The 115343-nt window shown below is 47.4% G+C and carries 124 protein-coding genes, 1 pseudogene and 1 riboswitch (2 of these 126 cut by a window edge); of the genes and pseudogenes, 10 read left to right on the forward strand and 115 right to left on the reverse strand.

Going from position 1 to position 115343, the window contains the following annotated elements; all coding sequences use genetic code 11:
• From LPY66_RS13795 to LPY66_RS13905, 23 genes are all read right to left on the reverse strand, one after another.
• On the reverse strand, window positions 1-707 hold the 5' portion of the coding sequence (locus tag LPY66_RS13795; RefSeq protein ID WP_021315235.1) for a uroporphyrinogen decarboxylase family protein. It extends 160 nt beyond the left edge of the window; the window shows 707 of its 867 coding nt (coding positions 1-707); it begins with the start codon at window positions 705-707; its stop codon lies off the left edge, out of view.
• Between the two features lie 118 nt (window positions 708-825).
• Complete coding sequence (locus tag LPY66_RS13800) at window positions 826-2652, reverse strand: ASKHA domain-containing protein (protein WP_337984896.1); 1827 nt, start codon at window positions 2650-2652, stop codon at window positions 826-828.
• Window positions 2649-3269, reverse strand: coding sequence for a DUF1638 domain-containing protein (locus LPY66_RS13805; protein WP_337984897.1), 621 nt, complete (start codon window positions 3267-3269; stop codon window positions 2649-2651). The genes LPY66_RS13800 and LPY66_RS13805 overlap by 4 nt, the downstream gene beginning before the upstream one ends.
• 15 nt (window positions 3270-3284) lie before the next feature.
• Entirely contained in the window at window positions 3285-4184 is a 900-nt protein-coding gene (locus tag LPY66_RS13810) for a hypothetical protein (protein WP_337984898.1), read from the reverse strand.
• A 13-nt stretch (window positions 4185-4197) separates the two neighbouring features.
• Window positions 4198-5211: a uroporphyrinogen decarboxylase family protein gene (locus tag LPY66_RS13815; RefSeq protein WP_337984899.1), complete on the reverse strand. Its 1014-nt coding sequence runs from the start codon at window positions 5209-5211 to the stop codon at window positions 4198-4200.
• Between the two features lie 12 nt (window positions 5212-5223).
• Entirely contained in the window at window positions 5224-6039 is an 816-nt protein-coding gene (locus LPY66_RS13820) for a response regulator transcription factor (RefSeq protein WP_337984900.1), read from the reverse strand.
• 49 nt (window positions 6040-6088) lie between these two features.
• Window positions 6089-7249, reverse strand: a complete 1161-nt coding sequence (locus tag LPY66_RS13825; RefSeq protein ID WP_337984901.1) for a uroporphyrinogen decarboxylase family protein — start codon at window positions 7247-7249, stop codon at window positions 6089-6091.
• A 9-nt stretch (window positions 7250-7258) separates the two neighbouring features.
• Complete coding sequence (locus tag LPY66_RS13830; RefSeq protein ID WP_337984902.1) at window positions 7259-7900, reverse strand: cobalamin B12-binding domain-containing protein; 642 nt, start codon at window positions 7898-7900, stop codon at window positions 7259-7261.
• A 330-nt stretch (window positions 7901-8230) separates the two neighbouring features.
• Window positions 8231-9511: a sensor histidine kinase gene (locus LPY66_RS13835; RefSeq protein ID WP_021315236.1), complete on the reverse strand. Its 1281-nt coding sequence runs from the start codon at window positions 9509-9511 to the stop codon at window positions 8231-8233.
• A 449-nt stretch (window positions 9512-9960) separates the two neighbouring features.
• The gene (locus LPY66_RS13840) at window positions 9961-11463 is read right to left on the reverse strand and encodes an IS5 family transposase (RefSeq protein WP_015043754.1); all 1503 of its coding nucleotides are present in this window, start codon (window positions 11461-11463) and stop codon (window positions 9961-9963) included.
• Window positions 11464-11735: 272 nt separating this feature from the next.
• Window positions 11736-12116 (reverse strand): hypothetical protein, encoded by a 381-nt coding sequence (locus tag LPY66_RS13845; protein ID WP_158208408.1) that lies wholly within the window; start codon window positions 12114-12116, stop codon window positions 11736-11738.
• A gap of 101 nt (window positions 12117-12217) precedes the next feature.
• Window positions 12218-12676: a very short patch repair endonuclease gene (locus tag LPY66_RS13850; RefSeq protein ID WP_337984903.1), complete on the reverse strand. Its 459-nt coding sequence runs from the start codon at window positions 12674-12676 to the stop codon at window positions 12218-12220.
• 14 nt (window positions 12677-12690) lie between these two features.
• Window positions 12691-14571: a Z1 domain-containing protein gene (locus tag LPY66_RS13855; RefSeq protein ID WP_158208410.1), complete on the reverse strand. Its 1881-nt coding sequence runs from the start codon at window positions 14569-14571 to the stop codon at window positions 12691-12693.
• Window positions 14571-15638 carry a restriction endonuclease PLD domain-containing protein gene (locus tag LPY66_RS13860; protein ID WP_158208411.1) on the reverse strand — a complete coding sequence of 356 codons (1068 nt, stop codon included), beginning with the start codon at window positions 15636-15638 and terminating at the stop codon, window positions 14571-14573. Before LPY66_RS13860 ends, LPY66_RS13855 begins: the two co-directional genes overlap by 1 nt.
• A 15-nt stretch (window positions 15639-15653) precedes the next feature.
• A complete protein-coding gene (locus tag LPY66_RS13865; RefSeq protein WP_337984904.1) occupies window positions 15654-16763 on the reverse strand; it encodes a DNA cytosine methyltransferase in 1110 nt (369 codons plus the stop codon).
• A 27-nt stretch (window positions 16764-16790) separates the two neighbouring features.
• A complete protein-coding gene (locus LPY66_RS13870; RefSeq protein ID WP_158208413.1) occupies window positions 16791-17024 on the reverse strand; it encodes a helix-turn-helix domain-containing protein in 234 nt (77 codons plus the stop codon).
• A gap of 280 nt (window positions 17025-17304) precedes the next feature.
• A complete protein-coding gene (locus LPY66_RS13875; protein ID WP_337984905.1) occupies window positions 17305-18954 on the reverse strand; it encodes a recombinase family protein in 1650 nt (549 codons plus the stop codon).
• Between the two features lies 1 nt (window position 18955).
• A complete protein-coding gene (locus tag LPY66_RS13880) occupies window positions 18956-19120 on the reverse strand; it encodes a hypothetical protein (RefSeq protein WP_158208415.1) in 165 nt (54 codons plus the stop codon).
• A 36-nt stretch (window positions 19121-19156) separates the two neighbouring features.
• Window positions 19157-20056, reverse strand: coding sequence for a recombinase family protein (locus LPY66_RS13885; RefSeq protein WP_337984906.1), 900 nt, complete (start codon window positions 20054-20056; stop codon window positions 19157-19159).
• Window positions 20025-21650, reverse strand: coding sequence for a recombinase family protein (locus tag LPY66_RS13890; RefSeq protein ID WP_337984907.1), 1626 nt, complete (start codon window positions 21648-21650; stop codon window positions 20025-20027). Before LPY66_RS13890 ends, LPY66_RS13885 begins: the two co-directional genes overlap by 32 nt.
• Window positions 21651-21725: 75 nt before the next feature.
• Window positions 21726-21890 (reverse strand): SHOCT domain-containing protein, encoded by a 165-nt coding sequence (locus LPY66_RS13895; protein ID WP_199269238.1) that lies wholly within the window; start codon window positions 21888-21890, stop codon window positions 21726-21728.
• 15 nt (window positions 21891-21905) lie between these two features.
• Window positions 21906-22277, reverse strand: a complete 372-nt coding sequence (locus LPY66_RS13900; RefSeq protein ID WP_158208418.1) for a recombinase family protein — start codon at window positions 22275-22277, stop codon at window positions 21906-21908.
• A 36-nt stretch (window positions 22278-22313) separates the two neighbouring features.
• Window positions 22314-22694, reverse strand: a complete 381-nt coding sequence (locus LPY66_RS13905) for a resolvase (RefSeq protein WP_158208419.1) — start codon at window positions 22692-22694, stop codon at window positions 22314-22316.
• A gap of 278 nt (window positions 22695-22972) precedes the next feature.
• Here LPY66_RS13905 and LPY66_RS13910 point away from each other — a divergent pair, with 278 nt between their 5' ends.
• Window positions 22973-23149, forward strand: a complete 177-nt coding sequence (locus LPY66_RS13910; RefSeq protein ID WP_337984908.1) for a hypothetical protein — start codon at window positions 22973-22975, stop codon at window positions 23147-23149.
• A gap of 91 nt (window positions 23150-23240) precedes the next feature.
• Here the strand turns inward: LPY66_RS13910 and LPY66_RS13915 are convergent, their stop codons facing one another.
• Window positions 23241-23696, reverse strand: a complete 456-nt coding sequence (locus LPY66_RS13915; RefSeq protein WP_337984909.1) for a sigma-70 family RNA polymerase sigma factor — start codon at window positions 23694-23696, stop codon at window positions 23241-23243.
• Between the two features lie 421 nt (window positions 23697-24117).
• A riboswitch (cyclic di-GMP riboswitch) is annotated at window positions 24118-24208 on the reverse strand.
• 288 nt (window positions 24209-24496) lie between these two features.
• Window positions 24497-24820, reverse strand: a complete 324-nt coding sequence (locus LPY66_RS13920; RefSeq protein WP_243140714.1) for a helix-turn-helix domain-containing protein — start codon at window positions 24818-24820, stop codon at window positions 24497-24499.
• 283 nt (window positions 24821-25103) lie between these two features.
• Here LPY66_RS13920 and LPY66_RS13925 point away from each other — a divergent pair, with 283 nt between their 5' ends.
• On the forward strand, window positions 25104-25229 hold the full coding sequence (locus tag LPY66_RS13925) for an LPXTG cell wall anchor domain-containing protein (RefSeq protein ID WP_158208421.1): 126 nt from the start codon (window positions 25104-25106) through the stop codon (window positions 25227-25229).
• 15 nt (window positions 25230-25244) lie between these two features.
• On the opposite strand, the gene LPY66_RS13930 is transcribed toward LPY66_RS13925, so the two are convergent.
• Window positions 25245-25580 carry a helix-turn-helix domain-containing protein gene (locus tag LPY66_RS13930; protein WP_158208422.1) on the reverse strand — a complete coding sequence of 112 codons (336 nt, stop codon included), beginning with the start codon at window positions 25578-25580 and terminating at the stop codon, window positions 25245-25247.
• Between the two features lie 156 nt (window positions 25581-25736).
• On the opposite strand from LPY66_RS13930, the gene LPY66_RS13935 reads away from it, so the two are divergent.
• Window positions 25737-26243, forward strand: coding sequence for a hypothetical protein (locus LPY66_RS13935; RefSeq protein WP_337984910.1), 507 nt, complete (start codon window positions 25737-25739; stop codon window positions 26241-26243).
• 31 nt (window positions 26244-26274) lie between these two features.
• Complete coding sequence (locus tag LPY66_RS13940; RefSeq protein WP_337984911.1) at window positions 26275-27084, forward strand: GGDEF domain-containing protein; 810 nt, start codon at window positions 26275-26277, stop codon at window positions 27082-27084.
• A 93-nt stretch (window positions 27085-27177) separates the two neighbouring features.
• Here LPY66_RS13940 and LPY66_RS13945 read toward each other — a convergent pair whose 3' ends face one another.
• Window positions 27178-27519, reverse strand: a complete 342-nt coding sequence (locus LPY66_RS13945; RefSeq protein ID WP_158208425.1) for a helix-turn-helix domain-containing protein — start codon at window positions 27517-27519, stop codon at window positions 27178-27180.
• Between the two features lie 111 nt (window positions 27520-27630).
• Here LPY66_RS13945 and LPY66_RS13950 point away from each other — a divergent pair, with 111 nt between their 5' ends.
• Complete coding sequence (locus tag LPY66_RS13950; RefSeq protein WP_158208426.1) at window positions 27631-28185, forward strand: SLOG family protein; 555 nt, start codon at window positions 27631-27633, stop codon at window positions 28183-28185.
• A 137-nt stretch (window positions 28186-28322) separates the two neighbouring features.
• Here the strand turns inward: LPY66_RS13950 and LPY66_RS13955 are convergent, their stop codons facing one another.
• The 15 genes from LPY66_RS13955 to LPY66_RS14025 all read right to left on the reverse strand — a co-directional run bounded on the left by LPY66_RS13955 (window position 28323) and on the right by LPY66_RS14025 (window position 42771).
• The gene (locus LPY66_RS13955; RefSeq protein WP_158208427.1) at window positions 28323-28592 is read right to left on the reverse strand and encodes a helix-turn-helix domain-containing protein; all 270 of its coding nucleotides are present in this window, start codon (window positions 28590-28592) and stop codon (window positions 28323-28325) included.
• Between the two features lie 4 nt (window positions 28593-28596).
• Window positions 28597-30417, reverse strand: a complete 1821-nt coding sequence (locus LPY66_RS13960) for a VirD4-like conjugal transfer protein, CD1115 family (protein ID WP_158208428.1) — start codon at window positions 30415-30417, stop codon at window positions 28597-28599.
• 13 nt (window positions 30418-30430) lie between these two features.
• Window positions 30431-31864, reverse strand: a complete 1434-nt coding sequence (locus LPY66_RS13965; protein ID WP_337988093.1) for a DUF3991 domain-containing protein — start codon at window positions 31862-31864, stop codon at window positions 30431-30433.
• 17 nt (window positions 31865-31881) lie between these two features.
• Window positions 31882-32013, reverse strand: a complete 132-nt coding sequence (locus tag LPY66_RS13970; protein ID WP_264373337.1) for a hypothetical protein — start codon at window positions 32011-32013, stop codon at window positions 31882-31884.
• 17 nt (window positions 32014-32030) lie between these two features.
• Window positions 32031-35042: a MobP3 family relaxase gene (mobP3, locus tag LPY66_RS13975; protein WP_337984912.1), complete on the reverse strand. Its 3012-nt coding sequence runs from the start codon at window positions 35040-35042 to the stop codon at window positions 32031-32033.
• Window positions 35043-35044: 2 nt separating this feature from the next.
• Window positions 35045-35452, reverse strand: a complete 408-nt coding sequence (locus tag LPY66_RS13980; protein ID WP_337984913.1) for a hypothetical protein — start codon at window positions 35450-35452, stop codon at window positions 35045-35047.
• Window positions 35453-35972: 520 nt separating this feature from the next.
• Entirely contained in the window at window positions 35973-36251 is a 279-nt protein-coding gene (locus LPY66_RS13985; protein WP_337984914.1) for a hypothetical protein, read from the reverse strand.
• Window positions 36248-36430 carry a hypothetical protein gene (locus LPY66_RS13990; protein WP_337984915.1) on the reverse strand — a complete coding sequence of 61 codons (183 nt, stop codon included), beginning with the start codon at window positions 36428-36430 and terminating at the stop codon, window positions 36248-36250. The genes LPY66_RS13985 and LPY66_RS13990 overlap by 4 nt, the downstream gene beginning before the upstream one ends.
• Window positions 36431-36520: 90 nt before the next feature.
• A complete protein-coding gene (locus LPY66_RS13995) occupies window positions 36521-36811 on the reverse strand; it encodes a plasmid segregation centromere-binding protein ParR (RefSeq protein ID WP_337984916.1) in 291 nt (96 codons plus the stop codon).
• 4 nt (window positions 36812-36815) lie between these two features.
• Window positions 36816-37697 (reverse strand): ParM/StbA family protein, encoded by an 882-nt coding sequence (locus LPY66_RS14000; protein WP_337984917.1) that lies wholly within the window; start codon window positions 37695-37697, stop codon window positions 36816-36818.
• 31 nt (window positions 37698-37728) lie between these two features.
• Complete coding sequence (locus tag LPY66_RS14005; RefSeq protein ID WP_337984918.1) at window positions 37729-38088, reverse strand: DUF6103 family protein; 360 nt, start codon at window positions 38086-38088, stop codon at window positions 37729-37731.
• Between the two features lie 59 nt (window positions 38089-38147).
• The gene (locus LPY66_RS14010) at window positions 38148-38903 is read right to left on the reverse strand and encodes a DUF3849 domain-containing protein (protein ID WP_337984919.1); all 756 of its coding nucleotides are present in this window, start codon (window positions 38901-38903) and stop codon (window positions 38148-38150) included.
• 13 nt (window positions 38904-38916) lie between these two features.
• The gene (locus LPY66_RS14015) at window positions 38917-39513 is read right to left on the reverse strand and encodes a DUF6329 domain-containing protein (protein WP_337984920.1); all 597 of its coding nucleotides are present in this window, start codon (window positions 39511-39513) and stop codon (window positions 38917-38919) included.
• 45 nt (window positions 39514-39558) lie between these two features.
• A complete protein-coding gene (locus LPY66_RS14020) occupies window positions 39559-40716 on the reverse strand; it encodes a hypothetical protein (protein ID WP_337984921.1) in 1158 nt (385 codons plus the stop codon).
• Between the two features lie 225 nt (window positions 40717-40941).
• A complete protein-coding gene (locus LPY66_RS14025; protein ID WP_015261851.1) occupies window positions 40942-42771 on the reverse strand; it encodes a VirB4 family type IV secretion system protein in 1830 nt (609 codons plus the stop codon).
• A gap of 376 nt (window positions 42772-43147) precedes the next feature.
• Between LPY66_RS14025 and LPY66_RS14030 the strand changes: the two genes are divergently transcribed.
• Window positions 43148-43810, forward strand: a complete 663-nt coding sequence (locus tag LPY66_RS14030; protein ID WP_015261850.1) for a hypothetical protein — start codon at window positions 43148-43150, stop codon at window positions 43808-43810.
• Window positions 43811-43904: 94 nt separating this feature from the next.
• Here LPY66_RS14030 and LPY66_RS14035 read toward each other — a convergent pair whose 3' ends face one another.
• The 12 genes and pseudogenes from LPY66_RS14035 to LPY66_RS14090 form a co-directional block, all read right to left on the reverse strand.
• Complete coding sequence (locus LPY66_RS14035; RefSeq protein WP_015261849.1) at window positions 43905-44495, reverse strand: hypothetical protein; 591 nt, start codon at window positions 44493-44495, stop codon at window positions 43905-43907.
• The gene (locus LPY66_RS14040; RefSeq protein ID WP_015261848.1) at window positions 44488-44757 is read right to left on the reverse strand and encodes a hypothetical protein; all 270 of its coding nucleotides are present in this window, start codon (window positions 44755-44757) and stop codon (window positions 44488-44490) included. The genes LPY66_RS14035 and LPY66_RS14040 overlap by 8 nt, the downstream gene beginning before the upstream one ends.
• A 10-nt stretch (window positions 44758-44767) precedes the next feature.
• A pseudogene (locus tag LPY66_RS14045) lies at window positions 44768-44923 on the reverse strand (DNA cytosine methyltransferase); the annotation flags it as partial.
• A gap of 186 nt (window positions 44924-45109) precedes the next feature.
• On the reverse strand, window positions 45110-45319 hold the full coding sequence (locus tag LPY66_RS14050) for a hypothetical protein (protein WP_018213978.1): 210 nt from the start codon (window positions 45317-45319) through the stop codon (window positions 45110-45112).
• Window positions 45316-45744 (reverse strand): DUF6262 family protein, encoded by a 429-nt coding sequence (locus LPY66_RS14055; protein ID WP_018213979.1) that lies wholly within the window; start codon window positions 45742-45744, stop codon window positions 45316-45318. Before LPY66_RS14055 ends, LPY66_RS14050 begins: the two co-directional genes overlap by 4 nt.
• Complete coding sequence (locus LPY66_RS14060) at window positions 45728-47275, reverse strand: site-specific integrase (protein ID WP_117415749.1); 1548 nt, start codon at window positions 47273-47275, stop codon at window positions 45728-45730. Before LPY66_RS14060 ends, LPY66_RS14055 begins: the two co-directional genes overlap by 17 nt.
• Window positions 47265-49082, reverse strand: coding sequence for a site-specific integrase (locus LPY66_RS14065; protein WP_117415750.1), 1818 nt, complete (start codon window positions 49080-49082; stop codon window positions 47265-47267). The genes LPY66_RS14060 and LPY66_RS14065 overlap by 11 nt, the downstream gene beginning before the upstream one ends.
• On the reverse strand, window positions 49079-50239 hold the full coding sequence (locus LPY66_RS14070; RefSeq protein ID WP_117415751.1) for a tyrosine-type recombinase/integrase: 1161 nt from the start codon (window positions 50237-50239) through the stop codon (window positions 49079-49081). Before LPY66_RS14070 ends, LPY66_RS14065 begins: the two co-directional genes overlap by 4 nt.
• A gap of 140 nt (window positions 50240-50379) precedes the next feature.
• Entirely contained in the window at window positions 50380-52308 is a 1929-nt protein-coding gene (locus LPY66_RS14075) for a DNA cytosine methyltransferase (RefSeq protein ID WP_337984923.1), read from the reverse strand.
• On the reverse strand, window positions 52305-52865 hold the full coding sequence (locus LPY66_RS14080) for a DUF7768 domain-containing protein (protein WP_015261846.1): 561 nt from the start codon (window positions 52863-52865) through the stop codon (window positions 52305-52307). The genes LPY66_RS14075 and LPY66_RS14080 overlap by 4 nt, the downstream gene beginning before the upstream one ends.
• Window positions 52862-53767: a conjugal transfer protein TrbL family protein gene (locus LPY66_RS14085; protein WP_015261845.1), complete on the reverse strand. Its 906-nt coding sequence runs from the start codon at window positions 53765-53767 to the stop codon at window positions 52862-52864. Before LPY66_RS14085 ends, LPY66_RS14080 begins: the two co-directional genes overlap by 4 nt.
• 68 nt (window positions 53768-53835) lie before the next feature.
• The gene (locus tag LPY66_RS14090) at window positions 53836-54492 is read right to left on the reverse strand and encodes an HD-GYP domain-containing protein (protein WP_015261844.1); all 657 of its coding nucleotides are present in this window, start codon (window positions 54490-54492) and stop codon (window positions 53836-53838) included.
• 207 nt (window positions 54493-54699) lie between these two features.
• Here LPY66_RS14090 and LPY66_RS14095 point away from each other — a divergent pair, with 207 nt between their 5' ends.
• Entirely contained in the window at window positions 54700-55140 is a 441-nt protein-coding gene (locus LPY66_RS14095; RefSeq protein ID WP_015261843.1) for a hypothetical protein, read from the forward strand.
• A gap of 73 nt (window positions 55141-55213) precedes the next feature.
• On the opposite strand, the gene LPY66_RS14100 is transcribed toward LPY66_RS14095, so the two are convergent.
• The 38 genes from LPY66_RS14100 to gatC form a co-directional block, all read right to left on the reverse strand.
• A complete protein-coding gene (locus LPY66_RS14100; RefSeq protein ID WP_015261842.1) occupies window positions 55214-55552 on the reverse strand; it encodes a DUF3852 domain-containing protein in 339 nt (112 codons plus the stop codon).
• An 87-nt stretch (window positions 55553-55639) separates the two neighbouring features.
• Complete coding sequence (locus LPY66_RS14105) at window positions 55640-57334, reverse strand: hypothetical protein (RefSeq protein WP_015261841.1); 1695 nt, start codon at window positions 57332-57334, stop codon at window positions 55640-55642.
• Window positions 57335-57401: 67 nt separating this feature from the next.
• Window positions 57402-57947, reverse strand: a complete 546-nt coding sequence (locus LPY66_RS14110; RefSeq protein WP_015261840.1) for a DUF6550 family protein — start codon at window positions 57945-57947, stop codon at window positions 57402-57404.
• A 101-nt stretch (window positions 57948-58048) separates the two neighbouring features.
• The gene (locus LPY66_RS14115; protein WP_015261839.1) at window positions 58049-58600 is read right to left on the reverse strand and encodes a hypothetical protein; all 552 of its coding nucleotides are present in this window, start codon (window positions 58598-58600) and stop codon (window positions 58049-58051) included.
• Window positions 58597-58992, reverse strand: a complete 396-nt coding sequence (locus tag LPY66_RS14120; protein ID WP_015261838.1) for a DUF4320 family protein — start codon at window positions 58990-58992, stop codon at window positions 58597-58599. Before LPY66_RS14120 ends, LPY66_RS14115 begins: the two co-directional genes overlap by 4 nt.
• Complete coding sequence (locus tag LPY66_RS14125) at window positions 58986-59363, reverse strand: hypothetical protein (RefSeq protein ID WP_015261837.1); 378 nt, start codon at window positions 59361-59363, stop codon at window positions 58986-58988. Before LPY66_RS14125 ends, LPY66_RS14120 begins: the two co-directional genes overlap by 7 nt.
• 15 nt (window positions 59364-59378) lie before the next feature.
• Window positions 59379-60248 (reverse strand): secretion protein F, encoded by an 870-nt coding sequence (locus tag LPY66_RS14130; protein WP_337988094.1) that lies wholly within the window; start codon window positions 60246-60248, stop codon window positions 59379-59381.
• A gap of 8 nt (window positions 60249-60256) precedes the next feature.
• Entirely contained in the window at window positions 60257-61186 is a 930-nt protein-coding gene (locus LPY66_RS14135; RefSeq protein WP_015261835.1) for a type II secretion system F family protein, read from the reverse strand.
• Window positions 61183-62583, reverse strand: coding sequence for an ATPase, T2SS/T4P/T4SS family (locus LPY66_RS14140; protein ID WP_015261834.1), 1401 nt, complete (start codon window positions 62581-62583; stop codon window positions 61183-61185). The genes LPY66_RS14135 and LPY66_RS14140 overlap by 4 nt, the downstream gene beginning before the upstream one ends.
• Entirely contained in the window at window positions 62580-63392 is an 813-nt protein-coding gene (locus LPY66_RS14145) for an AAA family ATPase (RefSeq protein ID WP_337984924.1), read from the reverse strand. Before LPY66_RS14145 ends, LPY66_RS14140 begins: the two co-directional genes overlap by 4 nt.
• Window positions 63392-64288, reverse strand: coding sequence for a Flp pilus assembly protein CpaB (gene cpaB, locus LPY66_RS14150; RefSeq protein ID WP_337984925.1), 897 nt, complete (start codon window positions 64286-64288; stop codon window positions 63392-63394). The genes LPY66_RS14145 and cpaB overlap by 1 nt, the downstream gene beginning before the upstream one ends.
• Before the next feature lie 12 nt (window positions 64289-64300).
• Window positions 64301-64726 (reverse strand): prepilin peptidase, encoded by a 426-nt coding sequence (locus LPY66_RS14155; protein ID WP_015261831.1) that lies wholly within the window; start codon window positions 64724-64726, stop codon window positions 64301-64303.
• The gene (locus LPY66_RS14160; RefSeq protein WP_015261830.1) at window positions 64716-64979 is read right to left on the reverse strand and encodes a DUF6133 family protein; all 264 of its coding nucleotides are present in this window, start codon (window positions 64977-64979) and stop codon (window positions 64716-64718) included. Before LPY66_RS14160 ends, LPY66_RS14155 begins: the two co-directional genes overlap by 11 nt.
• A 57-nt stretch (window positions 64980-65036) precedes the next feature.
• A complete protein-coding gene (locus tag LPY66_RS14165) occupies window positions 65037-65453 on the reverse strand; it encodes a SpoVG family protein (RefSeq protein ID WP_015261829.1) in 417 nt (138 codons plus the stop codon).
• 64 nt (window positions 65454-65517) lie between these two features.
• Window positions 65518-66084 (reverse strand): YodL domain-containing protein, encoded by a 567-nt coding sequence (locus LPY66_RS14170; protein ID WP_337984926.1) that lies wholly within the window; start codon window positions 66082-66084, stop codon window positions 65518-65520.
• 16 nt (window positions 66085-66100) lie between these two features.
• Window positions 66101-66829, reverse strand: coding sequence for a hypothetical protein (locus LPY66_RS14175; protein WP_015261827.1), 729 nt, complete (start codon window positions 66827-66829; stop codon window positions 66101-66103).
• Between the two features lie 41 nt (window positions 66830-66870).
• Window positions 66871-71478 (reverse strand): S-layer homology domain-containing protein, encoded by a 4608-nt coding sequence (locus LPY66_RS14180; protein ID WP_337984927.1) that lies wholly within the window; start codon window positions 71476-71478, stop codon window positions 66871-66873.
• Window positions 71479-71566: 88 nt separating this feature from the next.
• A complete protein-coding gene (locus tag LPY66_RS14185) occupies window positions 71567-72151 on the reverse strand; it encodes a hypothetical protein (RefSeq protein WP_015261825.1) in 585 nt (194 codons plus the stop codon).
• Window positions 72144-72437, reverse strand: a complete 294-nt coding sequence (locus tag LPY66_RS14190) for a hypothetical protein (RefSeq protein ID WP_015261824.1) — start codon at window positions 72435-72437, stop codon at window positions 72144-72146. Before LPY66_RS14190 ends, LPY66_RS14185 begins: the two co-directional genes overlap by 8 nt.
• Entirely contained in the window at window positions 72434-72889 is a 456-nt protein-coding gene (locus LPY66_RS14195; RefSeq protein ID WP_337984928.1) for a hypothetical protein, read from the reverse strand. The genes LPY66_RS14190 and LPY66_RS14195 overlap by 4 nt, the downstream gene beginning before the upstream one ends.
• Window positions 72890-72923: 34 nt before the next feature.
• Window positions 72924-73856: a DNA adenine methylase gene (locus LPY66_RS14200; protein ID WP_015261822.1), complete on the reverse strand. Its 933-nt coding sequence runs from the start codon at window positions 73854-73856 to the stop codon at window positions 72924-72926.
• A gap of 4 nt (window positions 73857-73860) precedes the next feature.
• Window positions 73861-74061 (reverse strand): hypothetical protein, encoded by a 201-nt coding sequence (locus LPY66_RS14205; RefSeq protein ID WP_015261821.1) that lies wholly within the window; start codon window positions 74059-74061, stop codon window positions 73861-73863.
• An 87-nt stretch (window positions 74062-74148) separates the two neighbouring features.
• Complete coding sequence (locus LPY66_RS14210; RefSeq protein WP_337984929.1) at window positions 74149-75354, reverse strand: antirestriction protein ArdA; 1206 nt, start codon at window positions 75352-75354, stop codon at window positions 74149-74151.
• Window positions 75355-75415: 61 nt separating this feature from the next.
• The gene (locus LPY66_RS14215; protein WP_015261819.1) at window positions 75416-75742 is read right to left on the reverse strand and encodes a hypothetical protein; all 327 of its coding nucleotides are present in this window, start codon (window positions 75740-75742) and stop codon (window positions 75416-75418) included.
• Window positions 75742-76251 (reverse strand): hypothetical protein, encoded by a 510-nt coding sequence (locus LPY66_RS14220; protein WP_015261818.1) that lies wholly within the window; start codon window positions 76249-76251, stop codon window positions 75742-75744. Before LPY66_RS14220 ends, LPY66_RS14215 begins: the two co-directional genes overlap by 1 nt.
• Before the next feature lie 152 nt (window positions 76252-76403).
• Window positions 76404-77441, reverse strand: coding sequence for a hypothetical protein (locus tag LPY66_RS14225; RefSeq protein ID WP_015261817.1), 1038 nt, complete (start codon window positions 77439-77441; stop codon window positions 76404-76406).
• Between the two features lie 78 nt (window positions 77442-77519).
• Complete coding sequence (locus tag LPY66_RS14230) at window positions 77520-78794, reverse strand: McrC family protein (RefSeq protein ID WP_015261816.1); 1275 nt, start codon at window positions 78792-78794, stop codon at window positions 77520-77522.
• On the reverse strand, window positions 78791-81073 hold the full coding sequence (locus LPY66_RS14235) for an AAA family ATPase (protein ID WP_015261815.1): 2283 nt from the start codon (window positions 81071-81073) through the stop codon (window positions 78791-78793). Before LPY66_RS14235 ends, LPY66_RS14230 begins: the two co-directional genes overlap by 4 nt.
• 239 nt (window positions 81074-81312) lie before the next feature.
• A complete protein-coding gene (rlmD, locus tag LPY66_RS14240; RefSeq protein ID WP_337984930.1) occupies window positions 81313-82665 on the reverse strand; it encodes a 23S rRNA (uracil(1939)-C(5))-methyltransferase RlmD in 1353 nt (450 codons plus the stop codon).
• 373 nt (window positions 82666-83038) lie between these two features.
• Complete coding sequence (locus tag LPY66_RS14245; protein ID WP_337984931.1) at window positions 83039-83614, reverse strand: hypothetical protein; 576 nt, start codon at window positions 83612-83614, stop codon at window positions 83039-83041.
• 314 nt (window positions 83615-83928) lie between these two features.
• Window positions 83929-85494, reverse strand: coding sequence for a sodium/proline symporter (locus tag LPY66_RS14250; protein WP_337984932.1), 1566 nt, complete (start codon window positions 85492-85494; stop codon window positions 83929-83931).
• 126 nt (window positions 85495-85620) lie between these two features.
• A complete protein-coding gene (locus tag LPY66_RS14255; RefSeq protein ID WP_337984878.1) occupies window positions 85621-86310 on the reverse strand; it encodes an IS630 family transposase in 690 nt (229 codons plus the stop codon).
• The gene (locus tag LPY66_RS14260) at window positions 86291-86755 is read right to left on the reverse strand and encodes a helix-turn-helix domain-containing protein (RefSeq protein ID WP_337984879.1); all 465 of its coding nucleotides are present in this window, start codon (window positions 86753-86755) and stop codon (window positions 86291-86293) included. The genes LPY66_RS14255 and LPY66_RS14260 overlap by 20 nt, the downstream gene beginning before the upstream one ends.
• A 153-nt stretch (window positions 86756-86908) precedes the next feature.
• Complete coding sequence (locus LPY66_RS14265; protein ID WP_337984933.1) at window positions 86909-87595, reverse strand: CPBP family intramembrane glutamic endopeptidase; 687 nt, start codon at window positions 87593-87595, stop codon at window positions 86909-86911.
• Window positions 87582-87776, reverse strand: a complete 195-nt coding sequence (locus tag LPY66_RS14270) for a hypothetical protein (RefSeq protein WP_337984934.1) — start codon at window positions 87774-87776, stop codon at window positions 87582-87584. The genes LPY66_RS14265 and LPY66_RS14270 overlap by 14 nt, the downstream gene beginning before the upstream one ends.
• Before the next feature lie 399 nt (window positions 87777-88175).
• Window positions 88176-89627, reverse strand: a complete 1452-nt coding sequence (gene gatB, locus LPY66_RS14275) for an Asp-tRNA(Asn)/Glu-tRNA(Gln) amidotransferase subunit GatB (RefSeq protein ID WP_337984935.1) — start codon at window positions 89625-89627, stop codon at window positions 88176-88178.
• Window position 89628: 1 nt separating this feature from the next.
• Window positions 89629-91092 carry an Asp-tRNA(Asn)/Glu-tRNA(Gln) amidotransferase subunit GatA gene (gene gatA, locus LPY66_RS14280; RefSeq protein WP_337984936.1) on the reverse strand — a complete coding sequence of 488 codons (1464 nt, stop codon included), beginning with the start codon at window positions 91090-91092 and terminating at the stop codon, window positions 89629-89631.
• A gap of 25 nt (window positions 91093-91117) precedes the next feature.
• Entirely contained in the window at window positions 91118-91402 is a 285-nt protein-coding gene (gene gatC / locus LPY66_RS14285) for an Asp-tRNA(Asn)/Glu-tRNA(Gln) amidotransferase subunit GatC (protein ID WP_337984937.1), read from the reverse strand.
• Window positions 91403-91770: 368 nt separating this feature from the next.
• Here gatC and LPY66_RS14290 point away from each other — a divergent pair, with 368 nt between their 5' ends.
• The gene (locus tag LPY66_RS14290; RefSeq protein WP_337984938.1) at window positions 91771-92496 is read left to right on the forward strand and encodes a hypothetical protein; all 726 of its coding nucleotides are present in this window, start codon (window positions 91771-91773) and stop codon (window positions 92494-92496) included.
• Window positions 92497-92884: 388 nt separating this feature from the next.
• On the opposite strand, the gene LPY66_RS14295 is transcribed toward LPY66_RS14290, so the two are convergent.
• The 13 genes from LPY66_RS14295 to LPY66_RS14355 form a co-directional block, all read right to left on the reverse strand.
• Entirely contained in the window at window positions 92885-94000 is a 1116-nt protein-coding gene (locus tag LPY66_RS14295) for a GGDEF domain-containing protein (RefSeq protein WP_337984939.1), read from the reverse strand.
• A gap of 92 nt (window positions 94001-94092) precedes the next feature.
• Complete coding sequence (gene ligA, locus LPY66_RS14300; protein ID WP_337984940.1) at window positions 94093-96102, reverse strand: NAD-dependent DNA ligase LigA; 2010 nt, start codon at window positions 96100-96102, stop codon at window positions 94093-94095.
• A 35-nt stretch (window positions 96103-96137) separates the two neighbouring features.
• Window positions 96138-98438 (reverse strand): DNA helicase PcrA, encoded by a 2301-nt coding sequence (gene pcrA, locus LPY66_RS14305; RefSeq protein WP_337984941.1) that lies wholly within the window; start codon window positions 98436-98438, stop codon window positions 96138-96140.
• Window positions 98439-98530: 92 nt separating this feature from the next.
• The gene (locus LPY66_RS14310) at window positions 98531-98848 is read right to left on the reverse strand and encodes a MazG-like family protein (protein WP_337984942.1); all 318 of its coding nucleotides are present in this window, start codon (window positions 98846-98848) and stop codon (window positions 98531-98533) included.
• 118 nt (window positions 98849-98966) lie between these two features.
• Window positions 98967-99647 carry a bifunctional phosphoribosyl-AMP cyclohydrolase/phosphoribosyl-ATP diphosphatase HisIE gene (gene hisIE, locus LPY66_RS14315; protein WP_337984943.1) on the reverse strand — a complete coding sequence of 227 codons (681 nt, stop codon included), beginning with the start codon at window positions 99645-99647 and terminating at the stop codon, window positions 98967-98969.
• Window positions 99648-99705: 58 nt separating this feature from the next.
• Window positions 99706-100464 (reverse strand): imidazole glycerol phosphate synthase subunit HisF, encoded by a 759-nt coding sequence (gene hisF / locus LPY66_RS14320; RefSeq protein ID WP_337984944.1) that lies wholly within the window; start codon window positions 100462-100464, stop codon window positions 99706-99708.
• Window positions 100465-100495: 31 nt separating this feature from the next.
• Window positions 100496-101224 (reverse strand): 1-(5-phosphoribosyl)-5-[(5-phosphoribosylamino)methylideneamino]imidazole-4-carboxamide isomerase, encoded by a 729-nt coding sequence (gene hisA, locus LPY66_RS14325; protein ID WP_337988095.1) that lies wholly within the window; start codon window positions 101222-101224, stop codon window positions 100496-100498.
• Complete coding sequence (hisH, locus tag LPY66_RS14330; protein ID WP_337984945.1) at window positions 101221-101832, reverse strand: imidazole glycerol phosphate synthase subunit HisH; 612 nt, start codon at window positions 101830-101832, stop codon at window positions 101221-101223. The genes hisA and hisH overlap by 4 nt, the downstream gene beginning before the upstream one ends.
• 40 nt (window positions 101833-101872) lie before the next feature.
• Window positions 101873-102457, reverse strand: coding sequence for an imidazoleglycerol-phosphate dehydratase HisB (gene hisB, locus LPY66_RS14335; RefSeq protein ID WP_337984946.1), 585 nt, complete (start codon window positions 102455-102457; stop codon window positions 101873-101875).
• Window positions 102458-102536: 79 nt separating this feature from the next.
• A complete protein-coding gene (gene hisD, locus LPY66_RS14340; RefSeq protein ID WP_337984947.1) occupies window positions 102537-103820 on the reverse strand; it encodes a histidinol dehydrogenase in 1284 nt (427 codons plus the stop codon).
• Between the two features lie 54 nt (window positions 103821-103874).
• The gene (hisG, locus tag LPY66_RS14345) at window positions 103875-104540 is read right to left on the reverse strand and encodes an ATP phosphoribosyltransferase (protein WP_337984948.1); all 666 of its coding nucleotides are present in this window, start codon (window positions 104538-104540) and stop codon (window positions 103875-103877) included.
• A 101-nt stretch (window positions 104541-104641) separates the two neighbouring features.
• A complete protein-coding gene (gene hisZ, locus LPY66_RS14350) occupies window positions 104642-105796 on the reverse strand; it encodes an ATP phosphoribosyltransferase regulatory subunit (RefSeq protein WP_337984949.1) in 1155 nt (384 codons plus the stop codon).
• 58 nt (window positions 105797-105854) lie between these two features.
• The gene (locus LPY66_RS14355) at window positions 105855-106166 is read right to left on the reverse strand and encodes a YerC/YecD family TrpR-related protein (protein ID WP_337984950.1); all 312 of its coding nucleotides are present in this window, start codon (window positions 106164-106166) and stop codon (window positions 105855-105857) included.
• Window positions 106167-106607: 441 nt separating this feature from the next.
• Between LPY66_RS14355 and hisC the strand changes: the two genes are divergently transcribed.
• Window positions 106608-107675, forward strand: coding sequence for a histidinol-phosphate transaminase (hisC, locus tag LPY66_RS14360; RefSeq protein ID WP_337984951.1), 1068 nt, complete (start codon window positions 106608-106610; stop codon window positions 107673-107675).
• A 76-nt stretch (window positions 107676-107751) separates the two neighbouring features.
• On the opposite strand, the gene LPY66_RS14365 is transcribed toward hisC, so the two are convergent.
• The 7 genes from LPY66_RS14365 to LPY66_RS14395 all read right to left on the reverse strand — a co-directional run bounded on the left by LPY66_RS14365 (window position 107752) and on the right by LPY66_RS14395 (window position 112858).
• Window positions 107752-108090 carry an arsenate reductase family protein gene (locus LPY66_RS14365; protein ID WP_337984952.1) on the reverse strand — a complete coding sequence of 113 codons (339 nt, stop codon included), beginning with the start codon at window positions 108088-108090 and terminating at the stop codon, window positions 107752-107754.
• Between the two features lie 246 nt (window positions 108091-108336).
• Window positions 108337-109746, reverse strand: a complete 1410-nt coding sequence (locus LPY66_RS14370) for an alanine/glycine:cation symporter family protein (protein ID WP_337984953.1) — start codon at window positions 109744-109746, stop codon at window positions 108337-108339.
• A 322-nt stretch (window positions 109747-110068) separates the two neighbouring features.
• A complete protein-coding gene (locus LPY66_RS14375) occupies window positions 110069-110194 on the reverse strand; it encodes a hypothetical protein (RefSeq protein ID WP_337984954.1) in 126 nt (41 codons plus the stop codon).
• A gap of 122 nt (window positions 110195-110316) precedes the next feature.
• The gene (locus tag LPY66_RS14380; RefSeq protein WP_337984955.1) at window positions 110317-110445 is read right to left on the reverse strand and encodes a hypothetical protein; all 129 of its coding nucleotides are present in this window, start codon (window positions 110443-110445) and stop codon (window positions 110317-110319) included.
• A gap of 217 nt (window positions 110446-110662) precedes the next feature.
• Window positions 110663-111334 (reverse strand): hypothetical protein, encoded by a 672-nt coding sequence (locus LPY66_RS14385; RefSeq protein ID WP_337984956.1) that lies wholly within the window; start codon window positions 111332-111334, stop codon window positions 110663-110665.
• An 11-nt stretch (window positions 111335-111345) separates the two neighbouring features.
• On the reverse strand, window positions 111346-112347 hold the full coding sequence (gene floA / locus LPY66_RS14390; RefSeq protein WP_337984957.1) for a flotillin-like protein FloA: 1002 nt from the start codon (window positions 112345-112347) through the stop codon (window positions 111346-111348).
• A gap of 22 nt (window positions 112348-112369) precedes the next feature.
• Window positions 112370-112858, reverse strand: a complete 489-nt coding sequence (locus tag LPY66_RS14395; RefSeq protein ID WP_337984958.1) for an NfeD family protein — start codon at window positions 112856-112858, stop codon at window positions 112370-112372.
• 226 nt (window positions 112859-113084) lie between these two features.
• Here LPY66_RS14395 and LPY66_RS14400 point away from each other — a divergent pair, with 226 nt between their 5' ends.
• Window positions 113085-113375 carry a hypothetical protein gene (locus LPY66_RS14400; protein WP_337984959.1) on the forward strand — a complete coding sequence of 97 codons (291 nt, stop codon included), beginning with the start codon at window positions 113085-113087 and terminating at the stop codon, window positions 113373-113375.
• 3 nt (window positions 113376-113378) lie between these two features.
• On the opposite strand, the gene LPY66_RS14405 is transcribed toward LPY66_RS14400, so the two are convergent.
• From LPY66_RS14405 to LPY66_RS14415, 3 genes are all read right to left on the reverse strand, one after another.
• Complete coding sequence (locus LPY66_RS14405) at window positions 113379-113861, reverse strand: DsrE/DsrF/DrsH-like family protein (RefSeq protein ID WP_337984960.1); 483 nt, start codon at window positions 113859-113861, stop codon at window positions 113379-113381.
• A 99-nt stretch (window positions 113862-113960) separates the two neighbouring features.
• Entirely contained in the window at window positions 113961-115289 is a 1329-nt protein-coding gene (locus LPY66_RS14410; protein ID WP_337984961.1) for an aminotransferase class V-fold PLP-dependent enzyme, read from the reverse strand.
• Window positions 115290-115342: 53 nt separating this feature from the next.
• Window position 115343 carries a 1-nt sliver of a manganese catalase family protein gene (locus tag LPY66_RS14415; protein WP_337984962.1) on the reverse strand. 554 nt of this gene lie beyond the right edge of the window, so just 1 of its 555 coding nucleotides falls inside the window; its start codon lies beyond the right edge, outside the window; only part of the stop codon is in view: it crosses the right edge, with 1 base visible at window position 115343.

Raw genomic sequence — 115343 nt, forward strand, 5'->3', positions numbered from 1 at the left:
TGGACCATATCTGCGTTTTCAAGCGCTGCGGAGGTTCGGCCACAAAGATGGATCAGAAATCTCCCCCCAACTTCTTTTATTCCATTAATAATTCGTAGGTTTGATGAGCCGCTGAAATCCTGGTAAATAGTTGGTCCTATAACATCCGGTACACCTACCGCGTCCTCGTAGGAAATAATAGAGGCACCCCTTTTTACACCCTCAATACCATATTGAATAACACTCTTTTCAATAACAGCCATGATTTTCTTGATTTGCTCTGGATCCTTACGCAAGCCATGGTAAAAAATTGTATGATTTATCAAGGCATAAATAATCGTGAATGGACCGACAATGTTGAGTATTACTTTTTCACCCGACTCAGCCAGGATCCCCACAGCATCCAGTACTTCTCCAATTCGGCCTTTAGAAATATCTGGCGCTTGGATACCGGATAGTTCTTCAATAGACGAGAAGCGGTGGCCATTTGGTCTTGGTCGGTGCATAGCATCGCCCATTTTTATATATGCTCCGAAGGCTTCTGCTTCGACCGTGACACAAAAAGGTACCTTGGCAAACACATCGTCCTGGTATTTCTTTTGTACTCTGGCAAGAGCAACTATGTTATTTTTATCCGTGTAAGCCTTCGGAAAAGTTATCCCAGCTTCCCTTAGAACCTCTTCTGGAATATGATCTTGATTATGTCCAGGACATTTAAATTCCACCATTCTTCCCTCCAATAAAGTAAACTAGTAATATTTACTTAAAAGATTTTGAAGTACAATCTATTCCTATTCTTAACCTTCTCCAAACTAACCCGCGTTTTAGCCCGTCCATTGATCATGTTCACATAAAAGCACAGGCATCTCTAAAGGACCTATTGAAATCCGCTCTGAGCGAAAGTTCGACGTGAGTTGCCTTCCTAGCCAGATACTGTGCATGATTTCGCTCGTTTTCTGAAGAAAGCGCTAAAATTGCACCTTCTCCTGCTGCATTTCCTACAGAATAGACAACTCTCTCATCTACTCTTGGAAGCATTCCTATTGAGAGAATACTCTCTTTCCTGACAAAGCTACCAAATGCCCCAGCCAGCATCACCGCGTTTAAATCTCTTGCCTTAATGTCTGCTTCCTTCAAAAGAATTTCTGCTCCAGCCCTGACAGAAGCCTTTGCCATCTGTAATTCACGTACATCCCGCTGGGTTAAAACTATATCATCAGCATCTGTTGTGCCATAATAAAGGACAAAATCCTGTCCAGAGCTACTGTGACGTAACCGGTGCCACAATTCTTCTGGAATTTTCCCATCCAGGTCTTTTTGAGACATAATCCGGCCGTTGTTATTAATAATACCTGCTTTTACCAATTCCGAAACAGCGTCAATTAAACCGGAGCCACAAATCCCACATGGAGCAACATTTCCGATAACATCAACAGTCACCGTTTTATCAATACGTACTTTTTCTATAGCCCCTTTGACGGCTCTCATCCCCTGATAAATATGAGCACCTTCAAAAGCTGGCCCTGCAGCAGTAGAGCAGGTATACAGTTTTCCTTCACAGGCCAGTGCTATCTCTCCATTGGTGCCCAGATCAACCATCATCGCCGATCCGGTATCGTTATCTATCTTCACTGCTAACAAAGCCGCCACAGTATCAGAACCAACATATCCTGCAATGTTAGGCAACACGATAACCTGCGCATGATGATTGATTTCTAATCCCAAGGCATAGGCAGGGATTACTGTCATGGAAGAGAATGCAGGAATAAAAGGTGATTTTCCCAGTGCAGCGGGGGACAACCCTAAAAACAGATGGGACATGACGGTGTTTCCTACGACCAACACCTGATAGATGCTCCCAATATCAATTCCATTCTGCTGTGTCAATTCATTGATTATTTCATTTATGACACTTAATACATCTTCCTGCAAACATTTCAGACCGTTATCTTGTTCATTAGAAAACTGGATACGGGATATAACATCTGCCCCATAAGAATTCTGCTTATTAGTACGGGATGCGGCTCCTATTACAAGACCTTGACATAAATCCAGCAAAAAACCTGCAACAGTGGTTGTTCCAATATCCAATGCTACTCCATAGATTTTGTTACGTGTATCCCCTGCTTCTACTACCAATAATTCGTTTCCAGCCAGAACAGCAGTAACCTTAAAATCATTTTCCCGCAGGATAAATGGTATAGTAGATAATACATCGAGCCGCAAAGGATTAATTTGTTTCCCTTTCAACCCATCTATGAGGCGGTTTGCATCTGACCTGAAATCATGAACATGTGGTGTCTGTAATTCCAAGTATTCTTTTCTTAAATCTGTGTCCAGTAATACTTTTTTCGATTCCAGGCTCAATTTTCGAGATAATTCATTTCCTTTTTCCGGAACAAAAACCTCAAGATTACCATAGCCCCGGCACTGGCAAGCCAGGGCTATCCCCTTTTCTACATCTGATGAACTAAGAAATTTTTCCTCGACATTTGTTAATGGTTCTCTTGCCCCATGTTGAATGCGCACCCTGCATTTACCACAAGTTCCTTTGCCGCCGCATGTGGCTTCAATGGCTATACCAGCTTTTTGAGAGGCTTCTAAAATAGTTTTTTTTTCACCAGTCAAAATCATCTTCTCTTCAGGATAAAAAACTATTTTTCTGTCAGTCATAGCTTTCCTCCATTGCTCTTCGGAAACTGCTTAATTTCTTTTAAAGTTTGCCTAATGAGTGTTTCAAAATTTTTGCTGCCAATCCTTTGAATTTCCAGGGGTAGGTTAAGAAAGTCAGCTATTTCGCGAGCTTTCTTGTCAAGGGAGTTATCTTCCATGACATCCAAGTAGACAACTCGTTGATAATTCCGAAGCATCATTTCTTTAATCCTAGGCCGCTCTTTCCAATCCAAAGGCTCTACAACCAGCTTGTTAAAATTCCTGCATATGTCGTCTGTCAAAAAATAGGTTCCCGGCACTTTTTTAAGCATTTCCCGGTAGATGTCTTCACCGACATACATCGCATAACATAATTCGCCTGGAACCCTGATTGCCCCATGTTGATTAACTATTTCATCAATTCTGTAAGCACATTTGCCGTAAACAACAATTATTCCACTGTATATGCCTTTAAAGGAAGCGAGCAGTCCATTAATAGCAGCTGACAACTTGTCTGGATAAAGGTGCATAATCGCAGGCAGGTAAATAATGTCCGGCCGCTCATCTTCGTGCAATGCTTCGATAGCTTTTTCTAATGGAATTTTCAAAGTTCCGCAGGCGACAATTACGTTAGACATTTTTCACCCCAAAATTCACTTAAATACATGGTACAAAGGATGATCATGGCTGGCAGGCCTTACGCCATGCTGCATACAGCTATATGCAACCAAAGCATCAACTGCCGCCATGGACGGCACTATTTCCGTTTGTTTGATTCCATACATAATAAAGTCGGCACCCAAAAGCTGCAGGCTGGTCGCCATACTGGTTTTAGTGGAAGCTACTTCAATCTTGTTATACATAGAAGCTTTCTTCCACCCGGTAATCACCGTATGGGTTGGTGAACAGCCGGCAGGATATCCATATTTGTCTTTGAGCATATATATTGCTTTAGCTGCCGGTCCCGGCTCCACTATGTCCAGTACGGCCATGTCAAGCATCAGTTTTTCAAAACCATAGGACTTAGCCCGTTCAATCAGTGCTTCTGCAATATCTACTCTGCCCTGAGCTGTTGGCTTCTTTGAATTGTTCAACATAACTACGGTAGCCTTCAAACCATGCTTTTTTACTTCTTTCAGTTCCTCATCTTTACTCTCAACGTTTACGGAATCAAACACTGCCCTGTCCTGTAAACCAAGCTTGGCAGCCATTTCCACTCCGGCAATTCTCACTTTGGCAACCGTCCCATCAATGATGAACGGCAGATCTGTGTTGCGTCCGATGAATTCAACATAGGCACGCATAGCATTTTCGCTGGCTCCGACAATATCTATCATCAGAGGAAGTTTAACTTTTTTGCACATATCATCAATTTTGTTAATCCAGCCAAGGGCTCCTTCTTGATCAAAAGTTCCCTTTTCTTCATCTTTAACAAGCTTGTCACCCTGATAAAAGATGCTTGCCATTAATACTGTCGGATGCTGTCCAGGTTGGCCGCCGATTGTAACATTTCCAATTTGATAAATTTTCTGTTCAGCTTTGAATTTGAACAAATCGTCCCCCCCTTTACTCGTACCGCCCAAATTTTTCTGCAGCTCTAACCATGGCCTCTACATTTTCCGGCGGTACATCAGCGGTAATTTCACAACCCGGTGACAGCATGTACTGTCCGCCTTCCTTGGCGGCAGTGATGATCTCTCCGCATTTTTCCTCTACTTCCTCTGCGGAAGCCTGGGGCAAAAAGACAATATGGTCTAGGTTTCCGGCGAAACCAAGCTTTCCGGCATATTTCTTTTTAAACTTAAGCATGTCTGTGTGGTGCCCTAAACTGACCATCTGCAGTTTTTCCATGTCAGACAGAGCATCCCCATTTACATCAAGATGATTATTTACTTTCCCGCACATGTGCAAAATGTTATATTCGTAGGTGAGCGCCTGCTTTAGATATGGGATGAAAAACTCGGTCATCGTTGCGGGAGCGAACATCTGCAGATCGTGTTCACAGATCACCAAGAAAGATGCCCCGGCTTCTTTTAATGCTTGGGCATACGCGTTCACTACTTCTGTGCTTTTCTGAATCAGGGCATGCATAAATTCTTTTTTATTGATACTTCTGATGAAATTCTCATAGGGAAATAGCTGCATTGAGAAGGTAAACGGCCCGGTTACATACGCACCTACCGGAACGTCTGTACTTTCCGCCAGGATCCTCGTCCCCTCTACAGTCACTTTTGAACCAGGAGCTTTAGCAAAATCCGGCATCTTAAAATTTTTAATATCTTCTTCTGTTAAAATAGGATTCTTCGTGATCCACGGGTATTTGTCAGGGGGATAAAAAAGTGTTCCGCCGCACGCTTCAACTACCGGCCAACTTGGTTCCACCTGGATCGCCACCGAATCATACTTGTACCGATTTAATGCCTTTAGGTGCGCCTCAGCTGCTCTCCTCGCATCCTTGTACATTACATCAAAAGTTAAACCCTGACTAACTCCTGCATGATCTCCAACCTGGGCAAGTACAGGTACCCGATCAGGTATCTTTCCGTCTAAAGTAGCAAAAACTCTCTCTCTCGAATTCATGTCTTAGTCACCTCACAGTTTATTTAGTAGATCTTTCCAGTCGTCTTCTTTCCCTTCTTGGATGTGATAACTGGAAGGAGTGGTCCCAACCTTTTGACTGAACACCTTGCTGAAATAATCGGGATCCTGAAATCCGGTTTCACGCGCAATGGTCTTGATGGGAAGATTTGTATTCTCCAAAAGGACTTTAGCCCGTTCAATCCGAGATTGGATTACATATTCTTTAAATGTCATGCTCTCTTCTTTACTGAACAAAGTACTGAAATAGCTCATACTAAATCCCACATGGTCGGCTACTTCTTTCAATGTCAGCTGTTTTCTAAGGTTTTGCCGAACATATGACTTGGCTGAGTTAATGACGCGTTTAGTTGAGTCTAAAGGGTTCCATGAATTAATGTCTTCAGAAGTATTTTCTTCATCTTTCTCAGATATCAAATTTTGAGGATCTACCATTTTCCAAAAAGCATTGACAATTTCTCGCCGGTGTACCGGTTTCAGGAGATAATCTTTAGCTTGCAGATTTAAGGCCATGCGCAGCATAGGATAATCACCATAGGCTGATATGAATGTGAACTTTACCTCTGGATAATGCAACTTGATCTGTCCCGCTACATCCAATCCGTTTTTCCCTGGCATCCGTACATCTAAAAATGCTGCTGAAATATCCTGCTGGCTAAATATTCTCATTGCTTCATTACCGTCTTGTGCCTGAAAAACCTGGATATGGTAATTCTTGTCGCATCTTGCGTCACTGGTAATAGTTTCAATAATTACAGCCCGCTCCAATGATTCATCATCCGCAACCAATAATCGGATTGTCTCTGCCATAGTAGACCCTCCCTTACAGAAAACTAGACATTCCAGCATATAGGACTATTTAATCCAATTTATTCAGATTGATGGGGAAAGTCCCATATTTATTTAAAGCATCAATAAACGCACGGACATTTTCCACAGGTGACCCTTGGGGAATCGCACAAGGGTTAATCATACATCCACCATTACATGGATACAGCCCTTTGATATATTCCTTGACCTGATTTTCAATTATCTCTGGCGTACTTTCTCTGATCAACTCTGGCCCTACACCCACGACATAAGACTTATGAAAGGTATTAGCCAACTCCCGGAAAGTCTTCAGATCCCTGCTGGGTCCTTGCTGGGGATCAGGGTCAAGATTTGCCATAATAAAGGTACCCGTTGAAACCTGACGGGCCAAAAACCTAGTCCAGTCATCACCAAGAAGGTGCAAGCCCCAATAATAGTGTATAAATGGCAAAGGACTGGCACTTTGAATCATTCTGGCCAGATACGGTGTGTCGAATTCCCAAAGCTGCTCCGGCCTAAAGTTGGGCACGCTGTTCCAAGCTGCAATAGATGTAATCCCATGAATCCCGGTTTCTTTAAAAGCCTGAGCAAACTTTATGGCTGCCTGGGTACATGCCTCAACCACTCTGTGCATTAAAAGAGGCTTTGTTTTCATCCATTTAACGGCCAGAGGGTATCCCAAGATTTGTACGGCCACCGGGAGAGGCTGCATCGGCGTGGCAATTACTGCATACTCACCTTTTGTCTTTTTCACGAGCTGCTTAAACAGTTCCAGTCTGACCGGCATACGCCCTTCGGTACGTCCGTCCAAAGCTGCCACTTTTTCTTCCAGTTCTTCAACATCACGTTCACAGGTTATTGCTTCTTTAACAATTTGAGGGTTTGAATCTTTAGGTCTCTTTAAAGTACACCCTAGGATTTCTGCCTCGACAACGGTCGTTTCAATCCCTGGAAATACTACGTCATAGTCGAATTCTTCAAAAAACTTCACTATCGCATCCGAATGCTTTTCGGGATCTGCGGCCGCTTCACTGCAGGAGTAACCATACCGGTTGACAATCCATTCCGTGAACAAAAATCCTGTCGGTATCCTATCGGCATGCTCTTGGAACACCGTCAGAATGATCCTCTCAATGTGCTGCAGTTTCTGGCCCTTGTCCCTTTTATCAATGATGTTTTTTACCATTTCTATTTGCTCTTTACTGGCCATATTAATTATTCACCCCCCTATCAATCTTTTTGCTTCGCGTCTGGCTCCATCAGCGTCCTCAGCAAATCCGTCGCCACCGACCCGTTGAACATATTGTGGGAATACAGCTACTCCTCCCATAAGCACTTTCACTTTGTCCCGCAGAGATTCTTTGACCAGCAGGTCCATTGTGTCTTCAATCCCTTTTAGGGTGGTGGACATGTAAGAACCAAGGCCTAAAATCTCCGGTTGTTCCTTTTTTACCGCTTCAATAAACGTATCGGCTGAAACATCTACTCCCAAGTCTATTACTTCAAAACCATCTGCCCTTAATAGCGCAGCAACGATGTTCTTACCAATGTCATGGACATCTCCTTCAACGCTACCAATTACTACTTTTCCGATAGATTTAGGAGAAGCATCACCCGTCATATAAGGAATGAGTATCTGTACGCCGGCATTCATTGCCTCACCAGCCATCATTAGCTCAGGGAGAAAATATTCACCTGTCGCAAATTTCCGGCCTGCTTCTCTGGCTCCCGGTGACATTCCATTGATTATTTCTGTTGGAGTTAATCCTGCTTCAATCCCTTGACTCACCAATTCTTTGGTTAGATCATCATTACCGTTCGAAACTGCTTCAGTTAGCTGTTCTAAAATTTTTTTGCTCATTACATCTAATTCCTTTCTTTTTCTACTTTAATTGAGTCCTTTTGAAGTGGCCACCTTCAAAAAAATTTCACCCGTCCCAAGGAGTGTTTTGCTCTAGGAAAAGGTTATTGAGATAATAGATTCTATTTTATTTGATTAGTCCCTCTGGATTAATTTTTGTTGATCTGGAGAAAAATTTTGAATTTTCGTTTAATCGATATCCTTAAATACTTAATATAGATAAAATATAATCTTAAAGGAAAATGGAAAAAGATGATTTGCATCCCAAGAATACAAAGATATGGCTAAGAAAAGCTGGTGGAGTATGAGTGACAATAGTGAACTGTATCACTAATTACCTATAACTAGCGGCATAATTAATGTTACCTTAGTACCTTTGATATCCGGCGGCCCTGATAACTGCAATCCATATGCCTCGCCAAACGACCGTCTCAATCTTTGATGGATATTTTCCAGACTGGAACCAGGGCAATGGCACCAGTGATCACTTTCGGTAAAACGTCGAGTTTCAATACCTATTCCGTCATCAATGACATTGACTAACAAACGATTTCCCTGGATATCCTCATCAACCTTTATTAATAGGCGGTGTTTGCCGGGGACCGATTCGAACCCATGTTTGAATGCATTGTCTACCAGTGGTTGTAAAGTATAAGGAAGAATTTTCACGTTTAGATGTTCTTTTTTTACTATGATTCTTACGTTAATCCGGTTTCCAAACCTTAACTGTTGGATGCTCAAGTAAGAACTTATATGATCTAATTCCGTTTTCAAAAAGACCATTTCGATATTTCCCTCGATACCGTAACGGGCCACATCCGCTAAAGCAAAAACAGCTCTCTCAGTCTCAACTGCTCCTTCGGCAAACGCCAATCGGGCGATTACATTTAAGGCGTTAAAAAGGAAATGCGGGTTCATTTTGGCCTGCAGTTCCCTTAGTTCTGCATGTTTCAGCATCAACTGGTACTCAGTAATTTCTTTTTCCAGATTGCCTGTTTTTTGGATTTCTCGAAGCAGACGCTCTTGATAGGACATCAATTCTTGTTGATAACGGGAAAGACTTTCGGAAACTGTAAGATAATTAGCCAAGGTAGAAATTAATCTTGCAACGGCTGTAAACCGATCACCAGAAATCTTAGGGATAGTACTCAAATGTTTTAAATAATTCTCGTGTGGTCCATCTGTCCCTCCGGGCAAAGATTCCGCTTCCATGAGCTGAACTGGCCCGGTAATTAAACATCCTAAAAGAACATCATCTCGGGAATATAGAGGAGCAGAAATTAGAGTGAGACCGCAATGTCCTTTATAGACCTTGGAACTTTCATTGTTATAACTATTTTTCAAACCCGTTTCAAAACAGTATAAACATTGAAAGAAATGCTTTTTATTAGCAAAATAGGACTGGCACCAATTAGGGAAAGACCCTAATGGGGGAGATATGGGAACTGCTCTGTTATCAATGAAGACAATATTAATCGCTAAGACATTAAAAAACATATTATTAATTTCTTGCATTGTTTCTCGTGTAATAATCTCAGCTAAGTGGTATGTCCTGTCAATAATGGTACTTATTCTATTAATCGCCTTTGCTTTATCGTTGCTTTGCGCCACTACCATTCCCCCTTAGCAATTCTAGTTATATTATTAGTAGTAGTTATGCAGTTCTAGGATAATACTCCCAACTCCATAACCTTAGTTACAAAGATCGTGGCCAAAATTTATCAATAAGCCTTGAAAAATGCTCGGTTGCCGTGTCGAAATAGACTTGGATCAACTGCTCGCAACAGTGGATCAGAATCAAACATTTATTTCACCTTCTTTTCGTATCGTATACTTGCATTATTCTCTACAAAACCGAGGATCGATCCTCTACCTTTAGGATAAAGTTCCAAGATTTCAGTAGGAAACAAAAATAATTTTCAATCTAGAAGTCGGAAGAAACATTAAGCAGCATAGTAATTTCTTTAAAACCTCCTTTTTATTAGTGGACTGGTTTAAGTGTATATTTTAAAGAAATATATTTCTGTAAAGTAGGGGCTGCTGAACAGGATGTTATTTTCTCAATAAGCTAACCTGATCAGCCCGAAATTCTCTCTAATAAAATTGAGTATAAGAATCCGGAGCCTGCGCTCCAGGTTCATTACCAACAGCTGCATGGCGATAACAGTCTCACTGGTTTCTTTGAGACGTGCCATGATACGTCCGAGCCCATAAAACCGCTTACCTTCTCCGAATTTTCCTTCAACAGCGTTTCGTATTCCAGCATCCAGCCGTTCTTGTTTCTTTTGTTCTCTTAATAGTTCCTGATCTTTGGCTGGTCTGCCGAGCGGTGGACCGCTCAATCGAATGCCCAGTTTCTTGCAGTAGTTAAGGTTATCTCTGTTCCGGTAGATCTTGTCTGCCATCACGGCTTCTGGATAAAAACCATACCTTTGGTAGTAGTTTTCAACCGATTGCATGAGTGTCTTGCTTTCATTGAAAGCGTCAAAGCTCAAGCTCTCCATATAACTGAATCCGTTCACAACACTGATGGCAAGCTTAGCTCCAAATTCTACATCTGCGTTTGACTTGCCTCGTACTATGGGTCTGACAAAAGGCATATGCAGGCTGACGATGCGATCTTCTACCGAATGTTTACCCTGTTTGTACATTTCCAGCTGTTGCCAGTAGATTTCTTGACTGACGAGCAGATTGCGGTATTGGCGTTTAGTTAAGAGAGTCAGCGAACTTTTTTCAGCAAGAGTCTTAATGTTTTTCAGATCCCGTCGAATATATCGCAGCTGTCCTCCGATTCCTTTGCGGATCATCTTAGCAGTCTTATGTTTCTTTTTATCAATGTTCAGATAGCTTTTGCGTGCATTGCGACGGTAGGATCTGGGTTTCTTGAGAATCCCGGCATGCGGTGCATGCAGTACATCAATGATTTCTTCCAAAGCCTGCCGGGTTGTGTTCAAAAGCCAGATATCTGTAGGATAGTGAATATCCGCAGGGGTGCAGGTTGCATCCAGGATCAGCTTGCCTGAGTTCTTGGTTTCTGAAGGTTCTTCATTCGTTTTCTCTTCTTGTCCTGTATCATCAGAGTCTTCACCATCAGAAGGAGGGGTGTCGTCTGAGCCATCTGAGTCATCTGGGTCATCTGGGTTTTCTGGATATTCATGTTCTCCGGCTAGTCTGCTAGTAATCTCGTTGATTTCGTTGATAATATCCTTGTCCAAACGTTTGCGGAAATGGGTCATGAGTGAATGATTGAATGGCGGTTTATCTACAAATGCACTTAGGCCAATGAAATATTGCATGTACGGATTTTCTGTGATCTCTTCGACCGTGTCACGGTCAGATAATGATTTCACATTTTGAATGATCAGAGATCCGAGTGCCAAACGCACCGAATAGGCTTTTTGTCCGCGACTGACAGGAAAACTTCTGGCATACTTCTTCTCAACTTCGGCCCAGGGGATCATTAATGCGAGCTTACACCATTTATTGTCCGGGTTTAAGTTCCCGCCAAAAGGCAGAAAGAATTCGTGCGGAAATGTAATCTGCTGTTCGGTAGGTTTGTACATGAAAACACGCTCCCAAGTGCAAGGTTTTTTAACATAATATTTATGTTTACATGTACTATTTTACCAAAAGTCGGGGTTAAAACCCAGTGTTTATGCTGATTTTACCGTTATTCAGCAGCCCCTAATTGGTTCACAAAAATAGACATGAGTACATATGTACAAAACGCAAGTGCGATTGACACTGAAGGAAATTGTGGAAAAAGATTGAGTCTGACTCCAAATAAGCATTTCAGAAATTGCAAATGCATCGTCTACTTTAATTGCCAATAATCTCAGTAATTAAAAATATACTCAGCAATTTCACTTTTAATAGGTTGCTTATTAAGAATCACCCAACCATACTTTTTACCATATTCAGTAATCATTTTCTCCTTGAATTCCTCAGACAGCAGTTTTCTCTTTTCTTTGTCAAATTCCTTAATCATTTGAAATGGAATACGATACCTGTAATATCCATTATCCCATATCAAAAGGTCATCTTCGAAACATGATCCTGTTATACGTACTATACTTTTGACTTCATTATTGACTTTAAATAAGAGAAGATCTCCAGAATTCCACCTCTTTATGCTTGATTTTTCATCTCCCCACAAACCATATTCCAGACATAATTCATACTGCTTGTCATCAATTGAAGCAACTCGCATAATCATACTCTCACCTCATCAGTAATTAGTAGTTTATATTACCCAAGCCTCTCCGCCCTCGTACAAGCTTTGCTTCCCGCACTTTGGGCATGGATATTTTTCAAGGCTTATCGTTTGTCCTCCAATCCATCTGCTTCGGCTATTGCATAAGCAGCAGTTATCTCATTATAAAGCTTAGCAAGTCTTTCATCGCGCAATGGTTTTTTTAACTCACATTCCCAAACTACAATTACTCGCCAGCCGTTCTTTTGTAAAACATCAATATTTTCAGCGTCCCTCTGACGGTTACGTTCCAATTTAGGCTTCCAGTATTCGAGATTAGACTTAGGCATTACAAACCCTGGGCATCCGCTGTGAGAATGCCAGAAACAACCATTAACAAAGACAGCAGTTCGATATTTAGGGAAAACAGCATCCGGCTTGCCTGGATATCGTTTGTCATTTTTTCTGTATCGAAGTCCCCTTGAAAAAAGATACTTTCGTACTATTTCTTCAGGTTTGGTGTTTCCGCTTCGAATCCGCGACATGTTATAACTGCGTTCTTCAGTAGTATGGTTATCTGCCAAGAACACCCCTCCCGTCAGATACAGTAATATACTTCTTTTCCGGGCAGCTTGACGTTCGGAATCCAAATCTGCGCGCCATTCCATCCCTTATCTTTGTTTCCGGTGATTTTATACATCGTAAGTACAGCCTCGTCTGTAATTGAATCACCCAACGCACGATCGGTGGGTGAAAGCAATGTTCCTGTACCTTTACCAATATCCCTGTTACGCCGAACAATTAGTCTGCCTTGAGCGGAAGGATTTTCTGTCCTGATAGTTTGTATAAATCCTTTGAAGTCCTCTGGCTCCCAGTCATCAGATTCTGAGGTGATGTTTTCTAGAATTTCTTCAAACAGCCGGAGGTTAACGGAATATGTATCTTCTCCGAAACGCTCAAGAATACTATCCAATTTGCTGATATCCTTGTTTTCAGGGTAAAACGGGAAGTAGTTAACTCCGCCTGTAAATGTTTTGACAACCCCCTCATCAAGTACATTTTTTCTGGTTGGACGGAGCTTTTCGGGATAGTGAATATTCACTTCTTCCGGGCGCCCTTTTTCAATTTGAGAAATTATACTGTTATTTGCAGCATTAATTTCCGCAAACAGCTTATAAAGTACCGGAGGAATGAACACCCTCATTAATCCTAAGTCACGGTCATATCCAAACATACGGCTATGCTGCCACATTGTGTCAGCTTGCGGGCTTTTAGCAACACGGCAATAATATGTAGTTTGAAGTTTGGGGATTGTAACACCACGCCCGAGGCTGTTGCCTCCGACAATAATATTCACCCCGGACTCATACTTTACATTATCCTCAAAAGAATTCCGAGAGTTTATGACAAGAATATTAACTCCGTCAGTTTCAAGCATCAGAGTTATATTTTCCATTATCACATCAAATGGGCTGATACTCGGCTTTGTTGCTGCAAGGTCATTGTAGACCGCTGTAAAAGCTTCATTAACAAAAGGTTCATCAATCGACTGGAAAATTTCATTCAAATAATCTCCGACTTTTTCGGCAAATTTTTGATGCTGATCGGTTTTCACGCTTGGATGTATTAAAAAGTTTGATACCGTTCCTCCGTTCAGAAAAATCTCGGCAGATGAAACGAGATGGTAAAGGACAGCCTTTTTGAGACCGTTTTCGGCAAATTCGTCATCCTTAAGCAATTCTGTTGCTTCCTCATTATCGGTGAGAATGACATAAGGCGGACGATCATAGGGAAACAACTCATTTCCACCAATATAGCCTTTGCCGGGCGAAAAATAGTGAGTGAAATACGGACGCCATCCGCTTTGATATGACTGCAGAAGCAAAGCTTGAGGGGTCCCTGTAACCTGTATATAAATGCTGCTCGAAGCAGTCTTTTTTATTTCCTCCAAGTTTTTGTTGACCGTGCTTTGTTTGTTTCTATTAATCAGCGTATTCAAACTTGCGGCATCTGCCTCATCGTCCACGATGAACAATGGATTGCCTTCGCAGAAATGAGATGAAGAGAAGTTGTTCTTCCAGCGTTTTAAAACCTGACCATTTTTCTTCAGAACAACTATTGCAGGGCGCTTCATATTGTTCGTAAAGAAGGAGTATTCATCAGATTCACCGCAAACACAGAAATCAGGCAAATCCTTTCTCACACGATAAAGAGTCTGCTGTTGCAAAAGATTATTATCCGTAGTTAAAAGGACGAATAGTTTGAATCCCTCGTCGGCGGCAGAGCAAATAAGTCCGAAGAGATGGCTGGTCTTTCCGCTTTGAACATTTCCTTCGAGCAAACTCACAACGTGATCTTTGTATGAAAATGTCGTAATATAAGCCGGAGTAATTTTATCGACAGTATCCCTTACTGCATCAGCAAGCGCAGGATTTCCGCTCTCCGTCAAATGGTTTAGATAATTGTCTATGTAACTCATTAATGATTCACCCCAAAATCAAGATACCATAAATTTCCCGAACCCGCTTTTGTAAGAGAAAAGTTATCCCTTCCATATTGCTGAAATGTTTCGGGGGTAACAGGTTGTCCAACTTCAAGCACTCCTGCATTTTCTAACCGGCCTTTTATCCATTTGCCGAGTATTTTCAAATCATCTTCCGAACGGAAATTCTTGCTGTAATCCCCGCTGACTTTGCAGGAGAATTTCCATCCGTCGTCAGTTATGACGTCAAATACTGCTCCAGCTGTTTCTTTCTGCGGATATCCTGCCAAGGATGTTACTGTGCTTGGAACAATTAATTCCGCTTCATACCAATGGCGTGGCTGAATCACTCCGGTTCTTGTTATCAAACGTCCTTTACCGAAAAAAACATTAAGATTGCTTTTTTCCGGCACTTTTCCGTCTTTAACAAGCGGAATTACAAAGCGAGTATCCGTTAACGCGCTGACACAGTCAGCTAATCGATCATGAGGGATCTTCTCGACATGCTCATGATTCTCCAATAGAAGATTGTTTTGTCTGAAATCGTTTATTTCACAATCTGCAAGGTTGTCTGTGGCTTTTACGGAGAGATCTTCGATAAAGCTGCGCATTTTCTTTGCATTTTCCGGTTCGCGAAAAAGCGAAGAAGCCTCGTAAGTCCGGCTCCCGCTCTCAACAATACTACTCAGATTATTAGAGCCGATTATTCCTGCAAATGCACCGCTTGAATCTGAGTAACAATACAGTTTTCCATGGAATTTAAACGGCGTAACTAAGCGTACTTCCCCTCGTCCTTCTCCCCGTAAATAATCATTCAAATCACTGGCTGCGTTGTATTCAAGCTTAGTAAATTTGTCCCAACGGTGCATCCCAATCAGCAAATTAAGAGTCTCAATGTTTGAGTTATATGCTATGGTCTGCTTAAGTTCGGCCAATGAATCTGCAGTTATATAGCCAACAGCAATATCCATACGCGTTGCTTCAGGGATAAGTGAATAAAATGTGTCGGCAAATGTACGATACGGCGTATCAAGAGGCTTGTAATTGGAAAATAGAAATTCCATAGTGTATATCCTCCGTCATTTCATCTCTGAGGTTACGTAATCCAAACGTTCTTTCACGGTCATTTTTGACAGCTTATCAAAAATATCAGTCAAATCAGTATGTTGATACTCGCCGGAAAACAATGGCAATAATCTGCGTGCAACGGCACGGACCCCCTCCGGCGGTACTGCATTGCCTATTTGCCTCCGGACTTCAGTAATATTTCCGATGAATTCGAAATCATCCGGGAAAGATTGAAGCCGGGCGCGTTCTCGGTTCGTCAGCGCCCTCGGTTCGGGATAATGATATCCCCATGTGCCTCCGCCTCCGGCAGCAATAATTGTTTTAGCAGGTTCGCTGCGATTAATTCTTCTGTAGACATGGCTTATCATGCCTTTTACATACAGCGGATCATCTTTAGGGATATCTGTGAAATTACCTCCTTCAGGTATGCGTTCGAGCATTTGCCTTGTTTTAGGAAGACAATTGATAGGCTCATTATTAAATTTAACCTTTTTAACTCCTTCAAAAGCATCACCTGCGGTGACATACGGATGCGTACGCCCCTCTCCATGAGAGGGAAGAGGATGGATGAAATTAAACCCCGTGTCTTTGCGTATACCGACGATTAACAGCCTCTCACGGAACTGCGGCACGCCGTAGTCAGCAAAATTGTAAAGATGAGGTTTTACAACATAGCCTGGTTCTATGGATTCAAAATCCTTTATGATAGTCTCAATTGCCATTCTCTTGTTAGCGGTCAGCAGACCTTTGACATTTTCCGCAATAAAGGCTTTTGGTTTTTTGGCATCAACAAATTCAAGAAAATGCCTGTATAGCCCACCGCGCTTTCCGTTCAATCCCGGCTGTTTCCATATTACAGAGAAGTCCTGGCACGGGAAACCGCCGAGTACAATATCGCATTCAGGGATAGACTTATCCTTATACGGATCAATTTTTGTAATGTCTTCAAGTCTTATGACATCCCCAAAGTATTTTTTGAATGATGCTACTGCCCATTCAGAGAAATCGTTTGCCCAAACAGTAGTATATCCTTCAAGATGGAAGCCTAAGTCCAGACCGCCGCAGCCTGAGAATATCGATAAAACTGTCGGGGAAACGGGTTTCTTCTCATTGTCACTCATAGCCAAAACTCCCTAACTAAATAAATTTTATTCTGTTTCACTTCTGCCAAGCATTAAAAGTTCATTAACATCACATTTAAACAGGCAGCACAATCTAAGTACTGTCTCGAAATCAATGCGGGTAGCTTTGTCATTATAAAGGCTTGAAATAGTGTTCCTTGACAGTCCAGTTTTTTCATGAACGTCTTTAATGGAATATCTATACTTGCCCATTAACGTTGAAAGATTGCTTTTAAGTCGCAAAGATTCGTCCGCGCTCATGTTTCAGTCACGCTCCTTAATAAACTATATCCTAATTATTGTAACAAGGATATTTGGCATTGTCAATAGGATGGTTGCCGCAAATCTAACAATTTTATACAAACTTTTGAGCTTATTTGTTAAAAGTCATAAAGAGTTATTTGATACTCGTAAACAATAGCTAAAAATAAACTTACTCAATCTGCCAACACTAAAACCCTCAGCTGCTCTGAGGATTTTAGTCTTAACAGCTTAATATTCGACAGGAACAGCGGGGTTATAACTGTTCCTGCCTTATCTCTTACTCATAATATGAAACCCTCTGTTTCATAACAATCCCTGATTTAAACTGTATTTCAAGCGTATCCTCATTGATAACCTTTACACTTTGCAGAAGTCTGCGCACCAGATCGTCATCAAAGTCCCGAACCGCACAGGATACCTTTTTCAGGCAGGTGTCCATATCGCTGACCCTCTGCTGAAAATCTGCAGCCCGTTTTTGATCTCGGATGCTGTCCAGTTTCTTTTGCTTGAGCTCCTTAATCCGCTCCGCAATCTTATGATATTGTTCGTCAAAATCCTCGGTGATCGAACCCATCTTTGCGTTTTCCTCAATCAGAGTCAGCATTTCACCTTGCAGTTTTGCGATCTGTTCGTCATATTCGGTGGGTACATTCTTGGTGGAATAACTCCCGATTACCTGTATCACGTTTTCCCGGAAGGCGCCTACAAAATCACCCCGGTTTTCAACGACGCTGTTAATGGCTGTCATGACTGCTTCATTCAGAACATCCTCTTTCAGTGTGGGAGAGTGCTTGCAGTACTTGGTTCCGTTTTTCAGACGATTTTCGCAACGCCATACGGCGCTTTTCTGTCCGTTTTTGGACCAGACCTGTCTGCGGTACGGCTTCCCGCATTCCTTGCAGATCATGATATCGGATAGAGAGTATTTTGAGCTGTACTTGCTTTGCTCTTTTTTAGCCCGCCTTGTTGCCGCAGATTTGCACAGGCTTGCTCTCCTGGCCTTTTCCTCCTGTACCCGGTAAAAAAGCTCTTTTGGGATAATCGCTTCATGGTTGTCCTGTATGTAATACTGCTGAACGATGCCCTGGTTTTTCACTCGCTTTTTTGTAAGGAAATCTACCGTGTAGGTCTTTTGAAGAAGGGCATCACCCATGTACTTTTCATTTTGGAGCATCTGGTCGATCACGCTGGGGCACCACTCCTTTTTGCCGGTTACTGTAAGTATACCCTCGCTCTCTAAAATCTTCGCGATCTGGACGTAGCTGCTTCCTTCGAGAAAGAGGCGGAAAATTCGTCTGACTATTTCAGCTTCCTCCGGTACGATGACTAGATCTCCGTTCTCATCTTTTGTGTATCCCATAAATTTGTTGTGGTTAATTGACATGATCCCGTTCTCGAAGCGTCTGACCAGACCCCAGCGGGTGTTTTCACTCAGATTCCGGCTTTCCTCCTGCGCCTGGCTGCTTAAAATTGTGATCAGCAGTTCTCCAGACCCCTCCAGAGTGTTTACTCCCTCTTTTTCGAAGAAAATGGCGACATTCTTCTCTTTGAGTTTACGGATGTTCTGGAGGCAGTCTACTGTATTTCTGGCGAAGCGGCTGACGGATTTTGTGATGACCATATCGATCTTTCCTGCGAGGCAGTCCTCAATCATAGCATTAAAATCATCACGTTTTTTCGTGTTGGTCGCGGATTTTCCGTCATCAGCGTAAATCCCGGCCATCTTCCAATTTGGATTGCTCTTTATTTTCTCAGTGTAGTAGGTTATCTGAGCTTCATAGCTGCCTTCCTGCTGTTCCAGCAAAGTGCTGACGCGGCAGTAGGCGGCGACCCGCAGGGCTTTATACTGTATCTTGATACTCCGGTCGTATTCCGGCTGTGGGGGGATAATCGATATATTCTTTTTTTTCGCTACCGCAGTCTGCATCTTAGTTATCTCCTTTCCTGAATTCTTCATTTTTCATTTCTTCTGGTTTTTTGCCTAGATATTCTTTCTGCGCTTCAGGGCTTAATTGTTCTATACTTCCCACCCTCATATAAAAAACAATTTTTGAAGGTTTTTCGTTTTTTTGCGTATTCTTTGACTTAGCCATTTTTCGTTCCATCCTTTCTTCAGTGATTTATAAAAATCAGTATTTGGCCTCCAGAGTCAGCCCATTGATAAACTCGAAGGTCAATCTCTCATCCTTGTGTACTGTGATCTGTCGGATGACTTTCTGAAACAGTTCCTCGTCGAATCCGTGGAGAGATGGTCTGCCGGAAAATGCCTGCCTCATCTTTTCAGTATTGTGGGCGGCATCATCGACACGAGATGTTCTGTAAAGGGCTTTTGCCCGTTCAAAAATAAGAGCCGGAAGTTCTTTGGACGAATACCGTCCTTCTGCTTCCAGCTCTTTTATTTTTTTATCCAGCTTGATATATTCAAAGTTATTTACGGCGGGTTCCTTTTTGGGAATACGATCCAGACATTTCTGGTTTGTTATGATTCGATTGGCTATGGAAAGGAAAGCCGATCTGATCTGTTCATCTGTGAGAAAACTGTTACAACAGCAAACCTTGTTCTTGTGAATATATCTCTTGCATTTCCAGAAGGTCCGTTTTGTTGGCTTTCCGCAATGCTCTGCATATTTTCGGTAAACGTCGCCGCATTCCCCGCAGTGTAGGATGCCGGAAAAAACCGATTGACGGCTTGCGCTGTTAAGCTGTAGATTCCGTCCGAGCTTTTCGCATCGTTCACCTCGACGGCGCTGGACCTTTTCAAACAATTCTTTGTCAATGAGCGGGGGATAGAACTCGTCGCCCTGATATTTTACATTATCCAGTATTTTGCTGACCGTTCCATGATACCATTTGGGCTGATTGTTGGCGTTCGGGAGTCCTGCCGCCGTCATCGCTTTGGCTATGTCCAGAAGGGAAGCCCCGGATGCATACTCCTGAAAAATACATTTTACGACATTTGCTTTGGAATCGTCCAGTTGAATTTTCCCGTCCACCAGCTTATATCCGATGGGCATATGACGCTGTGCCATTCTGATCTTCCTCCTTCCCGATGGACTCTGTCAGCTCCAGCTTGTTGATCAGCCGGAAAGTTATTTGTTCTTTTTGTATAATGACATTCTCAACCGCTTGGGAGAATAAGTCCTCGCTGTATGCTTCAAGGATGCCGGGGTTGTTTTTGATGAGCTCCAGCAGAAGCTCGGCTCCGGCGATCTCCCGCTCAAATCCATTGTTGTCCAGAAGCTGGTTTCTTTTTTTCTTTGCCGCGGTGAGCTCCAGAGCAAGAGCATTCTGATGCTCTATAAAAACAGCAGGTTCCATGTATCCCTTCGATATCAATCGACTCAGGATATGTCCCTGCTCTGTGAGTTCCAATATTTTATTGTTGCGGTCCTCAATTTCCTGTTCCTGTTGTTCATCCATCCGAAGCTTTTTCAGCACTTCCAGCAGGGGGAGCAGAATGTCGGCATAATTGCTGGTCAGCTTGTTCCACATCAGGATAAAAGCGCATTGGAGGATATCTTCACGGACAGCCTTCTGTCCGCACTTGGTCTTATCCTCGATATGCTGATGGCAGCACCATTGGATTTTTTCATAGGGCTTACCGATGTAGATCTTCTGCCGGCGGAAGGTGCTTCCGCATTCACCGCAGAGGATTTTACTGCTGAAGCCATAACGGTTCTGGCATTTTTCAGAATCCACGGCATGTTGTTTGCTCCGGTATTCCATGATCTCCCTGACTGCCTCCGCCTGTTCGGGTGTTATGAGGGGTTCGTGGTTGTCCTCAATAAAATACTTAGGCACTTGCCCTCTGTTATGCTTTCGCTTGAAGGGAAGTACCTCAGTCGTATATGTTTTCTGTAACAGCAGATTACCGGAGTAAACAGGGTTTAGAAGAATCTCCCTGACCACACCGTCGCTCCATTTTTCACCGGAGCGAATTGTAGGGCAGCCTTCATCGGTCAGCTCCTTGGCAATCAGGTAGGTTCCTTTCCCGTGCAGGTAGTCCCGGAAAATCCGACGTACAACCGTGGCTTCTTCCTCCTTTATGACCAGCTCACCGTTCTCATCCTTGGTGTAGCCGTAGGCTGGGCAGCTTATTGTGAATGTACCATCATTGAAACGCTTCATAACCGCCCATTTGTTGTTGGTGGAGATGCTTTCAGCTTCTCCCTGTGCCAGTGAACTTAAAATGGTCAGCATCTGTTCACTTTTCTCCGACAGGCTGTTGATGTGTTCCTTTTCAAAATAAACGCCAATTCCAAGCTCTTTCAGCCTGCGGATCGCCTGGATGCTGTCCACCGTGTTTCTTGCAAAGCGGGTCACCGATTTGGTTATGACCATATCGATCTTCCCATCCTCGCAGTCTTTCATCATCCGCAAAAAGTCATCTCTCTTTTGCAACTTTGTACCGCTTCGTGCCTCGTCAGCGTAAATTCCGGAAAACTCCCAATCTTCCTGATTATCGATGAAATTCTTATAATAGTCCATCTGTACCGAGAAGGAATTGTGCTGTTCGCGGGAGTCGGTACTGACTCTGCAATAGGCGCAGACCCGCTTTTTAGGCTGTAACTGCTGGATAACTTGCTGCTTAACAGGACGAATAATTTGTACATTTTTTGCCATACGATTTTCTCCTTTCTTATTTTTGTCCTCCTGTTAGCAACACACACTACCACACAATTTCCCGGAAAGCTAGTGTTATTGCGCATATACTTGAGATAGTTCAGGCGTGAAGGTTTGCCTGTTCAAATCGTCGATTATTTTGTATTCATCAGAAGTTATAATGCCGTTTCGAAGCAGGATATTTAGGAATTTTATGGAGATTTTATACTGCACCTCATTGGATGCCTGAGTTCTTGACATGACAGCCCCTCCTTCCTAACGCAGAAAGAAGTCCAGACCCTGCTGTTCCAGACGGATTTCGCCCTCCAGTGGGGAATAAATCGCAATGCCCAACTGGTCTAGTCCCCGGAGAAATTCGAGCACTTGTGCTGTATCCCGTCCGATACGGTCAAGCCTTTTCACGACCAATACATCCATTTGATTTTCGCTTGCGGCCTTCTCGATCTCCAGAAGACCAGGACGGTTTAAATTCAGACCATTACCCAAATCTTCGGCGTAGCCGTCGACGGTAAAGCCCATCTGCTCCGCATAATCATAGAGTTCTTCCTTCTGACTTTTCAAGGTGCCATGTGTATCTTCCGGAGCATCAATCCGGCAATAGAGCCAAGCACGTAATTGTTCTTTCATAAAGACCTCCGTTCCGTATTTAATTAAAAGCCGGAGCTACAACATCCGCAGCTCGGCTTCCGTTACTTGTTGATCTTCTTCATACAAAAGCTTCGTAAATTCATCTTCGTTGGCGGTCAGTATCTCAGATGGCTCTTTTTCCCCCATCTGCATGGGTACCAGCTCTCTCAGGACTTCCTGCAGGAATGCTTGATCGGGGCACTGGTTGATGAACTCTCCAAAGGTATTTAAGATTAGTCTGTCTACCTGATCTGTCAGAACGATTTTATCTGTGTTTTCGCTATGAAGCATGATAAAATTTGCAATGTTTGCAGGGGAGTTCTCGAAATAAAAGACCTGACGCGTTCCGTCATAACCATATACATAGCCGACGGCCAGATCTTTTTCCAGCAATTCACTCAGTGATTTGTTGCTCATAACATTACCTCCTCGTTGGTATTTAATCTTACAAGGACGCGGCAGGATGGGAAAAGAGCATTAAAAATCCTGCCGCGTAGTTTCTAAGATCAAACGATCTCTTGTTCTTCATTTGGCTGCTTCTATTCGACACTACTTCCCGAAGCTAGGGCGGCAGCATAAAACGGCTTGTGGTCAGCAAGCCTCATAGGGATTTCACCTCTCCGTGGTTCTCACCGAGCTGCCCCCATTGCTTGAGTCTGTGGCTGGGCAGAAGTAGCTTTAACACTGTCCGTTTCATGGCGATACGGTCCACCATAGACCGTTTTTTGACCGGGCCTTGCCGCTCGTCGCCTTCGATGCCATCGGTTCGACGGATGTCTGTCACCCATCCGCAGGTAGTCTTGGCGCGCCCATCAATGTCGCTGCCGCTCATCACGGCCGGACAGATCATGTATTTATGCTGTCGGATATGAAATTTTCAAAGAGCGAAAGAGGGATAGAAAAAACCCCCTCACTTAATTGGCCGTTAAGTGAGAGGGTTCAGAACTAAAATTTTAAAATTTTTTAAATATCTATGCCCATCATCTTTCTGAGCTTTTCAAGGATTTTTTCCTGACGTTTACCAACGCCACGTTGCGTCATGCCAATCAATTCCCCATAACCTTGCTGGGTACCCCCATTGAAAAAGATATAGGAAATTAAAGTTTGATCCTCCATTGAAAGCCGCTCTATGCAAGACTTCATATCAGTTATCATGGTGTCTTTGATTGCACGATCTTCCACGCTTTCGCTCTGGTCTGAAAACTGGTAATTCTGTTCTTCAAGCCTATCGAGGGAATCTTCGCGGCTTGGAATGTATGTAACCGTTCCTTTCTCATAGTCGATGCTGCATCGTTCTGTTTTCAGATCATATCTACTGTACTTGATCTTCCGGTCAGATTGCTCCAGTACCTCATAGATTTCTTCTTTCATGTTAGGGTATAGCTTCCTGTAATCGGTCCGTTTTTTGCCTTCTTCCATAAGGCTTGTCCTCCATTTCGTGATTTTTGAAATCCGGAAACGAAGAACAAGCGGCGGTGAACGGCAGTGTGGCATACAGACCGCACTTTGACTGTTTGTGTTTACAGAGAAGAAAAAGTAACCTTCAGGTCGATAACGGTAGAATTGTGTCGAATAAAAAAAGTCCACAATTTGCAAGTCACAAATTGGGGACTTTTTTGTATCATTTTTAACTTGGAGGGGGGCTAAAGAATTTAATCCGTAGTCTTTATTTCAACACCAAAAAAAGTTGCGTATCTCTGGTCATATCCCTAGTCCTTTCTTTCGCCATAAGAAACCGCAAGCGAAAGCAGGGACACCAGTATCTCCAAAACAATTGGACAAAAGCTGTACAAAAAAACACAAAAACCTACCCATGGATGGGCAGGCTTCTGTTACAGCTTCCGGCAGCCAGGCTGTCTTAGCGCTTCATAAGCACCTTAGATCCTATGGCTTTGCGTCCCTACCTTTAGGCAGGTTTGCTCTTAGCACTATTCGATTTAATTTTTATTAAGTTCTCGCATAAGAAAAGGGGGCCAAGTATCCTAAATGTATGTCTAACGGTGCAGTAAAGTCTAGCTCTTCAAAACACCTCTTTTCTGTATAATTCGCCCACTTGAACTTTTATATCAAATATGTGTATAATTACCAATACCATTATATGCCACTTTTAAATAAAATTCAACAATTTAAATGTAAAAAATAGTAAATATTAATGCCGTGTTGTACGCTTAAGGCACAAAAAAACCACCTACCGGCGAAATCGGTAAGTGGCTGTCGTTTTATTTCTGTTGCAATCGGTTTATGTGGTTTAAAATCAATAGCATGTCGCTGTCGCTCAGCGTTTTCAGCCCTTCTACAGCTTTTTGGATCAATTCCGGATTGGATATCCTGTCATCAAAAAACTCCGCCGGAGTGATATCAAAATACTCGCAAATTGAGAAAAGCTCAGTTAACGGTGGAAGTGATTTTCCAGACGTGATATTGTAAATATAGCCTCTGCTGTGCCCCAGGTCATAACTCAACTTATATTCCGATATCCCTTTTTGCAATCTTAACTGCGTAATGCGGTCACGTACATATTTCTCATATTCATGCGTCGACACTGTAATCACCTCCAAAAACATCATAAGTGATAATTTGAGGCGACTAGTCCACGCATATATGTTGTTATGCTTGTAGTAGTCTAAAGATATATGTTACAATCATACATAATATGAAATTTTACACTATTATAAGTGAATTCATCGAATATCCTTGGATGATGACATATTTGCTTGTTGCTCTGCCATTGGATTTCCAATAGAGTCCAAGAATAAGACAGTGCAATAAACCGCAACGGAATATGCCGTTGCAGACAATACAAACATCGAGAAAGGAGAGGACCATATGCTGGGTTCTGATTTTCTTCAGGCAACTCCAGAAGAGAAGCTGATCATTATTCTGGTCTTACTTGGAGCTCTAGCTGTTGTCGGAATTGCTTCCTTAGTTTCCAAGAGAAGGAAGAAAAACTAGCGATGTAACTCCCGGTTAGATTGAGTTCTCCATGTCTTTGTCGGTTAATGCAATGGCTGTGGCATAAACCACACGCAAATCATGTGATGTACATAGATTAAGTATCCGTTCGAGTTTGTCCAGCATTTCCGTGTTCTTTACATCTGCCGGAAAGAATGCCCCATCTACTGAGAAATTCAGCGTGACGGCAATATTGTGGAGAAGCTCTAACGACGGCATTCTGCTTCCTGATTCTAATTGCTTGACATGGACAGGCGTTACTCCAAGCATTTCCGCCAGTTTTTCCTGGGTTAACTTATTTTCTAACCGGGCATTGCGGATGGCAGCCCCAAATTCTTTTCGATTCAACATAATATGCTTTAAGCCTCCTTTATAGTAATCTTAAAGAATACAGTTTAACTTGAAAATTAACGTAAAGTATATTAAAATGCATACTCATAGAATACTATAAAGTTGGCAAACTTATACGCAGCGGAGTAAGCTCCTACGAAAGGAGGCGAATAAGCTATGAAAATCGAAGTGAAAAATACTTCCTCTATCCGTGTTTTGATTTTATCGGATCGATTAATGGAGAAAGCCCAAGAATTAGCAGATTATATGACTTCAACCGGGGTTCAGGTCGTTGCTCTGACAACATCTAAGGAGCAGACATTGATATTCTGCGATGAGCGTATTGATTTTCTCATTATTGCAGGATACTTAAAAAACCGGCAGAATTATGGCATAATAGAAGAGTGTAGAAATCGGAGGCTCCCGGTCATCACGGTGCAGTGGGCGATGTTGGATTCTCTGATCTCTGACTACTGCAGAACGTATAAGATCCCGTTACGATTTGAACGCACTTTGCCAATGGATGAATTCATACTGTTCTTGCGGCAGCACCGCCCTTCACATATGATCCTTCCATATGAGGATAAATCGGCAATTCAGCAGGACTTTAAACCTGCTGACAGACACAAGAAAATTCTTATTTCAAGAATCAGGACGTTTTTGCAACACTGTTTATATTCTTGACATCAGTATTTTATAAAAGGAATCGATAAGTATGATATTTGATAGTTTAACGCAAGCAGTGGCATCCATAGGGATGCTACAAAAATATTATCCTGTTACTCGAATTTGGGATGGCAGCCATAAGCAAATGCTTTATGAAAGCGAGGAAACCGATAACCCCAAGGAAGCTCCCGTCTCATTCGAGGGATTTCATGAAGCAACATTCTCTATCAGAGAAAATGACGGCCTGCTTGAAATCGTCACCAGCATACCGATTACTATCGGCGGTCAGACTTGCTGTCTGGAGCTTATTCATCTCGGTGACATGAGAACCGGCTCGACCTCGCTTGAGCATATGCAAAAATTAGCAATCACAGACCCTCTGACAAATTTATATAACCGCAGGTATATTGACGAACAGCTTCCAATCGATTTAGAACGAACTTTCCGAAACAGTGATCCTATTTCGTTTATATATGCGGATATCGACTTCTTCAAAAAAGTCAATGACCAGTATGGACATATTGCCGGCGATCACATCCTGAAACAAATCGCATGTGTATTTCTCCGGCATATCCGAAAGAAGGATGGATGGGTGGCCCGTTATGGCGGGGATGAACTACTGGTTTGTCTGCCAGAGCTCAGCCGAAATACGGTCGTGAAAATAGCAAACCGCCTGCGCCATTCAGTGGAGAGTAAACGTTTTTATATCAATGATATTCACATAAAGATTACCTGCAGCTTTGGCGTACAAACCATAGATAAAACTAGCGGCGTCCATACAGTCGATCAGGTGGTGGAGCTTATGGACAAAAAACTCTACCAAGCAAAAAAGAAAGGCAGAAACAAAGTCGCATTATGAACTGCATTCGCAAGTCAGGCACTAAAAGAATACCTTCAGGCAAATAAAATCTCAGGAAGCTTTCGTCAGAAGCTGCCTGAGATTTTTACTGTATTATCGGCTGCGTTTCCTCAAAGAGCTTTTCAGGGCAATAATCGTGTCGGCAATAACTCGAACCTCTTGTTCACTGCAGTCCTGAACCGTCTGTGTAATTTCATTCTCAAAAATTTTCTTTGCCTTATCAAGGCTGTCACACACCAAGTCATCCAGCGATACGTTCAATGCGTTTGCGACCTGTACCAATGCCGGAAGGCTGACCTTTGTGTTACCGGTTTCGATGTGACTCATATGCGTCATCGAAAGTCCGGCCAGTTCTGCCAGCCGCTCCTGGCTCATACCGATTCGGGCTCTCGCGTCTTTTATCCTCTGCCCGATAGCCTTATAGTCCAGTTCCATAAACTCACCGTCCTTATTTTAACTGATTACTTGTATTGTATGCACAGTTGGCATATAATGGAATAGCCTTTATGCACATTATGACCACATAATTAAAACGGGAGTGAAAAAATGAATACGTTAGCTTGCGCGTTTGCAGGGCATAATCCATTACGTTTCCCTTTCGGGTACGATGAGGAGGACTATCTGTGTCAACAAATCAAAGCAACCCTGCTGATGCAAATCCTGGCTCTATACCAAAACGGAGTCACTGCTTTTTATTCGAATTGTGAGCCGGGCGCCCCTATGTGGGGTGCGGAGCTAGTCCTTGGACTTCAGCGTCGGGGTTCCGATATTCAGCTTCATTGCGTGCTGCCTTATGAGGAACAGGCCACGAAATGGACGCCCCAGCTTAGAAATCGCTATTTCTCGATTGCAGAGAGAAGCACCTCCGAATACACGCTTTGCACTCATTACGAACATGACTGTTATCTATTGTGCAATAAATATCTTGTTAACCGCTCCAATTTTGTACTCGCGGTCTATGATGATGATCCGCTCATATACCGGATGGAACCTGTAAGCCACCTCATTGCTTATGCCAAAAATAAAAACAGAGGGATCATCACCATACATCCGGACACCGGCTTACTTACGCCCATTACAATAACCCAAGGTCTGAAATAGTTCGTCCTTCTTGTTCTTTTTCTGCTGTTGAACACTCTTAGAGTGAGAGGTTCGCCTTCATGGTTCACCATGAACCCTTCCATGGTTCACAAAATGGACGGACTTTTCCCTTGGTGTAAAAATATATTTTTCTTCAATCAACTGCTATCTAACTTTTTCAGATAGAACATGTTGCTGCTCTTTCCGCCGTTTTCCCGCCAACGCTGTTCCTTGCGGAGATATCCGCTCTTTTCCAAGTCAGCAAGGGCGCGCTTGACGGTACTCCGGGACAGCTTCAGCTCCCTGGCGATGGTACCAATTGCCGGATAGCATTTACCTTCCTTGTCGGAGCGGTCGGAAAGATACATATAGACGGCTCTTGCACGGTGTGGCAGTTCGGAGGAATAAAGCGAGGTAAAGTACCCCATAGCGTCACCCCCTTGTAGATTCCTGTTTTTGAATAAAAGGGTCAAGATTGATCGTTGGTCCCGGCGTATGAAGCATTCCGCCTGATCCGGACTCAGGAGCTTTTGGTTCTTCCGGCATTTCTTCACAGGCGGCATGGCGCCGGATGATTTCTTCTTCAAGGGTGAAGCGGTCAGCGTACTCCACTATTCTGGCGGACTGCTCTGCGATTACGTATTGCTTCCCAAAGACAATGCCCCATTCCATGAACAGCTTCAGTCTGGTGCGCATGGGATACGCTCCGGTCTTGGTCACAATAAAATGTCCCTTGGGCATGGACTTCAATTCGTCAGGGGTCAGCAGTGGCCGCTCGATCATCTGCAGGGATTGGCTGGGATCGTTTTTGCCACGGCTGATGGAGCCGCTCATTACGGTTTTGCTGCCGAGGGCCTTCGACAATATCTGCGCGGATTCACTGTTGGGGGCGAAACCGCCGAACACCGTATCCTGACAGTTGTCGATAATGATGGCGGAACCCTCACGTCCGTAGTTTTTCTCCAATTGAGCAAACGATTGTATGATCGCTACAATAGACACGCGGCGGGAACGACTGGCGCTGAACATCATCTCCGCTGACTCGATTTTTGGTATGGTGCCGATTTCATCGAGGAACATCATCACTCGGTTGGGGAGTTTGCCGCCATGCTCGTCGGCCACCGAGAGGATTTCCCGGTAGAGCTGCTGAACGATCAGGCTGATGATGAAATACTTCGTGTTATCTTCTTCCGGCATGACTAGAAAAATGGCGCTTTTTTCGGTACAGAACCTTTCAGCGTCAATGGCCGTGTCAAAGCACAACACTTGCTCCAGTTCGGAGTCCAGAAAAGCGTTGAGCCTTGAAAGGGCAGTGGAGAGGACGCTCTGCATGGCCTGTTCCGCGGAATTGAGGGCCGCGCCTGCAAACCATTTGGTTTTGTGTTCATCCGGCAGGTGAGCCAGAAGGAGCTGGAACAGGGTGCGTCCCTTGACGCCGCTGGGCGCCAGCAGATCCTGAATCAGCTTGAACACGGACACAATGTGTCGCTGCTTCGGTTCGCAGTATTCTGCGATGAGCAGGATCACGGAGGTCAACAACCCTTCAGCCGCGTCATAGAAGAAGGCGTTCTGGCCTGCGGACGCCACATCAAACCCTCCAGAGTTGATGATGGTTTTGGCGGTAATCTTGGCATACTTTTCGGCTCTGGCCTTGTATGCCAGATTCCGAGGATTTGCTAGGTACAAATCCATGTATCGGTTGACAAGATGGAGCAGATTATTGCCGTCCGAGCGGGTGGGGTTTCTCAGATCGATGACAGCCACATGGTAGCCGTAGTGTTCCTTGGCGATACTGCCGTAGTTGCGGTAGAGGTCGCCTTTGGTGTCTGTGGTGATGAAGCTCATACCGCAGGCACAGGCATATTCCAGGTTTGGATAGAGGAAATTGGCGGTCTTTCCAACGCCTGCCGCGCCGATCATCAGGCAATGGATGTCATTGTCATCCACCAGCGCGTAGCCATGGGGCGCTGTATTGTCAAACAGCGAAGCCCTTCGCCAGCCGACAACCAACCCCTGGACGGTTGGGAGATTTTCTCCCTTACGCCATTTTTCCGGTTCGAACCTGACTTCCGTATAGGTATTTCTGATCTCCTGCTTTGATGCCCAGCGGGCCGTCCCGTGCTGCCCATCGCCCACCGTTTTAGACTTGATGCCGTTGAGTGTGTAGTAATGGGCAAGCAAGGATAAAAAGCCGATGACGCCGAACATGGTCAATGCCACAGCGATCAGGGTTATGATTTGGGATACTTGCACTTTGATCCCTCCTTTACATCGTCATTATTATATTTTCTGGTTGCTCCTGTTTTGGCAGCATTACCTGTGGTTCCATCTCAATGAACATCCTCGCCCTGACACAATCAAGAGCTAGGCGAAGATATGAGCTGCCAAGGCGCCGCTGATCTTCTACTCTGCGGATACCAGGCGTATTCACCATGCGGTTAATTTCCTCCAGAGCCCTCCGGATATCCTCCGTCCGGGTACGGAGCCAGCCTCTGTCCTCATGGGGGCGGTAGCTGGCCTGTAGTTTTCTCATAAGCTGATCTGTCGTCACCGGATGCTCCATCTGCCGGCACAGTTCCTTGGTCAAAAGCAGGGAACCTGCAGCCATGCACTCCAGACACTCTCTTACAGAGTCGACATTCTCCGGCGCAACTTTTCCCGAATTCACAAGAGGTTCCAGCGCGTCAAAGCAATCCGTCACGAATGCGCGGGTATCCCTGTGCGCTCTAATAGCCTCGCACAATTCGGAAAGCTCTGCGCACACCTGCGGAAGGAGCATCAGCTTCGGATGTTCCTCAGAGGGAATCGGCTCCACGCCGTGTTTGGCTTTCAGATCCTCGTTCCAGTCCTTGTAGGTGGATTGCATGATTGCTGTATTTGTGTATCCGTTTTCTACAAGAATGCTCTTCAGACGACCAACGGCTTCGATCCCCGCCTCGTCATGGTCCAAGCAGAGAACAACCTCATTCAGATGCGGATTTTGTCGGAGCTGCTGGAGCAGGGCGTGTTCCGACACCCCATCCAACGTGACATAGCTGTGTTCTTTCCAGTCCTTCAGGTGAAGCGTGATGAAAGACAGCATATCTACGGGAGCCTCAAAAACATACAGTTTACTGCTCTTTCCAATCCAGTGAAAGCTGTATCTCGGATCGCTGCCCTCCACGTTGCCCTTGTATGGTTCGCCTTGGGTATAGGTGCCACGCTTATGGGCATGCCGGGCGATTCCTTTTTCGTCCAGCCCGACAAACACGGCGTTGTGATATTCCTTGTCCTCGTAAATGAGTTTTTCATGGGCGAAATGTGTAAGGATATCCCGGTCAATGAAGCGCTGCTTGATGAGATAGGCAAACACCCGGCGCATATCGGGATTGGCCCCCGGCAGTGCGAAGTCTTTTTTAGGCGCCGGTGCGCTTTTTGAGGTCTGGTTCCACTCCACGCCAGCTTCACCACCAAGCAGCCATTGCACTGCTTCGGGAAAGCTCACGTTATAAAACTCCTGAACAAAATCAATAGCGTGGCCGCCCTCCTTGCGGCTGTGCCGGAACCACTCGTTCCCTCGGACAGTAACGCTGTCATGTCGTTTCCATCGCCACTCAGGGCCGGATCGGGTGAGCTTCTCTCCCTGGCGCTCAAGAAAGTCCACCAGGTCGACGGAGTTGGCGAGCTGTTTTTCTTCATCAGTAAAGTGAACATATGCCATTCCTTGGCACCCCCTTATCAATGCCTGCGCTTTCCGCAGCGGCGAAAAAAAGCCACCCGCTGTCTGGCAGGTGGTGTAAATGTGAAACGGTTGGGTTTTGCATCAGGCAGCACTTTTTTCTCCTGCCTGATAGGGTATTTTTTCTTCATAGGAGCACTCCTTTGCTTTAATAAGTGGTAAGCCTTTGCTCGTGGTCATCCTGGGCATGGCCTTGGGCAATCTTTTTCTCCCTGATCTTCCGCCGCAACTTACTCTCAACCTGTATACCTGGTCCGCCTGGAAGCCGTCGTTCTTCTTCACGGAATATCCGGCTCAAATGATGCAGAAGCCTTGTTGCCGCAAGGGAAAGGGAAGGATCACGGAAGGAGTCCTGATGGTCTAAGAAAAATTGCGCATAGACATTTCCTTGCTCAGCGGATAAGGTAAGCCAGCGTACAGCAGCTTCCCGGTCACGGGGAACATCTTTACCCAGCAGGCAGAGCTTCCCAAGGGTGTATTGGGCATACTGGTTGCCCTGCTCCGCAGAGGCGGTCAGCCATTTGATGGCAGTCTCCACATCCTTTGGTACATCCTCGCCCAGCTGGTAGAGCTTGCCGAGCTGGTATTGCGCGTATTGATTGTCCTGCTCCGCAGAGACGGTAAACCATCTAACGGCGGTCTTGGCATCCTTGGGAACATATTCGCCCTTGATATAGAGCCGGCCTAATTGATACTGCGCATACTGATTGCCTTGCTCCGCTGATTTCAGGAACAGCTCCATTGCCTTTTGGATGTCTCTTGCCACATTCTCGCCGGCGAGATATAGCTTTGCCAGCGCATATTGGGCAAACTGGTTGCCGAGCTCAGCTGACTGTGTCAGCCATTTTACTGCGGCTTCTATGTCTTTAGGTACTTCTGTTCCGGTAAGATATAGCTTGCCAAGGGCATACGCCGAGAAGGAATTATCCTGTGCAGCCGAGAGTGTAAACAGAGCGATGGCTTTCTGAATATCCTTATCTACTTGGATGCCGTCCCGGTACAGTTTTCCGAGGGCGTATTGTGCCAGAGCATTGCCATTGTCCGCAGCCTTTGTCAGCCACAGGATAGCCTGTTCAATATTTTCATGACCGCTGTCCGCGTCCAGATATAACTTACCAAGCATGTATTGGGCGTGTACATTGCCCAGCCGGGCAGCTTTTTCAAAATAGCCGATGGCGGCTTCCGTATCCTTCTCCGTGCCAGTGCCGGTGTACAGCATCTGACCCAAGCGGTATTGGAGCTTATCGTCGTGGCTCTGTTCCTCCAGTCTCTGAAACCCGAAGAAGGCTTCCTCAAAGTGCAGTTCAGCTTCTTCAGTATTTCTTACGGTACCTATACCGTCCCAGTACATCTTTGCTAGCTCATAATTGGCATAGGGAACATGCTGTCTTGCAGATCGGCGGTATAGTTCGAAGGCGGTCTGGTAATCCTGCTCAGCACCCTGCCCCCGGTAGTATAGGCCGGCTAGCGAATACTGCGCGTACTTGTGATTTTTTGAAACTGCCGTATCAAACCAGCCGGCCGCTTCCTCATAGTCCTGTGCCGTGCCGAGTCCTGCCGCATGCATTTTGCCGATGCGGTACTCTATGTACCGGTTTTCTTTTTCTGTTTCGATATCCATAAACGCCGATAAAGCTTTTTCATACCAACAAGAGGCTACATCTGCATCCATCTCCACACCCAACCCATCCGCATACATCCGGCCGAGGTCGTGCATGGTGAGAGCGTTGCCATCCTCGGCTTCCTCCAGAAACAACAGGAGGGCCTGTTCAAAGTCCGGCTCCGTATCATCGCTGCCATAGAGATAGGTTCGAGCTTCTTTATATCGGTCGCTCCATGCAATATGCGGTTTACCGGGTTCTATGCCATCGGAATCAGACGAGGATGCGCAGCCTTGGGCATCAGAAAGGTTGTAATCCTGATCTTCCGCTACTTCCTGAAACACAGCTTCCGGCTCTGCCAAGGGCTGTTCCGGCTCGTCATCCCCGGCAGCGGTTTCTTCCTCGTAGGTTGGTTTAGCGTTTTCATCGCCTTCAAAGGTGAGATGGTGATTGCCGAGGTCTACCGCCTCGGCAATCACCATGTTCTTGATCTGCTTGAATTCCTTTTGCTGTGAGAGCGGAATAGGTTCGGGCAGTTTGTCCTTATAGGTACGCAGGACTTCATTTCGCAGCTCATACCACTTGGCATAAGCTGCCGCGACGCGAGCGTCCTTTGCCAGCTCATCCACAATCTGATTGACCAGTTCCTTCAGCGGGACTTGCAGGTAGCCATATTGCTTTTTCCCTGTGGTATGATTCAGTTTCTCCGCCAGCCTGGACATCAGATCCTCAATCACCAGGTTCTCACAGGTTCCTGTACGCATCTGTTCCAAAAGCTCCCGCAGGGTATTCCGGCTCTGCTCTGTCAGCGTGTTGCGCTGGATCGTCTGCTCAGAGTAGATTTGCAGTAAATCCTGCTGAAAGATTTCCCGCGCCAGGCTGCTCCGCATGTTTTCAATGGCCTGTTTTGTGACGTAGCCCTTACGGGGATCGACCGAGTAAATGATCATATGGCAGTGCGGGTGATGGCTCTCGTCGTGAAACGCCGCATACCAGCGCAGGCTTTCCGGCGCGATTTTCATCTGCTCGGCAAATATATTGCGTTGTTGACGGAGGAGGGCTATCCATGCGGAGGCGTTATCGTATCCCAGCCGGGCAGCGTCCTCTCGCCTCATGGAAATGATGGGCGTCCAGATGTTCCCGGTATGCTCCGCCACTTTTTCGGCTACCTGTGACAGCACCAGCGGCTCATCCTCATCTGTGAACAGACCGTGGCTGCCCAGCTTTTCGGCACGGGGACGGGTTGCAATGTAGTTGACATAGACCTCCTGATGTGTCAGCTGATCCAGGTTGTGGTCAATGGCTGCAGTAATAAATGCCGATGCATTTTCGAGAGTCGGCTTATTTTGATAGTCCTCATATTCAAACAGGCTTTTGGAATCAGGAAAGTGGGTTAGAATGTCCCCGATGCGCTCTATCTGCTTTGGAGTAGCGGGTTGGTTCCGTCTGTACTGTGTAAGTTTTTCTACGCCTTCCCGCGTCCCCACATACTCGATCAGGTTCTTTACATGCTGCGGATCGTTTTTAATATATCCGCATTTGAAGATAATCCTTGGCATGGTTAATCACCCTTCTGGAATTTTACGACATCCTCGAAAGTTACTGAGCCAACCGATTTTTTCACGTCATTCACGCATTTGCCCCGCAGCCGGCGCAGGGTGTTTTCATCCACGTCCGCAGTGTTGGCGAGGATATTCATCATCATGGACATTTCAACCGCCAGCTTGAACATCAGCCGGGCCATACGGTTTTCTGATGAGCTGACAATGCCCGACATAGCCGAAGTGATGGCTGTCGGCAAAAATTTCATACCATCCTCTGCGGAGATATATCCGCTGTAAAAACGGATTGCTTTTTCAATAAACTCACTGCGGCTTTTGCAGTTATCCTTTTCCAGGATCGCATCCATACCTTCTATGGTACTGGGATAGAGCCAGAGCGGGATGCGGGTTTTGATTTCTTCACTCATAATTGGCCTCCTTGTCTGAAAAGCTCCGGAACCACCTGACGGGTGTACCCCGGAAAAGCCTTTGTTTTCTAGGTCAAGCGGCAGATTGGAGTGGGTTTTGACCACCTAGAAGGTGACCAACACCCTATTTAGGTGTACCCGCCGAACGTCCCCGACCCGCGTTGCGGGGCGGTGTTTATCGGCAGGTGGGCGCAAAGCGACCACCTGCCTTTAACCAGCATCGTTTTCATGCCCATGGTTCACCCCTGGAAGCCAGAATGATGGCTTCCCTCAACCCATCGCACAAAGCCCCAACACGGGGCTTACTTTCTCAGAGGTGTTACTTGCCATCCCTGCTGGGAAAATGCGACACAGGGGCGCACAGGCGGCAACACGCGCGAAGCTGGCTGAGAAAGAATGCGCTCCAGTGCATCATGCTGATATTTGTTGAACCACAGCTAGATAGATATGCCCATATATGCTCCCCCGTTCTATGTCCCTCTGGGGCCGCAGCGCGAACGGCAGAAAGAAAAAGAAAAAGCTACATGCCGATTGTCTGTGTCGGGCAGTCCAGCGAGGGTTCTGCCGTCAGCAGGTACCAGTTTCCATCGGCCTCATTGAAATTGCAGCTTTCAACGATCTGGTCTTTGAGTTCCTCCCAAGAGACCGGAATTTCCGTACCACTCACGCCTGCGTGAGCGTATAACTGATCCAACGGTCTGTCAGGCGGGAGGGTGACGTAGCCTCCGGGAGACATGATCTGGATTACATCGTTCGGATGCTCTTGCCGGAACTGCTCCAGCGTCATCGGTTCTTTCATACGTCGGTGCCTCCTTCCTGACTGTCAATACCAGCCCTGATTTCAGCTGGTACATGCTTTTCATAAAGAGTCTGCAGCTGAGCTTGCAGCTCGGCCTGCAGTGCTGTGTCATCCATATACTGCCGAATGATGCACAGCTTTTCAGTGTTATACCGGATTTGAATGGTATCCAGCTTCATGAGCTTCGCGCTCCTTTCCATGTGTTTTTGAGAAAAAATTGCCATGATGGTATACTTTCACGACGAATGCCGGGAAGTATACCATCATGGTTACAATTCATCCAGTGCATTGATCAGGCTGCTGGGAAGATCGCTCAGTTGAACAGCCCCATCCGGTTCCTCCTGTGCGTCCGTTGGAGTCAGTCGTAGCTTTCTTATTTCATCCCTGACTGCTTTTCGAACACACCTTTCCAGATGCTCTGCCTGATTTGCTGAAAGGATGCAGGTGACTACAAAATCGGAACGCTGTCTGACCGCCTGCTTTAAGAAGAGTGTTTCGGCTTCCCGGTGTCTTGGATTGTCCCTGTCGAAGGATAAAAAGTAGCGTTTTCGTTCTGCCATATCATCACCCCATCAGGAGCTTATACCCGTCTGCGTTGGCAAACCGGTTCAGCACCGCTACCGTATTCAGGTTATCATCGTACAGCCGGGATTCCAGCAGCTCCGCGCCGCCGCCCGCGAACACCGTTGGCAGCTTCAGATCGAGCCCCCGTTCCCGGAGGGCATTGAACAGCTCCTTACAATAAGCCGCAACCGTTTGATCCACCACAGCCGCAATCTGCTTGCTGTCGGTGTGCTGAATTTCGCCGCGGATGGCGTCTGTGATGAGTTCATCGGACAGCAGGATATCATTTTTCTGGAGCGCATCCTGTATGCGGCTGTACAGAGTGATGGTCCCCATGCGCAGGCTGGCGCAGCTCGACCTGTCCAGCTTGAAATTGTGGACTGTGAGCACATCCACGGTGTATCCGCCGATATCTACCAGCGTTATGCCCCGGTATTCTGACAGCCGCGGATAATACCGGCACAGTGCGGCATGCCCCTGGGCGAACACCTTACATTCCGTTATGTGGCAACGGTAGGAGGTGCCCTCGAACATAAACGAGACATTGCTCCGCAGAAAGTACCTGCGGAAAGCTTCCTTTTGGGTTCCATAACTGTCGATGGGCAGCCCCACGCCCAAGGCAATTTCCGCGTTGGTCGCGCCGGCTTTTTTCATGGCGTCCGCGATGGCCGGCAGCGTCAGAAGAAACGTATCCGGCTCCTTTGTTTTGTCCTGCTGGAAACGCAGGCGGCGTTCCCCGATGGCGTAATAGTTTCCCTCATAAAAGAGCTGCATCTCCAGCGTAATGAATTCCTTGTCGCTCACTGCGTAGCCAGAGGCATAGAGCATCCCCTCTGAGGATTTAACGTTGTAGTTTCCATTGTCCACTCCGAGCTTGATCATGATTGACACCCCCTTTTTCTTTTTCTGCAGATCACATGTTCATGGTCATGCCCTGGTTTTCCTGCTCGGCGAGACCTTCGGACTCGGAAGGTGCTTCCGGGACAGAGGCCGGTCCAGGCGCGGCCTGTTCCTTCTGGCGGCGGGCCTGCCGTGCAGGTCGTTCCTTGGAGTTGGCAGGCTGTTCCGGCACCGGTACCTGCTGTTGCACAGGAGCCTGTTCCGTGCGGCTCTCCACATACTCCCGCACCTGTGCGGGTACCATTTTTTCGTAAGTCTTGTCTAGAAAATCCTGCAGCTCCTGTTCAATGGTCTGGTCTTTTTTGCCGATAAAAAAGCGGAGAGCTTCCAGCTTCTCCGTAGGGAAGGATACATTCAGTTCAGTCATACTCATATTTTTTCCTCCTAATTAGATTTAATTATTTGTAGTAATAAAAGAGCCATTTCAAATCGTTACTCCATTTTCATCCCGCCGATATATGGAGCAGGTTCAGTAGATTGTCCCTGAAACTCCATACGCTTTTCCTTTGCCCAATCGGGTAAATTGTTTTCCTTAAGTACCCCGATAAAGTCATGACGGTTCCAACGGGTTTCTTCTCCGTCACCAAGACAGGTCGCATACACTGCCCGACCGGAGCCGGTCGGTCTACAGCCAAATCCCCCGGTTGCCAGCCAGAGCTGATCCTGCTGGCTCCAACAGCTTTCCTTGAGACTGTCAGTAGACAGCACCAACACTCTGCCTTCATAGTCTATTTCTCCGGAATCCTGTTCACAGTGCGTGTAGTCAAATAGCCCCAGTGCTTGGTATGTGCGGCGGTACTGGTTGATAAAGCCATCTAATACGGCAGGATGGCTGTCTACTACGAAATCAAGATTTCGGCTGTTCCCTGTAAAACTGTCCATATCCAATGGAATATAAGTTCCTTTTGCCCATAACTTATTGTCATGAGAAAAGCGTCCATCCCATTCCTTCTGCTGCACGGTATTTGCCAACACCCAATTAACACGTTTAAATCCGTATTCCGCGATGACGCTCTCAGCGCAGCTGGCACTGAGATGCATCCCGTCGAAGTCTCGGCGAATCGCTTCCTCAATAGCATTTTTGCAGGAGATGTTCTCCCTACGGCTATCCCGCCACAGGGCAAGCTGGTCGAGACGTTTTGCTTCTTCACACGAATATGGATAAATATAAAAAGATTTATCGGTCATAAGCCATTCCTCCTTAAAATTTCATTGTCATGCCGGATTCCTCCGGTCCCTGCTCGGCCGCACCTTCCTGAATGTTAGGACAGTAACCCGAGAACATGACCATGTCGAAGCCGTACTCCATGGGTTCAACCGACGCCATTTCGCATCTTGCTTCTAAAACATTCAACAACATGGAAGTGATGTTGCTGGTAGGGTCAAGGGTAACATGATACTTGTCTCTGAGTTCTCCAAAGTGAACGGCCCAGACGCCGCTTCTGGTGTTTTGCGTCCCCTCCCGGACGAGCTGATCAGCCAGCTCATTCAGCCGGGCAGTTACAAAGTCTCTCGCTCCCGGCAGGAGGCTGGCATACCTGGCATAGTCGTAACCTTCGCTTTGAACTAGGATGCCTTCCGTGCTATTTTCACCGAGCACCAGAAGGCAATGTTGGATGCCGTTTCCATCCTGATACATCCTGTTTTTATTCTCTGCGATGAAATCGGCATCGCAGATCAGGTTGGAGCGAAAACGGGCATATTCTGTTGCCGGAAGCTCCACGATGTTTTCGATGACACAGTCTCTCGCAGGAAATTCGTTGGTCTTTCTCTCAAAGACCGCCTTCAAATTCAGCATGGTTTTCTCCTTTCCGCCTGTCCATCCGACAGGCCATGGTTGATATTATTTGGTTTCATAGCTGATATACGGGACCTCCAGCCACGCTTTCCAACCGCGGCCTTCGAGCTTTGTTTTGACGACGCAGTATTTTGTTCCCATCGCTTCGATCACTTCTCCATTGCCGATATACACACCGATGTGCCCCGATTTCCAAACGGCCAAGCCCGGCGTGTCAGGCATGGTATCCATGGAGCCTTTGACGGTAGCGGCATTGTACATGCCGTCCGCGCCCACATCCGGCATGCCGTTGGTTCCATACTCGATTGCCTTGGTGTCCGGGTTATACCAGCCATAGCCTTTGATGAGTCCGACACAGTCCGTTGTCCTGCCGCCCAGCCAGTTCTCGCGGATGAAATCTTCATAGTCACCCACGCCGTCCGGGTACTGCTTCAGCTTGTATTCAAACAGCGAGTCTGTCAGAACGTCGCCGTAGGTACCCCATACATACCCCCAGCCGGAGTTAAAGGCATTTTCGGCATAGGTCACCAGATCCAGGTTGTTTTTGGTTTCCGGGTGGAGCAGGGTTAGTCCGTCTAATGCGGTACCGCCTTTGCCGCCGTATTCAATCTCCCCGGTATACGATCCGGCACCGCCATAGACAATCCTCTGGTAGATCTGCAGTGCGTTAGCCTTTGACTCCTTCGTGACCGGAATCCCTGACGCTTCGAGATTTGCGTATGCCGTGTCCAGACTGGCTGGGACAGCAACCGTGTGATTCTCGGAATCCTTTTCATAAGTCACAAAGCAGTTCACGAAGGCACGGGCCTCGGCGTCGGACAGGGAGAGATTTTTCGCGCCGAAATACAGAGAATAAAAAATGGCTTTAATGCGGACATTGTCCAGTGTGCCGCCGTTCATCCCGGCCTCCGTGTCAGCTATCGCCTGATCCAGAACAGAAAAGCAACCGCTCATGTCCTCAATGTAGACCGTGTATTCGGCAGGGACAGAGGAACCAGCAACGCTGCCATTGAAACACAGGTCAATGGCGGCGTTGTTATGCTGTGATGTGCCGGAGAGTAGGCTGAGTATCATGACGATCACGAGAATAAAGGGCGTAAGGATGGCTGCAATCAGGACGCCTACCGCCTTCCATGTTCGCTTGTCGGTAGCGGCGGCGATGGCGGCTTTCACCGCAAGGGTAATAGTTGCAGGGTCTGCCACTGAGTTTCCTCCTTTCAAAACGAAACAGGATGCCTCCGACTAAACGGAAAGCACCCTGTTTCTATGTACTTCATATTTTGCTGTTTTACAGCTTCATTGGATCAATCATCCGAATTTCTTTAGCTCTGTGCCGGGCAAACCGCACCGTATCCACGAGAATGCCTCCTTTGTATATACCTATTTAGCATAGCAGTGCTGTTAGTGCCGTCACCGAGCCCACAATGTTCATCGTCCACCCGCCTTTCCAAACAACTCCGACTTGTATTCCGGTGCCTGAACCATGAGGTTGTACCGCTCGTTGCCGCATTTGTATAAACACACGCCGCGCTGCGGATACCGGATAAGGTCGTACTCAGACTTCTCCAGTTGAAGCGTATCCATATAGAATCGGGCGTCGATAGAACCGGCGTTGAACAGGAATTGGTGAGTCGGGATGGAGAACAGGGGCTTCGTCAGCTCCCGGATATGCTCCACGTTGAAATCCTCCAGATTTTGCGACGCCAGTATGACCGCACTTTCCTTTTTGCGGACACGCTTCATAAAGTTTCGGATGTATTCGATAGCCGTCAGGTTGGTCAGGAACAGGTACAGCTCGTCGATGCTGGCAGCGGTGTTTCCTGTAGTGAGCAGCTCGTTTGACATGTACGACAAAATATTAAACAGCAGGGCGTTTCGCAGGTTTTTACTTGCCTGCAGAAGCCCTTTGACGCCGAAGGTCACAAATTCATTGCTGGCGATATTGGTGTGTCCGTTGAAAAATTTAGACTCCGCGCCCTTACACAGGGAGTGGAGTCCAAGGCAGATTTCCCGCAGGATATCGGCGGTATAGAGCTGACGCCTGCCCTCATCAAAGATCTTGTATTCTTGCTCGATCAGGTCATACAGGTCGGACAGGATCGGATAGTCCGTTGGCTTTAAGCGATCAAAGTTGCTGTGGTCCGTGATGCTCCACTTGTCGTAGAGCTTGCCCAGCATGATTTCTATGGTGTCGATCTGGCGGTCATTAAAATCCTTATAGGCACGGAAGAAATCTTTCAGGAAGCTGATGTGCTGGCTGAGCTTGCTTGTCTGACGGAACGCCTGGGGCGCTTCCGTGTCCTTGGGATCGCCACTTTCATCCCATGACTTCGGCTCCAGAACATTGATGATAAATTCGCCGCTCATTAGGTCAATGAAACATCCGCCAAGGTTTATGGTCAGTTCCTCGTACTCCATCTCAGGATCAAGCGCCAAGATATGCATACCTGTTTCCCGCAGGTTGGTCAGGATGAGTTTTAGCAGATAGCTCTTACCCTGGCCGCTGTTTCCGAGGATGAGGATATTGGCATTGGTCTTGTCATCAGCGCGGCGGTTGAAATCCACGAGGATGTTGCTGCCGAACTTATCTCGCCCGATGCAGAAACCATTGGGATCGGTTTTCCCTGAATAATTAAAAGGGTAGAGGTTTGCAACGGAGCTGGCAGGCAGCACCCGTTCGAATTGATCCCCGAACACGTTCCAGCCCGATGGCATGACCGAAAGAAATCCCTGCTGTTGACGGAGCAGGAGTCTGTCCACATTGAGCTTGCTCCTGACAAGCTCGGTTAGCACCTCCGTTTGCAGGAGCTTGAGTTGGTCAAGGTCATTGGAGAACAGCTCGATATATACTGCTGTGTGCAGGAGCGGCTCTTTGCTCCGGTGCATCTGCGCTACGATATTGGCGACGTCCTGCAGGTTGCTTTCTGCCGTGACCGTCTGCTGGAGATCCTGGGTGCTGCTTCTTTGCATCCGGTTTTTATTAGCGGCATTGCTTATGATCTTCTTTTCCTCAACAGGAGACACATGCCGGGTATAGATGTGCAGGGTAACACCATCCTTTTCCCCCAGGTGCCGCAGGATGGCCTGCTCACCGGTTTCCGTTGGATATTCACGCAATGCCCACACGCATCGGTAAGTGTTGCCGCAGATAAAATGATCGGTGTTAAATTTTACAATGGAGGGAGCGATCATATCGAGGAATTCCTGTATGCGGATATCCTCCTGTGGTGTGTTCTGTGGTTTGATTCTTCTTGACATTGGCTTACCATCCTTTCTGGTCTTGATTGAAATAAAAAAAGACCGCCACCTTTGTGACGGCATGGGAATAAAGCGATTTTCTCTTGACTTTTCTTTCTTGCAGAGTTGATATATACACCAACGGAGATTTTTCGGAAAAATAAAAGCGTCATGGCAGGCAGATATGTTACTAGCATATCCGCCCTGCACAAGGTGAAGAGACCACCCTGCACAACCGTTAAACGGCACCATGACAAGGCTATTTTATCTTGTTTTTTATGGCTGCACAAGGATAAACTTTCGCGTGTGCAAGGGAACCGGGCAAGCAAGCCCCGCCTTTGCATGCGTTTTTATACTTAGGGAAATTTCCGACCAAATTATGAAAGGTCGGGATCATATGAACATCTTTGAAAACAGGAGCAGCTTTATTGGCACCTTTGAACCGGAGCGTACAAAAAACTCTGTTCAAAATCTCTTTAAACTTGCAAAAGAAATCCGTGAAAAGCTCGGCAAACAAGGCTATCTGCTTGACAGCTATCTATCCTCTGTGCTGGAAGCCGCAAACAACACCTTGCTCTACGAAGCCGCTGAAAAAGGCTTTGAAGCAGGTTCTGAGCTTCAAAATCTCTGCTATGCCGTGATGGATGGCAGCGGGGCACTGGAAGAACATCCTTTTTATCAAACTGTAAAACAGTCCTTCGATTTGCAACAGGACACCTATCAGGAAAGAACAACAATTATGAGCTTGCACAGCGTCTTATTAGCCGATACGTTTATGGATTATGCCACTCAGTCTTATGTGCGGGAACAGGTTGGTATGTTGAATATCCTGGATGATGTAAAACTATGCGAGCTTTATAAAAAAATCATTCTCCTTGTTGATGAAAACTTGATGGAACAATTAAATCTCGCGCTTAAGGAACGGTTTTTTATTGTGCCTGTGGTTGCAGGGTTCATGCAGGGACTCACCAACGATCTTTTATACAGTTTGACCTATCGTGACAGTGAAACAAGCAGACAAATATTTCAGTTGATTATGGATGACATGTCTATAGAATAATTCATATATGAAAAGGCAACCGGCAAGCCTTATGACAGCAGCATTTGCCGGTTGCTTTCTTGTGCTGTTTTTTCTCTCTGTAAAGGCGGGAAAATCAGTCATTTAAAATTATCCATCTTTCACCGTCATATTCTTCAAACTTTTCAGTAGTCACGTTCTGCTCAAAATAAATTGCCAGCAAGCGCTTAATGTCCTCCTTGCCGGCACGCTTTGTAGAAAAGCCCTGCTCACGCAGGGTTTTTTCTATGCGGTTTAAGTAGGGGAATACCTCGCTTTCTTTCTCATTTCGGAGCCGGATCACCACCAGGAATTCTCTGGCCGTCGCCATCTGCACCTGTATCCGGTCAAGCTGGGTCAGATCCTGCTCCAGCATCCTTCTCACTGCCGGGTTACCTTCCTGTTCCAACCGGGTTCTGAGAAACTGCTTGTTATCCTCAAAGTTCTCCCGGCTGTTCAAACATAAAAACTCCAGCTCGGCCATACCCTTAAGCACTGTCATCAATGCGTAGATCCTGGCGGAGATGCTTTCCTCGGAAAGAACGGAAATATTGGTCGGCTTGACGCAGAAGTATACTAACTCGTCGCCCCGGTTCGTCGCCAGGCTGTAGTCGGTGACGGCCTTGGTATTGATGAGCTGTCTTGAAAACTGCTTTTGCTTGGCTTTTTTCTTTTCTGTTTTATTCATACTTGGTGTACCCCCATTCGTAGACCTGCTGTTTCGTAAAGAAAAAGGCGCAGGCATATTTGATAAAGTCGAGGATGCTGGTATCGTCAAACCGTATGGTCAGAAACGCATACAGGGCGGTGATGACGATGGGCGGCAGGAAACGGAGCTGAGCCAGCGCAAACACAGATAGTAAAAGACCGATGCCGATCACGCCGATGTCGCGGAGCTGCCACAGCCACAGCACCGCCTTGGATTTCAGGTTGTCAGGGTAAATGTACATATCAGGAAGCCTCCTTTTCTTGCTTGAATTTCTGTAAAAAATAGGCAATCCCCCGGAGCACATGCTCCACACAGGGGATCGCTACACTATTGCCGAGTGCTTTGTACCGGGCGCTGTCCGATGCATCAGGGATGTCCGTCCAATAATCCGGAAACCCTTGAAGCCTTGCGTTTTGTTTAGTTTTTGTGGTGTACACGATAGAATCGCCTCCTGATTATCATGGCTTTGAATCGTGTACATACACGATTCAAAAAATATTGGTCGAAAAACCGTTTTGTGATGTTTGGTGATAAAAAATACAGCACAGGCCGAGGCCATATGCTGTATTCAATGCTGCGGAGATATGGAAATGTCATTTCAGAAAATCAGGCAGTTTTGGCGGTGGTGCCGGATTGTCGCGCACAATTTTTCTAATCTGCTCAGCAATATCCTGCTCAGACCATTCATGCCCATCTCCCGGTTCGGTGCCAAACCGTTCAAGAATAATAGCCTCCTGCTCTTTGGTAAACAAAATGTGCGCGGATTTTTCCCAAGCCCTCAGCTTTTTCCTGTTCAATATCATTTTCGCTCACCCCCTCCTTGAAGCCGCATTCCACGCTGCATAAGGGAATGAAGTTCCCCCCGCAGCAGCTCACATTCAGAACGCAATTCCTGTACAGTTTCACGCAATTGAATATTTGCAGACTTAAGATCGCTTTCCCGGCGCTTGGATTTCTCCAATTGCAGGAGTAGCTTCGCATATTGACTCTCCAGCGTCCCTTCGGATACAGTCTTTGCAGGGATATGGAAGAGTTCCTCATCCATCAAGGCTTTCACGTGCGGCTTGCTGAATACCGAACGTGAAAGCCCCGTCCGTTCGCATAAGCGTTTTATGGTAACCGGACACCCTTCCGCCTTCAGCTCCTGTATCGTGCTTTTAACAGCGGATATCGTTTGTTCACGCTGCTTTTGCTGTAGATTGAGCAGGGAATCAGGAATTTTTCTCATCGCCAGTTACCTCCAGATATGTTTTCATTTTGTTTACAACCTCCTGATATAGAACAGCATTTGCAGCGGCATTTTTTTGAATGATAGGAAAGGCTTTGAACCGCACCGCTTTTATGCGCCAGGCTTCGGCCTGTTCCTCAAAGAACGGAATCTGCTCGATTTCAGGAATAAAATAGCGGCAGTTCAAGCAAGCCTGCATATCGCATTTACATCCGGTAATATCACTGCATATGCCGCCGCGCACCCTGTGGGCACGCAGGTTTTCCAGCAGCCTGGCCTCCGTCTGCGGGTTCATGCTCAGGATTCTCCCATGAAACATAACCGGAGATGACTCGTCAGACTCCCCCAAAACAAGCCTCTGCTTTTCCGTAAGAACCTCCGGACGCAGGTCGAGATGGTTGTATGATTTGAGAATCATCTGGTCGTTCTTGTGGCCTGTCATGTGGGCGATCTGCTCTATGGTAAAGCCTTCTGCCAGCCGGTCTGTAATGCCGTTGTGTCTGAGCATGTGGCTTTTCAGAACATATAGGGTTCCGTTTTCATCACGGACATCATACATTTCGCAGTATCGTTTGAAGAACACGTTGATATGGTTAGGGGTAGCTGTCAGGACATTGTGCTTCCGGACAACTGTTTCGGCCCATTTTCCGTATCTGTACCAGGCTTTCTTGTAGGCCAGCAGCAGTCCCCGCTGATTTTCCGGCAGATAAGGCGATAGGGCACGCTGCGCTTCCTGCTGCTCATGTAAAAGGTCTATCAGATATTTCCCAATCCCCTCATACTCAATGTGGAGGCTGCGCATCTCTGCCAGGTTGTAGCCGCCGTTTTGCTTCCATGAGGGGAGGAACAGAATAAAATGCCCGTCAAACTGCTTGACGCAGTCCGGCTCCATTGCGCAGACCTCGCTGACCCGCGTGGGAAAAAGCCTCATAATCCAATACGCGACCCGAATATGAAGCTGTATTTCCGGCATTAGAAATAACCGGTCAAGCTGGCGTTCAACAAAAGGAGGAATCAGCTTTTCGTCATAGTGTAAAGGCTGAACGAATGGGTTTCCGGCGAAATGATTGTATAGCTTCCGGCCTTCCCATCCCTGCATGACATCAAAAAAGTTCTTGATGACTTGCCATATGCCGTTTTTTACCTGTTCCTTTGTACAATTCCCATCCAGATATGCTTTAAATCCAGCGACAAAGGACGGCGTGCAACAATACAGAGCATCTTCTTCACCCTGCAATTCTAGAAACTGCAGGAACCATATCAGCCGGATCACGTGCTGCCGGGCTGATGATACTCGCATGCCTCCAAGCAGTTTCAGCACAATGAAGTATTTGGCTGCTTCCTTAAATTGTTCCGGGACATTCACAAAGTGGAGCACACAGGATCTGTCAGCCGGATGCTTTTTGAGCCTGTCGCAGTGCCATATGTCGTCACCAAAGCAATCGCTGCCTGAAATACTGGCAACAAAGGCGCGGTATTCCACTTTACGATCTTCCTGAAAGTTTTCCTGCACCGCAGCATTACTTGGCATACAAACCACCTCCAAAAGCTGCCTCGATTTTTGTCACGGTATCCGAGTAGGAATCAAGCAGCGCTTTTTCCTGCTGATACTGCCGGTATGACTGGTAATCCGCAATCCCCATCTCCCGGTAGGACTCAACAAGCCCGTCCACGAGCTTGCGCTGGGAATCCCGCAGGGCTATCCAGTACTGTAGATACGGTTTGCCTGTACAAAGATTTTTGCAGTTTACACAGCTTAGCGTACGGCTGCGCTCCCGGCATTCTCCATCGGCAAAAACGCGCATACAGAATCCCAATTCAACCCTGCGCTGTTCAAGGCGGAAGTCCACAAACAAGAGCCGCCGCTGTTCTTCGCTGAATTGATCAAGCTGCTCGTTGTTAAGCAGAAGATCAAATTTTTCTCTAAAAAAGGAAGTGTTCATTTCAGCAAGCCGCTTCTTTCGAACCTCGGCGTAATACTTCATTGAGGTTTTGCGTGAGAGATGGCTCAGCCAGTAGGCAAGCTCCGTCATGGATGCTCCGCTTTCGACCAGCATGACGGCAATGGTTTTTCGGAACTGCCTTGTGGTCAGCTTCCAGAGGTGGTCATTTTCATCAGTAATGCAGTGCTTCGCAATCAGCCTGTTTACCGCATCGCAAAACCCGTCACCGCAGGGAAGCGAAGGACGCTGGCTCCCATTTTTCACAATGAAGATATACGGCTCACCATATTCCTCCCGCAGGCTTTGGGTTCTCTTAATCTGACGGGTGATTTCTCTTGACAGAAAAGCAGGGATCAGCATTTCACAGGTATCGCCGATGCCGCGCTTGCGCCGGGCGCTTAATGTTTTGTGCGGCACATAGCGCAGGAGCATCAGCCCCTCAAAACGTGATGGTGCCAGACAGTCCTCTTTCAGCAGTACGACTTCCGACAATCTCAGCCCGGTATTGATAAAAATGCTGTATAGAACCCGGTGTGTATCGCTTAACTCGTGACTATGCTTTTCAATCGCCGCCGCTACTGGGTCGGGGATTATCTCAGTATTTCTGGACATGTTGTCCAGATTGAAAAAGCGGTACTTTGCAAATGGATTCCCCGTCGGTATCGGTGTCCGGAGGCTCGGATCACGCATGTCTCCGCAAAGGTAGTCTATGATTTGGCCGCAGGCACGCATGGTGTTGGCAACGGACTTGACGGACAGTCTGCCGCCGTGCTTGGATAAGCAGTCGTTTTCCAGATAGTTGTAGAGTTGACGGGCATCCACATCGGATATATCCGCGAAATAGTGGATGCCTGGGTTATTGCTGCTGAGGAAATTGACTCCCTTGATTACTGCAGCAAGAACCGGGGTCCGATAGTCGCTACGGCCTTGAAGGTACCACAGCATAAAGTATTTCAGTTCCAAGCGCAGCGAGACGCAATGGATCTTGCTGAAATCGTAGCTGTTGCTCCTCAAATTGGGTCCGGTTAGATAAAACAGCTGCCATATATCGTTATGGACACTCAATTGTTGGCGGTTTTCCCTCCTGAAAAGTGATTTTTGCTTCTCAAACTCGATGTCAGCAATTGTTTTAACTACATCAGCGATGGGTGTCCCATAAAACCTGCTTGCCTGCTTTTTGTCTGTAAATGCGGCCTGGAGCAGCTTAAAACTCGTAACGTTCTCGCGCCTGACAGTAAATTCTGCTGCTTTCTCCTGAAAGTATGCCGTGAGCAAATTTGGCGGGGCATTTTCCATAGCCCGGATCATTTCCGATACTCCGACAGAATCCAGTACCGGCTGTAGGCTGCTTCTAGAGCACAGTGATTCTTCCAATGCTGTAAATGAGGAGTTCATCTTTGCCCCTCCTTTGCCTTTTGAAGCTTATCAAACACCGCCTTGGCGATAATCGGATTGTTGTAATTGCGGTATGGCTCGATAGAATCCAGGCTCTTCCAGCCAAAGTGCTCCGAAATCATCGCATCGGAAATGTTGTTCTCCGGATGCGCCGCCTGATGCTCCAGAAATTGCATGACTTTCGTGCTGCGTCCGCTGTGGGTACGGATTTTTTTGCTGTCAAGACCCGCCCGTGCCGCACACTTTTTCAAAATCTCCCAGTAATTGCGGTATGCAAGGGGAGTACCCTGGCTGCACCCGGCTTTCAGATTGATAAAGATAGTCTGACTGAGCAGGCCGGATTGTGTTTCCGCCTGGGACCTCTCTGTCAAAAGATAGCGGTCCAGCACATCACGTGTTGATTGCGGAAGAAAGACAGTGCGGTGCTTGAAATCTCCCGAAGATGCGTCCGGTTTACCTTTTGACCGGCTCGGACTGATACGGCCAGCTTGAGAATCATAATCTTCAAGCTGCATGCTTAGTACTTCGTCTATCCTGAAGCCTTCCAGCGTGACCAAAAATATAGCCAGATCGCGTAATGTCAGAAAACAGGAGCAGATGGTCACCACTTCATCATCCGTATACCATTTGATGTACTCCCGTTTCGCGGTCAGCCTTAACATGTGTCGGTCAATAATGTATTTGTACTCATAAGAACTGATCTGGCCATAGAGAAACGATTTTTGGGCCCTCTTCGCATTGTCCATTGTCTGAAACTCAACATGATGCATACCGGTCTGTTCGAGCCATTTGTAGAATTCGGTGATGACAGTGACATACTTGCTGAGGGTGCTGTATGACAATGGGGCCCGCAGCCGAATAACGCCTCCGTCCTCATAGCTCCTACCCATAAGCCGCATTAAAAATGCCATAACATCATCTGTTACGGCATCCTCAAACGATATTCCCTGCCCATGCAGAAAGTTAAGATATACACAAAGCTTGTGTGCGTACTCCTTTCCGGTGCTGATCTTTCGAATGCTCTTCAAGTCCAGCCATTCATTGATCTGGTAAAACGGGATGCCGTGCCTTGTGATCAGCCATAGTTCCCTTTCACCACCTGACGGTGCTGGCATCAGTGCGCGCATCACCTTGAAAACTCGTTGTTCTTTTTCCATACGAACCTCCTATACGATGTACAATAAAATTCCTGCAGAGTACCCTACAGGTACAGATATTGTAACACGCTTATAGAAGGCTGTAGTAACATGGCTTTACATCGTCTTTCTATCGTGTAATTAACTACCGTGTATAGTTCCTAAATAAACCGTTCGCATTCCAGCGGCGTCAGCCTCCGGATCAGCTTACCGACGCGAACAGGATGCACGTTGTTGAGGGAGTACCCACCATCCGTTTTAGACTGGAGCGTCCCGCACAGATCGCCGTTTTCCACACCGTTCCGGCAGTCTAGCCCGGCGACGTCAGATTCGCACACCAGGTCGGTTGCATCCTTGTACTGTCTTGCGCTTTGGGTGCTGACCACCTCGTTTTGTGCGTATTCGTCACTTCGCTGCTGGGAAAAGACACAATGCCGATCAGTGGCCGTTACGGTATAGCTGATGTCAGGCTGTACGCCGATGCCGTTCCCGCCGTTATGATCCTGCCGGTCGATAATATTACCGGCGATACAGTAGGTTTCGTCAGGTGACAGATCGGCACATTCTTCATCTGGAAGAACAGCCGGCTGGGAAATCAGCGGCACGTTGTTACCCCCCGTGCCATATCGGGCGGACATCGTTGGGGCTATCTCATGGGGGCCAGTATAGCGCGAGTCAATGCCATGGTTCTCGAACAGTTCCGGTTGGTTCCCCAATACAAGAGGGGGATGTCCGTCCATCTGCGCCCGCAGCGTAGCTGTAATATTTTCAGTGATATCCATACGGTTGCCGCCCTGGTCATTCAGGCACAGCACCGATGGTACCATGTTTGTACCGCTTTCCGAAGCCTTTAGCGTTGGCGCGCATTCTTCCTGATAACCTATGCCTCCGGCTTTCGAACCCTGCCCAGCAGAAAAAGCAGCCGCAAACAGGAGTCCACCTGGATTTCTGCCACCGCCGCCGTCTGCGCCGGCCAAGGTAGGAGCAATACTTTCTTGAGTAAAAATTCGATCCTGTTGAGTATCCCAAGGTGTTAAACAATTTGAGCAGTCCTGATTCAGTGTTTCGGCAATAAAGGTCTGCTGCTTCATGCCAGGCTGAGCTTGTATCGCACCAGCCACGTCATTCAGTTCCCGCACTTCATCCCGCTGGTTACAGGCGAAGGCTACTGGCAGATTATCCGAGCAGGACAGGTTTTCTTTTTCTGTTGTTACATAACCATGTCCGCCGCCACCACCACTGCCACTGTAGAGGGAGGGCCAAACACCGCCGCTTTCATAAATACGGCGGCTCTGCACATCCCACGGTGTCAGACATTCTCTGCCGTTATCTCCGTGATCGGACGGATTCCCGCCTGTATTTCCAGTGCCTTTTTCAGGACAGGCGGCAGCTCCTTGCCGCGTTTCTTCGCTCTCCGCAGAATCCCCAAACAAGCGGTCTTGCTCAAATAATATTTGGGGTGCGGTTCGGCCTGCAAAATCTGCGACAAGGTAGATGCGTTTCCTCCGTTGCGGGGTGCGGGGCCAGTATTGAGCATCCAATACTCTCCAAGCAACGGAGAATTGATCTCCCAATATGGCCCCAGCAGATTGCCATACCCCTCCCGGAGGTCGAGGTACAGATACGGTACTGTCAGCAATTCTGCAGGTTTCTTCGAGTACCGCCCTGAAGTCCTCGGAGTCTGAGGAACTGAAGGCTCCGGGGACATTTTCCCAGCACATATACCGAGGTCGAATAGCGTCAGCTGTCCTTCCGTTTGCTTTGTCATACGCTCTCATCTCCTTGATGACACGAACCTGCTCCATGAACAGCCCGGAACGCTCGCCCTGAAGGCCGGCACGTTTTCCTGCCACACTAAGATCCTGACAGGGTGAGCCCCCGCAGACCACATCCACGGGAGTCAGTTCGGCACCTTTCAGCTGTGTGATGTCGCCAACATGGAGCATATCCGGAAACCGTAATTTCGTGACTTTAATGGGAAACAGTTCGATTTCACTGGCCCATACAGGGGTAAAGCCCTGCCGGACGCCTGCCAGCGGAAATCCACCGATCCCGTCGAACAGGCTTCCGAGGGTCAGCAGTGAAGTCACAGCTGCAGCTTCATGCCGGGGGTGGGCGCTTCCTCCAGCTCGATCTCCCTTTCTTTCGGGAAGTAGGACACATTGGGTGTACGGATGTCCCGCATCAACCGTTCGGCTTCCGTTGCCGCTTCTTCATAGGTATCAAAGGTTATCGGCTTGCCGTCATTCTTCAGCCAGGCTTCCGCCGCCCCGCATATTGAGCCGGCGCTCCGTCTTGCCCAGATGCCGTACTGTTTCATAGCGATTCCTCCCTTTATTTGTTCTGTCGATATGTTCTGTATTGGTATGCCGAGCCGCTCGGCCTCCGCGATCTCACAGCCCATTCCGTGGCTGATCCGCTTACCGCAAATCCACACCTCATCGCAAGAGGCCAATACCCGCAAGCCCATCTGAATGCCGGCCTCTCTTTCAGCGGGGACTGAGTCATCCAAGATTTGTGGGTACAGCATATGGACAGCTATGGGCGCACACCCTTGATCTACAGCGTAGCGGCAGGCGGCTCTGGCAAACCGAAGATTGTTTTCGATATCTCCTGCATAAGGAGAACAGATATAGACCAGTTTCATTTCGCTGCCACCGCCTTTACCACAGTGCGCGTCATGTTGACAGCGGTTTGAGCAGTATATACCGCACTCATGAGGTTGGCCTTGGTGCTGGTGTCCAGTCCGAAGGCTCCGGCGATGCGGGGGATTTCTCCGGCTGCCAACATCAACCCCAGCCCCAGCAGAACGTGATCTTTGATTACCATCAATCCTGCGATGAGAATGGTAGACTGCAAAAAAGCCGTCAGACACAAGCCGACAATCTGCTTGCACCAGCTCACAAAACCGTCCAAGTATCCCCTTGGTACGCTAAACATGTAAAGGCTGCCAACCGCGATCTGAATGAGCAGAATACCGCCGCGCTTCAGATTTGCAAAAAACACCTTGATCACTGCATAGCCCATCATGATGAGAATGAACAGCATCATGATGGGGTTTATAGTACTTCCGGCACCTCCAAACACGCCGGCCGTTCCTGCAGCTTCCAATGTTCCAGCTGATGACAGTGAATTGATGATGTTACCCGCGAGAGTATCCACACCGGAGCCATATCCGGTAATGCCGGCCGTGAAGCTGCTCTGCAGGGAAACGGAGAGCTTATACAGCTCCACAGGCACCGTGGAAAACAACCCCACCGCCAGAAAGCCCTTGAGAATGTTGAGCGCTGTATCCTTCACGCTTCCCCGGCCGGACTGATACTCGATGCCGCACTCAAAGACGGATACCACCAGCCCTGTGCCGTAAAGCGCCCAAGCCAGATAAAAAAAGAACAGGACAATGGATTTCACCCAGGTCATTTCGAACAGATCGGCGCCCATATTGCCCATAGCAGAAAAAAAGTTGCCGAGAAAGCCGATGATCTGACCATAGACCCAATCCAGAATCTGTTTCAGCACGGTATCGGCTGCAAAGTCCCATATGAACATGGGCATCACCTCCTTGACAAAAAAATAAAGAGCCTGATCTTATATAGGCTCAAAATGGTTAATGAGAATTATTTTGATTGATGTTCGCAAATCTGATCTTCTTTCAGCCGGGCAAAGGCATTCTCATTTTCAAGAAAAATCTGTGTCAGCACCGGATCAAACTGAGTTCCGGCGTTTGCCTGTAACTCACGACAGGCAATTTCATGGGACATTGCGTCTTTATATGTCCTTTTGTTCGTGATGGTGTCGTAGGCATCGCATATTGCTATAATCCGGGCAATGAGTGGAATGTCAACCGTTCCAATCCCATAAGGATATCCTTTGCCGTCCCATCTTTCGTGATGATATTCCGCAGCTTGAAATGCCGGCAGCAACAGGTGCTTTGGAATCCCAAAAACCACGCCATCCTCGAATTCCTCGTACAGTATTCTCGCATGCACCGGATGAAGTTGAATCATTCGTTCTTCCTCTTTCGTAAGCGCCCCGTTCTTTACCAATAACTGCCGCGGAATCCACACCTTGCCGATATCGTGGTAAAATGCGGCCGCCCCAAAATGTTTGTACCCATTCCAAGCTGCATCGTCTTTGTAAATCCCAGATTCATATGCCATTTCAGTAAGCGTACCTGTCAGTACCCCGACCCGACGCATATGCTCTTTTTCCTTCTCCGGCAGAACATTGACAAAGCCTCGAATGTGGGTTCTTCGTTCCGTTTCTTTTTTCATTTAGCGTTTCCTTTCGTGTAAAAAAATTAGAGGGACAGGTTTGTTGCCTGTCCCTCATGGATCGCTGCACAATATTGTTCGTGGCCAATTATGACAGAAACCTGCCCCGCAATACTTGCATAAGGATGATGGAAATAAGTAGTATCATGTGATATGATCGAAATATCGATAAACAGGAATTTGTACTATTACTATAGAGGTAAGAATATGACAAATAGAGAAGTAATAGCATTTTACAAAAACAAAAATAGTCACTATGAGTTATCAGATGAATTTGTAAAAAAATATCAACAACCGAAAGGCGGATATATAGAATATGCTATAGAGTTAGGATTAACAGTTAATAAGTCTTTAGCGGAACCAAATCAGCGATGGCATTTGTTAGAATCATATTATGGTCAAAAGAAAGAGCAAAAAAAACTAGACTTAGATGCAAAAGCTACGTGCTGGGACCTCAAATGGCAAAATGGAGGTTTTATATGTCCAGAACTATTACTTTGGATGGCAGAGGCTGCTGGCTACAATATATCAGAGGCTATGCAAGAAGCTGAAAAACTTTGCGTCGATAACAAACGTTCACAAGCACATGAAAAAATCAAGAAATTAATTACATGGGAAATGATTGAAAACAAAATCAAAAATTCATAATGCGTCTACTCGATAACTTCCAATTTGTTGAGCAGGCCGAATCCTAATCAAAGGAGTCGACCTGCTCTTTTCGTCACATCCCAAGTATAGACCAGATATAGAGCGGAGCCGTTAACGTGAACACCAAACAGGCGAACAGGATCGCCGGCGCGGCCCATTCAAATTGACCATGTTTCCGATAATCAAAGTAAGCCGTACCCAACTTTGCAAAAAAGAACACGGCCAGGACCAAGTCAATGGCAGGAAACACAACCTTGTTGACCACGGTTTTGATCTGGCTGGAAGCGTCGTTCCATGTGCTCTGTATCGCACCAGCCACGTCGCCGCTACCTGCGGCATATGCGTTTGTCGCAAAAAGGCAGGTCAGAAGAAGAGCGACGCAGAGAACCGAGAGAATACGTTTCAGTTTCATAGAATAATTCCACCTTTCTATATAATTGTTTTACATGAAAAAGGACCGCAAAGATGTTACTCTGCGATCCTTTTTCTTTTCTGAGGGTTAGGGTTTTACAGGGGCGATATGCCAGTCCGACCAGAGGTTGCCCTGTATGTTGACAGAGTCTGTGAGGTTCGCTGACAACATTCCGGCTGGCGTCCAGCAGTCAATGAGCCATGTGTACGCCGTGTAACTTCCGTCCGGGAACCAAATGGGTGTGAAGTGTGTCCGGCGATTATAGGTCGAGTATTTGTTGGATGCGAACTCAAACTTGGCGTTGTATCCGGATTGCGTTTGCTCCAGCAGCCGCCAGTATGTCTTATATTGAGATTCAGGGAAATAGGTCACGGCGGTCTGTGCATCTGTCACTGCCGACGACTGGTTGGTACTGACATTTGCCGTGGTGGTCTGGTTGATGCCATAGCCGGATTTCAGGGTCTTACCCGAAGCGGTGGGGTCTTTGGCATCTGGAACGATGCTCATTACGGCGGAAAGGCTTGCTCTATAGGAAATCCAGTCGAACTCCCACCAGCCTTCGTCTACCCAATATCCGGTATCTTCACCCGTAGAAATCCATACCCAATTGGCATGCCACCAGGGGCGCCAGATTCCCCACGATGCAGAGGTATTCTGCGCTTTGCTTGGTACAGATGGTGTGGTGTAGGAGTTGTTGCGGTCATCCGCCACTGGATTGGGCGGATCATTTCCTGAGAGATCGATGATCTTTGCTGTGATAATCCCTTGGCTTGCCGAGCCGCCGCCAGTTACTGATACGCGAATAGTCATCGTTTGCGGAGTGGCCGGTGTTGTCCATCGCACCCACACCAGTTGACTGTCGCCTGACGGATAATAGACGCCGCTTACCGTATAGGTTTGGCCGCCGATAGTAAATTTAACCGTAACAGGATGATCCGGATCGGCCTGTCCGCCCCGCACAGTTACAGAGGTTATTACATCTGTGTTGACGCGGTATTCGTAGTCAACCGTGCTGACTTCGGTAGGGTCCGCTTCAGCTCCATTGAACCGCACGATACCAAGCCCAAGGGATGAGATGATGTCCGTATCCGAGGCGGCAGTAGTTGTGGAGCCGCTCCATGCAGGATAACCGAGATCCGCGGTTTGGAGAAACATCGCCAGTGGCAGATTTTTGTGGCTGAGAGACACCATCTTACTTCGCAAACCGCCATCCAGCTGCTGGTCAAAAAGTGCTGCCTCCGTAGCGGTCAGGGCGTACTTAATCCCGCCGAAAGTCATGTACGCAATGGGTTCTAGTAGAATCTTATACTCGCCATTGATTAATATATCGTAATTCATGCCAGTAACATCAGCAATGCGCATCAGTACATATTCCGAGCAAAAATATCGTTTAATTTCCTCAATGCTGGATTGCCCGCTACCAGAGCTAATAATTCGTGGCAGAGGTATATCAACTTTTATACACAAATACTTTGAAGTAGATGGTGTAATAGATCTTCCATTTGTATACGCTAACTTTGATATTTTCCCGAAATGTACAGCCACCGTAGGTGTTATATTGGTGAAGTCAATGGGAGTCGTGACTGCTGTCTTATCACTTGCCCGAACAACAGTTATCCTGACACCCTCATCCCCGGAATTCCAGTAATTTTCGCCGGTACCACTGCCCATCCCACCGCCTCCGTGGTCTATGTTTCCATCACCTTCAGCGTAGGCTTTAATGGGCGAAAACAAAAATATCAGCAGTACCAGTGTAAGGAAAATGCTGAGTTGTCGTTTCATTTATACCCTCCTTAAACAACAAAAAGCACCGAAACTCGGTGCTTTTTGCTTATTAAAAAACTATACTTCAGTTCATGTTGCCAACCTGTTTATTGATATCACCTTCACCGCCCACGGTTTCTTGATCGACACCCCCACCATTATCGTCAATCCATCCAAAACCGGGTACATAGATTTTTCCGTCCTTCTTATCTCCGGATTTCGGTGTTGAGGATGACGATGTACCGCTGTCAGAATTGGTGACCTTCTGTCCGTCTGGCTTTTGAGAGGGATTAGTTTTTGCTTCCTCCGAAGGCGCAGTGGGTTTCGTCACTTCTGCCTGAATGCTCTGATCAGTTCCAGTGGAATTTCCGGTATCTGTCACCTGAGAAGCTGATTCGGTCGGGGTCGTGGGCTTTACGCTGACTTCCGGAGTTGAAGTCGGAGTTCCCGCAGTCGCAGGAGTTGAAACAGAGGGAGTCACAGTGTTTGTTGCCATAGTGGAAGGCTGCACATCTGCTTCTTTGGGTGCCACTGCTATAAACTGCGAGGCTATCGCTATGACAAGGACGACACACACGACACCGAGTCCGGCAAGCGTGAGCCGCTTTTTTGCTTTTTCTGTCAGTTTCATGGTATGTTACCTCCTTTTAAACGTTGGTTGATAATTTCCTTTTTTCAGTATCACACATTACCACAGACTTTTCCGCAAGTCTATGGGCCATTTTTAAGTTCTTAAAATAAAGGCATATATTTTGCCTGAACCTTAACATTAATGATCATCGGCGGCAGAAGGTTTCCGGCAAAGGATACCGGAACCTCCAGCCGTATCACTGTATCAGCCAGAAAGCCGTTCGTATTGTCAGGATTCGACGGAGCCAGCGGCATGTTCCGAAGGCTGACTGACAGTCCGGATATCCTGAATTCCACGTTGTTTCCGGTATATTTCACTTGGTAGCCGTTCTCCTGCGTAAGCCCCAGCACCTTGTCCAGCCGGCTGTAAATGTCGCCGTAATTGAGACTTTGCTCGAACTCGGCCGCCGAAGGCTGATATGCTCCGCTATAGCCCTCCCTCACGCCGTGATACACGTTTTCATAATTATCATTTACGGTCGATATCACAGCGGATTGAACCGCATCCCTAACACCCTGGGCGATGATCATCAGCCGGATGCCTTCGGAAGCGGCACAAAGGAACAGCAGCAAGGCCAGGGTGACCGCAACGGTGAGGGGAAAGGCCGTCCCTTTCTTGCTTTTGAGTATAGCACATAATTTTCCATTTGTCACTTGTAATACACCTCGCTTTTACCGGACGCTTCAGCCTTCAGAGTAACAGGGAAGCTTCCAAAGCCGCCGAACAGCCCAATATCCGCCTGAGTGGTGAGCGTTACGGTGAATTCCTCGTTCAACTGGATTCTTCCGGTTTTAGACCATGTAATACTTGGAGTCAGCCCTGTCTGTTCCGTCAGGACCTGCGCCCGGAGGGTGGTTTCCGTGCCGACGCACCCGGCGATCTCCGCTTCCCGGCACAGCTCTGAGGCGTAAGTGTCCAGCTTGTTTTTCGTTATGAATACCGGCAGGACGCTGACAGCAACAGCGATAACCAGCATGACACACAGCACCAGCACTGCCACATCGATATACCCCTCACCGCGCTGGGAACGGAGGAGCTTCAGCATAAGCGTACCCCCTCGTTTTGCGCAGGGGTCTGCCCGTCCTCCAGCATGGCATAGTCCCCCTCTCCCAGCCCCTTGTCGGTGATGCTCCAAAGTACATGATCCATTTCGTCGGCATGGGATACATTTTGCTCCGCCAGCCACTGGTCGCTCACTAACTGGAGCGGGTTATCAAACCGGAGCAGGTAATCCGCATAATCCGGATTACAGCCACCCATAAGCTCATCATAGACGAGCTTTACCGCGGCGATCTCCGCGGCCTGCTCAATGAGGTCGGAAGCGGGTCGGTCCTGGAGCTGCTGGAGGTAGGTGCGGTAGTTTGCCTCAATCCGTTCCTGCAGCTTCTTTTCAAGTTTTTTTCTTTCCATATCCATATGGGTTCCTCCTTTTTAAAACATGTTGCCAAGGGACGTTAAGATCTGAACCGCGATGATCGCCATATATGTCAGCAAAAAACACATCAGCATCACGAAGGAAAACACGCGGATTTTCGGCGGGATTTTCTGCGCCTGTCCCTTGAGCCGCTGGAGCTCCAGTGCCTTGAAGTCATGAGCCAGCATCTGAAAATACACGGCGCTGTCATCGCCCCGCAGGACGCCGATGAGTCCTCTTACCACATCGGACAGCATGGGCGAGTTGAGCCTTGCTTCAGACCGGGTCAAGGCGGCCTCGTAGGATGAGGAGCGCATATCGGCCGTCAGCACATCCAGCTCCCGCACGAAAGCAGGACCGGCGTTTTTCTTGTAATTCTCAAGCATGGCGAGTACATCCCGGCTGGATTTTAAGGTCTGCTCAACCGTCGCCACAAACCGGGGCAGCTCGCCTTCGATCTGATCGCGCTTTGCTTTCAGTCGTTCATCGGCCTTGCGGATTTCCTTGAAGTAGGTCAGAATCGCGAGGATGACCAGAATCGGCGTGACCAGAGGAAGCAGAATCAGACATGGAATGACGCCCAGCAGGATGGCTCCGGCCTTGGTGATGGCGTAGGCTGTGTAGACCTCCGGGGTCATGGAGTAGCCTGCCGCCTTGAGGATGTTTTCCATCCTGCTGTGCTTGTACTCATCCATGCGGATATGCTTTGATAGTCTGACCGCGCCGGACATGATCCAGGCTTCTATGGTCTTTGCGGCTTTTTTGCTTCCTTTTCCTGCCCCCAGCATAGCCTTGGCCGTTTTCATGGTGGGCAGCTTCAGAATATCCGAAAGGACAAAAAACAACCCCGTTGCAAGCAGGATTCCTGCTAAAAATAATTGCTTCATCATCTGCGTCACCTCCTGTATTCAATGGGCTTGGTCAGCCGGATTACAAATGCAGTGGAAATAAAGATGGCAGCCGCACAAACCGCCAGAATGATTTGCCCCACCGCCGTATACATCAAGGTGTGGTACCAGTCCTTGTTGAGTAAATACATGATGGGTACATTCCCGACCACCAGCATCGCCATGATAATGAATTCCTTCCGGGGTTCGAATACCAGGTATTCCAGCTCCGCGTTAACAATGCGCATGTCGCTGAGCTTCGACACAATAGGGGTCAGGGTGGTTTTCAGGCTCCGGTCGTACTGGCAGGCGGCGATGGCGTCACACCACTCCCTGAAAACCTCGTTTTCAATTTTCGGCTTCATTGCATGGAGGGCATCGTCAATGTCCGGACTGATGAGCTTGACCTGTGCCAGAAATCCGGCAAAAACACTCCGGACCGGTGGGTTCAGATAGGGGAGACTTTCCTCCACCGCCGTCACGATATCCTCGTTCCGCAGATATGCCGTGGTGATGATGGATAAGGCCGTTTCCAGCTCGGCAGCGATGTTCTTTTTGTAGTGGCTTGATGTCAATCGGACGTACCAGAACGGAAGAAACATCATACCGACTGCCAGCACCGGCACCAGAAAAACATTCCCCATGAGGATGGCAAGGCTGGCGCCGCCGGCAAAACACAGCAGGGATGCCGCGCAGATAAGGGAAAAGCGGCTGCTCCGTCCGGTGATCTTGAGGATTTCCTGCACCTCCGTGATCTCTCGCCGGAAAAAGGACATTTTTTTACGCCGGGCGGCCTCGTTGATCTCTGAACGGATGCTCTTGTTTTTCCGGGTCAGAAACCCGAACAGGCCGTCAGTAAACGATAGCGGTGAAATTCCAAGTAACAGGAAGGCGCCGGCGATCATGCCGACGCAGGCAACTAAGAGAATTGCGGTCATGCCACAGCACCTCCCATCGAAAGAATGTGTTTCAGGGTATCCTGGGGCATGCCGTTTTCCAGCAGACGTCTTTGCAGGCTTTCTGAAATCCCCTGTATTACGCCGTGCCGGCCGCTGATGATGAATTTGCCGTTTTCCATGCGGTTTTCGGTGATATGATACTGGAACAGAGGACGGAAGTTCCTTGTGCCGTCTGGCAGGATTTCGCACTCCATGATCTCCATGACGCGGCGCGCCTTGTTTTCGAGCTGCTTGCAAAACACCACCAGGGGATAGGCTTCCGTCACATAAGCCATGAGGGTTTCGTCAGACATGTCAACGGCGCGTTTGCAGAGTGATACCATCCTGCGCCATGTCGCCTCGCAGCTGTTGGAGTGGATGGTGGTCAGCACGGTAATGCCGGTTCGGGCGGCCTCCTGGGCGGCGTTAGCTTCCGCGCTGCGCATCTCACCGACCACCACATAATCCGGATTAAAGCGCAGGGACATATCCAGCAGGGTGGTCTGCGTGATCCGCTGCCGTTCGTTTTCGCTGTCGCGGGTCAGGGTGTGGATGACGCTATTGCAGACTCTTCCATCCCGCTGGCGTACCAGCGCCAGCTCACGGGAGCCGTTCTCAATGGTAAAAATTCGCTTGCTGTCGGGTATCGTGGTGAGAAGCCAGCCGGCCAGCGTGGTCTTGCCGGAGCTGGTGGCGCCCGCCACGCAGGTGGAAACACCGTAACGCAGGCATTCCGCCAAAAAGTCCAGCATGGGTTCGGTGGCGGTTCCGCCGCCGATGAAGTCCTCTTTTTGCATGGACTGCGGATTGACGATACGGATGCTTGCCGCTACGCCTACATCTTCATCCACCACCGGAGCTTTCAGCACAGCGATGCGGATGTTCTTGGAAAGATGCCCCAGCACGGCGGGACTGGCGTTATCCAGCACCATGCCGGATACATGAAGCATGCGGCGCACCACATTGACGGCATGCTCCGGGCTATCGAAGCGTTCCTTCAGCTTTTTGGTGACGCCGCTGCTGTACTGCACCTCCACATCGTTCCAGGCGTTGACGTCGATTTCCTCAATGCCGGTGCCGAAGATGTACTTAGTTAAAAACGAGAATTCCGCCATCTCGGTGTACAGGGCGTCCACCAGCTGGGCCTGCGCCATGCCGGCCACTGCCAGGCGGTAATCCTGCACATATTTGGTGATATAGCGCTTGACTTGGGCTTTTACTTCTTCCGTACCGCCGTCGGTGATGAGGGTCGCATATTTGCCGGTGATATATTCCTGTACCTCTTGAAGCACCGAATTAAATTCCCTGGTGGCCCCGCCCGGCGAAAAGAACAGCTCCTGATTGCCTGTCATATCAGCCGCAGACAAATGTTCCAGCTGTAAAGAGTCCTTTCTCATACCTCGAACACCTCCTTTGCGATTTTGGCGATCTCCAAGCGGAAGCCACGGCTGTCCTTGAGCGCCAGCTCCCCAAGCAGGTTTCCTGCCAGCGCCAGATTCTCCAGCTCATAGGAATACGGGATTTTAAACGTCATGTTGCCCAGCACCTGCTCGATGTGCTCCCCTGCCTGATTGGTTTTCACGTTTGATGCCACCTTGTATTGCTTATCAGCGTCCCATTTCTGTTCCTGTAACAACGGGAGCTGGCTGGACAGATAGCTGACCGATTTAAGGTCGCAGTTCACCAGCCGGAGGACGGAATCGGCCTCCAGAAGCGCAACCGCCGAGAGGACATCATAGGCAATGTAGCTGCCGCAGTCGATGATGACATACGGGGCAACATCCCGCAGGTGGTCAATGAGTTCAACCGCCAGCTCTGGAGTATAGGGCGGATATGTATACATATTCTCGCCCTTCATCATACCGATGATGGTCAGATAGCCCATCTTCTTGAGGGTGATGCAGTTCTGGCGGATGAGGGTATCGGTGATGTGGGTCGCCGCCAGAATACTGCCCAGGGATCGTTCGCATTCCAGATCGGCAGGCGGACAAATGCATGGCAGCATCGGAGCCGTCATGTCACAAAGAAGCAACACAACGTTGCGCTTATGATCGGCCAGATACTTGGCAAGGCGCACACTGACGGTGGTTTTGCCGCTGCCGGGGCTGCCCCACACGGCCAGAACCTGAACATCCGGTTCCAAGTCCTCCTGGGGCGGCTTCAGCTGGTTTCGGGAGAAAAGACTCCCTTTCATGAAATTCATCATCAGCGCCCCCCACTTTCCATGCTTTGCGATTCTGCAGCGGTATTGGCTGCGGCGGCTTTGGCTGAGCTGCTGGTTGATGTGCCGCCCGCAGCGCTGCTTGTCGATGTGGTACTGCCTGTTGAGGAGGTACTGCTTTGGCTCTGCGAGGGCTTCGGATACAGAGCTTCCAGCAGTTTATCCTGAATGGCAAGGAATTTCTGGGCGCCATCCTTGGTGCCGCGGTATACCAGGGACAGGTGGAGCTTGCCCTCAGAGTCCAGCTCTGCCAAGATTTTCGCCTGCTCCGGCGATACAAGAAGGGTTACGGTGGCGGGAAGCTGCTTTTCATTATTCGAACTTGTGGATTTATCCTTTTGGGTATCAACCTGATCGGTGTCATAGCCGGAACTGGCGGTCACGCCGACAACCTCCACATAGGTCAGCTCGGTGGGGATGACCGTGGAGCCCTGCTTTTTGTAGTCCGGGGCAATGACGCTGACAATATCCCCGGAGGTCAGCTTGCCGGATAAGCCCTCCGCGAAGCTCTTGATGGTGACGGAAATGGCCTGTTTGCTTCCGTTCAGATCGTACAGGTAGGCGTTTTCCGAAGCCGGGCTGTCCGACAGCTTGGCGGCGAGGATGTAATCGCCGGGCGTCAAATCAGCCTTGGCATACTTTCCGATCACCGAATCGGCTTTCGTCATGACGTTTTCGGGCAGGTTGTAGCCGCCTACCTCCACGGTCTGCACCATATCCTTGGTGATTTGTTCGCCGTTTTGGATGTCCTTGACCACCCGGACTACGGTGGTTTTCTGCGACACACTCTGGTTAAAGAGAGGCGTCAGCGCAAAGCAGATAATCAGGGAAAGCACGATGCAGATAGCCCCCAGCACCGTGCGGTTTTTCAAAAAGCTCATAGAATGTTCCTCCTAAAAAAAGAAATAGGCTGTCAGGCAGCCGAGAGAGAAAAAAGGCGCTAGGGGATATGATTTTCGTATATCCCCTCCGCGCGCCTTTTGGATCAGGGTATATATTGCATGAAATATCAGCATGGCGGTAAATCCAAGGATGATCCCCGCCATGCTTTTGTGAAGGCCCAGCACCAGCCCAACGGCAGCGGTGTACTTGATATCCCCGCCGTCCAATCCGCCTAACCGGAGGGCAATGCCGAATAAAAGGACGGCGGTCACGAGCCCCAGCAGCTTTTCCGGCGTGAGGGTCAATAGCCCGGTCAGGGCAATCCCAATACAAACACAATCCGGTATGAGCTGTTTTCTGATGTCACTCACTGAAGCCGCGACCAGCAGAGCGGTAAAAAGGCCGCCCTGCAGCAGCAAGGGCAAGTTACTTACCATAGTTGAACATGTCCGTGATCCGCTGCTTCAGGGTCGGAAGCACCGTTTCTCCGAACAGGGCGTAGAGCCCGGCGAGAACAAGCGCGCCGATTACCACGGCCATCAGGATTTTAATGGCGGTATCCACAAAGCCCTCCCCGCGCTGGGAGCAGAGCAGGGTCTTTGCCGTCAGATACTTCAAGGTCAGATGGTCACGGATATTGACCGCCGTGTTGGACAGGTTTCTCTTGATCTTGTTCAGGAATTTCTTCATTTAAATATACCTCCAATATGTTTTGATAGAATTGTTGTGTGACAAGGATGGCAGGACCTACAGTCCCGCCATCTGCATGCCGGAGCGCTGCTCCGGCGCCTGTTCAAAAGGGGATGCTTCCGCCTTCTGCTGGTTCTGTGCCTGGCTCTGCGTCAGAGCCTGATGGTAAGCGTCAATGACGGCGTTGTTCAGCTGCTCCCGGAATTCCTTGGTTACCGGGAAGCAGATGTCCTTGTATTCACCGCTTCCGGCCTTGTAGCTGGGCATGGCGACGAACAGCCCCTTGGTGCTGTCCATCACCTTCACGTTGCGGATGGCAAAGCAGTCATTCAGATTGACGGATGCGATGGCTCGGATATTGCCCTCCGGCCGGATGGAGCTGATCTTCACATCCACCTTCATGGGCAGGGGCTGTTCCGCGGCGGTCTGCGCATCCTGCTGGGGAGCCTTGGACGTTGCCTGGATTTTACTCATGGTCGATTCCTCCTTTTATAATTTAAAGATGAAAAAACAGCCTTTCGGCTGAGGGTTACTTGGGTCACATACTCATCTGCGGGCCTTGTGTCTGTTCCTGCTCCGATCCCTGAAACGGTATCTCCCGGAAGCCGAAGCGGTCGACATAGTGGAAGGAGCTGCCGGACTCGTCGTACAGCTCTACTACATCAGACATAGAGAGGCTATGTCCCTCGTAGCCGGGCGGGTGGTCCAGGTTGAATTTGGCATAGAGCTCCTCCAGATCGTTGGTTTCCACTTCGCCGTCGTATACCGCTTGGTAATTGGCAGGGTCCGGCTCCCCGAAGCGCTCCGTGAGTTCGTCGTATCCGATGAATTTCATCATGATATCGGCGTCGGGCTTCAGCTGATGCACCCTGCATTTCTTCAGCACCTGCAGGTTGCCCTCCGGGTCGAGCTTACCTGCCGCCAGACGGTCAAAGGTACCGGGCATCCACTCGATGTTAAGCCCTCTGGTGTTTGAAAGATAGGATTTCAGCTCATCGTTTTCAAACATCGGGTCCACTATGGCCGTATCCCGTTTGGTGTCTAGATAGCCCGCCGTATTGCCATAGTAGAGAATGCGGTTGTTTTTGATTTGGATTCCGTTCATATAGCACCTCCTTGCATCACATTCCTCCCATTGTCTGCTCCATGCCAGATTCCTGGGATGCAGACTCCTGAGAAGTCCATCCGGTCATGGATTTGATGACCATGGCTTCCTCCTGGATTTTGGACACGCCCAGCTTTTCGTTGTTGTAATCGGCCAGCTCCCGGTTCTTTTCCAGATTGCCGGTATCCCAATCCGATTTGTAGTATCCGGTTTCGCCATGCTTGACGCAGATCAGGCTCCCATCACTGGTCAAGGTAGAAAAGCACATTTCCGGCAAATCCTGTTCTGCATCCAGGAGCTTTTGAAGCTGGCTCATTTCCTGCTGACGCTTGTCGTAGATATATACATAGGCATTGTAATCGCCCTGGATCGGCGTACACCGCAGACAGTAACGGTAATGCTCGCTTTCTGCAACAAACCCATAGCTTCCTCTGGAGCCGTCACCCAGCTTGCTGTCACCATGGTCGTAGCAATATTCCGACATTACGGAGAGATTTCTCAATGGTCCAGTCTTTCGAAGCTCGTTCACGAAGGACTGAAGCTCCGACTTGAATTCCGGTGTATTCAGCGCGTCCTCGTTGTGCGGCCACCAGGTTGACAAGAACTCCCTGCCTCCATGCCCAAAGTCGACGCGCAGGTGGCCGACCGTTCCGAGTTCATGATCCTTCTCATCCTGAGAATAGAACAGCCCCGCTTCCTCAGTCGAAGCGGGGCGCAGACAAAGCCTTTGGTTTTCAGCGTTCATTGGCGATTCCTCCTTTTCTGCTTTCCGTCAATTCTACAAGGTTACTCAAAGTAGAATGTGACGGAATAAGTGATGTTTGACTTGTTATACATGCACGTATGGTTCGTGTAGTAGTAAAACTCCAGCTGGCTGTAGATTCCGGCCGCCAGTGTACGGCTGAAGGTGATGCCGTTGGTGGTGGTCTGGTAGTCCAGTTGGTCCCACTGTCCGGTCAGGACGTTGTACCCGCGGACGCGGCCGTAATCCTGACCGCTGTGCCCATCAACCGGTGGCACCGTGAACGTATAGCTGGTGATGGTTGCGCCTGCGATACCCTGTTCCAGGATGACCGATTCGGGACCTGTCAGCGTCATGCCGCCACCGTGGGTTGAATCAGATACGAAAAATACAATAGCTGCCCAGGGCGACTCAGCTCCGGTGGAGTCCACCGCCTTGACGCGCACCACATTCTTGCCCAATGGGTAGGCGGTACTGGTTTGAGCCGGCCTACCCTCCCACACATAGGTGATGGCGTCGCCGTCCGGGTCGGTGCTGCTTGCTGTGATAGTGATCGCTACACCGGGAGCTATACTGTTGCCATCCGGCGTTCGGGTAATGACGGGCGTGGTCGGCGCCGAGTTGGTCACTGTGAAGGAGATGGCAGTCCAGTCGGAATAAAGCCCCCAGGCATCCTTTGCCCGGACATAGACTGTATGGCTACCCACGGCATAATAGCTGTCGGAGGTGTTTCCGGAGTATTCCAGGGTAACGGAATCCCCATCCGGGTCGGAAGCGTAGGCATAGAGGTTGACCAGGAGATTACCATCCTTGGCTGTTCTGGTTACCGAGGCGCTTCCTGAAGGCTTGTTTGGCGCGTTGTTGGTGATAGCAATGCCCTGCGAGTAGATGAAGGTTCTGCCTGCGCTGTCGGTAGTGCTGGCCGTCAGGACATAGCTTCCGGTGCTGCTGATGGCTATGGTGCCGCCGCTGTTTGACAGGCTTCCGGTATAGCTGGCCGCGCTGCCATCCTTTGTCAGCGACCAGTTGAGGGTTCTGCCCTCCAGCCCGGAGGTCGACGGTAACGACACGCTGAATCCGGAGCCGATGTGAGCCGAGGAAGGAAGCGTGAACGCAAAGCTGGCAATGGGTTTGACTATTCCGGTTCCGGAGGTGAAAGTGAAATTCCGCCCGTTGGTATCGGTGATCACTGCCTGCAGTTTCACGGAGATGGTTTTATCCGTATAGATACGCAGACTGCCGCCGCTGATTCCGAGGGTGCCTGTTGCATACTCCGTGTAGGGCTTCGCCCCACCGCCATCCACTGAGATATACCAGTTGACAGAGGCTCCGCTCAGCTCGGTGCCGGAGGCGGTGACTGCCATAGACTCGCCGCTGTAGGTCAGCGATGGGATGCTGATGCTCATGGTTGGGATGGGGGATATTGTGAGGCTCCGGCTTCTCGTAAAGGTCCGGCCGGTGGGGTCCGTCATGGTCAGGACGAGTTCATACTGGCCCTTCGAGGGGAAGGTGATCGCGCCGCCATTCTTGGTCAGGGTGCCGGAAACATAAGTAGAATACGGTTTGGCATCACCAGTGCCCTGAATGATCGTCCAGTCCCCGGTGAGATTATCCAGATCGGTACCGCTGACGCTGACCGTCCCGGCTTCCCCGGTGTACCAGGGCTGCGGGATGCTGATGCTTATGGTCGGGATGGGATACACCGTGAAGCTCCGGGTTTCCGTAAAGGTACGGCCGTTGGTGTCCGTCATGGCCAGGATTAGTTCATACTGTCCCTTCGTGGGGAAAGTGATTGTGCCGCCGTCCTTGGTCAGCGTGCCTGTAGCGTAAGTGGAATACGGCTTTGCATCTCCATTTCCTTGCTTGATGGTCCAATCTGCGGTGAGGTTTTCCAGATCGGTACCGCTGATGCTGACCGTTCCTGCTTCGCCGGCATGCCAGGTCTGCGGGAGACCGACTGACATTGTTGGGATGGGAAAGACGATAAAGCTCTGGCTTCGTACAAAGGTGCGGCCGGTGGGGTCTGTCATTGTGAGAATCAGCGTGTATTGTCCTTTTGTCGGGAAGGTGATCGTCCCGCCTGTTTTCGTCAGGGTGCCGGAGGTGTGGATGTAATAGGACTGTGCGCCGCCGTCGCCCTGAATGATCGTCCAGTCTGCGGTGAGGTTATCCAGATCGGTACCGCTGACACTGACCGTTCCGGTTTCACCGGCGTACCAGATCTGCGGAACATCTAGCAGGATGGACGGGATGGGATAGACTGTGGTGGAGGCGCTGTAAGAGAACACACGGCCCAGGGCATCCGTCATGGAGGCGGTCAGGGTGTATTCTCCAACCTCTTTGAACTGGATTTTGCCGCCGTAAGCGTTCAGGCTGCCCTCCAGCGCATCGGTGAGCTCTCTCGGCTTGCCGTCCTTTGTGATCGTCCATTCCACCGGCAGCACATTATTGTTGCCGCGGGTTCGAAGGTCGACAGTGCGGTCGGTATGCGTTGATGCCGGCAGCTCAAAGGAAATATTCAGCACCGGCAGGACTTCGATCTTACCGCCGTCCTCGTAGAGGAACACGCGCCCGGTTTCATCGGTGATCCTTGCAATGAGCTCATAGGTTCCGGCATGTTTAAAGCGGATGGTTCCTCCATCATTGTCCAGAGTCCCGTCGATGTAGGTCGCAAGATCTTGGAATCCGAAGCCGTTCTCCAACAGCCATTCCACTTTTAAGTTCCCTAATTCCAAGGTTTTCGGAATCACAGAAACTTCGGTGTCGGTGTGTGCGGTTTCCGGCAGCTTATATGTGATGCTGGGTACCGGATAGACCTTGATGGGTGAGGTATAGCTGTAGGTCCGTCCCGCCGGGTCGACGAAGGCGGCTTTTAGCACATATTCACCCTTTTCCTTGAAGCGGACGGTGCTGTTCATATCCGTGAGCGTTCCTTCGATGCAGTCGGCAACAGATACAGCTTTGCCGTCTTTTATCAGTGACCATTGGATTTCGGCAGTCCCAAGATTCTGGAATGTGGCCTTTACAAGAACACTCGTATCGGTATGCGCGATCTCCGGCAGATAGAAACCAACGGAGCCCACAGGGTAGACCGTGACGGTCTGTGAGGCTTCGAAGGTACGGCCGGTTTCATCGGTGAGAGTTCCGGTCAGCATGTACACGCCCTTGTCCTTGAACCGGATGCTTCCTCCCGCATCGGTCAGGGTGCCCTCCAGCTCGTCGGATAACACAGCGGCTTTACCGTTCTTGGTCAGGCTCCACACTACGGACAGGCCGCCGTTTTCAGTCAACGTGGTAGATACCTCCACGGTCTTGTCCGTATGGGAAGCAACGGGCAGCGTGAATGTAATACCGACTAACGGGTAAACCTTGGTGCTCTCGGCATGTGTAAAAATGCGCCCGGTTTCATCGGTTATGGTGGCGGTCAGCGTATAGCTGCCCTTGGTCTTGAACACAAAGGTGCCGCCGTCATTCCGCAGCGTACCATCCAGTATGTCTGCAGTCTGGACGGCTTCTCCATCCTTCACCACTGTCCACACGATGTCGTGGCCGTAGAGCTTTTCGAGCGGGAAGGTAAGGGTGACCGACTTGTCAGTGTGAGTTGTTTCCAGCATGTCAAAGGTCAGGTCAATCACGGGATAGACCGTCACCGTTTTGCTTAAGACCGTTTCTTTTCCTCTGGCGTTTTTCGCCGTTGCCGTGAGGGTGTATTTCCCTTCCTCTTTAAACTGGATTGTGCCGCCCTCAAGTCCCAGGCTGCCGGTGACGGCGTTGGCCAGCGCCACCGGCTGCTCAGAGCCGTCCACTGCCGATTTCGTCATTGTCCAGGTGAAGCTCTGCATATATTTCCACACGGGCATCACCTTAATCTCAGTATCGGTGTGTGCGGTTTCGGGCAGGTCAAACCGCACCTGCGCATCCGGGACGTAATAGGAACCGCCGCCTGAACCACCGCCCGGCGTGGGTGTCGGCGTCGGGGTCGGAGACGGGGTTGGTGTCGGCTTTTCCTTATCCGGGTCGGTAGGCATCGGGGTCGGTGTCGGCGTAGTGGTATCGGTTGCCGGGGTTGTTGGGGATGGTGTCGGTGTGGATGGTTTTGGATCGGCCTTGTCGATCATATCATCAGCCTCTCCCTTGGTAACGGGATCGTTGGGATGGATCTTGTCGTCATCAGTGTCCCCTATGATTCCGTCCTCCTTTCCGACGATGACATAGCCCTTGTCATCGTCCGCGATATCCGACTGGTCATCGTAGCCGCTGTGTCCCTGGGTATTTTTCGCTTCCTCGTCCTGGCCCTTGGCCCGCACCATCATTTTAATGATCTCGGCGCGGGTGATGGGCTCGTCGGGCTTGAAGCCGTCCGGGTAATCGGCAGGGTCAATGATGCCGGCGTCAACAAGGGCCTCGATGTACTTCTCCGCCCAATGTCCGTCGATGTCGGAAAAGCTGGGCGTGTCTTTTTCCGATCCGGCGGTGTCCAGCTTCAGTTCCTTTGCCAGCTCCGCGGCGAATTCCCCGCGGGTGATGATGTCGTTCTGCCCTATGAACAGTTCAGGATGCAGGCGATAGGCAATATATAAGCCGCTGGTCACCAGCAGCACCGCCAGAAGAAATACCGCGAGGATACATTTCCTTTTGTCTTTCAGGTTCATAAATTTTTCATACCTCTCTTCCTTTTAAATTTGACTGTGAAAAAACCGGAATCATATTCTCGATTCCGGCTTTAAGTCCTTAATATTTTCATAGCTTCAGCTCCATGCCTCCCGGCTCCTGCCCATCGCGGTGTACATCCAGTATCTCCTGCGTCGGGTAGATGACCTTTCCCTCCACCATTTCAAAGACGCAAAAGTCATCGCGGTCACAGATCATGATCCTGTGCTGGTAGTCCTTCTGCATTTCGATGTAATCCTGTACCTCCTTGGGGCTGCACAGCCATACGCCGGAGGTGTAGCGGCCGTCCGGCAGGTAGCAGTAGCCGCTGAACTGCGGCTCGTTGCCCTTTAAATCCAGCGCGCCGATGGGCCGGATTTGAGAGAGCTGGAGGCGGGCCTTCTCGGAGAGGGCTTCCGGTTTTGCGATGCCGAAGATGTCGCTCCGGTTCCAGCGAACATGTTCGCCATCCGCAAGAGAGACAGTGAAAATGGAACGGCCAATGGGATAGGGATTGCTGCCGTTGCCTCCAGTGCAGAAATAGAGCTGCCGTTCCGCAATTTTGTATTCCTCCGGCAGTGCGGAGGAGTGAAGAACGATCACTTTTCCCGCGATGGACATGTCATAACCGACCTGCCGGCAGTCCTCCTGTGTTAATAGGGTTTTATCACTCATGGCGTTGCCCCTTTCTCTGATCAACGAGTTCCAGGAGCTTTGCGGCAATGGAAATCTGCTTTTCCTCCGGCATCTCCCGGATGGCGGCATGGACATAAGCTTCCACTGCCTCCGGCGACATGTCGCCCACCTCAATGAGATCGACCTTCTTTACGCTGACGGTTCCCTGGCTGACGCCGACCTTGACGATATCGCCGTAGTCCATGCCAGTTGCGGCGCGGAGCTCCTTGGGGATGAGGACGCGGCCTTTGCCGTCCATAATCTTGTATATAGGCTTTGCTTTCATACGAAATAGCCCTCCTTTTTCATGACCTCCCGAACGGTTTCGGGGTGGATACCGAAGGATTGAAACAGGTTTTTGAGACCATCCGGCAGGCGGTTCAGGATATCCGATTCCTTGATGATGATGGCGCCGGGAACGCAGGTGACGTCCAGATCGCTGTCGATGGGAATGCCTGCGGCGTTCAAAAGCTCATGAGGAAGCGCGAAGTCATCCTCCGGCTCACCGTCCTTCTGTTCTGTATCCTCATCCTCGTCACAGTCCGGAGCGAATGCAAAGGTTACCGGGGTATCTGGCGAGACGACCATCACCGGGCAGGGAAGCAGTCCTTCCTCTGAAATCGCCAGAGTCACGGTCATCTCTGAGTCTGGCTGGATAGCCGCAGCGTTGATGAATTCCATGGGCAACGACAGGCGGCCTTCCTTGTCTACGCAAATACGTTTTTCAATCAGTTTCATAATGGTTTTCCTCCTAAATTTGATTTTTGAATGGTTATTCCATGCCATAAAAACCGGCAAGGTCGAAGAGACCCAGCTGGGTCGGCATATCCCGCAGCCGTTCACCGGTGTCGTAGTTGGAGATCAGGACTTCGGCATACTCGCTGCCGTTGTCATAACGCTGGGCCAGATTGTTCAGGCGACTCACTGCCTCGATCCGGAAGTCCTGATACAGCTCCCGTATGAATTCACAGTCGTTGTAGCTGACCAGCCACTTGCCCTGACAACCTGCCAGCGTATCCCGCAGGCGGTAGTGATCCTCCTTGAGAAATTCCACCGCATAGTGACCTTCTGTCAAATAGTACGGCGGGTCGCAGTAGATAAAGGCGTTCTCCCTGTCGTATTGCTTGATTAAATCCTCGAAGTCCTTATTCTCGATGACGGTATCCTTTAATCTTCGGCTGCCCTGCCAGAGCAGATGAAAGGTCTTACGGATATCGAAGGGCTGGCAGCCGTAGCTGGTACAGCCGCTTCCGTAACTGTAGCGTATGAGCTTAAAGAAGGCAGCGGCGCGTTTGATGTCATTCATCTGTGCCTTCTCAATGAGGATGGTTTTGATTTCCTCGAACTGGATCGGAGTCAGCTGCCGCTGGGCCAGCTCCAGTTCCTTCTGCATAAATTCGCTAGTGAATTCCTCCTTCTCCAGATATCGTTTTAGGACCATAAACTCGTCGCGGCCGTTTAATGGAAGGAATCCCAGTTCCGTCAGGAACGCCATCGGCTGGTCGCGGACACAGCGGAACATATTCGTCAGGTCGGAATTATAATCGTTGTACACCTCCATGACCGTGCCTAGGGGACGGCCAAACAGCACCCAGCCTCCGCCGCCGAAGACTTCGACATACCGCCCGTATTCCTTGGGCATCCTTTGGTAAATGAGATCCCGCAATGCTTTCTTGCCGCCCACCCAGCTGATGATGCTGTTCATCGCATCACCTGCCTTTCTTTTTGCCGTGCATCCGATCCAGGTCGGTCTTTAAACAGGAACCGTCAGGACTCCAGCAGATAAAGCCGACGCCGGGATAAGGACAGCCCTCGCAGCGGGAAGGCTCCTTCGGGGAAGGTATCGTAAACTTCGGAGGTCCGGTGATCTCCGCGACTGTTTTTTCTTCTGTTTTTAAATCATGATTCATAGCTTCAGCTCCTTCCTCGGAAAACAAAAAAGGCGCTGCCTTTTTTGTAAAGACAGCGCCATTCTGTTCCGATATGTAGTTGGCCGGTCAACCCATCTGTTGGCCGGTTTGCTTGATGGAAAAGTCCAGGGTCATTTCCTGGTTGTTGCGGCGGATGATGCCATAGGGAGTAGTGATGGCTTTTGCTTCCTGCATCCATTTGGAATCGCAGCGTGAAAAGTGGAGCAGCTTCAAGTCGGGATCGCTTTCCGGAATGTGATAGCGTAGGAGGAATTCCTGCCTTGCATATTCTTCTGGTGAGGATAGGTCAGGATTAAAATCATAGCAGTCCAGGTTTCTGGTCAAGTCCAACGCCTGGTCGATGTCCGAGCAATCGCTGATTTCCAGGGCAGCTTTGAATTTCGGAAGCTCTCCGGCGTTCTCCAGTTCTCGGATACGTTCGGCAAGGAGATTCATTTTATCAATGTCCTCACTGAAAGAGAACGCCTGCTCCAGCATCGGAATGGGACTGGAGCAATGGGTAAACACACATTCCTCCAGTGATACCGCACCCAGCTGCTCCAGTGCCGCGAGGATTTTCTTATCTCCAGCCGGCAGGAGAAGCGGCACAGTCTTATCCGGTTCCTTATCTTCCATATTAAAATCCGCCTCGGCTAGCTGGAGTTTGAAAATATATGGTGCTTCCTCCGGCAGATCGGGAAGGTGAGCGCCGTCATAGATTTGGTTCATAACACCGGAGCCATGCACTACATAATAGCCATTCTTGAATATACCGCCTTCCGCTTTCCGCTGTTCACAGCCTATTTTCTCATAGTCCAGCAGCTCCAGCAGTTCCTTCTGATACTCCGGCGGTATATGATTGATCGCATCGATAAAATCGTTGTCCACATAGAATTTTCCGAGCTCCCGATCATTGTTCACGGGAACCACATGGACATCTTCCAGACTATAAGTTAGATTAATGAGTGCTTTCATGTCCGGCTGTTCATCGCCCATCGCCACACACCCGTTGAAAGCCAGCAGGTCATGCGTGGGCAGATCGCTGATGCGGTGTGCCAAAAAATTTAGTTCGTCGAGGGAAGGCTTCTCCTGAATGAAGTTCAATTCCTCGCCCTGCATATTAAAGCACTCGACAATTTGATATGGCAGACCATCCCTGATCCGGGCGCGATCCATTGCGTCCTGTATCTCGTCCCGGCTGGCGGGAAGGTTCAGGTAAGAGCCGACATATCCCAGCGCGTCATATAAGTCCGACCGCATGAGTGTAACGATCATCACTTTTTCTTTCTGCATTTGATCAACTCCTTTTGAAATAAAAAAACGCCCTTCAGTTTCAGGTAGAAACCAAAGAGCTCTACATGTTCATCTGCAATCCCTGATCGGGATAGAGGATGGCGAAGCGTGCAGTCTGCAGCTTTTCCGCCTCACCGTTTTTAATAATTTCGTGATGTGAGCCGATCCACTGTAAGTCCTCCAGAGCAACTGGCTCGGGCGGGCCTTGTCCATACCGGAAGGATTGGACAACCACAGAGATGTATTCCGAGCAGCCGCAGTCCTCCACCAGCTCCTGATATGACTGCGATCTTTGTATGTCCTCCACTTCAGGGATGCCGCCCATGATGGCAACGTCGCGGATGCCTGTGTTGGTTTCTAAACCGATGAGTGAAAATATCTTGCTCATCACATCCCTCCCATCACGGGACCGCCGTGCTCAAGGTCGGGAGCTTTGTTTTTCATTTCATCCTCCAGCTTAAGGGAATAGTTTTCATGATTCCAAAAACTGACGTAAATCTCGCCGTCAGGAGTTTTGATGGGACGCTGCTCAAAACCTTCGCCGTATCCGTCAGAATTTTGTCCAGAGACATAATCCAAGAGTGCGGCAACTTCTTCGCCGGAGAGGGGCTCCTTCAGTCCGGCATTCATAACTCCCCACAGCTCGCCGTCAACAACCTCCACTGATGGATAAAGGCTATACACTTTTTTGTTGAGAGCTTCGTCGTGGATGTATTCGGCAAGACCTCGATCGTTTTCGAAGAAACGATTCTCCTTGGCAATGGCAGCGAGAATCTGATCCTCATATGCCACAGCTTCCCTGGGTGTGATATCCTCCCGCTCATCCTCCGAGCAGTCATACTGAGGATAGCTGACGACCTTCAGAGGGAAAAAGATACTCATTTTTTCGTTTGCCATTTTGATTTCCTCCATTCTTAGTTGGCGTGATTATTTTGAAGCCCTAAAAAAGGGCATAAAAAAAGCAGGGTATCTTCGTTAGAAAATACACCCGCTCATTTTCAGGAATTTATCTACAAACCATTGCTTTCATCTTCATTTTTCAGCTAACCTCATTTATGTAACGCCATCCATTTTAATAAAAATGGTCTGTCATTATTTGCAGGCACTTCAAACCACTCCGAGCACAGAAAATAATCCTCATTATATATCTTTACTGGTGATGAATAGTACCTCTTTGGGCTTTCACCATCCGTTAAGCTGGCTTTTTGGAGTAGTGGATATTGAATATCAAAAGTTTCTTTTGAATATTCCTTTGTCTTCATTTTCTCTATTTCTTCCTTGGTAACCTCACCGTTTTCAAGCATTTTACGAAGAACAGTTCTTATAATTATGCCGATTTTCATTTCTTCAAGTCCATCAATACCGTTATACTCAATAGCTTCAAGATTTGGTGATATCTTTTTCTGTACTGTATTTCTGATTCCGCCATTAATCTGCTTTGGTTTTTTAACTGCAAAAAGATTATACATTTGTAAGCTTCGCATAAATAACTCTGAAGTATCTGCAACATCCCCCAGTACATTAAGCACCGGTTCAAGAATCTTATCACTGAAATCTTCATTAGCAATAATACGGATTTTGTATTTCACATTTAAAGTGCTCAGAACAGAAGAAATATCGTCAATGCAGATATTGATATCATTAATAACAGATGGATTTATTCTAGGCGATGTAAAAATGATTGTCCCGGAATTAATATCAAAATATCCATATATACACATTGCTGTCCTGATACATTTTTTGATAACTCTGGTTACAGTTTCTTCTTTTGTCCCGTAATTTAAACCCGCTTCATGAAACGCAACATCAATGGCATAGATATGCTGTTCATTTTCATCAAATGATATACCCATTACATCAATTTCAGCCTGAGTAAGCACCTGATCTATTCCGCTGTTTCCTTTATACAAATCATAACCATACTTAGTTTTGAAGACCTCAGATGAGTTTTTCATTAGCTGCTCTAATGCTTCTTTGTGCTTAAGCTCCCATTTGGAGGAAGCTTTCCAGTTTGTTTGCACAAGTTGGCATTCTTTAATATGTTTAAGCCATGATAAAAGTAGCGATTCACCAATTTCAATCTTCATTTAAACCACCTCACAGTTCCATATATATCTTAGGCTAGATTCATTCCTAGAAATTATGCTTTATTAGGCTGTTAATTTCTAAGAACATACTATCTGCGTAATATAACATGAGAGCTCGCTTTTTTCGCCACGATCAATAAAACCTGCCACCTTGATAAGGTCAATGGGTTTCATGAATACTTTAGCCATAATCCCGTTCGTGAGTGGATTATAAGTATTAATCTGCTGCAGGACTGGAAGCCCATTCATTGCTGGATAGAGTATCGTAGCGGAATTATTTCCAATTCCGCTGACTGCATATACAGCTAATTGATAAAGCATATCACGCGGAAGGTTTCTATCCCATAGATCACGATATTTCGCATCAAGAAGTTGCACCACCGAACCATTTTTAAGCAAAGCGAAATCAGGACGAGGAGTCGGTGAACGCTTTCCTTTGGGATTGCGTTTTGGTTCATAAGCGAAAAGCATTCCAAGACGATACTGATCTATCACAGAATACTCATCCTGCAAGCTTTTTAATAGCTTGGATACAAGAGTCTCAAAAAACAGGTTCATATCAAAAAAGTAGCCTGGCAAGGAAATGTGTTCCTCTCCATTCTCAATCTGAACCGATTGCGACTCAAACAGGATATTAATTAATTCTATGGCCGGCTTATACACATCATTTAGGCGCGATATTGATCTTTGTGCCGCATTTAATATCGGCCTGCTGAGCCTAGTTTCTTTAGTCAGCATTGATAATTGGTCGCTTATTCTCATCACATCATGACGAAGATTGATATCTGATGCAAGCTTGCCTGCGAGCCTTAAACCTGCCAAAAGAACCTGATTCAAGAGGGTATTTTCTGTTCTTTCATAATAATTACAAGGCAGACACGCCGCAATTGCTCCACCGCGGCTGGCAAGGCGGCTCATATCGATTCGTCCTTTTACACAGGACAAATCATTCTCAAATAATGTATACCCTTTAATAAACCCTCGGTTAAGCAGGCTCTCAGCATAGGTATACAGCGTATATATCAGCAAATCAATGAAATTCAGATTGTCGATATCAAAGTTTGCATAGTGGAATAATTTGAGGTTTCGAAGTCCATAGGTGTACTGCAGCAAAGTAATTAACGGCATCCCATGCAGCTTTGGGGTGATTTGAATACGAATATCGCCTAACGATAAACGGCCCACAAATGAATTGCTTCTTATCAGTACACCATTTCTCATTTCCAGGATTTCAAGGATGCTACTCTCCGTAAGTTTTTGCGCAACTTTGCGTTCAGTCCCATCTTTTAAGTATACACCGTCAAGAAATTGTTCCGACCATTCTGTTAGTTTTAAATGGACTATCGCGCTCATTGTTCTTCTTCCTCTGGGGGACCGGCGACAATGGCATCGGCATCGCTTGTATCATGTTCCTCGCTCAAACGTATTTCCGGACAAGGCTTTAATAATGCGCCGATCAGTTCTGTAAAATCGCCCTCACATAAGGAGTATTGGAGAGTTTGGTTTTTAACGTCAACAAAATCCGAATCTAAAATTGCTGCCATTCGCTCATAATCACCATAACAATATTCTTCGATTAAAGGAAGAATATCTTCCGCTATCACCTGGCGGAAGCGATTCTGAGAAGTAATTGGTTTTTCACCCTCCATGAAATAAGAGTGACCAATTTGCAAGTTGCGGGCATCTCTGCCGATATGCTGGCAGATTCTTTGGTTCAGCCTCTTAAGCCATTCGGAGACAGGCAGTGCGTCAAAGTTAATCCCTTCAAGCAAACTGTAGTCCGGCATTAATTCGTGGAAACCGAAACGCCTGCGGAGCGCAGCGTCCAACAGAGCAATTGACCTGTCGGCTGTATTCATAGTTCCAATGATAAAAACGTTACCCGGTACCGAAAAAGGTTCACCAGATACGGGAAGATATAACGTTTTCCCCCGTTTTCCGGACTCAATTAACATAATAAGCTCGCCTAAGATGCGCGAAATATCTCCCCGATTAATTTCATCTATAATCAGGAAAAACGATTTATTGGGTTCCTTTATCGCATCCGAACAAAGCCTTTTGAATATTCCATCACGAAGTTCAAACAGGGTTTGTCCATTTTCAACCCGTGGTTTTATTCCTTCGATAAAATCCTCATACCCGTAGGAAGCATGAAAACAGCAAATACGGACATATCCATTCGTCCGGCCATCGCCCAAAATGCTTTTTCTCTCATCGTCAGAAAGAGCCTTCCATGATTTCCTAAAGATATTCCGCGCTGCCAATTCCTGCGCTGCTTTTTCAGCATGATATGTTTTTCCTGTACCGGGTGGCCCATAAAGAATGATTTGCTTTTTACGTTCCAGGATACCGTCGATTTTTTTCATAATTCCTTCAAGCGATTGGAGCGGTTTTTCAGCAGGTTTTGACGATACAGTATTCTTTTGTTCTGTAGAGCCTTTTGATAATAATTCGCGTATCTTAAGTAAATTGTCCATGTTTCTATATGGATTTACTGTTGTGCGAAGTCCTTCTTTCGCTTCCGGCAGTTGAGTTTGTTCAACAAATATCCATTCAACTTCCCTTAAATGTGGAAACTCCAAGCCTTCACGGTATTCATAGCCGCCTGTGACTCTGCCGATTCCAAGAGTCTGCATCCCGTCGCCGGCTACGACGATGTCGTTCTCCTTGATTGTCTTAAAAAACCTGATGATCTCATTCAGTTCACGAGATATTGTCTGGGGTTGGTTGGGATAGAGCTTCTCAAATGGCTCCTTCAAAGAATCTCGTATCTCGCTATCCTCTTGGCCATATTGGGTCAAGTCGCCGAGTTCTGCCCAACCGATAGAGATATAGCTATTTTCCTGCATCAGGGGCCATATACTTGTTTTGCTCGATCCGCTTCTTGTACCTATGCGATAATAGTTGACTGGAGAGCCATACATATGCACCATAGTTCGTACAATATGAGAAGACGGTCTGCCAGTCTCCGTGATAATTTTCATCAGCTGCCCTGTCAATGCATAGAGCGATTCAGACTCTGGCTTCTCGCCGTAACATAAAAGAGCATGCTTCTGCCAACCGGTTGTATGGAAAGCGTCAATGTAATTCGGGAAAAGCATATGATAATACTTGTGAATCCATCCGTATCCGCCGATTTTTACATCTTCATCGGAATCCAAACTCTGCTGTAAAGCTATATAATCTTTGTACTCGGGATTCTCAAACTTGGAAATTTGCTCAGCGCCTCTTACTATGGCATCACGAATCTTTTTGCCCTTTTCAATCGCGTCTGCCAGCGAAAGGACGACCTGCTTTTGAGGGCTGCCGGTCATCCAATTGTTATCACTTTTACGTTTGTACATGATGTACTTCAGAGAGCTGCCGCCAGCAATACTGCCGTATTGCCTCGTGTCTATCATCTCGTCATTCTTAAATTCAAGCCAATAGGCAAGCCCATCATGATTCATGACATTGAAAATTGTCTCTATTAATTCTTCGCCTTCAATGCTTTTTAAAACATCAGGACCGAAACGCTTACGAAACATGATATATTCCTGATCTATTTGAGAAACTGGCTTAATATCGCCTTTTTCTAACAGTCGATCGCATTCCTCTATGATAGCGTCATTATTAAAGAAAAAGAAAAACACTGGGTATATCCCTCCATCTCTACTCGAATTTAAAATACTGTTGCCATTCAACGCATAAGGTCATAAACATTATATATGGAAAAATTTATAATAACAATGATAAAACAATCGATGCCATCTTGGTAACTACCCTTTGTCATCTATGAAAACGGCCAAAAAAACGGGCCAAAATTTGCACTTTTTTGCTTCGATTTTTGCTCATTTTTGGCTTGCAAACCACAACATCTTGTGGTCAAAGTCTACTTTTTGCCCTCCGAACCACATTTCGTCATCTTTATTATCGTTTCAACGTGTCTCGTCCACGGGAACATGTCAACAGGTTGTATCTTCTTGACCGAGTAAATCCCGTCCACTTCACCCGTCCCCTGGGTTAGGAGCTTCAAGTCCCTGGCAAGTGTTCCGGGATCGCAGGAAACATAGATAATCCTGTCAGGCTGGATTTTCAGAAGTCTTTCGATAACAGCCTGATCCATACCGGCACGCGGCGGATCGACAACGACCAAGTCAGGTTTACCGGATGATCGCTCCAGCTTATCCAGTTGCTTTTCAGTCTTACCCTGGATGAATCGCACATTGGTGACTTTGTTAAATTCTGCATTGTACTCCGCATCCGTCACCGCATCGGGGTTTTCCTCCACCCCGATCACATGGCCGGCCTTGCGGGCAAGCATCAAAGAGATGGTTCCAATACCACAGTAGAGATCCCAGACCGTTTCTTCCCCACGAAGGTCTGCCCAGGCCAAAACGTGGGCATAAAGCTTTTCGGTCTGACTCGGATTAACTTGGAGAAATGCCCCCGGGGAGACTTTAAAACGCAAATCATCCATATAGGTGTTTAAGAATAACGGGCCGCTGCCAGCGTATTCTTTATTTTCTTTTGGAAAGAGTATGGAACAAGTATCCGGAGCGAGCTCGTCGGAATTCTTCATTTCCCGGATTCTAGCCCCAAGTGCTTCCTTCTCTTCGTCGGTGTTGCCTTCCAGTAAAATAAGACCTTTTCCCCGACTGCTTTCGCGAAAGGTCGCCGTGCGGATACCTGGGCAAGATGCTCCCATGATCGTTTGAAATCGGTCAATGCGCGCATTGGTTCGCTCTGATAACAAAAGACAATCGGAGAATAAGACCACATCCGTGCTTTTTTCCCGATAGTAGCCCCATTGCCCGCTCTCGTCCCGGTGCAGCAATGCTTTATTACGGTAACGCCAGGGAGTATCCATACCGAGAACCGGTTCTACTGAAATATTCTGCAACCCGCCGATCCGCTGCAAAACGTCTGTTACCCAGCGCCGCTTCCATATGAGCGTCGCTGCATAATGCATGTGTTGGAGATCACAACCACCACAGGCACCGAATACCCCGCAGGGAGGATCCTGCCTTTCCGGCGAAAACTCCGTGATTTCAACGACCTCAGCCCGCTGATAATTCTTTTTCTCAGTTGTAATACGGACTTTCCCCTTCTCGCCCGGCAGCATGCCCTGAACAAAGGTTGTCTTGCCATCCAAGTACCCCACGCCGGAGCCATCAGAGGAGAGGCGTATGATTTCAATCCTATTTATTGATTCTTTCGTTGTGTTCGTTCTACTATGACCCATCAATATGCCCTTTCCGAAGTATCCCGATGTTTTCGTGTTATTTCTATTTTAACCGATCGATTTACTGCATGTTTTTATGGTTACTATTTCCGATTGTTTTCATACTGTCATTATATATGCCGGTATCATAACAAGCAATATTCCCGGCCTCCATTGATATGGTATGTCATTTGTGCCTCTTGAAACTAAAATGTCCTACACTAATAAAATGGTGATAGCCAAAATCCAAACATAGTCAGTTTATTTATGACTTAGCAGAAAATCTTATCCCGCTCTGAAACAAAAAAACCGACTGGATTGATTTTGTTCCAGCCGTATCAAGCATACTTATCTATCTGGAGATATGAATACTTATTCGTATTATGTGATGATGTTAATGGAAGATATGTGTTGGGTTCGTGTTAGCTCCATATATATTTTCTTGATTCATCGTTACCTGATTGTTTAATGACACATTTTCATATGCATTGACGCTTTGCGTCTCCTTCTGCCTAAAAAGACTCTGATCCCCCAGCCTGGCGATTAACTGCGTGGTTATGAGACCATAGAGCATATGGGACCCGACATAGGACAAGTTGCTCGTTGCATCCTTCGGCTTAATTTTGTTTTTTGGGAAGCCACTCATCATTGCCGTGACAAAGCCCCCATAGGTTGTTCCGTAAAATAAACCCTTCGTTACTAGTTTATCCGTTCCGGCTTTTTGTAATTGTCTGGTCATGACCACCCCGCCGAGGGTTGCTAAACCTAAAGACATGACCAAGCCCAGGATATCTCCGCCCCGTGAATCAGACTGCTTTTTGGATGCCACCCATATCCCGGATGCTGCCTGCCCGTAACTTCGTTTCGATATGCCCATTTTATAGGATATCTGATCGAATATAACCATACTCAGCCCGCCAACTAATCCGCTGACGATGCCTAGAGTTTGACTGTCATTAATCTTTTTCATAAAGCTTCTCCTTTCTATTGATGCTATTATTATTTTCTAAATACCAAAAATAAATTATGTAAATGCTATTTCATCGCCATATTTACTTAGTAATTTTTGGTTAAGATCGTGATAAGTGCCGTTATTTACAGACAAAACGAGGCGGTGTAATAAAACTATGAAAGTTGTATTACACCGCCTCCGTTTAAATTGGCAACGAGAGATTAAAATATAAGAGCTATATTATATTTAGTATTTATTTAGATTTTATTTAGTTTTTTTAGTTTTAATTGTTATTAAATTTTTACAATGACTAAAAATGGTCTTTCAGTGGACTATTCTCCGTGATACGTTCTGGCCATTTCAAACTCGTCCTGGATTTCCTTGGATTCTTCTTTCGTTAACAGAGAGAAGATGACGATAGCCAGACAGGATACCACAAAGGCGGGAAGCAGTTCATAAATCCCGAAAACACCACCGATTGGCTTGATCAGGAGCTTCCAGATGAAGACCATGCCGCCGCCGGCCACCATACCGGCGATGGCACCGGGACGGGTGACCCGTTTCCAGAACAGGGAGAACAGCATAACCGGCCCGAAGGTCGCACCGAAGCCGGCCCAGGCAAAGGATACCACCCGGAAAATAACGCTGTTTTCATCCAACGCAATAATCATAGCAATGATAGCGATAATGACCAAGGTGATCCGGGATACCCATAAGACGGCTTTATCCGACGCTTCTTTTTTCATGATCCCCTGATAAATATTTTTGGAAAACGCCGAAGCCGCAATCAGCAAATACGAGTCGGATGAACTGATGGTTGCTGCCAAGATACCCGCCATCACGATCCCCGCAAAAAAGGGAACAAAGAAATTCGTCGACATGACAATAAAGATACTTTCAGCCGCACTGGCAGTCAGCAGTTCCGTCGGGAACAGGATCCGGCCGATCATACCGATGGCCACCGCTGCTGTGAGAGAAATGACGACCCAGATGATCGCAATCCGTCTGGACAGCTTTAAATCACTGGCTTTCTTAATCGACATAAATTTCAATAGAACCTGGGGCATGCCAAAATAGCCTAATCCCCAAGACATTGTGGAAATAATCGTCAGCCAGCCATATACGCCGGCTTCGCCAAACAAGGGTTTGCCATTGGCGCCGATCTGCTGGACGCCGTCAACCAATGTCGGTGAGGCAATGCCAAAGAAATCAAAGAAGCCCGGTATGGCTCGCGCATTTTCTGCAACGGCGGCGATTCCACCGGCCGTAACCACACCCGTGATCAGTACCGCGCCTAAGGCAAAGATCATAATGATGCCCTGCATAAAATCGGAAGCTGTCTCAGCCAAAAAGCCGCCGATAAAAGTATAGGCGACAACAAATAAGGCACCCAGGATCATGATATACGCATATTTGATATGGAAAAGCGTACTAAAGAGCTTGCCGACGGTGACAAAACAACTTGAAGCATAAACCGTGAAGAATACTAAAATAAATAAGGCCGCAATGGTCATAATGACTTTCTTATTTTCTTTATAGCGATTACTTAGAAAATCCGGGATCGTGATCGCATCCCCAGCGATATGCGAGTACACACGAATCCTTTTGGCTACGAACAGCCAGTTCAGGTATGTACCGATAGCCAGACCGATCGCAGTCCAGATAGCATCACTCATACCGACGAAATAGGCCACTCCCGGCAGTCCCATCAGAAGCCAGCCGCTCATGTCGGATGCTTCCGCCCCCATGGCGACGACCCAGGGTCCCATCTTCCTTCCGCCAATCAAGTAGTTGTCACTGCTTTCATTGGCACGTTTGGCATAATAAATCCCGATTCCGATAACAACAGCAATGTAGATGACCATTGCAATCAGAATCTGTACTTGTCCACCTTCCATTTTTCCTGCCTCCATTTATTGTTTGATATATAACTATAATAATATAACACAGGGTTAATTCTATCGTTAATGTTATAAAATGTACAGGGTTATTTAAACTGCTCTAGTACAGTGTTAAATCTAAAACTATAATATCTTCGGGTACAGGTGCCGCAGTTTCACTCGTGCATCTTCAGTAGTAAACTGCCAGTCAACACCTTTTTGTTTATCGTTACGATCGATCTCCCAGAATAACAATTGATCATTCAGTATATCCAAAGCATTGATTCTCCTGTTAAGACACTGTTTAGTCAACGCGGATAATTCTATTTCTGCAATATTGAGCCAGCTGCCATGCTTAGGAGTGTAATGGATCTCCAATCTTTTAGCTAAAGTATGAGCCTCCTCTGCCGGAAATGCTTCATAAAGCGAAGATATTCTGTGAGTGTTCAAGTTGTCTGCCACCAGACAGACCTTTTCAGCATCTGGATAATAAACAGTCAGCATTTTTTTGATTTCAGTCGCCCAATCATTTTTCTTCCGGTGTTCTCTGGCGAAGACATGTCTCCACCCGCCCAATGGCTCAGTAAACAGAAAGATGCTGCATGTTCCATTCCTTTGGTATTCAGAATCAAACTTTTCAACGGAACCAGGGCTAGCCGGTATAGGATCTCTTATTTCTCCAAGTAACTGATACGGTTTTTCATCCATGCAAACCACAGGAATAGCTGGATCATAGCCACGCTGATAAACATCGAGTACATCTTCCATATTAGCGACAAACGCCGCACTGCCATTTTTAGGGATACACCAACATTTACGGAGATGTGGTTTCAATTCGTTTTTTTAAAATACTGCCCACGCTGACATAACTAATCTGATCAATAATATCAAGTTCAACACTCTTATCAGCCAGTAACCTCAAAGTCCAGCGGGAAAAACCGGCTGGTGGTTCACCGCAGCTGAGGGCGATAATCTTCGCTTCTACATCACCTGTAATTTTGGCTTCTACCGGTGGTTTAGACCTCTTTTTACGACTGATAGTGTCGCCGGCCCCTTTTTCACAGAAAGCTTTTTTGACTTTTATTACTGTAGTAGGAGAAGTATTCAATACATCGGCAATCTCGTGGACACTCATATGTTTATCGGTGGATTCATCCAGAAGCAAAATGATATTAGCGCGAAGAATAGCCTTAGCAGGAGAAGCGCCACATTTAATGGTTTTCATTAATTGCTGCCGTTCTTGATCAGTCAAAACGATACTGTATCTTTTCTTAGGCATACTGCCACCTCCCTCAATAACAGTATACCTCAGAAAATATTTTATGCAACTTTTAGATTTAACAAAACACTAGTGGGTAAATAATGTCATATAAAACCGCTCTGAAACTCCATTCCGTTGCGTAGCCCAAGGACCAGAAATCCGACTTAGCCATTACCCCCGCTGCCACCACATGAGTATCACCATGAGAATATTCCATACCCCATGCGCAATAACAGAGGTCCATAAGCACTTGGTCCTTTCGTAAAGCCACGTCAGTACAATGCCGCCGACAAGCAGCGGTATAAACCGAATTAAATCAAAATGCAGCAGTCCGAAGAACAAGGCTGTGTAAAGCATGCCTAAGGCTTTGCCATATCCTCGGCGCAGCGGCGGGTAGATCAGAGCTCGGAAGATGAGCTCTTCCTTCAATGGAACGATGACTCCGCCTAAAAGTACGAGGGGAAGCGCCTGCCAAATCGAATCTGCACCGGCCACAACCAAGGCAAAGCTCTGTGGCACTGGGGCCCCTAAATAATCTACGGCCAGATTACCTAAAAGACCGACGACGAAGAAGAGAAAGATCCCCCCAATCAGTCCTGCCAGTAAACTTTTCCAGTTAAAATTGCCCAATCCCAGGTCTTGCGCTGTTATCCGCCGTATCTTAGTGAACACGAACAGGGCAGCAAAAAAGAGAAGAGCATCGCCGAATCCGATCTCAAGATAGCGGATGTACCCTTTTAGAAAACCGAGGTTTTCAATCGTTCGCATCCAGCCCACGGCGAATTCAATGATGTAGACAAGCAGAATCAGATAGAGTGCTTGCCAAAAATTCCATTTAGCTTCCTCAAAAGGATTCATTGACTGTCCTTTCCATCACCGTATAAATCTTTATAAATGTAATTCCAATTTCATCGAGCATGCGGATAATCCACGGTTTTCTTCTGTTGGAAAAATCCGCACCTGTTGTCTGTTCCCCGTCACAAAGTGTTGTATCCACAATAACCAATTCGGTTTCCACAATTTTTCCGATAATAAACACCTACTAGTACATCATTCTGAAATTAGTCAAATTGCTCCAGAGTAAGGACGCGTGCACAATACCGACGTCAAGCGGAGCACGGATTGCGAAGCGCAACGGTCCATGGATGACGGACCATGGATGGTCCTAAGTTCAAATTCACCACGGATGGTAATAGAATTTGAACTTCCTGTTAACGATTGCAATTCGCCAAGGAGGGCAAACGAATTTTAACATCTATAATGTAAATTCATGGAGGGCACAAGAGCCGAAAGTGGTATTGTGTACGCGGCCCAGCCCCATATACGAATATTTGCTAACGTATTTAAAGAATGATGTACTAGAGACTGGTGGGCGGGGAGACAAAGTTCTACGTCCCTTTGTCTCCTGCGTCCCTTTGTCTCCTGCCTCATTTTGTCCCTATTGGGCTAATTTTTCTTTCAGAAGTTTGTTGACCATACCCGGATTGGCTTGACCTTTTGTTGCTTTCATAACCTGTCCGACAAAGAAACCAAGAGCTGCTTCTTTTCCTGCTTTATAGTCAGCGACCGATTTCTCATTGGCGGCCAGGATCCCATCGATGATTTTTTCCAGCTCCCCGGCATCACTGATCTGAGCCAGTCCCTTCTCTTTGACTATGGTCTCCGGATCTTTGCCGGTTGAATAAATTTCCTCAATAACACTCTTCGCGATTTTTCCGCTGATATCACCTTTCTTGATTAGCATGACCAGACTGGCAAGCTGTGCCGGTGATACAGGCGAATCGGCAAAGGTGCGGCCATTGGTTTTAAGCAATGCGCTTAAGTCCCCCATCACCCAATTAGCCAGGAGCTTCGCATCGTCGCATGTCGCCATGGCCTGATCGAAAAAGAAGGCCATGTCTTTTGAAGCAGTGATGACACCGGCATCGTATGCCGAGAGTCCCAACGCCTGCAGTCTTTCTCTTTTTGCTGTCGGTAATTCAGGCATTGTCGCGCGAATTCGTTCCACCCAGTCCCGGTCGATCACCAGCGGCATCAGATCAGGCTCAGGAAAATAACGATAATCATGTGCTTCTTCTTTCGAACGCAGTGAAAGTGTCATGCCGCGACCTTCATCCCAAGTCCGTGTTTCTTGGATGATTTCCAGGCCCTCATCCAACGCGTCGGCCTGACGTTCCGTTTCATATTCCAAACACCGGCGAACGGAGCTAAAGGAGTTCAGGTTCTTGGTTTCTGTCCGTGTGCCGAATGTTTCAGTCCCTTTTAAGCGCAGGGAGACATTGATATCAAAGCGGACGGAACCTTGCTCCAGCTTACAGTCGGAGATGCCGGCATAGTCCATGATTTGTACCAGTTCTTCCAGGTAGGCGAGAACGTCATCGATGGAACGCATATCGGGCTCCGAAACGATTTCTAAAAGAGGTACGCCCGTCCGGTTATAATCAACACCGGAACTGTTGGACGTGGTAATCGTGTCCCCGCTGTGCACGAGCTTGCCCGCATCCTCTTCCATATGGGCCCGGGTAATACCGATTCGTTTCATTGTCCCATTGACCATGACGTCAAGCCAGCCGTTTTTGCAAATTGGCAGATCATATTGGGATGTCTGGTAGTTCTTCGTTAAATCGGGATAAAAATAATTTTTGCGGTCAAATTTGGAGAATTCCGCAATGTCGCAATTTAAAGCCAAGCCGGCCTTGATAGCCAGGTTGACTACTTCTTTATTCAATACCGGCAGGACACCCGGAAGTCCCAGACATACCGGGCAAACGTGCGTATTTTGTTCGCCGCCGAATTCGGTGGAACAACCGCAGAATATTTTCGTTTTGGTGGCCATTTCCACGTGGGTCTCCACACCGCAAACCATTTCATATTTATCCAAAAAAGACATATTAGCATACCTCCTTCACGAGAGCGGGGATTTCCTGATGATAGGTGGTATTCTGTTCAAAAGTATAGGCTGCGCGGTACAACGTGCCCTCGCCAAAATGCTTGCTGATCAGCTGCATGCCTACCGGCAGGCCGTCAATAAATCCTGCCGGAATCGATATTCCCGGCAACCCGGCCAGGTTGACCGGGATCGTATAGACGTCGCCCATGTACATGGCGAGAGGATCGGATTTTTCACCCATTGTGTAGGCGGTCGTCGGAGTGGTCGGTGAGAGCAGAATATCATATTGGTTAAACGCATTGTCGAAATCCTGTTTGATCAGCGTCCTGACCTTTTGCGCTTTCAAGTAGTAAGCATCGTAATAACCTGAACTAAGTGCGTAAGTGCCAAGCATGATCCGGCGTTTGACCTCTTGTCCGAAGCCTTCTTCCCGAGTTCTTTTAAACATTGTAATCATATCTTCCGTCTCTGCGCGGTATCCGTAGCGAACGCCGTCATAACGCGCCAAGTTGGAACTGCATTCGGCAGGAGCGATGATATAATACGCCGGCATGGCATATTCCGTATGTGGGAGCGAACAGCTTTCCACGATAGCTCCCAGATCTTCAAAGGTTTTGATCGCGCGTTTAATCACGTCAGCCACCCTTGGATCGAGTCCGGCCGCAAAGTATTCATCAGGAACACCAATTTTTAAACCTTTTACATTATTTTCTAAAAACTGGGTATAATCTGGGGTAGCATAAGGTACTGAGGTTGAATCCTTAGGATCATGACCGGCAATTGCATTTAAGACCATCGCATTATCACGGACACTGGTCGTCAGCGGTCCAATCTGATCAAGGGAGGAAGCAAAGGCCACCAAGCCATAGCGGGATACAAGCCCGTACGTTGGTTTCAATCCGACAACACCGCAAAAAGCGGCCGGCTGTCGGATAGAGCCTCCCGTGTCGGACCCCAGTGCAAACGGTACTTCTCGCGCAGCGACACACGCAGCTGAACCGCCGGAAGAGCCTCCCGGTACGCGTTCCAGATCCCAAGGATTAGCGGTTGGGTGGTAACCCGAGTTTTCGGTGGAAGATCCCATCGCAAACTCATCCATATTGACTTTGCCGGCGAGCACCGCACCCGCAGCCTGTAACCTCTCAGTAACGGTTGCGTCATAGGGCGGAACAAAATTCTTAAGGATCTTTGAACCGCACGTCGTGGCGATTCCCGAAGTGCACATATTATCTTTCATGGCCATGGGTATTCCCTCGAGGGGCCCGAGCTTTTCTCCATTGGCAATTTTGCGATCGGCGTCGGCAGCCTGGGCCAGAGCTGTGTCTGCAGTAACCGATAAAAATGCTTTAACAGATGGATCTGCAACAGTGATATGATTAAGATAAGTCCTGGTCAGTTCCACGCTGCTGATTTCTTTGCCGATTAGCATATGATGTAAGGCCTCAAGCGACTTTAGTAGTATCATGGGTGGAATCTCCTTTCTTTCTCAATTAGACAATCCGAGGAACCCGGAAGAAACCATCTTCCTGATCCGGAGCATTTTGCAGTACTTTTTCCTGGCTCATTGAAGGCTTCACTTCATCCTCCCGCAGGACATTATAAAGCTGTACCGCATGGGCTGTCGGTGGAACCTGATCCGTATCCAGTTTCTGGAGCATTTCGGCATACCCCAGGATTGAATTGAGCTGCTCGGTATATAATTCCACTTCCCCTTCGGACAGCTGCAGCCTGGCCAAAAGAGCAACGTGTTCAACTTCTACTCTGGAAAGCTTCATGGATCTAACGCCGCCTTTCATTTTATAAATAGTGACCGATGATATCGAATCCAACATGTATAAATATAACAAAATTATGACATACGGGCAAGAAAAAGCACCTTCTTTAGCAGCTTAATCCGTTTTACATCATGATTTCTGGCAATTTGCGTTTGTAACCATTCAGAAAAAAGATTTTTAAGAGTAGGCAGAATTAAAAAGGTTATATGGTGTTGTATGTAGAATACCCTTCTAAATTACCGTGACATGATAATTGGAACATCATTTCAAACAGGCATTCTCAACTGAATTTAAGCAAAAAAGTCATAATGATGATGTAAGGAGAATAACCATTCATATTAAACTGAATCAGAAAGGATGTAATGCCAATGCAGCAGTTAGCCAGACCCTTCGAGAAGTTTCTACCTGGAAGCCACTTGATTTTGGGAGAAGCTGGTTCCGGAAAGACCCGCTTGATTTGGTCCATACTCCAGGAAAAAGACTTTGTTGAAGACAATTCAATCAACATCGTACTCACAGATTCAGAAAAAAGAATATGGCACAATCCTCCGCATAATCCTGTTCATACGATAAATCCTTATGATACAGATATATCCTGGGTCACCGATCCGACAAAACCGGGGATATACTACTGCGCCTGTGACTACGCACCGCGCATCATCACCTTTATGGAATGCCTGGCGACTTGGTCGGTTCACGAAAAAAACATATCAAATCGTGTTCGTATTTTCCTTGATTTGCCGTCCAAATTCTGGAATATCCCCGAATTTGAAGAGCAGCTCGGCAGACTGGATTATATTACGGCCAATAGGAAAGAAGAAGACGGTCCGCCCATAGAAATATGGGCAGCGATCGGTTCGTTAACTAAAATATCCCCCGAAATTCGTGCGCTTTTCAAACACGTCAACCTGATCATGCTCAATCCCCTGCCCAATGGCTGGTCAGATAAAGTACTGCATTTGCTGGATATCAAATGCGATAATTTGCCCGAGCTCTTTGCAGGGATTCATAGCGACGTTAAAGAAGGATACTATTACATTCCAATTACAGAAGAATATCTTGCCTTCAACCCCAAGCCGATCGCCAAACCCTAAAATCACTGCACGAAAAATTTCCGCATGGCTATCGTTCAGACTATACTGAAACAGAAAATATAGGGCGTAACAAACACCTTTAAAGGTTTGTTACGCCCTATTTTATTCCGTGCGCAATCCGGGTACCTTTAGTATGTATAGTACCATGTTAACCCTAAATCTTATATATCCTGACGGCAGATTTTTTGTAATACTGCGTTGTCTTGCCGCTCCTTCACCATCCGTGGTGACCGCGGCATTAGTCCATCCGTGGACGTCAATCCCCATACGCTCGGTTTGACTCGCCTCCGACGGCCAGGATGGCCTAGTGTCGCGATGCCATGGATGGCAAGGAGCGACCGCCTTGTCTTACAAAAAATCTGCTCGCCATTATATTATAATTTTAGAGTTAACAAGGTACTAGTTCATATTGGACTTTATTTTTACCGGTCTCTTTTGCTCTGCGGAGGAGTGTATCGACACGCTGGATAAGGCTGTCTCTTTCTTCTCCTTGATACCAGGTATCGACTCCGAAGCTGCAGGTAATATGGCCTGAAGCGAAGTCATGTCCGGAAATTTTTTTTCTTATTCTTTCTGTTATTTCTAAAGCTTCTTCCCTGTCGGTATTCGGAAATAGAATGACAAACTCTTCTCCGCCCCAACGGGCGAAGATATCCGTTTCTCTGATCATACTTTTGACCAGACCTGTGATCTCCTTTAATACTTTGTCTCCGGTAAGATGCCCGTTATCATCGTTGACTTTTTTAAAACTATCGATATCAAAAATTGCCAGAGAAAGATGACACGAATACCGGTTGGCATAGGCGATCCAGTTATCAAGTTCATCGTCAAATTTCAGCCGGTTGTATACTTGGGTCAAAGGATCCTTTGTTGACAGATTGATTAGATCTTTGCTTTTCAGAAAATTATTCCGTTTATAGGTATTGGTACGAAAAGAGGCAATGCCGCTAACAACAGTGATCAAAATGATATACGTCATGGCGGCGTAAAAATGCGATTGTTCGATGTGATCAAGATAATAGACTGCGGATATGAAAAAAGCGACAGCAATGAAAAGAGAAGCGAAAACCGAATTGATCCATCGGTTAGGAACGAGGAAAATAGCCAAAATGATCAGGATGATACCAAAGGTTTGAATTAATAGTTCCGGTGATTGATATTGGTAAAACACATGAATAAACAAAAGGGAAGCCATGATTTCGTAGATTGTGACCACGGTAAACAATGTCGTGTGTTTTTGTATTGATTTTATCCAGTGAAACAGGATAAGCACCAGAAATAAAAAGATAATTCGGCCTGCCAAGATCGACTGAAAAGCGTGCGTATCCTTGACAAAGAAATAATCCGGAACAATAAACAGCGTATATATTATCCCCAGAAAAAGAACAATTGGCCGGACATAGCGCTTAAGTGCTTGAAATTCGGACTCTTTATATTCTTTCTCCAACTGATTATCCGCAAATTCGGCTAATAAATTTATCCCGCTAATCAGGTTTGCTCGCATAGCATCCCCTCTTCTATTTTTATTCCATATTAATCCTTTATTTGTATTTTAGCAAGGGAAAAATCATAACTGTTGATTACACCTTAAATTTCTCAATTTAATCCAATTAATTTCTTAAACTCTTCTTCAGAATAGATGGGTATCCCCAGCTCTCTGGCTTTATTCAGTTTGGATCCTGGATTTTCACCGACGAGAACCAGGGATGTCTTTTTACTGACGCTGGAGGCCGATTTCCCGCCATACAGTTCGATCACATCCTCGATTTCCCGTCTCTCCCACGTTTTAAAAGATCCGGTTACCACAATGCTTTTTCCTGCCAATTCCTGAGATACGACGGCGCGTGTCGCGCTCATCATCACGCCGGCTGTCTTTAGGCGACCGATGAATTCCAGGTTTGCTTGATCACTGAAAAAACTGACGATGCTTCTGGCCATGATTTCTCCGATATCACCGATGGCAACCAGTTCTTCGACCGTGGTGTTTTCCAGCGCTTCCATGCTGCCGTACCGTCCTGCTAAGACCTTACCGACTTTAACTCCGACATGGCGGATACCCAGGGCAAAGATCAGCGGAGCAAGGCCGCGCCCTTTGCTCGTTTCAATGGAGTTCAACAGGTTACGGGCGGATTTATCCCCCATCCGTTCCAGTTTTACCAGATCTTCATACTGCAGATAGTACAAATCGGAAGCGTCATTGATCAGCCCGGCGTCCAGCAGTTGGCTGACAACAGCCGGCCCCAGACCTTCAATATTCATGGCATCTCTGGAAACGAAATGGATGACCGCCTCCCGTTGGCGGGACGGGCAGGAAATATTCAAGCAGCGATGGGCTGCTTCCCCTTCCAATCGATAGACAGGACTTCCGCAAGACGGACAGTCCGCAGGCATGTGGAAAATTATTTCCGAACCGCTTCGTTTTTCCGGCAGGGATTTGATGACCTCCGGGATCACATCGCCAGCTTTATGGATCATGACATGATCGCCGATCCGGATATCCTTATCCCGAATATTATCCAGATTATGCAGTGTCGCTCTGCTGACGGTGGAACCGGCTACCAGGACATCTTGCATAATCGCTGTCGGTGTAAGCACTCCGGTTCTGCCCACATTGATTTCGATATCCAGAACACGTGTTTCTACCTGTTCTGCCGGAAACTTATAGGCAATCGCCCAGCGCGGGCTTTTCGCTGTAAAGCCCAGTTCGCGCTGGTGGTCAAAACGGTTAACTTTAATCACCAGACCATCGATCTCATAGGAAAAACCGTGCCTCTCTGTCGTCATCCGTCTGCAATAGTCAATGACTTCATCGATGGTTTTAAATAAATTGTAATTCGGGTTGACCTGAAACCCAAGTGCGCTTAAAGCTTCAAGCACACCGGTCTGGGTGCGGATACCCATTTGTTCCGCTTGGATGAGCTGATAAGCAAAGTAACCCAATTTGCGCTGAGCTGTGACCGTTGAATCCTGCTGCCGTAATGAGCCGGCAGCGGCATTCCGAGGATTAGCAAACAGAGAGAGCCCCTCTTCTTCCCTTTCCGTGTTCAGCTTTAAAAAGGATTCTTTCGGCATGTAGCCTTCACCACGGACATCCATAGTACCCGCAAAATTCGTCCCCGATCCGCCCTCATTCACCATCGTCAGGCGCAATGGCACCGCACGGATTGTCCTGGCATTGGCCGTTATTTCTTCTCCTACTTCGCCGTCCCCGCGGGTCGCACCTCTGGCGAGAACACCGTCGTGATAAGTCAGCGCCAAGGTCAGTCCGTCGATTTTCAACTCGACAACATATTCTGCGTCCGGAGCAGCACTGCGTACCCGTCGGTCAAAGTCTTTCAGCTCGTCGGCATTAAACGCATTGTCCAGACTAAGCATGGGCTCCGGATGGCGTACCTTAGGAAATTGTGAAGCAACATACCCGCCGACCCGCTGCGAAGGCGAGTCGAGTGTGACCCATTCCGGATGTTTTTTTTCGATAGCGATCAATTCCCGGATATAGCTATCGTATTCGGCATCCGTTAGTGTCGGCGCATCCAGCATATAGTAGTCGTAAATCGCTTTTTCCAGGATTTCTTTCAGTTCGTGCAACCGTTTTTCCTGATCCATAACAGAACCCCTACCCTTTTAATATTGTTCTGCTTCTATATTTTTGCCAATCTGGCATACTCTGCAATCAATTTCTTGACCTCGCCGCTGAAAACAACGGTGATTTCAGCATTATTGCCTTCTCCGATGACGGACATGACGATACCTCTCCCAAACTTGGGATGGTCAACCTTATCGCCGACCTGATACCGTTCGGGATCAGAGCTGACAATCGGCGTTCCGTTGTCCTTCCAGCCTTTGGTATTGCCACTGCCACCCCCATTTGCCCGTGCCGCAGAAAACGGCGACGCGGATGAGGATTGGGATGTGGATGAAGAGGCTTTGCCTGAATACGACGCACCGAAACCTCTGCCCATGATTTCACGGCGGTTCATTTCTTCAAGCAGCAGGTCTTCCGGGATCTCCTTGATGAATCTGGAAGGCACACTCGGCTGAATGTGACCGTATATCATGCGCTGTTCCGTGGTGGTCATAAAGAGTTTCTCTTTCGCCCGTGTAATGGTGACATAACACAACCGACGCTCTTCTTCCAGCAGATAGGTTTCCATCATACTTCGGCTGCTCGGGAAGATACCATCCTCCATCCCGACAGCAAAGACAACCGGGAACTCAAGGCCCTTGGCGCTGTGCATCGTCATCAGTTTTACTGCGTCTTCATCCTGATCCAAATTATCGATATCCGCCACCAATGACACCCGCTCTAAGAATCCGCCCAGCATGAGCATATTCTGATCCGTGTCAAGATCAGGATCTTCCGTATAATCCGCAGCATGTTCATCATATTCCGCTGTCACAGAAAGGAATTCATTGAGATTCTCGATCCGTGTTTCCGCCTCGACCGTGTTTTCCGTTCTTAAGGCGGCCATATAGCCGGTATCACGGAGAATCTTCTCAGTCAATTCAGTGATTGCTATCCCTTTCTGTGCTTCCTGCCGGAAAACGATCATCTGTTCATAGAAAGCCGTCAAGGTGCCGACCCCTTTGGTCTGGAGACCCTGGATATAGGCCGCTTCCGATAAGGCATCCAGGACCGGCATCCCTTGTTCTTCAGCGTACTCCAGTATTTTGTCCAAACTGCCTTTTCCAATACCGCGTTTCGGGACATTTATAATTCGGGCAAAACTGACTCTGTCGGCCGGGTTATTGATCACCCTCAGATAAGCCAGGATATCTTTGACTTCCAGCCGTTCATAAAATTTAACGCCGGAAAAGATCTTATAGGGAATGCTTTCCTTCATCATATGCTCTTCGAGAACGCGGGACTGGGCATTGGTCCGGTAGAGGATCGCAAAATCACTGTATGTCCGCCCTTCACTATCGGATAAGTCCCGGATCTTACCGGTGACAAAGCGGGCCTCATCATGTTCGTTGGCGGCACGATAAAGGACAATTTCCTCGCCCTGATTATTCTCCGTCCAGAGTGATTTTTGTTTACGGTTATAGTTGTTGCTGACGACTTCATTGGCTGCACGCAGAATCTTCTGGGTGGAGCGGTAATTCTGCTCCAACTTGAGGACATTTGCTTCCGGATAATCCCGTTCAAAATCAAGGATATTCTGGACATCAGCACCCCGCCAACCATAAACAGACTGGTCATCGTCGCCCACAACACAGAGATTGCGGTAACGGGCAGCCAACAGTTTGATCAGAAGATATTGCGCGTGATTCGTATCCTGATATTCATCCACCATGATATACCGGAATTTCTCCTGATAATAATTTAAAACGTCCGGGTTCTCCCTGAACAGTCTCACCGTGAGCATGATAATATCGTCAAAGTCCAAGGCGTTATTGCTGACAAGCTTGCGTTGATACAGTTTATAGGCCGAGGCTGCTCTTTCGGTAAAATAATCGCTCGCTGAGGCAGAAAAAGACTCCGGGTCCATTAACTTGTTTTTGGCATCGCTGATGGCTGCCAGTACAGCCCTCGGCGCAAACTTCTTCTCATCCAGATTCAGTTCTTTAAGACATTCTTTGAGCAGCGTCAGCTGATCTCCTGCGTCATATATAACAAAACTCCGGGTGTACCCCGGCAGTCTGGCAATTTCTCTTCGTAAGATCCGCACACAGGTCGAATGGAATGTAGCGACCCAGAGGCCTTCTCCTTCACTGCCTACCAGGGCAAGGACTCTGTCGCGCATTTCCTTTGCGGCTTTATTGGTGAATGTGATAGCCAGGATATTCCACGGATCAACGCCTTTCGCCACCAAATGTGCGATCCTGTATGTCAACACCCGGGTTTTGCCTGAACCGGCCCCGGCCAAAATAAGAAGAGGACCATCTCCGCTTTCAACTGCTTCGCGTTGGACAGGGTTCAGGTCCTTTAAATAATACATGAAAAGATCACCTTTCTCGTCTAAAGTTTGGGTTTATCCTTATTTTACCACACCGGGAGCAAAAAGGGAACGGGTGTTCGTCATTAATTAAATCAATCACAATACCCCTTGTTCTTCAGCTTTTCCAGGTGGGTTGTGATTACTTGCTCAATATCGATACCGTATTGCTCCTCTAAAACAAACATCATCGTCACAGCCGTTTGAGCGACATCCATCAGTTCTTTGGCGACGAATTGCATGGCCTCGGCTTCTTCAACCCGCAAGGCTTCGCCGTTTAATCCCCTGAATTTACCGATAGCCTGCGCCAATTCCCCGGATTCCTCCATGATTTTGAGCGCTGTACTCTCTAAGGATGGGCTTAATCTGTTCAGCCTGGGCAGGGTGATTGTCTTGGTTGTCTTTTCGCTCATTTTCTTCTCCTTTGATCATCCCGTTTTACAATACCGGCGATTTCGATAGTTAAGCATAACAAGGATACACGAAAGAAGACTGTCCAATAGCATCCGTCTGCACAAATAGCCGAAATCGTTATTTTCTTCTTGAATTCAGTTCTGCGGCGATTTCCTTCAAATCAACGTTTTGGTCTTCCAGCATAACCAGAAGATGATAGAAGAGGTCGGAAACCTCATAACGGATCTCGCTTGGCGAATTATTCTTGGCAGCGATGATGACTTCCGCACATTCTTCACCGACTTTTTTTAGGATTTTATCTAACCCTTTAGTGAAAAGATACGTGGTATATGCCCCTTCCGGTCTTTCGCTGTTCCGGTCTTTTATAATACCGGCCAGCAGCTCTAACGTCCGGCCGAGTGAAGGTGCCGGTGTCGTCTCCGGTTCACCGATCGGCTCGTCTGATCCCGGGCGATAGTGAAAACAGGAATAATGGTTTTCATGACAGGCCATACCGGTCTGCCGGATTTTCATTAAGATGGTATCCCGGTCGCAATCCACGCGTATATCTACAACGTCCTGATAGTGTCCGGATGTCTCTCCTTTGACCCATAAATTGTTACGGCTGCGGCTAAAGTAACAGGCCTTTCCTTCAGTTAGGGTTTTTCTCAATGCTTCCTCGTTCATGTAAGCGAGCATCAACACTTCGCCACTTTCACAATCCTGCGCTATTGCCGGAATGAGTCCCTGTTCGTTCCACTTGATACTCTTAATTGCTTTCTCGACATCGACAGCCCCGATTCCAAAACTACTGTTCATGACTAACTCCTATCTCCCAAAGAAATCTCTTTTTATTTTATTACGGTGGCACGCTTTCTCATTTTCTGACCGGTATCCCTTGCAAAGCAAGGTAGTCTTTGGTTTCCTTAATGCTATACTCCCGGTAATGAAAAATCGACGCCGCTAACACAGCATCCGCTTCCCCATCGGTCAAACCTTCAGCCATGTGCGACAATGTGCCGACTCCCCCGCTGGCAATCAGCGGAATGGCCACTGCCCTGCTCACCATGCGGTTCAACTCATTATCATAGCCCTCCTTCGTTCCGTCGCGGTCCATGGAGGTCAGGAGGATTTCTCCTGCGCCAAGTTCTTCTGCTTTCTTTGCCCATTCCAGAACGTCTATTCCTGTCGGGGTCCGTCCGCCGTGAGTATATACTTCCCAACGCCCTGTTCCGACTTTTCGGGCATCAATGGCTACCACGATACACTGGCTCCCAAACGCATGAGCCCCATCACAGATTAACTGCGGATTTTGAATCGCAGCAGTATTCAATGAGACTTTATCCGCACCGGCCCGCAGCATCCGCCGAATATCCTCGATGGTCCGGATACCGCCGCCGATAGTAAACGGTATAAAGACTTTTTCTGCCGTCCGTCTGACGACCTCTACCATGGTTTCTCTGCCTTCAGACGAGGCGGAAATATCCAGGAAGACGAGTTCGTCTGCACCTTCCTGATCGTATAAAGACGCGAGCTCGACGGGATCCCCCGCATCGCGCAGGTGAATGAAATTAGTACCTTTGACGACCCGACCGTCATGAACATCCAGACAGGGTATGATCCTTTTGGCCAGCATGATGTTTGCTCCTTCGTGTTTCTGTTCGTACTTAATCGATCACACGGAGGGCTTCCTCCAGTGTAAATGCGCCGGAATAAATCGCTTTTCCCACGATGGCGCCATCGATGGCTGTTCCTTTGTCGGCTTCGGACTTTAAGCGTTTCAGGTCATCCAAAACCGATATTCCTCCGGAAACGATAACCTTCAAACCAGTTGCTTCAGCCATCCGGACGGAGCTAGCGATGTTCGGCCCAGCCAGCATGCCGTCCCGTGAAATATCGGTAAAGACGATGCGGGATACACCGACTTCCTTCATGGCTTTTCCCAGTTCTTCAGCCTTTAAATCCGTACTCTCCGCCCATCCCTGGACGGCGACCATGCCATTGCGTGCATCAATCCCGACGATGATCTGATCACCGTAACGGCGAACGGCCTCTTCAACCAATTCCGGGTCTCTGACGGCAACGGTGCCTAAAATAACTCGGGATACTCCGAGGTCCAAAAGCTCCTCGATCCTGGCTAATGTGCGTATACCGCCGCCAATCTGGATATTCATGGGCACGCGTCGGACGATGTCCCTGATCACATCATCATTGACCGGTTTCCCTTCAAATGCGCCATTAAGGTCAACGATATGAAGGTACCGCGAGCCTTCTTCCATAAATTTAGCCGCCATCTCCGCCGGATCATCGGAATAGATGGTGGCATCCTCCATCCTGCCCTGGAGCAGGCGGACTACTTTACCGTCTTTTAAATCAATCGCGGGATAAATGATCATTGATTTTTCACCCATTTCCCAAAATTATCTAACATGACCAGCCCCCAGGGGCTGGATTTTTCCGGATGGAACTGTGCACCCCAGACATTGTCTCTCCCAACCAGTGCCGGAAATTCAAGACCATAATCACTGGTTGCTGCGATACAGTCCGAATCTGCCGGTTGCGCATAATAGGAATGGACAAAATAAAAATAGGAATTGTCCGGGATATTTTCACAAATCCTGTTGGGAACCACTATCTTTAATGTATTCCAACCCATATGAGGAATCTTAAGTCCCTGTGGGAATTTGACTACCCGGCCCTTCAAATAGCCCAGACCGGTATGTTCACCGTGTTCCTCTCCGATTTCAAATAACAGCTGCATACCAAGGCAAATCCCCAAAAAAGGTTTGTTGCTGCGGACATAAGCAGCCATGGGTTCGATCCAACCGCCGGTGTGAAGCGCATCCATCGCATCCGCAAATGCGCCGACGCCCGGCAGGATAACCCCATCCGCCTCGGTTAACCTTTCGGGCGAAGTGAGTATTTCCGCTTCATAACCGATTTTTTGCAATGCCTTTTCGACGCTGCGTAAATTTCCTCGCCCATAGTCTATGATGCCAATCATGATTGTATGTCCTCCACTATATCGCATGAGCCATTAACTTCTAGAGACTACCCTTTGTCGAGAGTACGCCGTCAAAACGCTTGTTTTCCGCAACGGCTAGACCCAAAACTCTGCCGACTGCTTTAAATACGGCCTCCAGAATGTGGTGCCTATTTTTGCCGTCAAGCATCCGAATGTGGAGCGTGATCCCCGCATTGAGCGCAAACGCACGGAAGAACTCTTCTGCCAATTCCGTGGGAAAATCGCCAACCATGCCCTGGGGGCAGTCGACATGCCAAGTCAAGTATCCGCGGTTGGAGATATCAACCGCTGCTTGAATCAGCGCTTCATCCATAGGGAAGAGGCAATCGGCAACCCTCTCGATTCCCAATTTGTCCCCCAATGCTTCTTTAAAAGCCTGTCCCAGGACAATTCCGCAATCCTCAACCAGGTGGTGCTGATCCACATGCAAATCACCTTCAGCGTTGATTTCCAAATCAAAATGTCCGAAGCGACAGAAAGAATTCAGCATGTGATCAAAAAAACCGACGCCGGTATTGATACTGACTGTCCCGGTACCGTCTATGGCTAACGTCATAGTGATATCCGTTTCAAGTGTCGTCCTGGTCAGATTAGCACATCTCATCTCTTAACCCCCTTTAACATGCTCATCAAAAAATATTATACATAGAAATCGACAGCATATCACGAAATATTTTTAATTGCTACTTGTTTAACCTTACACCGATTGCTCTGGCGTGGGCTTCTAAGCCTTCCCGCCGGGCAAGAAGCATGATGTGTTCGCCGTCTCTCTGCAACGCTTCTTGCGAATAATTGATAATGCTGATTTTCTTGAGGAAGGTATCCACATTGAGCACAGAATAAAACCGAGCTGTTCCGCCGGTTGGCAGAATGTGGTTTGGTCCGGCAAAATAATCACCTACAGGTTCGGGAGAATATCGTCCCATAAACACCGCGCCTGCATTTCTGACTTTCCCCAACCAGGCAAACGGTTCCCTGACCGTGAGTTCAAAGTGTTCCGGTGCAATCCGATTAACTAGATCCATTCCCTCCTGAAGATCGTTGACCAGGATCGCTGCACCATAGGTATCCCAGGATGCTCTGGCGATCTCAGCACGGGGCAGCAGCGCAAGCTGACGTTCAACCTCCGCAACAGTCTTTTCTAATAATTCGGCATTCGGGGAAATCACAATGGCGGAAGCCAGTTTGTCATGTTCTGCTTGGGAAAGCAAATCAGCAGCTAATTCTTCCGGAACCCCGCTGTCGTCTGCCAAAATAAGGATCTCGCTCGGCCCGGCCAGCATATCAATATCGACAAGACCATAGACCATTTTCTTAGCTAAGGTAACAAATATATTTCCCGGACCGGTAATTTTATCGACGCGGGCAATAGTCTCCGTTCCGTAAGCCAGCGCGGCAACAGCCTGGGCGCCGCCGACTTTATAGATTTCGCTGACACCGCATTCCGCTGCTGCCACCAGCACTTCCGGCAGAAGGCTCCCATCTTTGAGCGGCGGTGAGACCATAACAACTTCAGAAACCCCAGCGACCGCTGCCGGCAGTGCATTCATCAGAACCGATGAAGGATACGCGGCTGTACCGCCGGGTACATAGATTCCTACCCGCTGCAGAGGGCAAATCATTTGGCCAAGAATCGTCCCGTCTTCGGAGGTATCCATCCAGGACGTACGTTTCTGCTTTTCATGATAGTTTCGGATATTGTCAATCGCCTGGCGCAGCGCCTGCATATAGGCGTCATCTACTTTTGCGTAGGCGGCGGCAATTTCCTGCGGCGATACCCGCAATCCGGATGCGCGCAAGTCGACGTGATCAAAGGCCGATAAATACATATAAAGAGCTTCATCACCCTGTTCACGAACATTTTTAAGTATTTCTGTTACTTTCTCGTCGAGGCTCCGGTCATCGCCGTACGATTTATTGATCAGTTTATTTAAATCCACATCCTGTATTTTTTGAATCATTTTCATTGTTTTGCAGCCCCCTGTCCAATCTATCGGCTTTACGGGCAAGACGACCCGTGATCATTGCGGTACTAATTCTTTAAATTTCTCAGCCAGCTCTTTGATGCGTTCAAATTTTACGCGGTATGATACCCGGTTAGCGATCATCCTGCTGGTTGCCTCAAGAATCTGCGCCACTTCGGCTAAGTTGTTTTCTCGCAGCGTTTTCCCTGTAGATACAATATCGACAATCATTTCAGCAAGTCCTACCCGGGGCGCAAGTTCAATATTTCCATGCAGTTTTATCGGCGTAACCTGCATGCCGTGTTCATTAAAGAACAGCTCGGCGACCCGCGGAAATTTTGTCGCCGCCCGTTTGTGATTTAAGACACTTAAATCGTAACTGCCATTCGGAAGCGCCGGGGGCAGATTTTGCTGCGGCATGGCAACAACAAACCGACAGTAGCCGAACTTTAAATCAACGAGCTCCGCCACGTCTTTATTTTGCTCAATAATCGTATCTTTACCGACAAAACCGATATCAGCAGCGCCGCTTTCTACATAGGTGGGGATATCCGTCGGCCGGCAGATGATGATTTGAGCATCTGATTCCGGAAGGTCAAACAATAATTTACGGGAATCCTTCTCCACAGACCGGCAGTCTAAACCGGCCTTGGTCAGAATCTCCACGGAATCCAGCAATAATTTTCCTTTTGGCAGTGCGATGGTTAAGAATTTTTTTGGCATTGTACTTAGCCCCTTCCGCATGTTGACATATGCTTTAGTTAATTAAATTATTAAAGCATTGCTTGAAGTATATCAAGGTTTGAACGGGATGTAAATATTTTTTAGTTATCCACCTTTTCCAATAAGGCAATACATCGACTGGCGGCCATCGCTCTAGCGTCATTGTCGGTCAAGAAACCCAAGGCCATTTCTACCTTTTTACCGCTTTTGCGCAATTCACGGCATCGTTTGATCACGGCTCCCGGTGATTGCCCATAAACGAGTACTTCGGCAGCATCCAGCTCAAATGCCGTATCCTGATCCAGCATGAGTCCGACATTAATGGCGAATCCCGTGGCACCATGGCGCGTACCAAAATCATTATAGAGTCCGTCATACCGTCCGCCTTCGATCAACGGCACACCCACACCAGGAACATACCCTTCAAAGATCGCGCCGGTATAATATGAAAAACCTTTCAGGATCCCCAGGTCGAGGGATACATAGTCCTGAACGCCAAATTCCTTCAAATAAAGATAGATGGTTCTCAGGGATTCGGCTGCCCGGCGAATCGGCTGGATGTGCGACCAGCTCTGCAACTTGTCCAGGACGTCTTCTTTCCCGGTCAGATGCGGCAGGGCCAGGAGCAGTTCTTTGGCGTCAGGCGGGAGATCGTTACCCGCGATAATTTTTTCGAGCTTCACCATGTCTTTGCGTGCGATCCCGTCTTCAAGCTCTTCCCGCAATCGGACGTCAAATTTCATTTCCTCGGCTAAGCCGGAGAAAATGCCGTTATGACCTAAATTCAGCTGAAAGTTATTAACCTCCAGTACCTTCATGATTTCGATAGCTAAAGCGATGACTTCCGCATCCGCGATATCATTGTCCGAACCGATCAATTCAACGCCGACTTGTCTGAATTCACGATAACGGGCATAATCGTTCCGGTAAACATCCCCACTATAGCAGAATCTCAGGGGAAATTGACTTCCCTTTTGCCGTGTGGCGACCATTCGGGCGATGGGCGTCGTGAATTCAGGCCGCAAAACCAGCGCATGTCCGCTACGGTCAAAGAATTTATATAAGTGATCTTCTTTATCTGCATCGGGTTCGACACAGGCACGATACTCCAGACCCGGTGTCTTTGTTTTCTGATAGGACCAATTTCTACAGACAGAAATTGCTTTACTTTCTAACTCTTCTAACCGGGCTAGTTCGGCTGGTAAGAGATCGATCATTCCTTCCGGTAGCTTTAAACCTAATGATGAACGTTCCATAACTGCACTCTCCACTCTACATTAAATTTCTTTCTCTTTTCCTCACGTCACCTATTCTCTACAGTTGTTCTTTTTCCTGAGCCTCCAACCGTTCTAAAACCAGCTTATACCCATCCGCACCGTAATTCAGACAGCGCTTGACTCTGCTTATGGTCGCCGAGCTTGCACCTGTCACTTCTTCAATTTTGTTATACGTAATATCCTTCTCAAGCATGTGGGCAACCTCAAGACGCTGTGCCAAAGCTTTAATTTCAGCGACCGTCGCTAAATCCTGGAAGAACCGATAGCATTCTTCCTTCGTTTTCAGCAGCAGAATAGCTTCAAACAGCATATCCGTCTGATTATCTCTAATCCTTTCATCACTCGCCATGATTATTACCTCCAGAACTTCGGGCTCTTTCATACTTTAATTTATTAAAGTATTGGTTAGCTGTCAAGTAAAAAAAGAAAAGCCGGAATATTCCGGCAAGTACTCTACTGCGGTATCGGTATAGCCTATATTGTATGTTTGCAGCGTTATCACCTACAGCAACGTTTTTTTACTGTGTTTCTTAACACAGCTGCAAAGATTTTGAATAGCCTATTTTCTTATGAACAGTACCGCCGGATAAAAACGGGTTGCAGTCCAGCTGTTGTCAGGATATAATGAAATTTAATCCTGTTTCTAAAGCTATGTATTATACAGGATTTCATGCAAAGCGTCACCGTCAGCCTAATTATTTTGCCCTTATTTGAATATAACAAAATTATCTTTGAAAATAACGATTTTATAATTGCATGAATCACTTAGTAAGAAAGTGTGTGAACAGCTATGAGCAAATTCTGGAGTAAGATCGCTGCCAGCCAAAAGCCGTATGTCCCTGGCGAGCAACCGAAAGATAAAAAGTACATCAAACTGAATACCAATGAGAATCCTTATCCGCCTTCACCGGAAGTAATCGAGGCGATCAAAGCTGCTGCCGATGAAAATTTAAAACTATATCCGGATCCGAATGGTGATGCCTTACGGCAGACACTTGCCGACTACACCGGTTTAAAAAAAGACTGGGTTTTCGTTGGCAACGGATCTGACGAAATATTAGCGTTTGCCTTCATGGCTTTTTTTGATCCGGGACGACCTCTATTCTTACCGGACGTCACCTATAGTTTCTACGCCGTATACATAAATCTATTTCAATTGGACTATCAATTAGTTCCTCTTAAAGAGGATTTTTCGCTAGACCCCTCAGACTATTTCAATTCAATCGGTGGTGTGATTTTTCCCAATCCGAATGCACCGACAGGTCACTGCATCGATCTCGAAATGGTAGAGGCCGTCTTAGCGCATAATCCCGACCGGATCGTCATTGTTGATGAGGCTTATATCGATTTTGGCGGTAAGTCTGCGATTCCGCTCATTAACCAATATCCTAATCTTCTTGTGATTCAGACACTTTCGAAGTCCCGTTCACTGGCAGGTCTCCGGGTTGGTTTTGCTTTCGGCCAAGATGAACTGATGGAAGGCCTGAACCGGATCAAGAATTCCTTCAACTCCTATACGCTGGACCGTCCCTCCATGGCGGGCGCCATTGCCGCCATAAACCACGAGGCCTATTTTCAACTGACCCGCGGTAAAGTGATCCGTACCCGGGAGAGGATCGTCCCGATAATGACAGAAATGGGCTGGCAGGTGATTCCCTCCAAAGCTAATTTTATCTTTATTTCTCATCCCGTTTTGAGGGCAGAGGACATCTTTGCCTTGCTGCGGCAGGAGGGTATCCTGGTTCGTTATTTTCGTCTCCCGCGCATCGATAATCACTTGCGTGTCAGTATCGGTACCGATGAAGAAATGGATCGTCTGCTTGATACGCTAAGAAAAATTACAGCAGCTGTTCTCTGATTAAGACCACATGAAGATCCTATCTGATTTCGCGGGCAGCGCATTAATTGTTTTTTATTGTGGACGATGCGTCGTTTTACGTCCACGAATCCCAAACCTCAGGCACATAACCTACCGTCGCCTGTTTTCCGTTACGAACGATCGGCGTTCGATAAAGAACCGGATTATTCAGCAGCAGCTCTTCGCGTATGGCAGAGCTGCTGATTTTGTCCAGATTCAAACGCATATAGGCTTTACATCCGGTATTGAACAGATTATTCAAGCCGACAGCGTTTTTTACACTTTGCAGTTCGCCTTTGCTCAATCCCTTGATGTCCAGGTCGATAAACTGGAATGGAATTCGTCTTTCTTTAAAATAACGCTCTGCTTTTTTGGTATCAAAGCATTTTTTGATACCGAATAGTTGAATATTCATATTGAACGCCACCTATTCTAATCTTTTATTGCATCCTTCTGTCATGGTATTTAAAGAATGCTGTACTTGACGTTTACGACTATCCTTATTATCTCACTTTATTATCCGATATTAACTGGCGAAAAGAAAGCCTGCCCAGTTACATTCTCGGGCAGGCCGTAAAATCCATACGATGTTTACCAATAATCCGATGATCTGATGGTTGGGTTATCGTCCTTTTTCTAATTCAATAATCTTTACTGACAGTTAGAGCGTCTGTTTTTTTAGTCGGGTAAAATAATCCCTGGTTTCTTTTGCTACAACGCCGCTTAGAGCTATCAGTGCAATTAAGTTTGGGAAAGCCATCATGCCATTAAAGATATCGGCAAGATTCCAGACGGCGGCAACCGTCATATACGGTCCGATAAAAACCGCAAAAATATACAGCCAGCGGTAGATTAAAACGAGCTTCATACTCTTTGTCAAATATTCGAGACACCGTTCACTGTAGTAGTTCCAGCCAATGATCGTTGTAAATGCGAAAAATACCAGACAAATCATCAGAATGAATGCCGACACTGCCGGTGCGAACGGAAGTCCTTCCTGAAACGCTCGGGTCGTTACTTCGACACCAACAAGTCCAATGTTCCAAGTTCCCGTAATCACAATGGATAAGCCGGTCATCGTACAAATAATGATGGTGTCAATAAACGTACCCGTCATCGTGACAAGCCCCTGACGGGCGGGCTCATTGGTTTTAGCGGCAGCCGCTGCGATCGGTGCGCTGCCGAGGCCGGATTCATTTGAGAAAATACCGCGGGCTACACCTTTTTGCATGGCGACAATCATCGCGCCAAGAGCTCCTCCGGCGGCTGCCCTGAGGCCGAAGGCTGAGGCTACGACTTCAACAATTGCATCGGGTATCTTCGTAAAGTTACCAACTAAGATGACCAAGCAAACCAGCACATAGATAATTGCCATAAAAGGCACAATAATTTCGGATACAGAAGCAATACGCTTCAGTCCGCCGATAATGACCAAGGCGACACAAATCGTAACAATAAGTCCGGTGATGACGACAGCAATGGAATACTGTGTCCCGAAGATTGAAATCATATGTTCATTGTTAGCATCAAAAAAGTTTTTGGCAGCAGAAGTAATTCCATTGATCTGAGTGATTGTACCAATGCCAAATAACCCCGCCATAGCACCAAATAAAGCAAAGAGCTTAGCTAACCATTTCCAATTTTTCCCCATCCCGTTTTCTATGTAGTAAAACGGTCCTCCCAATACATGCCCATCCGGTTCAATGACGCGATATTTGATAGCCAGAAGTCCTTCTGAATACTTTGTTGCCATCCCCAATAAAGCGGCAATCCACATCCAGAACAGTGCACCCGGTCCGCCGGCAACAATGGCGGTGGCCACACCGACAATGTTCCCTGTTCCAATGGTCGCTGATAAGGCAGTACAAAGCGCGCCGAAACTGGTTACTTCTCCAGTTCCACCTGCTTCATTTTTAACCATGTACTTCAAAGCTCTGGGCAAATGCCTGATTTGAAGCCCACCCAGCCGGAAGGTTAGCAGAATTCCGACTCCCATAACCAGAATGATCAGCGGAAGCCCCCAGACTATGTCGTCTACACGAATAATCCAGTCGTTTAAACTTTCGAACACTTTCCTCAATCCTTTCCTAAAAAAATTAATAATAGAGTATAATGGCACAAAAAAATTACCCCGGTTTAGCGGGTACCAAACTAGTTAAGAACTTACAAAGTTTGGCCAAATAGTGAAAATAGTTAATACTAACCATGCTATGGTAACATATTTCATCGACATCTTTCAACTTATTTAACAACGTATTTCTTCACAATTAATGAATTATAGCGTTATTATCGGAAATTAAATACCGTTTAAGTATACATATAAAAAATTACGAAAGATGGTTAATACCATCCTTCGTAATTTTTCTAATCTATTTTAAAATTCAACACCAAAATTAGAATATGACTCCAAGCGCAATTAAGATCAGAATAGCGATCGCAATAATAGCTACACCATAGTTCGGAGCAGGAACGATCGGGCGGGGAGCAACACGGCAGCAGCAACCACCATATCCAAACATTTTATTTCCCCCTTTCAAATTAAATTATGGCTCTTTTCTTATAAGAATTGGCATCTTAATAACCATGCGACAATTCTCACTGATGACTATTTTTTGTCATCTCGCCCGTAGGAACATATCATTTAGAATACAATACCCATAGCAATGAGCAATAAGATGATGACAACAACAATGGCGATACCGCAAAGACATCCACCGCCTAAGCCGGGAGCATAAGCGGCTCCTACCGCAGCACCTTCAACAACTGCCATTTCTCAAGCACCTCCTTCATCTCTAAGCATTCCGAAAGAGTTTATTTTACTGTGCCTCTTTAAGAACTGCTTGCGTCATATCTTATTCAACATTACCTTATTTTGGTACTATTTCCAGTAATTATTACTTATAAGTAAATAAAAAGCTGTTGATAATCGTTTTCTGCATTCACTTGAATGGAAACGACTACCAACAGCTGATAATACTTCACCTAATTCAATTTTTAGGTGCAACTCTACTTTGGAAAGGTCTTCTTGCCCGAGGCTCGCTTAAGATCTCATTCCAGATGACACCACGTGTTATTTCTGATGACGAGAATCCCAGATTAAAAGCAGGTTTCGGCTGAGATGACGTCGCTTGAACAGAGGAGACCGCCGTTATGTCTTGAACGAAAGTTTTGGAAGCAGCCTGCTTTTCGGCATAATAAGCGCCTTCCGTTCCCCAGGTGCCTTCGGCATCAGCCTCTCCTTCAGTACCAGCAACCCCTTCTGTCCCTTGGGTTCCTTGGGTTGAAACATAGGTGTCATAGTCGGAGCGTCCTTCTATGCCCCAGTCGCCTTCTTCAGCAGCCGTCTGCAGCGTTTTTGACGCCGCGGAAGCCGTTTTCTTATCGGCGGTTCTATAAGCGAATGTCTTTGGCTGTTCCGTTGTTTCGGTATTTTTGCGCACGTCACGTATTTCACGTTCAAACCGCTGCTCTGCTTCCCTCAGCTGTCTTTCCAGTTCCCCGAAGATATTTCTGCCCTTCTTTTTAGGCTCGTCTGCCGTCGAGCCGGAAAGCGGACCATTATCAAGGGGATTCATGGGTCGACGCTGAGGCGGTTTATCTTTTTTTGAGAAGATGCTGTATACCACGATGGCGATGATAATAAACGTTATAAAATCCACTGGCCGATCACCTACTTCTTAGGATTGCTCGCTTCCGGCTCGTCTCCTTTAGCTGTAACCGCAATATTATCCCGCATCCGGGTATCCGCAATCACATTTTGCAGGTTGTAATAATCCATGACACCTAATTTACCTTCTTTTAACGCAGTAGCCAAGGCAAGCGGCACCTCTGCTTCGGATTCAACGACTTTGGCTCTCATTTCCTGAACGGAGGCTTTCATTTCCTGTTCTCTGGCGACAGCCATCGCCCGACGTTCCTCTGCCTTAGCCTGAGCAATCCGTTTGTCTGCTTCTGCCTGGTCTGTCTGCAGCTGAGCCCCGATGTTTTTACCCACATCAACATCGGCAATATCGATGGACAGGATCTCAAACGCGGTACCGGAATCCAGTCCTTTGTTCAATACAGCCTGTGAGATAACATCCGGATTCTCCAACACATTGGCATGGGATGTACTGCTGCCGATACTGGTGACGATACCCTCGCCGACTCTGGCGATGATCGTTTCTTCCCCTGCCCCACCGACCAGACGGTCAATGTTCGCTCTGACTGTGACTCTGGCAATGACGCGCAATTCAATCCCGTTTTGGGCAACTGCGGAGACAACCGGTGTTTGAATGACTTTCGGATTAACAGACATTTGCACAGCTTGTAAAACATCACGACCAGCCAGATCAATAGCAGCGGCGCGTTCAAAGCGAAGGGGGATGGCAGCTCGTTCTGCAGCAATGAGAGCGTTGACCACCCGGTCTACATTCCCTCCGGCAAGGTAATGGGCTTCGAGTTGGGATGTTGTTAAACCTAAACCGGCCTTGTGGGCTTTAATTTGCGGATTGACGATCCGTGCAGGCGCAACCCTTCTCAGCCGCATCCCAATCAGGGAAAAGATACCGATATTGACCCCGGCTGCTAAGGCCGATATCCAAAGACCTACCGGTATAAAGGTAAATAACACCATCAAAATAATGAGAACCAGAATAACAAGAATTACCGTCGTAACTAATGCACCAGTCATATTGAACCTCCTTGAAAAATAGTTAATCGTTCTTTTGGACAATGATCCGTGTGCCTTCCACCGCAATCACTTTGATGCGCGAACTCTGGGGAATAAATCCTCCGTCAGTAACCACATCCACGCGTTTACCGTCAATTTCTGCCGTACCGGCCGGTCTGAGGAGAGTTAGAGCAATACCTGTTTTGCCGATATACTCTGAGTATTCCTTATTGGGTGCAACGTAACCGTCATCAGTGATCTGCTTTTCCCCGAGGGAGATCTTACGCCATAGCTTTTTGAGCTTCCCGGTTTTAAACCCAATATAGATCAAAAGACCGACCACAATCAAGATGATGAGAAGATAGATAACCCCTTGCAGCAAGTTTTGGGCTACCAGAAAAACCCCGCCGATCATCATAGCCAGACCAATTAGGCCGGCAATGCCGAAACCGGGAATAATAAATATTTCCAGAATGATGAGTATAATTCCGATAATAATCAAGGAAAGCGATATCCCAACAAAAAATTCCAAAGTGATGCCCCCTTTCTTTATTTATTTTAACATAGTCTCCTGTTTTTGGAAGCCATTATCGTTTTGTGGTTTCTGCATGGATAACACTCTATATCACAATGATTAAATTCACCTTAAAATTGCAGAACATGGCAAAAAATATATCAGACGATATTTTTTCCAACGCTACGCGATTTTTAATCCTATCTTAAGAATTCTAGATATAATAAAATCAGAGGTGATAAATATGTCTGATATACTGAGATATCTGTTGATGGCTCTTGTGCCGATCAGTCTTGTCTTACTGGCGATATTTGCTTTTTGGATTGCCCTGCCCGTCATTATCCTCGGCGTTGCCGCCCGGATTATTTATCTGCGTTTTTTTCGCAGGGGAAAAGATCCCGCGCATACGCATACCGTTGGCACCAACTGGCATAACAGCAACGTCTTTGGCGGGAAAAAAAGTGATCAGGAATATACAACGGTGATTGACGCGGATAATATGGAACGGGAATACCGGATACCTAAAATGAAATAACCATCAAATAAACAGTTCAATATCCGCATCCAGAGCGTCCTGAAGATATTCTGTCGCTGTCAGGACCTGGGATCCCTGTATCATTTCCTCCTTTTTAAAACCCATAATTTCAAGGGAGAGCTTACAAATAAAGAAGTTGACTCCCTTTTTTTGTGCGCCTTTGAGAAAGGCCGTCAGATCGGGTGCATCATGTTCAGCCATCATTTTTTTTAGCATCGCCTTTCCCAGACCGGCCATGTTCATTCGGGATAACGGCAAATCTTCCGGGCCATTGGGTGCTGCAATGCCAAACATCGTTTCGAAAGCCGTTTTATCTTCCAGAGACATCTTCTCAGGATCACGAATTAAACACAAACCCCAGAAGGCAAAAAATATATTGACGGTCATGCCAAGTTCTCGGGCTGAATTAGCCAGGATCAATGCGGCCATGGCTTTGTCATAATCACCGCTGAAAAGAATCAGGCTGAGCTTCTTCCCTTTTTCCATGTAAACACCACCATTACCTTAAATTTTTTCGAACACGCAATTCCATATGGTGAATGATATTCGGTTCTATTTTGGGTAATGGCGCAAATCTTTATGCAATCAACTGTATAATTTAATATACCGTCTTCTGTCCTTGGTGACTTCCTGAAGTACCTCAATCAGCTTTGCAACTTCCTGAGGCTGATTATACAAACCAAAGCTCACCCGGACCATGCCTGGCTTCGGTTCTTCCGGATTTTCAATCATGGCATTGATTTTGGATGCCGGAATGTTCATCAGTTTTTGAACATAGGGATGCGCACAAAAGCAGCCGCTCCGGACAGAAATACCTGCTTCGTAGGCCAGGATCTTGGCCAGCGTCTCATGGTAGATGCCCCGAACATTGAAAGGAATGATGCCTACGTGTTCCTGACTGCTGTCAGCCGTGCAATAACTTTCAATACAATCTATTTTCTTCAGTCCATGGATCAGCTGTTCAGCCAGTGCTTTCTCATGTTTATAAACATGACGCATCCCTATGGCATTTAACGATCGGATGGCTGCCGCAAGGGCGATAACACCCATCAGATTGGGTGTGCCAGCCTCATCTTTCGACGGCGGATCATTCCAAACAACGTGATCATAGGTTACGGATCGAACAGTGCCTCCTCCTTTATAATCCGGACTCCCTTGGGCAAAAAAGGATTTAGGTCCGATAAGCACACCCACCCCAAATGGAGCGTACATTTTATGTGCAGAGAATACAACAAAATCAATATGTTTACTGGATCCCAACGGTTTCATCTCAAATGGCATATGTGGAATAAGCTGCGAAGCATCTACCAGGATTTTCGCGCCATATTTATGTGCCCATTCCGCAATGCGGTGAATCGGATTGACATACCCGGTCACATTGGAAGCTCCGGTTATCGTCACCAGTTTTACTCTTCCTTTATATTTCTCCATCTTTTCGACAAAGTCATTAAAAATTAGCCTGCCGCAAGCGTCGATATCGATGTATTCCACTTCAAATCGATCCCGCCATGGCAGGTCATTGGAATGATGTTCCATGGCACTTGCTAAGATAATGTTTTTTTCATCCGTATCCTGACAAAGCCTGTATGCAACTTTATTGATTGCTTCCGTGGCATTTTTCACGAAGATGACCACATCTTTTTTATGGTTTGCACCGACAAAATCCATTACCGTTTCTCTGGCTTGCTCATATTTTTCTGAAGACAGTGTTGCCTTATACCCATATCCCCGATGAATAGAAGAATAGTATGGCGCGAAGTTATTCATCTCTTCAATGACGCTAATGAAGGGGGGCGTCGTGGCCGCATTATCAAAATTGATACCCCTCACTTTTTTTCCATTTCGCAGTTTAACCTCTGTGTCAATACCAACGACCAGGCTGCCATAATCTGTTTTGGAAATGACATAACTCATTCTAATTTCACCCCGATTATTATTTTTCATTTGTTTTTTTCACATGAAATAGCT

Source organism: Dehalobacter sp. DCM (genome assembly GCF_024972775.1).
Lineage (GTDB): Bacteria > Bacillota > Desulfitobacteriia > Desulfitobacteriales > Syntrophobotulaceae > Dehalobacter.

Bases quoted from the DNA above. Each gene is read 5' to 3' on its own strand.
- LPY66_RS13930 (WP_158208422.1), bottom strand. From the start codon at position 25,580: ATGTTGAATCGAAAAGAATTTGGGGCTGCCATCCGCAATGCCCGGTTA.
- LPY66_RS13950 (WP_158208426.1), top strand. From the start codon at position 27,631: ATGAATACGTTAGCTTGCGCGTTTGCAGGGCATAATCCATTACGTTTC.
- LPY66_RS14065 (WP_117415750.1), bottom strand. From the start codon at position 49,082: ATGAACTCCTCATTTACAGCATTGGAAGAATCACTGTGCTCTAGAAGC.
- LPY66_RS14355 (WP_337984950.1), bottom strand. From the start codon at position 106,166: ATGGCGAGTGATGAAAGGATTAGAGATAATCAGACGGATATGCTGTTT.
- LPY66_RS14125 (WP_015261837.1), bottom strand. From the start codon at position 59,363: ATGGATATGGAAAGAAAAAAACTTGAAAAGAAGCTGCAGGAACGGATT.
- LPY66_RS14205 (WP_015261821.1), bottom strand. From the start codon at position 74,061: ATGAATCATGATTTAAAAACAGAAGAAAAAACAGTCGCGGAGATCACC.
- LPY66_RS13860 (WP_158208411.1), bottom strand. From the start codon at position 15,638: ATGGAATTTCTATTTTCCAATTACAAGCCTCTTGATACGCCGTATCGT.
- LPY66_RS13800 (WP_337984896.1), bottom strand. From the start codon at position 2,652: ATGACTGACAGAAAAATAGTTTTTTATCCTGAAGAGAAGATGATTTTG.
- LPY66_RS13915 (WP_337984909.1), bottom strand. From the start codon at position 23,696: ATGGAAGAAGGCAAAAAACGGACCGATTACAGGAAGCTATACCCTAAC.
- LPY66_RS13980 (WP_337984913.1), bottom strand. From the start codon at position 35,452: ATGAGTGAAGAAATCAAAACCCGCATCCCGCTCTGGCTCTATCCCAGT.
- LPY66_RS13885 (WP_337984906.1), bottom strand. From the start codon at position 20,056: ATGGCACAGCGTCATATGCCCATCGGATATAAGCTGGTGGACGGGAAA.
- LPY66_RS14195 (WP_337984928.1), bottom strand. From the start codon at position 72,889: ATGAAACTGATTGAAAAACGTATTTGCGTAGACAAGGAAGGCCGCCTG.
- LPY66_RS14060 (WP_117415749.1), bottom strand. From the start codon at position 47,275: ATGCCAAGTAATGCTGCGGTGCAGGAAAACTTTCAGGAAGATCGTAAA.
- LPY66_RS14015 (WP_337984920.1), bottom strand. From the start codon at position 39,513: ATGCTGAATTTGAAGGCGGTCTTTGAGAGAAAGACCAACGAATTTCCT.
- LPY66_RS14190 (WP_015261824.1), bottom strand. From the start codon at position 72,437: ATGAAAGCAAAGCCTATATACAAGATTATGGACGGCAAAGGCCGCGTC.
- LPY66_RS14230 (WP_015261816.1), bottom strand. From the start codon at position 78,794: ATGAGCGCGATAGTCCATTTAAAACTAACAGAATGGTCGGAACAATTT.
- hisH (WP_337984945.1), bottom strand. From the start codon at position 101,832: ATGATTGGCATCATAGACTATGGGCGAGGAAATTTACGCAGCGTCGAA.
- LPY66_RS13945 (WP_158208425.1), bottom strand. From the start codon at position 27,519: ATGGAACTGGACTATAAGGCTATCGGGCAGAGGATAAAAGACGCGAGA.
- hisC (WP_337984951.1), top strand. From the start codon at position 106,608: ATGAGCAAATTCTGGAGTAAGATCGCTGCCAGCCAAAAGCCGTATGTC.
- LPY66_RS14210 (WP_337984929.1), bottom strand. From the start codon at position 75,354: ATGCAGAAAGAAAAAGTGATGATCGTTACACTCATGCGGTCGGACTTA.
- LPY66_RS14100 (WP_015261842.1), bottom strand. From the start codon at position 55,552: ATGAAACTGAAACGTATTCTCTCGGTTCTCTGCGTCGCTCTTCTTCTG.
- LPY66_RS14105 (WP_015261841.1), bottom strand. From the start codon at position 57,334: ATGAAACGACAACTCAGCATTTTCCTTACACTGGTACTGCTGATATTT.
- LPY66_RS14030 (WP_015261850.1), top strand. From the start codon at position 43,148: ATGAACATCTTTGAAAACAGGAGCAGCTTTATTGGCACCTTTGAACCG.
- LPY66_RS14410 (WP_337984961.1), bottom strand. From the start codon at position 115,289: ATGAGTTATGTCATTTCCAAAACAGATTATGGCAGCCTGGTCGTTGGT.
- LPY66_RS14070 (WP_117415751.1), bottom strand. From the start codon at position 50,239: ATGGAAAAAGAACAACGAGTTTTCAAGGTGATGCGCGCACTGATGCCA.
- LPY66_RS13905 (WP_158208419.1), bottom strand. From the start codon at position 22,694: ATGAGCAACAAATCACTGAGTGAATTGCTGGAAAAAGATCTGGCCGTC.
- gatB (WP_337984935.1), bottom strand. From the start codon at position 89,627: ATGTCTTTTTTGGATAAATATGAAATGGTTTGCGGTGTGGAGACCCAC.
- LPY66_RS13845 (WP_158208408.1), bottom strand. From the start codon at position 12,116: ATGATTATGCGAGTTGCTTCAATTGATGACAAGCAGTATGAATTATGT.
- rlmD (WP_337984930.1), bottom strand. From the start codon at position 82,665: ATGGGTCATAGTAGAACGAACACAACGAAAGAATCAATAAATAGGATT.
- hisB (WP_337984946.1), bottom strand. From the start codon at position 102,457: ATGAGATGTGCTAATCTGACCAGGACGACACTTGAAACGGATATCACT.
- mobP3 (WP_337984912.1), bottom strand. From the start codon at position 35,042: ATGCCAAGGATTATCTTCAAATGCGGATATATTAAAAACGATCCGCAG.
- floA (WP_337984957.1), bottom strand. From the start codon at position 112,347: ATGACTGGTGCATTAGTTACGACGGTAATTCTTGTTATTCTGGTTCTC.
- LPY66_RS13890 (WP_337984907.1), bottom strand. From the start codon at position 21,650: ATGGCAAAAAATGTACAAATTATTCGTCCTGTTAAGCAGCAAGTTATC.
- LPY66_RS13815 (WP_337984899.1), bottom strand. From the start codon at position 5,211: ATGAATTCGAGAGAGAGAGTTTTTGCTACTTTAGACGGAAAGATACCT.
- LPY66_RS14035 (WP_015261849.1), bottom strand. From the start codon at position 44,495: ATGAATAAAACAGAAAAGAAAAAAGCCAAGCAAAAGCAGTTTTCAAGA.
- LPY66_RS14000 (WP_337984917.1), bottom strand. From the start codon at position 37,697: ATGATCAAGCTCGGAGTGGACAATGGAAACTACAACGTTAAATCCTCA.
- LPY66_RS14165 (WP_015261829.1), bottom strand. From the start codon at position 65,453: ATGAGTAAAATCCAGGCAACGTCCAAGGCTCCCCAGCAGGATGCGCAG.
- LPY66_RS14200 (WP_015261822.1), bottom strand. From the start codon at position 73,856: ATGAACAGCATCATCAGCTGGGTGGGCGGCAAGAAAGCATTGCGGGAT.
- LPY66_RS13925 (WP_158208421.1), top strand. From the start codon at position 25,104: ATGCTGGGTTCTGATTTTCTTCAGGCAACTCCAGAAGAGAAGCTGATC.
- cpaB (WP_337984925.1), bottom strand. From the start codon at position 64,288: ATGAGCTTTTTGAAAAACCGCACGGTGCTGGGGGCTATCTGCATCGTG.
- hisZ (WP_337984949.1), bottom strand. From the start codon at position 105,796: ATGGAACGTTCATCATTAGGTTTAAAGCTACCGGAAGGAATGATCGAT.
- gatA (WP_337984936.1), bottom strand. From the start codon at position 91,092: ATGATACTACTAAAGTCGCTTGAGGCCTTACATCATATGCTAATCGGC.
- LPY66_RS14260 (WP_337984879.1), bottom strand. From the start codon at position 86,755: ATGCCTAAGAAAAGATACAGTATCGTTTTGACTGATCAAGAACGGCAG.
- LPY66_RS13965 (WP_337988093.1), bottom strand. From the start codon at position 31,864: ATGGCATATGTTCACTTTACTGATGAAGAAAAACAGCTCGCCAACTCC.
- LPY66_RS13970 (WP_264373337.1), bottom strand. From the start codon at position 32,013: ATGAAGAAAAAATACCCTATCAGGCAGGAGAAAAAAGTGCTGCCTGAT.
- LPY66_RS14245 (WP_337984931.1), bottom strand. From the start codon at position 83,614: ATGAAAAAGATTAATGACAGTCAAACTCTAGGCATCGTCAGCGGATTA.
- pcrA (WP_337984941.1), bottom strand. From the start codon at position 98,438: ATGTATTATTTAAAGGACCTGAACCCTGTCCAACGCGAAGCAGTTGAA.
- LPY66_RS13830 (WP_337984902.1), bottom strand. From the start codon at position 7,900: ATGAGCAAAAAAATTTTAGAACAGCTAACTGAAGCAGTTTCGAACGGT.
- LPY66_RS14145 (WP_337984924.1), bottom strand. From the start codon at position 63,392: ATGATGAATTTCATGAAAGGGAGTCTTTTCTCCCGAAACCAGCTGAAG.
- LPY66_RS14225 (WP_015261817.1), bottom strand. From the start codon at position 77,441: ATGAAGATTGAAATTGGTGAATCGCTACTTTTATCATGGCTTAAACAT.
- LPY66_RS13875 (WP_337984905.1), bottom strand. From the start codon at position 18,954: ATGCAGACTGCGGTAGCGAAAAAAAAGAATATATCGATTATCCCCCCA.
- LPY66_RS14135 (WP_015261835.1), bottom strand. From the start codon at position 61,186: ATGACCGCAATTCTCTTAGTTGCCTGCGTCGGCATGATCGCCGGCGCC.
- hisA (WP_337988095.1), bottom strand. From the start codon at position 101,224: ATGATCATTTATCCCGCGATTGATTTAAAAGACGGTAAAGTAGTCCGC.
- LPY66_RS13985 (WP_337984914.1), bottom strand. From the start codon at position 36,251: ATGAAAGAACCGATGACGCTGGAGCAGTTCCGGCAAGAGCATCCGAAC.
- LPY66_RS14055 (WP_018213979.1), bottom strand. From the start codon at position 45,744: ATGAGAAAAATTCCTGATTCCCTGCTCAATCTACAGCAAAAGCAGCGT.
- LPY66_RS13820 (WP_337984900.1), bottom strand. From the start codon at position 6,039: ATGGCAGAGACAATCCGATTATTGGTTGCGGATGATGAATCATTGGAG.
- LPY66_RS14215 (WP_015261819.1), bottom strand. From the start codon at position 75,742: ATGAGCAAGATATTTTCACTCATCGGTTTAGAAACCAACACAGGCATC.
- LPY66_RS14005 (WP_337984918.1), bottom strand. From the start codon at position 38,088: ATGAGTATGACTGAACTGAATGTATCCTTCCCTACGGAGAAGCTGGAA.
- LPY66_RS14175 (WP_015261827.1), bottom strand. From the start codon at position 66,829: ATGAACGCTGAAAACCAAAGGCTTTGTCTGCGCCCCGCTTCGACTGAG.
- gatC (WP_337984937.1), bottom strand. From the start codon at position 91,402: ATGAAGCTTTCCAGAGTAGAAGTTGAACACGTTGCTCTTTTGGCCAGG.
- LPY66_RS14010 (WP_337984919.1), bottom strand. From the start codon at position 38,903: ATGACCGATAAATCTTTTTATATTTATCCATATTCGTGTGAAGAAGCA.
- LPY66_RS14380 (WP_337984955.1), bottom strand. From the start codon at position 110,445: ATGGCAGTTGTTGAAGGTGCTGCGGTAGGAGCCGCTTATGCTCCCGGC.
- hisG (WP_337984948.1), bottom strand. From the start codon at position 104,540: ATGCCAAAAAAATTCTTAACCATCGCACTGCCAAAAGGAAAATTATTG.
- ligA (WP_337984940.1), bottom strand. From the start codon at position 96,102: ATGGATCAGGAAAAACGGTTGCACGAACTGAAAGAAATCCTGGAAAAA.
- LPY66_RS14400 (WP_337984959.1), top strand. From the start codon at position 113,085: ATGTCTGATATACTGAGATATCTGTTGATGGCTCTTGTGCCGATCAGT.
- LPY66_RS14170 (WP_337984926.1), bottom strand. From the start codon at position 66,084: ATGAACGGAATCCAAATCAAAAACAACCGCATTCTCTACTATGGCAAT.
- LPY66_RS13955 (WP_158208427.1), bottom strand. From the start codon at position 28,592: ATGGGGTACTTTACCTCGCTTTATTCCTCCGAACTGCCACACCGTGCA.
- LPY66_RS14120 (WP_015261838.1), bottom strand. From the start codon at position 58,992: ATGCTGAAGCTCCTCCGTTCCCAGCGCGGTGAGGGGTATATCGATGTG.
- LPY66_RS14090 (WP_015261844.1), bottom strand. From the start codon at position 54,492: ATGAAAAAAGAAACGGAACGAAGAACCCACATTCGAGGCTTTGTCAAT.
- LPY66_RS13895 (WP_199269238.1), bottom strand. From the start codon at position 21,890: ATGTCAAGAACTCAGGCATCCAATGAGGTGCAGTATAAAATCTCCATA.
- hisIE (WP_337984943.1), bottom strand. From the start codon at position 99,647: ATGAACAGTAGTTTTGGAATCGGGGCTGTCGATGTCGAGAAAGCAATT.
- LPY66_RS14095 (WP_015261843.1), top strand. From the start codon at position 54,700: ATGACAAATAGAGAAGTAATAGCATTTTACAAAAACAAAAATAGTCAC.
- LPY66_RS14265 (WP_337984933.1), bottom strand. From the start codon at position 87,595: ATGAATCCTTTTGAGGAAGCTAAATGGAATTTTTGGCAAGCACTCTAT.
- LPY66_RS14140 (WP_015261834.1), bottom strand. From the start codon at position 62,583: ATGAGAAAGGACTCTTTACAGCTGGAACATTTGTCTGCGGCTGATATG.
- LPY66_RS14110 (WP_015261840.1), bottom strand. From the start codon at position 57,947: ATGAAACTGACAGAAAAAGCAAAAAAGCGGCTCACGCTTGCCGGACTC.
- hisF (WP_337984944.1), bottom strand. From the start codon at position 100,464: ATGCTGGCCAAAAGGATCATACCCTGTCTGGATGTTCATGACGGTCGG.
- LPY66_RS13990 (WP_337984915.1), bottom strand. From the start codon at position 36,430: ATGAAGCTGGATACCATTCAAATCCGGTATAACACTGAAAAGCTGTGC.
- LPY66_RS14310 (WP_337984942.1), bottom strand. From the start codon at position 98,848: ATGAGCGAAAAGACAACCAAGACAATCACCCTGCCCAGGCTGAACAGA.
- LPY66_RS14080 (WP_015261846.1), bottom strand. From the start codon at position 52,865: ATGAAACTGGTCTATATCTGTTCTCCTTATGCAGGAGATATCGAAAAC.
- LPY66_RS14180 (WP_337984927.1), bottom strand. From the start codon at position 71,478: ATGAACCTGAAAGACAAAAGGAAATGTATCCTCGCGGTATTTCTTCTG.
- LPY66_RS13880 (WP_158208415.1), bottom strand. From the start codon at position 19,120: ATGGCTAAGTCAAAGAATACGCAAAAAAACGAAAAACCTTCAAAAATT.
- LPY66_RS13805 (WP_337984897.1), bottom strand. From the start codon at position 3,269: ATGTCTAACGTAATTGTCGCCTGCGGAACTTTGAAAATTCCATTAGAA.
- LPY66_RS14290 (WP_337984938.1), top strand. From the start codon at position 91,771: ATGCAGCAGTTAGCCAGACCCTTCGAGAAGTTTCTACCTGGAAGCCAC.
- LPY66_RS13910 (WP_337984908.1), top strand. From the start codon at position 22,973: ATGGCGATACGGTCCACCATAGACCGTTTTTTGACCGGGCCTTGCCGC.
- LPY66_RS14160 (WP_015261830.1), bottom strand. From the start codon at position 64,979: ATGAAGAAATTCCTGAACAAGATCAAGAGAAACCTGTCCAACACGGCG.
- LPY66_RS13995 (WP_337984916.1), bottom strand. From the start codon at position 36,811: ATGGCAGAACGAAAACGCTACTTTTTATCCTTCGACAGGGACAATCCA.
- LPY66_RS13935 (WP_337984910.1), top strand. From the start codon at position 25,737: ATGAAAATCGAAGTGAAAAATACTTCCTCTATCCGTGTTTTGATTTTA.
- LPY66_RS14250 (WP_337984932.1), bottom strand. From the start codon at position 85,494: ATGGAAGGTGGACAAGTACAGATTCTGATTGCAATGGTCATCTACATT.
- LPY66_RS13940 (WP_337984911.1), top strand. From the start codon at position 26,275: ATGATATTTGATAGTTTAACGCAAGCAGTGGCATCCATAGGGATGCTA.
- LPY66_RS13870 (WP_158208413.1), bottom strand. From the start codon at position 17,024: ATGAGCGCGGACGAATCTTTGCGACTTAAAAGCAATCTTTCAACGTTA.
- LPY66_RS13900 (WP_158208418.1), bottom strand. From the start codon at position 22,277: ATGAAAGAACAATTACGTGCTTGGCTCTATTGCCGGATTGATGCTCCG.
- hisD (WP_337984947.1), bottom strand. From the start codon at position 103,820: ATGAAAATGATTCAAAAAATACAGGATGTGGATTTAAATAAACTGATC.
- LPY66_RS13855 (WP_158208410.1), bottom strand. From the start codon at position 14,571: ATGAGTTACATAGACAATTATCTAAACCATTTGACGGAGAGCGGAAAT.
- LPY66_RS14085 (WP_015261845.1), bottom strand. From the start codon at position 53,767: ATGTTCATATGGGACTTTGCAGCCGATACCGTGCTGAAACAGATTCTG.
- LPY66_RS14040 (WP_015261848.1), bottom strand. From the start codon at position 44,757: ATGTACATTTACCCTGACAACCTGAAATCCAAGGCGGTGCTGTGGCTG.
- LPY66_RS14130 (WP_337988094.1), bottom strand. From the start codon at position 60,248: ATGAAGCAATTATTTTTAGCAGGAATCCTGCTTGCAACGGGGTTGTTT.
- LPY66_RS13825 (WP_337984901.1), bottom strand. From the start codon at position 7,249: ATGGCCAGTAAAGAGCAAATAGAAATGGTAAAAAACATCATTGATAAA.
- LPY66_RS14405 (WP_337984960.1), bottom strand. From the start codon at position 113,861: ATGGAAAAAGGGAAGAAGCTCAGCCTGATTCTTTTCAGCGGTGATTAT.
- LPY66_RS13840 (WP_015043754.1), bottom strand. From the start codon at position 11,463: ATGTACAAACCTACCGAACAGCAGATTACATTTCCGCACGAATTCTTT.
- LPY66_RS14375 (WP_337984954.1), bottom strand. From the start codon at position 110,194: ATGTTTGGATATGGTGGTTGCTGCTGCCGTGTTGCTCCCCGCCCGATC.
- LPY66_RS13865 (WP_337984904.1), bottom strand. From the start codon at position 16,763: ATGAGTGACAATGAGAAGAAACCCGTTTCCCCGACAGTTTTATCGATA.
- LPY66_RS14050 (WP_018213978.1), bottom strand. From the start codon at position 45,319: ATGATATTGAACAGGAAAAAGCTGAGGGCTTGGGAAAAATCCGCGCAC.
- LPY66_RS14220 (WP_015261818.1), bottom strand. From the start codon at position 76,251: ATGGCAAACGAAAAAATGAGTATCTTTTTCCCTCTGAAGGTCGTCAGC.
- LPY66_RS14365 (WP_337984952.1), bottom strand. From the start codon at position 108,090: ATGAATATTCAACTATTCGGTATCAAAAAATGCTTTGATACCAAAAAA.
- LPY66_RS14155 (WP_015261831.1), bottom strand. From the start codon at position 64,726: ATGGTAAGTAACTTGCCCTTGCTGCTGCAGGGCGGCCTTTTTACCGCT.
- LPY66_RS14025 (WP_015261851.1), bottom strand. From the start codon at position 42,771: ATGTCAAGAAGAATCAAACCACAGAACACACCACAGGAGGATATCCGC.
- LPY66_RS14185 (WP_015261825.1), bottom strand. From the start codon at position 72,151: ATGAGTGATAAAACCCTATTAACACAGGAGGACTGCCGGCAGGTCGGT.
- LPY66_RS14295 (WP_337984939.1), bottom strand. From the start codon at position 94,000: ATGCGAGCAAACCTGATTAGCGGGATAAATTTATTAGCCGAATTTGCG.